At 34.9% G+C, this 115,343-nt stretch carries 107 protein-coding genes and 4 tRNA genes (2 of these 111 running past the window's edge); 47 read left to right on the forward strand and 64 right to left on the reverse strand.

Annotated elements, in window-relative coordinates:
* The 9 genes from H7F21_RS08905 to H7F21_RS08945 all read left to right on the forward strand — a co-directional run.
* On the forward strand, window positions 1–150 hold the final stretch of the coding sequence (locus H7F21_RS08905; protein ID WP_185788920.1) for an acyl-CoA reductase. Its footprint begins 909 nt before the window's first position; 150 of the gene's 1,059 nt are visible here — the last part of the coding sequence; the start codon falls outside the window, past its left edge; the stop codon is at window positions 148–150.
* Between the two features lie 112 nt (window positions 151–262).
* Window positions 263–1,324: a 3-phosphoserine/phosphohydroxythreonine transaminase gene (gene serC, locus H7F21_RS08910; RefSeq protein ID WP_185788921.1), complete on the forward strand. Its 1,062-nt coding sequence runs from the start codon at window positions 263–265 to the stop codon at window positions 1,322–1,324.
* Window positions 1,325–1,420: 96 nt separating this feature from the next.
* Window positions 1,421–2,371 (forward strand): D-2-hydroxyacid dehydrogenase, encoded by a 951-nt coding sequence (locus tag H7F21_RS08915; RefSeq protein ID WP_185788922.1) that lies wholly within the window; start codon window positions 1,421–1,423, stop codon window positions 2,369–2,371.
* A 103-nt stretch (window positions 2,372–2,474) separates the two neighbouring features.
* Entirely contained in the window at window positions 2,475–3,110 is a 636-nt protein-coding gene (locus H7F21_RS08920; protein ID WP_185788923.1) for a DUF937 domain-containing protein, read from the forward strand.
* Window positions 3,111–3,307: 197 nt separating this feature from the next.
* Complete coding sequence (locus H7F21_RS08925) at window positions 3,308–3,745, forward strand: DUF6146 family protein (RefSeq protein ID WP_185788924.1); 438 nt, start codon at window positions 3,308–3,310, stop codon at window positions 3,743–3,745.
* 28 nt (window positions 3,746–3,773) lie between these two features.
* Window positions 3,774–4,268 (forward strand): DUF6787 family protein, encoded by a 495-nt coding sequence (locus H7F21_RS08930; RefSeq protein ID WP_185788925.1) that lies wholly within the window; start codon window positions 3,774–3,776, stop codon window positions 4,266–4,268.
* Entirely contained in the window at window positions 4,265–4,606 is a 342-nt protein-coding gene (locus H7F21_RS08935; RefSeq protein WP_185788926.1) for a hypothetical protein, read from the forward strand. Before H7F21_RS08930 ends, H7F21_RS08935 begins: the two co-directional genes overlap by 4 nt.
* Window positions 4,607–4,643: 37 nt before the next feature.
* Entirely contained in the window at window positions 4,644–7,043 is a 2,400-nt protein-coding gene (locus H7F21_RS08940; protein WP_185788927.1) for a TonB-dependent receptor, read from the forward strand.
* Between the two features lie 66 nt (window positions 7,044–7,109).
* On the forward strand, window positions 7,110–7,694 hold the full coding sequence (locus H7F21_RS08945) for a type 1 periplasmic binding fold superfamily protein (protein ID WP_185788928.1): 585 nt from the start codon (window positions 7,110–7,112) through the stop codon (window positions 7,692–7,694).
* Between the two features lie 57 nt (window positions 7,695–7,751).
* On the opposite strand, the gene H7F21_RS08950 is transcribed toward H7F21_RS08945, so the two are convergent.
* The gene (locus H7F21_RS08950; protein ID WP_185788929.1) at window positions 7,752–8,021 is read right to left on the reverse strand and encodes a hypothetical protein; all 270 of its coding nucleotides are present in this window, start codon (window positions 8,019–8,021) and stop codon (window positions 7,752–7,754) included.
* Window positions 8,022–8,234: 213 nt separating this feature from the next.
* On the opposite strand from H7F21_RS08950, the gene H7F21_RS08955 reads away from it, so the two are divergent.
* Together H7F21_RS08955 and H7F21_RS08960 are read left to right on the forward strand one after the other, a co-directional pair.
* Window positions 8,235–10,793, forward strand: a complete 2,559-nt coding sequence (locus tag H7F21_RS08955) for a DUF5916 domain-containing protein (RefSeq protein ID WP_185788930.1) — start codon at window positions 8,235–8,237, stop codon at window positions 10,791–10,793.
* Window positions 10,794–11,024: 231 nt separating this feature from the next.
* Window positions 11,025–11,687: an ABC transporter ATP-binding protein gene (locus H7F21_RS08960; RefSeq protein ID WP_185788931.1), complete on the forward strand. Its 663-nt coding sequence runs from the start codon at window positions 11,025–11,027 to the stop codon at window positions 11,685–11,687.
* Window positions 11,688–11,796: 109 nt separating this feature from the next.
* Here the strand turns inward: H7F21_RS08960 and H7F21_RS08965 are convergent, their stop codons facing one another.
* The 8 genes from H7F21_RS08965 to H7F21_RS09000 form a co-directional block, all read right to left on the reverse strand.
* The gene (locus H7F21_RS08965) at window positions 11,797–12,477 is read right to left on the reverse strand and encodes a DUF4253 domain-containing protein (RefSeq protein WP_185788932.1); all 681 of its coding nucleotides are present in this window, start codon (window positions 12,475–12,477) and stop codon (window positions 11,797–11,799) included.
* Window positions 12,478–12,533: 56 nt separating this feature from the next.
* The gene (locus H7F21_RS08970; protein ID WP_185788933.1) at window positions 12,534–13,484 is read right to left on the reverse strand and encodes a TolB-like translocation protein; all 951 of its coding nucleotides are present in this window, start codon (window positions 13,482–13,484) and stop codon (window positions 12,534–12,536) included.
* Between the two features lie 125 nt (window positions 13,485–13,609).
* Entirely contained in the window at window positions 13,610–14,299 is a 690-nt protein-coding gene (locus H7F21_RS08975; RefSeq protein WP_185788934.1) for a hypothetical protein, read from the reverse strand.
* A gap of 146 nt (window positions 14,300–14,445) precedes the next feature.
* Complete coding sequence (locus H7F21_RS08980; protein ID WP_185788935.1) at window positions 14,446–15,810, reverse strand: amidohydrolase family protein; 1,365 nt, start codon at window positions 15,808–15,810, stop codon at window positions 14,446–14,448.
* Window positions 15,811–15,974: 164 nt separating this feature from the next.
* Window positions 15,975–16,739, reverse strand: a complete 765-nt coding sequence (locus H7F21_RS08985) for a hypothetical protein (protein ID WP_185788936.1) — start codon at window positions 16,737–16,739, stop codon at window positions 15,975–15,977.
* Between the two features lie 230 nt (window positions 16,740–16,969).
* The gene (locus tag H7F21_RS08990) at window positions 16,970–17,341 is read right to left on the reverse strand and encodes a VOC family protein (RefSeq protein ID WP_185788937.1); all 372 of its coding nucleotides are present in this window, start codon (window positions 17,339–17,341) and stop codon (window positions 16,970–16,972) included.
* Window positions 17,342–17,596: 255 nt separating this feature from the next.
* Window positions 17,597–18,298, reverse strand: a complete 702-nt coding sequence (locus tag H7F21_RS08995; protein ID WP_185788938.1) for a LytR/AlgR family response regulator transcription factor — start codon at window positions 18,296–18,298, stop codon at window positions 17,597–17,599.
* Window positions 18,295–19,230: a sensor histidine kinase gene (locus H7F21_RS09000; protein WP_185788939.1), complete on the reverse strand. Its 936-nt coding sequence runs from the start codon at window positions 19,228–19,230 to the stop codon at window positions 18,295–18,297. Before H7F21_RS09000 ends, H7F21_RS08995 begins: the two co-directional genes overlap by 4 nt.
* Window positions 19,231–19,439: 209 nt before the next feature.
* Between H7F21_RS09000 and H7F21_RS09005 the strand changes: the two genes are divergently transcribed.
* Window positions 19,440–20,333, forward strand: a complete 894-nt coding sequence (locus H7F21_RS09005; RefSeq protein ID WP_185788940.1) for an ABC transporter ATP-binding protein — start codon at window positions 19,440–19,442, stop codon at window positions 20,331–20,333.
* Complete coding sequence (locus tag H7F21_RS09010; protein WP_185788941.1) at window positions 20,323–23,892, forward strand: ABC transporter permease/M1 family aminopeptidase; 3,570 nt, start codon at window positions 20,323–20,325, stop codon at window positions 23,890–23,892. Before H7F21_RS09005 ends, H7F21_RS09010 begins: the two co-directional genes overlap by 11 nt.
* Before the next feature lie 142 nt (window positions 23,893–24,034).
* Here the strand turns inward: H7F21_RS09010 and H7F21_RS09015 are convergent, their stop codons facing one another.
* The 3 genes from H7F21_RS09015 to H7F21_RS09025 all read right to left on the reverse strand — a co-directional run bounded on the left by H7F21_RS09015 (window position 24,035) and on the right by H7F21_RS09025 (window position 26,510).
* Complete coding sequence (locus H7F21_RS09015) at window positions 24,035–24,592, reverse strand: DUF5946 family protein (protein WP_185788942.1); 558 nt, start codon at window positions 24,590–24,592, stop codon at window positions 24,035–24,037.
* Between the two features lie 42 nt (window positions 24,593–24,634).
* Window positions 24,635–25,087 (reverse strand): nuclear transport factor 2 family protein, encoded by a 453-nt coding sequence (locus tag H7F21_RS09020; protein WP_185788943.1) that lies wholly within the window; start codon window positions 25,085–25,087, stop codon window positions 24,635–24,637.
* Between the two features lie 187 nt (window positions 25,088–25,274).
* Complete coding sequence (locus H7F21_RS09025) at window positions 25,275–26,510, reverse strand: DUF1028 domain-containing protein (RefSeq protein WP_185788944.1); 1,236 nt, start codon at window positions 26,508–26,510, stop codon at window positions 25,275–25,277.
* Between the two features lie 273 nt (window positions 26,511–26,783).
* Here H7F21_RS09025 and fumC point away from each other — a divergent pair, with 273 nt between their 5' ends.
* Window positions 26,784–28,181 (forward strand): class II fumarate hydratase, encoded by a 1,398-nt coding sequence (gene fumC / locus H7F21_RS09030; protein WP_185788945.1) that lies wholly within the window; start codon window positions 26,784–26,786, stop codon window positions 28,179–28,181.
* Between the two features lie 177 nt (window positions 28,182–28,358).
* Window positions 28,359–29,627, forward strand: coding sequence for an imidazolonepropionase (hutI, locus tag H7F21_RS09035; protein ID WP_185788946.1), 1,269 nt, complete (start codon window positions 28,359–28,361; stop codon window positions 29,625–29,627).
* A gap of 26 nt (window positions 29,628–29,653) precedes the next feature.
* Here the strand turns inward: hutI and H7F21_RS09040 are convergent, their stop codons facing one another.
* The gene (locus H7F21_RS09040; RefSeq protein WP_185788947.1) at window positions 29,654–30,538 is read right to left on the reverse strand and encodes a chromosome partitioning protein ParA; all 885 of its coding nucleotides are present in this window, start codon (window positions 30,536–30,538) and stop codon (window positions 29,654–29,656) included.
* Window positions 30,539–30,632: 94 nt separating this feature from the next.
* On the opposite strand from H7F21_RS09040, the gene H7F21_RS09045 reads away from it, so the two are divergent.
* Both H7F21_RS09045 and H7F21_RS17575 read left to right on the forward strand, forming a co-directional pair.
* Window positions 30,633–31,646 carry a formimidoylglutamase gene (locus H7F21_RS09045; protein ID WP_185788948.1) on the forward strand — a complete coding sequence of 338 codons (1,014 nt, stop codon included), beginning with the start codon at window positions 30,633–30,635 and terminating at the stop codon, window positions 31,644–31,646.
* Between the two features lie 69 nt (window positions 31,647–31,715).
* Window positions 31,716–32,666: a GNAT family N-acetyltransferase gene (locus H7F21_RS17575; protein WP_185788949.1), complete on the forward strand. Its 951-nt coding sequence runs from the start codon at window positions 31,716–31,718 to the stop codon at window positions 32,664–32,666.
* Here H7F21_RS17575 and H7F21_RS09055 read toward each other — a convergent pair.
* The 12 genes from H7F21_RS09055 to H7F21_RS09110 form a co-directional block, all read right to left on the reverse strand.
* The gene (locus H7F21_RS09055; RefSeq protein ID WP_185788950.1) at window positions 32,655–32,933 is read right to left on the reverse strand and encodes a hypothetical protein; all 279 of its coding nucleotides are present in this window, start codon (window positions 32,931–32,933) and stop codon (window positions 32,655–32,657) included. The genes H7F21_RS17575 and H7F21_RS09055 overlap by 12 nt on opposite strands.
* A 149-nt stretch (window positions 32,934–33,082) precedes the next feature.
* Window positions 33,083–34,738, reverse strand: a complete 1,656-nt coding sequence (locus H7F21_RS09060) for a SulP family inorganic anion transporter (protein ID WP_185788951.1) — start codon at window positions 34,736–34,738, stop codon at window positions 33,083–33,085.
* A gap of 92 nt (window positions 34,739–34,830) precedes the next feature.
* The gene (locus tag H7F21_RS09065) at window positions 34,831–35,235 is read right to left on the reverse strand and encodes a lipocalin family protein (protein ID WP_185788952.1); all 405 of its coding nucleotides are present in this window, start codon (window positions 35,233–35,235) and stop codon (window positions 34,831–34,833) included.
* Window positions 35,236–35,498: 263 nt separating this feature from the next.
* Window positions 35,499–37,196 carry a hypothetical protein gene (locus H7F21_RS09070; protein ID WP_185788953.1) on the reverse strand — a complete coding sequence of 566 codons (1,698 nt, stop codon included), beginning with the start codon at window positions 37,194–37,196 and terminating at the stop codon, window positions 35,499–35,501.
* 125 nt (window positions 37,197–37,321) lie between these two features.
* A complete protein-coding gene (locus H7F21_RS09075) occupies window positions 37,322–37,864 on the reverse strand; it encodes a hypothetical protein (RefSeq protein ID WP_185788954.1) in 543 nt (180 codons plus the stop codon).
* Window positions 37,865–37,904: 40 nt separating this feature from the next.
* The gene (locus tag H7F21_RS09080) at window positions 37,905–38,207 is read right to left on the reverse strand and encodes a GIY-YIG nuclease family protein (RefSeq protein ID WP_185788955.1); all 303 of its coding nucleotides are present in this window, start codon (window positions 38,205–38,207) and stop codon (window positions 37,905–37,907) included.
* 57 nt (window positions 38,208–38,264) lie between these two features.
* A complete protein-coding gene (locus H7F21_RS09085; protein ID WP_185788956.1) occupies window positions 38,265–39,500 on the reverse strand; it encodes a DUF6638 family protein in 1,236 nt (411 codons plus the stop codon).
* Window positions 39,501–39,549: 49 nt separating this feature from the next.
* A complete protein-coding gene (locus H7F21_RS09090; protein ID WP_246431450.1) occupies window positions 39,550–40,176 on the reverse strand; it encodes an NUDIX domain-containing protein in 627 nt (208 codons plus the stop codon).
* Entirely contained in the window at window positions 40,136–42,097 is a 1,962-nt protein-coding gene (locus H7F21_RS09095; RefSeq protein WP_185788957.1) for an AAA family ATPase, read from the reverse strand. The genes H7F21_RS09090 and H7F21_RS09095 overlap by 41 nt, the downstream gene beginning before the upstream one ends.
* Before the next feature lie 68 nt (window positions 42,098–42,165).
* Entirely contained in the window at window positions 42,166–42,528 is a 363-nt protein-coding gene (locus H7F21_RS09100; RefSeq protein WP_185788958.1) for a four helix bundle protein, read from the reverse strand.
* Complete coding sequence (locus H7F21_RS09105; protein WP_185788959.1) at window positions 42,529–43,593, reverse strand: hypothetical protein; 1,065 nt, start codon at window positions 43,591–43,593, stop codon at window positions 42,529–42,531. It lies immediately after the preceding gene.
* Window positions 43,594–43,665: 72 nt separating this feature from the next.
* Window positions 43,666–45,006, reverse strand: coding sequence for a microtubule-binding protein (locus H7F21_RS09110; protein WP_185788960.1), 1,341 nt, complete (start codon window positions 45,004–45,006; stop codon window positions 43,666–43,668).
* Between the two features lie 167 nt (window positions 45,007–45,173).
* Between H7F21_RS09110 and H7F21_RS09115 the strand changes: the two genes are divergently transcribed.
* A complete protein-coding gene (locus tag H7F21_RS09115; RefSeq protein ID WP_185788961.1) occupies window positions 45,174–45,944 on the forward strand; it encodes an MBL fold metallo-hydrolase in 771 nt (256 codons plus the stop codon).
* Between the two features lie 205 nt (window positions 45,945–46,149).
* On the forward strand, window positions 46,150–46,374 hold the full coding sequence (locus H7F21_RS09120; protein ID WP_185788962.1) for a hypothetical protein: 225 nt from the start codon (window positions 46,150–46,152) through the stop codon (window positions 46,372–46,374).
* A gap of 262 nt (window positions 46,375–46,636) precedes the next feature.
* Here the strand turns inward: H7F21_RS09120 and ettA are convergent, their stop codons facing one another.
* The 8 genes from ettA to H7F21_RS09160 form a co-directional block, all read right to left on the reverse strand.
* A complete protein-coding gene (ettA, locus tag H7F21_RS09125) occupies window positions 46,637–48,328 on the reverse strand; it encodes an energy-dependent translational throttle protein EttA (RefSeq protein WP_185788963.1) in 1,692 nt (563 codons plus the stop codon).
* Window positions 48,328–48,510, reverse strand: a complete 183-nt coding sequence (locus H7F21_RS09130; RefSeq protein ID WP_185788964.1) for a CAL67264 family membrane protein — start codon at window positions 48,508–48,510, stop codon at window positions 48,328–48,330. The genes ettA and H7F21_RS09130 overlap by 1 nt, the downstream gene beginning before the upstream one ends.
* A gap of 110 nt (window positions 48,511–48,620) precedes the next feature.
* The gene (locus tag H7F21_RS09135; RefSeq protein WP_185788965.1) at window positions 48,621–49,337 is read right to left on the reverse strand and encodes a pirin family protein; all 717 of its coding nucleotides are present in this window, start codon (window positions 49,335–49,337) and stop codon (window positions 48,621–48,623) included.
* 87 nt (window positions 49,338–49,424) lie between these two features.
* Window positions 49,425–50,297 carry a pirin family protein gene (locus H7F21_RS09140; RefSeq protein ID WP_185788966.1) on the reverse strand — a complete coding sequence of 291 codons (873 nt, stop codon included), beginning with the start codon at window positions 50,295–50,297 and terminating at the stop codon, window positions 49,425–49,427.
* 53 nt (window positions 50,298–50,350) lie between these two features.
* Window positions 50,351–50,788 carry a MarR family winged helix-turn-helix transcriptional regulator gene (locus H7F21_RS09145; RefSeq protein ID WP_185788967.1) on the reverse strand — a complete coding sequence of 146 codons (438 nt, stop codon included), beginning with the start codon at window positions 50,786–50,788 and terminating at the stop codon, window positions 50,351–50,353.
* Window position 50,789: 1 nt separating this feature from the next.
* Window positions 50,790–51,071 (reverse strand): GNAT family N-acetyltransferase, encoded by a 282-nt coding sequence (locus H7F21_RS09150; RefSeq protein ID WP_185788968.1) that lies wholly within the window; start codon window positions 51,069–51,071, stop codon window positions 50,790–50,792.
* A gap of 2 nt (window positions 51,072–51,073) precedes the next feature.
* A complete protein-coding gene (locus tag H7F21_RS09155; protein ID WP_185788969.1) occupies window positions 51,074–51,604 on the reverse strand; it encodes an NADPH-dependent FMN reductase in 531 nt (176 codons plus the stop codon).
* Between the two features lie 7 nt (window positions 51,605–51,611).
* Window positions 51,612–51,965, reverse strand: coding sequence for a DoxX family protein (locus H7F21_RS09160; RefSeq protein WP_185788970.1), 354 nt, complete (start codon window positions 51,963–51,965; stop codon window positions 51,612–51,614).
* A 181-nt stretch (window positions 51,966–52,146) separates the two neighbouring features.
* Between H7F21_RS09160 and H7F21_RS09165 the strand changes: the two genes are divergently transcribed.
* Window positions 52,147–53,790, forward strand: a complete 1,644-nt coding sequence (locus tag H7F21_RS09165) for an acyl-CoA carboxylase subunit beta (protein ID WP_185788971.1) — start codon at window positions 52,147–52,149, stop codon at window positions 53,788–53,790.
* Between the two features lies 1 nt (window position 53,791).
* Window positions 53,792–55,069 (forward strand): MFS transporter, encoded by a 1,278-nt coding sequence (locus H7F21_RS09170; protein ID WP_185788972.1) that lies wholly within the window; start codon window positions 53,792–53,794, stop codon window positions 55,067–55,069.
* Here H7F21_RS09170 and H7F21_RS09175 read toward each other — a convergent pair.
* From H7F21_RS09175 to H7F21_RS09200, 6 genes are all read right to left on the reverse strand, one after another.
* Window positions 55,066–56,403 (reverse strand): M24 family metallopeptidase, encoded by a 1,338-nt coding sequence (locus H7F21_RS09175; protein WP_185788973.1) that lies wholly within the window; start codon window positions 56,401–56,403, stop codon window positions 55,066–55,068. The genes H7F21_RS09170 and H7F21_RS09175 overlap by 4 nt on opposite strands.
* 95 nt (window positions 56,404–56,498) lie before the next feature.
* Window positions 56,499–56,681: a hypothetical protein gene (locus H7F21_RS09180; protein ID WP_185788974.1), complete on the reverse strand. Its 183-nt coding sequence runs from the start codon at window positions 56,679–56,681 to the stop codon at window positions 56,499–56,501.
* Between the two features lie 113 nt (window positions 56,682–56,794).
* Window positions 56,795–57,658: an N-acetylglucosamine kinase gene (locus H7F21_RS09185; RefSeq protein ID WP_185788975.1), complete on the reverse strand. Its 864-nt coding sequence runs from the start codon at window positions 57,656–57,658 to the stop codon at window positions 56,795–56,797.
* Between the two features lie 73 nt (window positions 57,659–57,731).
* Complete coding sequence (gap, locus tag H7F21_RS09190; RefSeq protein WP_185788976.1) at window positions 57,732–58,733, reverse strand: type I glyceraldehyde-3-phosphate dehydrogenase; 1,002 nt, start codon at window positions 58,731–58,733, stop codon at window positions 57,732–57,734.
* 32 nt (window positions 58,734–58,765) lie between these two features.
* Entirely contained in the window at window positions 58,766–59,752 is a 987-nt protein-coding gene (pfkA, locus tag H7F21_RS09195; RefSeq protein ID WP_185788977.1) for a 6-phosphofructokinase, read from the reverse strand.
* A 138-nt stretch (window positions 59,753–59,890) separates the two neighbouring features.
* Window positions 59,891–64,315: a translocation/assembly module TamB domain-containing protein gene (locus tag H7F21_RS09200; protein ID WP_343067589.1), complete on the reverse strand. Its 4,425-nt coding sequence runs from the start codon at window positions 64,313–64,315 to the stop codon at window positions 59,891–59,893.
* A 151-nt stretch (window positions 64,316–64,466) separates the two neighbouring features.
* On the opposite strand from H7F21_RS09200, the gene tsaD reads away from it, so the two are divergent.
* Genes tsaD through H7F21_RS09215 form a run of 3 tightly spaced genes read left to right on the forward strand, consistent with a single transcriptional unit; the run spans window position 64,467 to window position 66,577 of the window.
* Window positions 64,467–65,489, forward strand: a complete 1,023-nt coding sequence (gene tsaD / locus H7F21_RS09205; protein ID WP_185788978.1) for a tRNA (adenosine(37)-N6)-threonylcarbamoyltransferase complex transferase subunit TsaD — start codon at window positions 64,467–64,469, stop codon at window positions 65,487–65,489.
* 7 nt (window positions 65,490–65,496) lie between these two features.
* The gene (locus tag H7F21_RS09210; RefSeq protein ID WP_185788979.1) at window positions 65,497–65,868 is read left to right on the forward strand and encodes a hypothetical protein; all 372 of its coding nucleotides are present in this window, start codon (window positions 65,497–65,499) and stop codon (window positions 65,866–65,868) included.
* A 4-nt stretch (window positions 65,869–65,872) separates the two neighbouring features.
* On the forward strand, window positions 65,873–66,577 hold the full coding sequence (locus tag H7F21_RS09215; protein WP_185788980.1) for a 16S rRNA (uracil(1498)-N(3))-methyltransferase: 705 nt from the start codon (window positions 65,873–65,875) through the stop codon (window positions 66,575–66,577).
* Here H7F21_RS09215 and H7F21_RS09220 read toward each other — a convergent pair whose 3' ends face one another.
* On the reverse strand, window positions 66,578–67,303 hold the full coding sequence (locus H7F21_RS09220; protein WP_185788981.1) for a DUF1223 domain-containing protein: 726 nt from the start codon (window positions 67,301–67,303) through the stop codon (window positions 66,578–66,580).
* Window positions 67,304–67,379: 76 nt separating this feature from the next.
* Here H7F21_RS09220 and H7F21_RS09225 point away from each other — a divergent pair, with 76 nt between their 5' ends.
* The 4 genes from H7F21_RS09225 (at window position 67,380) to H7F21_RS09240 (ending at window position 71,034) form a co-directional block, all read left to right on the forward strand.
* On the forward strand, window positions 67,380–68,000 hold the full coding sequence (locus tag H7F21_RS09225; RefSeq protein ID WP_246431462.1) for a DUF4159 domain-containing protein: 621 nt from the start codon (window positions 67,380–67,382) through the stop codon (window positions 67,998–68,000).
* Between the two features lie 178 nt (window positions 68,001–68,178).
* The gene (locus tag H7F21_RS09230; protein ID WP_343067591.1) at window positions 68,179–68,721 is read left to right on the forward strand and encodes a TrmH family RNA methyltransferase; all 543 of its coding nucleotides are present in this window, start codon (window positions 68,179–68,181) and stop codon (window positions 68,719–68,721) included.
* A 38-nt stretch (window positions 68,722–68,759) separates the two neighbouring features.
* Window positions 68,760–69,848, forward strand: a complete 1,089-nt coding sequence (locus H7F21_RS09235; protein WP_185788983.1) for an AI-2E family transporter — start codon at window positions 68,760–68,762, stop codon at window positions 69,846–69,848.
* A gap of 7 nt (window positions 69,849–69,855) precedes the next feature.
* Window positions 69,856–71,034, forward strand: coding sequence for a class I SAM-dependent methyltransferase (locus H7F21_RS09240; RefSeq protein ID WP_185788984.1), 1,179 nt, complete (start codon window positions 69,856–69,858; stop codon window positions 71,032–71,034).
* On the opposite strand, the gene H7F21_RS09245 is transcribed toward H7F21_RS09240, so the two are convergent.
* The 5 genes from H7F21_RS09245 to H7F21_RS09265 form a co-directional block, all read right to left on the reverse strand.
* Window positions 71,024–71,434, reverse strand: a complete 411-nt coding sequence (locus H7F21_RS09245; protein ID WP_185788985.1) for a hypothetical protein — start codon at window positions 71,432–71,434, stop codon at window positions 71,024–71,026. The genes H7F21_RS09240 and H7F21_RS09245 overlap by 11 nt on opposite strands.
* 120 nt (window positions 71,435–71,554) lie before the next feature.
* The gene (pdeM, locus tag H7F21_RS09250; RefSeq protein WP_185788986.1) at window positions 71,555–72,205 is read right to left on the reverse strand and encodes a ligase-associated DNA damage response endonuclease PdeM; all 651 of its coding nucleotides are present in this window, start codon (window positions 72,203–72,205) and stop codon (window positions 71,555–71,557) included.
* Window position 72,206: 1 nt separating this feature from the next.
* A complete protein-coding gene (locus H7F21_RS09255; protein WP_281397769.1) occupies window positions 72,207–74,660 on the reverse strand; it encodes a ligase-associated DNA damage response DEXH box helicase in 2,454 nt (817 codons plus the stop codon).
* Entirely contained in the window at window positions 74,657–76,246 is a 1,590-nt protein-coding gene (locus H7F21_RS09260; protein ID WP_185788987.1) for an ATP-dependent DNA ligase, read from the reverse strand. Before H7F21_RS09260 ends, H7F21_RS09255 begins: the two co-directional genes overlap by 4 nt.
* Window positions 76,243–77,280, reverse strand: a complete 1,038-nt coding sequence (locus H7F21_RS09265; RefSeq protein WP_185788988.1) for a ligase-associated DNA damage response exonuclease — start codon at window positions 77,278–77,280, stop codon at window positions 76,243–76,245. The genes H7F21_RS09260 and H7F21_RS09265 overlap by 4 nt, the downstream gene beginning before the upstream one ends.
* A gap of 226 nt (window positions 77,281–77,506) precedes the next feature.
* Between H7F21_RS09265 and H7F21_RS09270 the strand changes: the two genes are divergently transcribed.
* The 4 genes from H7F21_RS09270 (at window position 77,507) to H7F21_RS09285 (ending at window position 77,901) form a co-directional block, all read left to right on the forward strand.
* Window positions 77,507–77,590 (forward strand) — tRNA-Ser (locus tag H7F21_RS09270).
* 25 nt (window positions 77,591–77,615) lie between these two features.
* Window positions 77,616–77,690 (forward strand) — tRNA-Pro (locus tag H7F21_RS09275).
* Window positions 77,691–77,713: 23 nt separating this feature from the next.
* A tRNA-Arg gene (locus H7F21_RS09280) sits at window positions 77,714–77,787 on the forward strand.
* A gap of 39 nt (window positions 77,788–77,826) precedes the next feature.
* Window positions 77,827–77,901 (forward strand) — tRNA-Pro (locus H7F21_RS09285).
* A gap of 171 nt (window positions 77,902–78,072) precedes the next feature.
* Here the strand turns inward: H7F21_RS09285 and H7F21_RS09290 are convergent.
* Window positions 78,073–80,124 (reverse strand): HD family phosphohydrolase, encoded by a 2,052-nt coding sequence (locus H7F21_RS09290; protein ID WP_185788989.1) that lies wholly within the window; start codon window positions 80,122–80,124, stop codon window positions 78,073–78,075.
* 203 nt (window positions 80,125–80,327) lie between these two features.
* Here H7F21_RS09290 and H7F21_RS09295 point away from each other — a divergent pair, with 203 nt between their 5' ends.
* Both H7F21_RS09295 and H7F21_RS09300 read left to right on the forward strand, forming a co-directional pair.
* Window positions 80,328–81,506: an acetyl-CoA C-acyltransferase gene (locus tag H7F21_RS09295; RefSeq protein WP_185788990.1), complete on the forward strand. Its 1,179-nt coding sequence runs from the start codon at window positions 80,328–80,330 to the stop codon at window positions 81,504–81,506.
* Window positions 81,507–81,515: 9 nt separating this feature from the next.
* Window positions 81,516–82,265, forward strand: coding sequence for a C40 family peptidase (locus H7F21_RS09300; RefSeq protein ID WP_185788991.1), 750 nt, complete (start codon window positions 81,516–81,518; stop codon window positions 82,263–82,265).
* Window positions 82,266–82,315: 50 nt separating this feature from the next.
* Here the strand turns inward: H7F21_RS09300 and H7F21_RS09305 are convergent, their stop codons facing one another.
* A complete protein-coding gene (locus tag H7F21_RS09305; protein WP_185788992.1) occupies window positions 82,316–83,602 on the reverse strand; it encodes a tetratricopeptide repeat protein in 1,287 nt (428 codons plus the stop codon).
* Window positions 83,603–83,629: 27 nt separating this feature from the next.
* Window positions 83,630–86,167 (reverse strand): DNA gyrase subunit A, encoded by a 2,538-nt coding sequence (gene gyrA, locus H7F21_RS09310; protein WP_185788993.1) that lies wholly within the window; start codon window positions 86,165–86,167, stop codon window positions 83,630–83,632.
* A 263-nt stretch (window positions 86,168–86,430) separates the two neighbouring features.
* Here gyrA and H7F21_RS09315 point away from each other — a divergent pair, with 263 nt between their 5' ends.
* Together H7F21_RS09315 and H7F21_RS09320 are read left to right on the forward strand one after the other, a co-directional pair.
* Window positions 86,431–88,986, forward strand: coding sequence for an ATP-dependent Clp protease ATP-binding subunit (locus tag H7F21_RS09315; RefSeq protein WP_185788994.1), 2,556 nt, complete (start codon window positions 86,431–86,433; stop codon window positions 88,984–88,986).
* Between the two features lie 83 nt (window positions 88,987–89,069).
* Entirely contained in the window at window positions 89,070–89,441 is a 372-nt protein-coding gene (locus tag H7F21_RS09320; protein WP_185788995.1) for a hypothetical protein, read from the forward strand.
* A 15-nt stretch (window positions 89,442–89,456) separates the two neighbouring features.
* Here H7F21_RS09320 and hutH read toward each other — a convergent pair whose 3' ends face one another.
* Window positions 89,457–90,992: a histidine ammonia-lyase gene (hutH, locus tag H7F21_RS09325; RefSeq protein WP_185788996.1), complete on the reverse strand. Its 1,536-nt coding sequence runs from the start codon at window positions 90,990–90,992 to the stop codon at window positions 89,457–89,459.
* A 128-nt stretch (window positions 90,993–91,120) separates the two neighbouring features.
* On the opposite strand from hutH, the gene H7F21_RS17400 reads away from it, so the two are divergent.
* The gene (locus tag H7F21_RS17400) at window positions 91,121–92,161 is read left to right on the forward strand and encodes a TlpA family protein disulfide reductase (protein WP_246431451.1); all 1,041 of its coding nucleotides are present in this window, start codon (window positions 91,121–91,123) and stop codon (window positions 92,159–92,161) included.
* Window positions 92,162–92,244: 83 nt separating this feature from the next.
* On the opposite strand, the gene H7F21_RS09335 is transcribed toward H7F21_RS17400, so the two are convergent.
* Complete coding sequence (locus H7F21_RS09335) at window positions 92,245–93,807, reverse strand: NAD(P)H-hydrate dehydratase (RefSeq protein ID WP_185788997.1); 1,563 nt, start codon at window positions 93,805–93,807, stop codon at window positions 92,245–92,247.
* Between the two features lie 91 nt (window positions 93,808–93,898).
* Here H7F21_RS09335 and H7F21_RS09340 point away from each other — a divergent pair, with 91 nt between their 5' ends.
* Together H7F21_RS09340 and H7F21_RS09345 are read left to right on the forward strand one after the other, a co-directional pair.
* On the forward strand, window positions 93,899–94,417 hold the full coding sequence (locus H7F21_RS09340; RefSeq protein WP_343067595.1) for a GNAT family N-acetyltransferase: 519 nt from the start codon (window positions 93,899–93,901) through the stop codon (window positions 94,415–94,417).
* A gap of 111 nt (window positions 94,418–94,528) precedes the next feature.
* Window positions 94,529–95,629 (forward strand): T9SS type A sorting domain-containing protein, encoded by a 1,101-nt coding sequence (locus H7F21_RS09345; RefSeq protein WP_185788999.1) that lies wholly within the window; start codon window positions 94,529–94,531, stop codon window positions 95,627–95,629.
* Here H7F21_RS09345 and holA read toward each other — a convergent pair.
* Window positions 95,626–96,633 carry a DNA polymerase III subunit delta gene (gene holA, locus H7F21_RS09350; RefSeq protein WP_185789000.1) on the reverse strand — a complete coding sequence of 336 codons (1,008 nt, stop codon included), beginning with the start codon at window positions 96,631–96,633 and terminating at the stop codon, window positions 95,626–95,628. The genes H7F21_RS09345 and holA overlap by 4 nt on opposite strands.
* Before the next feature lie 116 nt (window positions 96,634–96,749).
* Between holA and H7F21_RS09355 the strand changes: the two genes are divergently transcribed.
* The 3 genes from H7F21_RS09355 (at window position 96,750) to H7F21_RS09365 (ending at window position 99,155) form a co-directional block, all read left to right on the forward strand.
* Window positions 96,750–97,199 carry a type I restriction enzyme HsdR N-terminal domain-containing protein gene (locus H7F21_RS09355; RefSeq protein ID WP_185789001.1) on the forward strand — a complete coding sequence of 150 codons (450 nt, stop codon included), beginning with the start codon at window positions 96,750–96,752 and terminating at the stop codon, window positions 97,197–97,199.
* On the forward strand, window positions 97,200–98,192 hold the full coding sequence (locus H7F21_RS09360) for a glycosyltransferase family 2 protein (RefSeq protein ID WP_185789002.1): 993 nt from the start codon (window positions 97,200–97,202) through the stop codon (window positions 98,190–98,192). It begins immediately after the preceding gene.
* 105 nt (window positions 98,193–98,297) lie between these two features.
* Window positions 98,298–99,155 carry an OmpA/MotB family protein gene (locus tag H7F21_RS09365; RefSeq protein WP_185789003.1) on the forward strand — a complete coding sequence of 286 codons (858 nt, stop codon included), beginning with the start codon at window positions 98,298–98,300 and terminating at the stop codon, window positions 99,153–99,155.
* 79 nt (window positions 99,156–99,234) lie between these two features.
* Here the strand turns inward: H7F21_RS09365 and H7F21_RS09370 are convergent, their stop codons facing one another.
* The 4 genes from H7F21_RS09370 to H7F21_RS09385 are packed head-to-tail and all read right to left on the reverse strand — an operon-like array spanning window position 99,235 to window position 102,984.
* On the reverse strand, window positions 99,235–100,317 hold the full coding sequence (locus H7F21_RS09370) for an AMP-binding protein (protein WP_185789004.1): 1,083 nt from the start codon (window positions 100,315–100,317) through the stop codon (window positions 99,235–99,237).
* Window positions 100,318–101,253, reverse strand: a complete 936-nt coding sequence (locus H7F21_RS09375) for a CPBP family intramembrane glutamic endopeptidase (RefSeq protein WP_185789005.1) — start codon at window positions 101,251–101,253, stop codon at window positions 100,318–100,320.
* Between the two features lie 2 nt (window positions 101,254–101,255).
* Complete coding sequence (locus H7F21_RS09380) at window positions 101,256–102,290, reverse strand: enolase C-terminal domain-like protein (RefSeq protein WP_185789225.1); 1,035 nt, start codon at window positions 102,288–102,290, stop codon at window positions 101,256–101,258.
* Between the two features lie 4 nt (window positions 102,291–102,294).
* Entirely contained in the window at window positions 102,295–102,984 is a 690-nt protein-coding gene (locus tag H7F21_RS09385; protein WP_185789006.1) for a DUF2490 domain-containing protein, read from the reverse strand.
* A gap of 95 nt (window positions 102,985–103,079) precedes the next feature.
* On the opposite strand from H7F21_RS09385, the gene H7F21_RS09390 reads away from it, so the two are divergent.
* Together H7F21_RS09390 and H7F21_RS09395 are read left to right on the forward strand one after the other, a co-directional pair.
* Window positions 103,080–103,976 (forward strand): sterol desaturase family protein, encoded by an 897-nt coding sequence (locus tag H7F21_RS09390; RefSeq protein WP_185789007.1) that lies wholly within the window; start codon window positions 103,080–103,082, stop codon window positions 103,974–103,976.
* Window positions 103,973–104,764 (forward strand): SDR family oxidoreductase, encoded by a 792-nt coding sequence (locus H7F21_RS09395; RefSeq protein ID WP_185789008.1) that lies wholly within the window; start codon window positions 103,973–103,975, stop codon window positions 104,762–104,764. The genes H7F21_RS09390 and H7F21_RS09395 overlap by 4 nt, the downstream gene beginning before the upstream one ends.
* A gap of 1 nt (window position 104,765) precedes the next feature.
* Here the strand turns inward: H7F21_RS09395 and H7F21_RS09400 are convergent, their stop codons facing one another.
* From H7F21_RS09400 to H7F21_RS09415, 4 genes are all read right to left on the reverse strand, one after another.
* Window positions 104,766–105,443, reverse strand: coding sequence for a metal-dependent hydrolase (locus H7F21_RS09400; protein WP_185789009.1), 678 nt, complete (start codon window positions 105,441–105,443; stop codon window positions 104,766–104,768).
* Window positions 105,444–105,466: 23 nt separating this feature from the next.
* Window positions 105,467–106,951, reverse strand: a complete 1,485-nt coding sequence (locus tag H7F21_RS09405; protein ID WP_185789010.1) for a hypothetical protein — start codon at window positions 106,949–106,951, stop codon at window positions 105,467–105,469.
* A gap of 110 nt (window positions 106,952–107,061) precedes the next feature.
* Window positions 107,062–107,967 (reverse strand): 1,4-dihydroxy-2-naphthoate octaprenyltransferase, encoded by a 906-nt coding sequence (gene menA / locus H7F21_RS09410; RefSeq protein ID WP_185789011.1) that lies wholly within the window; start codon window positions 107,965–107,967, stop codon window positions 107,062–107,064.
* A 15-nt stretch (window positions 107,968–107,982) separates the two neighbouring features.
* Window positions 107,983–108,822: a 1,4-dihydroxy-2-naphthoyl-CoA synthase gene (locus H7F21_RS09415; RefSeq protein WP_185789012.1), complete on the reverse strand. Its 840-nt coding sequence runs from the start codon at window positions 108,820–108,822 to the stop codon at window positions 107,983–107,985.
* 236 nt (window positions 108,823–109,058) lie between these two features.
* On the opposite strand from H7F21_RS09415, the gene H7F21_RS09420 reads away from it, so the two are divergent.
* On the forward strand, window positions 109,059–109,487 hold the full coding sequence (locus tag H7F21_RS09420; protein ID WP_185789013.1) for a hypothetical protein: 429 nt from the start codon (window positions 109,059–109,061) through the stop codon (window positions 109,485–109,487).
* A 73-nt stretch (window positions 109,488–109,560) separates the two neighbouring features.
* Window positions 109,561–109,977: a hypothetical protein gene (locus tag H7F21_RS09425; RefSeq protein WP_185789014.1), complete on the forward strand. Its 417-nt coding sequence runs from the start codon at window positions 109,561–109,563 to the stop codon at window positions 109,975–109,977.
* 43 nt (window positions 109,978–110,020) lie between these two features.
* On the opposite strand, the gene H7F21_RS09430 is transcribed toward H7F21_RS09425, so the two are convergent.
* The 5 genes from H7F21_RS09430 to H7F21_RS09450 form a co-directional block, all read right to left on the reverse strand.
* On the reverse strand, window positions 110,021–110,857 hold the full coding sequence (locus H7F21_RS09430; protein ID WP_185789015.1) for a CvfB family protein: 837 nt from the start codon (window positions 110,855–110,857) through the stop codon (window positions 110,021–110,023).
* Between the two features lie 106 nt (window positions 110,858–110,963).
* The gene (locus tag H7F21_RS09435) at window positions 110,964–111,302 is read right to left on the reverse strand and encodes a DUF2853 family protein (RefSeq protein ID WP_185789016.1); all 339 of its coding nucleotides are present in this window, start codon (window positions 111,300–111,302) and stop codon (window positions 110,964–110,966) included.
* Window positions 111,303–111,396: 94 nt separating this feature from the next.
* Window positions 111,397–113,157 carry a 2-succinyl-5-enolpyruvyl-6-hydroxy-3-cyclohexene-1-carboxylic-acid synthase gene (menD, locus tag H7F21_RS09440; RefSeq protein ID WP_185789017.1) on the reverse strand — a complete coding sequence of 587 codons (1,761 nt, stop codon included), beginning with the start codon at window positions 113,155–113,157 and terminating at the stop codon, window positions 111,397–111,399.
* Between the two features lie 30 nt (window positions 113,158–113,187).
* Window positions 113,188–114,303, reverse strand: a complete 1,116-nt coding sequence (locus H7F21_RS09445; RefSeq protein ID WP_185789018.1) for a chorismate-binding protein — start codon at window positions 114,301–114,303, stop codon at window positions 113,188–113,190.
* 3 nt (window positions 114,304–114,306) lie between these two features.
* The gene (locus tag H7F21_RS09450; protein WP_185789019.1) at window positions 114,307–114,732 is read right to left on the reverse strand and encodes a PaaI family thioesterase; all 426 of its coding nucleotides are present in this window, start codon (window positions 114,730–114,732) and stop codon (window positions 114,307–114,309) included.
* Between the two features lie 55 nt (window positions 114,733–114,787).
* On the opposite strand from H7F21_RS09450, the gene H7F21_RS09455 reads away from it, so the two are divergent.
* Window positions 114,788–115,343: the 5' portion of an alpha/beta hydrolase gene (locus H7F21_RS09455; RefSeq protein WP_185789020.1), read on the forward strand. The gene runs 83 nt beyond the window's last position; the window shows 556 of its 639 coding nt (coding positions 1–556); the start codon lies at window positions 114,788–114,790; its stop codon lies beyond the right edge, outside the window.

The following is a 115,343-nucleotide window of genomic DNA, read 5'->3' on the forward strand; positions in this document are numbered from 1 at the left end:
CAAAAACTCATTGAGGATTCAGAAAAGATACAATGCGTCGTTGCTGCTGGACTATTAGAAGATGAAATCGCTTTTGGAAAAACACAACAACCACAGCTTTGGGATTATGCAGATGATGTGGATACTGTTGAATTCTTGTTAAAAATTTGATATAAAAATTATCGATTTATTAATACATAATAGGCAATTAATTAGCACCTTTGTAGCTCTTAAATTGTAATGTAATAGATTTCCGTGGTATCGGAAATGAAAATAAATTTTCATGAAAAAACATAATTTTAGCGCAGGTCCTTGTGTGTTACCAAAATCGGTAATACAAAAAGCTTCAGAAGCACTTATAAATTTCGATGATGGTCTATCGCTTATAGAAATCTCACATCGAAGCAAGCCCTTTGTAGATGTCATGGAAAATGCGAGATCATTGGCTTTAGAATTGTTGGGCTTAGAAGGTAAAGGCTACAAAGCCTTATTTCTTCAGGGTGGCGCTAGCTCCCAGTTTCTAATGGTGGCTTTAAACCTATTAGAGAAGAGAGCTGGTTATTTAAATACAGGTACTTGGAGCGACAAGGCCATTAAGGAAGCTAAAATTTATGATGATATTTACGAAGTAGGATCTTCTAAGTCTGCTAACTTCAATTACATCCCAAAGGGATATGATATTCCTGAAGATTACGATTATTTCCATTGTACATCTAACAATACCATTTTCGGAACACAGATGCAACATTTTCCGGAGTCTCCAATTCCAATGGTATGCGATATGAGTAGTGATATTTTTTCTCGTCAGCTAGATTTTTCGAAATTCGATTTAATTTATGCTGGAGCTCAGAAAAATATGGGACCTGCTGGTACAACATTAGTTGTTGTCAAAGAAGATATTTTAGGAAAGGTCTCTCGTAAGATTCCATCAATGATGGACTATAAAATTCATATCAGTAAAGGGAGCATGTTTAATACACCGCCTGTTTTTGCTGTTTATGTGTGTATGCTAACCATGCAATGGCTAAAGGATCTTGGTGGTATAAAAGCAATTGAAGAAGAAAACGATAAGAAAGCACGTTTAATCTATTCTGAAATAGATCTAAATCCATTATTTAAAGGCTATGCCGTAAAAGAAGATCGTTCTCATATGAACGCGACATTCACTTTAGAAAATGAAAATTTAAAAGAAACTTTTGACGCCATGTGGAAAGAAGCTGGTATCAATGGCTTAAATGGACATAGAAGTGTTGGTGGTTATAGAGCTTCCATGTATAATGCCTTGTCCTTAGACAGTGTAAAGGTACTTGTTGAAGTTATGAGCGAACTGGAGAGCAAGGCTTAAACAATAAATGTAATATGGTGACTGAGACGCTCGAAGCCACCGCACAAAATAAAATAATCGTGGCTTTGAGAACCTAGGCCACAGTAATAAAAAAACATGAAAGTATTAGCAAATGATGGAGTTTCTCAAAGTGGCATAAATGCATTGGAAGCTGCTGGATATGAAGTCATCACCACAACGGTTGCACAAGAGCAACTTCAAAATTATATAAACGATAACGACATTAGTGTGCTTCTTGTGAGAAGTGCTACGACAGTGAGAAAGGATCTTATTGACAACTGCCCTAGCCTAAAGATTATTGGCCGTGGTGGTGTTGGTATGGATAATATTGATGTAGCATATGCGCGTAGCAAAGGACTGCATGTTATTAATACACCAGCTGCATCGTCGCACTCTGTAGCGGAACTGGTTTTTGGACATTTTTATGGCCTAGCACGTTTTTTACACAATGCCAATAGAGACATGCCTTTAGAAGGCGATTCAAATTTTAAAAAATTGAAAAAGGCCTATGCTAAAGGGACTGAGCTAAAAGGAAAAACTCTAGGTGTCATTGGTTTTGGTAGAATCGGACAAGCCACAGCAAAAATTGGTCTTGGCGCAGGAATGAAAGTCATAGCTTTTGATCCCTTTATAGAAAAGGCTAATCTCGAACTGGAATTTTTTGATGGACAAAAAGTGAATTTTGATATTGCAACCATCTCGAAAGAAGATGTCTTAAAGCAAGCCGACTTTTTAACACTGCATGTTCCAGCTCAGAAAGATTACGTCATTGATGAAAAGGAATTCAATCAAATGAAAGATGGTGTGATTATGGCCAATGCTGCACGTGGAGGAGTAATTAACGAAATAGCCTTGGTAAAAGCGCTTGAAAAAGGGAAAGTAGCAAGAGCTGCTTTGGACGTTTTTGAAAAAGAACCACAACCAGAGATTCAACTTTTAATGAATTCGGCATTATCCTTAACACCACACACTGGTGCTGCAACAAACGAAGCACAGGATAGAATTGGTGTGGAACTAGCAGATCAGATCATTAGTATTCTTGGTTAACAAATAAATGTGACTAAGTCGAATAAAATGAGTCCTACAATTGTGGGACTTTTTTTTGTACCTTTTAAAACTTAAATTTTATTAATCTTAATTATAACTAAAAATGGAAGGAATCTTAGATTTATTAAACAGTGACTTAGGAAAAACTATTATAAGTGGTGTTTCTGGATCAACAGGAACAGATCAAAATAAAACAAGCAGTGTATTAACAATGGCGCTACCAGTCTTAATGAAAGCAATGGAGCGAAATGCTGCTACACCTGAAGGGGCTCAAGGTCTTATGGGAGCTTTAAGTAATAAGCACGATGGAAGCATCTTAGATAATTTAGGCAGCCTATTTGGCGGAGGTGTTGATGATGAAGTAAAAACAGATGGTGACAAAATCCTTGGTCATGTGTTAGGTCAAAGACGTCAAGGTGTAGAAAAAGTAATTGGCGAAAAAGCTGGATTGGATATGGGCTCTGTTGGTAGCATTCTTAAAGTAGCTGCACCAATTTTAATGGGTGTTTTAGGAAAGCAGACACGTCAAAACAATGTTAGTTCTGCAGGAGATTTAAGTGGTATCCTAGGTGGACTACTTGGTGGTAACGATACTAGAAATGAGCAAAGTTTCCTTGAAAAGATATTAGATGCAGATGGTGACGGAAGTGTTATTGATGATGTCGCAGGTATGGTGTTAGGTGGCAGTAAGAAAAAAGGCGGACTTGGTGGTCTTTTAGGAGGTTTATTCGGTAAATAAGCCTAGCACATTCAAAAATATCAAGAGCAGTTCTTTTTTAGGACTGCTTTTTTTATACCAAAACGGTAGGTTCACTCATTCATATCGTCAGTTCACATATTGGTGCTATGAAATAACCATAAGATCATGTTGCTTTGTAGTGTTAAATGAAATAAAAAACTAAAACGCTACATACAAATTTTTAATATCTTTAAGCTATGCAAAAGATTATCCCTTTTATTGTTCTTATTGTACTTATAGCAAGTTGCAAGTCCTATAATGCCGACCAAACAATCAATCATGGTAGTGATAGTCCATTGGTAGAAAATGATACCGTGTCTATAAGCAGTGACGAAACTGAATATGAAATCATTATCATCGAACCTGGATTTAATAATTGGATCATAAGTAGAGCTAGGCCTAGAGGTTTTTATTCCCAGCAATGGTTAGAGTCTAGAAATGAGCTTTTGGTACAATCTTGGAATCAACGTAATCTGCAGCCCGCTAGATACGATCCAAATTTATATGAACTCCGCATAGATTATGACAGAAATACGGACTATGGCTACGAGGTTAACTATTTACTCTATAATTATTTCGTCTATTTTCAACTTCAATATAATCAGCGATTGACTTCATTTTATCCTAGGATTTAACGTAAATTTGTGGCACTTTAATAGTGCTATGGAAAAATTTAAAAAACAATGGGAAATTCAGCACAACTGGCAGTTGATATTTCCCTTTTTAGGTTTACTTGGCTTAGGATATTCAGCTTTTAGGCTTTCGAATGCATTCTTAAAAGACTATCATATTGCATTTTCTATTATTGCGACAATACCTGTATTCTATACGCTACTAAAATTGACGCTTACTATATTTAAGAAACTTGAAAACAAGTGGATATTAGATTACCGATGGGAAATGATTCGTGTGTTCATTGTTTTTGCAATTACAGGATCATCTTCGGTTTACGTGGGCCGACCAATCATGAAGCTTATAGGAATTACTAAAGAAAACTTAAACCCAGTGTTATACTGGATATTATTCATTATCATTGGACTCGTTTTCTATCAAATTCTATTGGTAAGTTTTGGATGGCTATTTGGACAATTTAAGTTCTTCTGGGAATTCGAAAAGAAAATGCTCAGACGATTTGGGCTTAAAAAATTTGTGGATTGAATATTAAGACTATCATAACTACTTCTTTTAAAGTTTTAGCCATTGTGCTAACACTTTCTGTTATGTTGCCTACTGCTGTTAAAGCTTCTCATTTATTCACGCACCATACCCACGAAGTTTGTGAAAACGACAACAATGCAACGACCCATTTTCATGAATCTGATCTCGATTGTGATTTTTATAAGTTTAAGCTTACCCAGAATAATTTTTTCGTAATTGAAGATTATGACCTCAGTCCTGAGTTCATTTCAACCTCTAAATTATCGTCGTATTATATTTCTTTCAATACACATCAGTATTCTACTAGGTTTCTTCGAGGACCACCACAGTTTGTATAGCATCACACTTTTCTGATACACAAACGAAACTTTAACAATGACACGATTTATAATTGGTGTGGTTATGGCATTATCCTGCTATAGTTACAGCCAAAATTGCAAGTTTACCTTTCTAGGCGAACTCAATGACTTTCATGATGGTTCGCCCATCTCCTCTGCTACTATATACATAAAAGAAAAAGATAAGTATATAGTATCAGATCTTGATGGAAAGTTTAAAATTGAGAATCTATGTTCTGGTACATTAACATTGACTATATCGCACGTAGGTTGTGAAACTAAAACCGTGAGCTATAGCATTGCCGGTGATACCTTTAAGAGGATATCTATTGAGCATCATGTTGAAGAACTCAATGAGGTTTCAGTTTCTGCTAGTAGCACTAAAAAAGAAACAACGACCGCTCAAGAAACTGTTATTAAAGCAAATACCCTCAAAAAGTATTCAGCTTTAAATCTTGGTGATGCCCTAAAAGAAGTGGCTGGTGTCTCGTCTATTAATACTGGGAATACCATTGTAAAACCTATGATTAATGGAATGCATAGTAGCAGAATTTTGATAATGAATAATGGCGTACGTCAGCAAGATCAAGAATGGGGTATAGAACATGCACCAAATATTGATATTAATAGTGCTAACCAAATCTCAGTCATTAAAGGTTCTGGCGCATTAGCATATGGTGGCGATGCTGTTGGTGGTGTTGTGGTTATTAATTCTGGTCGAGTTATACTTAAAGATACTTTATATGGGCGAACTATTATTGGTGGGCAAACCAATGGTAAAGGATATAATATCTCTTCCACTCTAAATAAAAATTATAGGTCAGGTTGGTTTGCGCAGATACAAGGATCTTATAAAAGGAATGGAGATTTTAAAGCCCCTGACTATAACCTCACCAATACAGGGTTAGACTCTAAAGGTTTATCAGTACAGTTTGGTAAAAAGAAATTTGAATCTGGCTTTGAAATCTTTTATAGCTATCTAAATAATGAGATAGGTATCCTAGGAGCTTCTCATATTGGTAGTGTTTTTGATATTGAACGTGCTATCAATGCGGGACAGCCATTGCTAATTGAAGATTTTAGTTACGATATCAATGCGCCAAAACAGAAAATTACGCATCACTTGGCCAAAGCAAATTATTTTAAACGTTTCCAAGGTTTTGGTAAAGTCAGTTTACAATATGATTACCAAAATAATCAGCGCTTAGAGTTTGATGTGAGAATTGGTGATAGACGCGATATTCCCGCCATTGATTTGACATTACAAACGCATTCCATCTTGGCAGATGTAAATTTGGACTCTAATCTCGATAGAAAAATAAATTTTGGGATTATGGGTCGCTATCAGAACAATTTTGCAGATCCAGATACAGGTGTAAGACGTTTAATCCCAGATTATGACAAATATGATTTTGGAATATATACAACGACCGAATGGAGATTAAATGACAACTTATTAGTTGATGCAGGACTGCGTTACGATTTTAATAGAATCGATGCTAAAAAGTTTTATCGCATATCACGATGGGAAGAACGTGGTTATGATGAAGATTTCTCAGATATTATCATCGAAGAATTGGCGACACAGCTTTTAACAAATCCTGTCTTTAATTTCCACAACATTTCTGCATCAGTAGGTACCAGGTTAAATCTTGACGAAAAAAATCAACTCTTATTTAATTACAGCTTGGCGAGTAGACCGCCTAACCCATCTGAGTTATTTAGTGATGGTTTGCACCATTCAGCGGCAAGATTTGAACTAGGTGATCTAAGATTTGATAAAGAATTGGCAAACCGTGTTTCACTTTCTTACAGTCATAATACATCCAGGCTTAGATTTTTATCTGAAGTTTTCTATAATAGAATTACGGATTTTATATATCTAAGACCTTTTGATTTTATCCTTACAGGAAGAGGGCCGTTTCCAATATGGGAATATCAGCAGACAGATGCCGAACTATTCGGTATTGATTTAACAGTAACCTATGACATAACTGATGCCCTGCAATGGCAAAATAAAACATCTCTTACAAAAGGTTATGATTTAGAGGCAGACTTGCCACTTATAGATATTCCTCCATTTAGTACTATGAATCAGTTGCGCTATTTGAACACTAAGTGGTATAATTTTTCAGCAAGCTTAAAATCAGAATGGGTTTTTGAACAAAACGAATTCCCAGATTTTAACTTCGAAGTAGAAGATCAATTGACTGGTGACATGATACTTCTAGATATAAGTACACCTCCACCAGCTTATCATTTGTTACACTTTTATAGTGAAGCAACATTCGCTCTGAGCGAAAAAACAAGTTTAAATGTAGGATTGGGCATTAATAATCTATTTGATACGTCGTATCGTAACTATTTAAATAGGTTGCGCTTTTTTGCCGATGATATTGGAAGAAATATAACCCTACAAATTCAACTTAATTATTAAATAAAAATGAACGAAAAAAATTCAAACTCTAAAACTATGAACATTAATTTTTTAAATCTAAATTCTATGAAAACAAATAAATTCATTATTAAAGCAGTTTTGTGCTTCGCACTTATCTCATCATTCACATCCTGTTCTGATGATGATCCAGATGCTGTAAACGAAGAAGAGATAATTACAAATTTAACCTTGACTTTTACAAACACGGCAGATGCAAATGACATTGTAGTAATGTCTAGTGTAGCGCCAGATGGTCTTGAAGATGGTGTTACTGCAGAAACAGTAGTAGGAGATTTTTCTACTGGAGCAACTTATGCGTTAAGATTGGCTTTATCAAACGCATCAGAAACACCTGCTGAAGATGTTTTAAATGGAGATATCATCCCAGAAGCAGATGAGCATTTCTTTGCCTATGCAGTCAATGGTATTAATTTAACCCTGACAAGAGATGCAGGTGATGTTGATGGACCTGATGGAAGTAAATTAGGTGTTGAAACCACATGGGTTGCTGGTGCTGCTAGTACTGGGAATGTACAAATACGACTAATTCATGAGCCAAGCTCAGTCGACGATAGCAACGAATTTGGTACTACGACTGGTGGTTCTGAAGATTTTAACATCACATTCGAGGATGTTGAAATTGATGATTAAATAAAACACAAATTCCAATTATTAAGGGCTACCCATTAACTAGGTAGCCCTTTTTTATTAAGCCTTTATTGTGGTCTTCTTTTCTGGCTTTAACACATAGGTATATAACCACATTAAAGAGAATGTAGGTATCACATCAAAAAATGGCAAGGCTTCTTCAACAAAGGTTATTACAGCAGCTACTCTTCCCTCCTTGCCTTTATATAGCTTCGTCATAAAATAGGCTGATAATGGTGCCCAAATAAAATCAAACGGTGGAAATATAAAGGACACGTATCCCAATCCATCGCATAATAGGCTTATTATTAGTTTTTGGTATTTTTTCATTTACAATTTTTCTTAAAACAGAACAATAAGCGTTCCAAATAACAACCACTGACAGTTCGTCAATCTGAGTCATTAAACATGTATCAGCCTTTTTAACGTTTAATTAAGAGCGTATAAGAAACTGAGCACTTAGCTTTGCAGAGTTAAAGTGTAACAACCGCTAATTAATTATGTCTTTAATACTGTATTAAATCATCAATCAATCAACCTTATATGAACTTACGTTCAGCTTTACTAGTAATGTCCATATGTATCTTTAATCATGTTTCTGCTCAAGACGACATTGTTATTCCCGAAGATAAAAAATCACTAAACATATCACGTACAGACAAGGCACCTAAAATAGATGGTGTACTCAATGAAGCCATTTGGGAAAACGCCGAAATTGCTACGAACTTCATTTCATTTAGACCAGAAATTGGTGAGAAAAGAGCCTATGAAGAGCGCACTGAAGTCAAGCTTGCTTACGACGATCAGGCCATATATGTCGCTGCCTATTTGTACGACGATCCAACAAAAATGATGACGCAGTTGGTGAATCGCGATAACTTTGGCCAGACCGATTTTTTTGCTGTGGTCTTTAATCCCAATAATGATGCCCAAAATGATACACAATTCTTTGTGTTTAGTTCTGGACAGCAAGCCGATGCCATCGCAAATCCTACTATTGGTGAAGATTTTAGCTGGAATGCCGTTTGGCAAAGTGCCGTGCAAATCGTTGACGACGGTTGGATTGTGGAGATAAAAATACCCTATAGAACACTGCGATTTACCGATCAACAAGATCCAACTTGGGGTTTACAATTTCATAGACAATTTAGACGCGAACGCGCACAATATACATGGAATCCTATTGATCCTACGAAAGGAAATATTGGACTCTATCATGGTGAGCTTACAGGTCTCAAAAATATTAAGCCTCCTGTTAGACTTAACCTCTACCCTTTTTCTACTGGTATTGTAAATAGTTTTGATGGCGATACCGAAACGGATCTCACCTTTGGAATGGATGTAAAATATGGTATTACGGATAACTTTACCCTGGATGCCACACTTGTACCAGATTTTAGTCAAGCTGGTTTTGATAATGTAGTGCTAAACCTTGGTCCGTTCGAACAAACCTTTTCTGAGCAACGCCAATTTTTTACTGAAGGTGTAGAACTCTTTTCAAAAGGTAATTTGTTTTTCTCACGTCGTGTAGGTAACAGACCAAGCGGCACATTGGATTTAGATGACAACGAAGAAGCCAATGTACCTAACGAGGTTAAAGTGTTAAACGCTGTAAAGGTGTCTGGTAGAACCAAAAAGGGACTTGGCGTTGGTATTTTTAATGCCATTACAGAAACAACTGAGGCTACCATTACCAATACGGACACAGGCGAAAAGCGACGCGAAGTCGTTGAGCCCTTTACCAATTATAATATTTTGGTGGTTGATCAACAATTTAATGGTAATTCGTCTATAAGCTTAATTAATACCAACGTACTCCGTGAAGGTGAATTTAGAGATGCCAATGCTACAGCATTAGTCGCTAACATTCAGAATAAACGTAACACTTATGTGATTAATGCTGAGGCCAAAATGAGTAATGTCAATTACCAAGTTGCCGACAATGAAACTGGATATAGCTCTTTCTTTTATATAGGAAAATCACACGGAAACCTACGCTACAGTTTTGACCATCGCTTCGCAGACACGAAATATAACATTAATGATCTAGGGCTTATCTTCAGAAACAACTTTAATAATTTTGGTGCAGATGTATGGTATCAAATTTTTGAGCCAAAAGGAAATCTAAACAGTTACCGCATCAATGCTTGGGTGAATTACAGAAACTTGGCCGAAAGAGGTGCCTTAGGTACATTTACAGGAATTAATTTTGGAGGTCGCTATTTCGCGCAAACAAAAAATCTAAATGGCTATGGCTTTAGATTTAATATAGAGCCAGGTAAACAGTATGATTATTTTGAATCTCGAGATGGCAGACCGTTTATCTTTGAGGACATCGTCAGTGGTGGTGGCTTTTATTCCTCTAATTATAATAACAAGTTTGCAATTGATGTGGAGTTGAACCTATTCAAAATATTAGAAGATGGTCGTGATCTTTTCGGATATAATTTTGAATTTAGACCACGTTTTAGGTTTTCAGATAAGCTTTTGGCAGTCTATGGCTTAGATCTTAATATGTCCAATGGTTCTAGAGGCTATGCCACAAATGTAGACGTGCAAGGCCCTGATGATGCTGTTGATAATATTCCGATTTTTGGGGAACGTAACCGCTTACGATTAACCAACAGTCTATCTGCCAATTACAGTTTTAATCCTTTCAATACTTTGGCTTTAACCTTTAGGCATTATTGGGATACGGTAGATTATGATCGTGAGTTATTTACACTATTGGATAATGGTCGCTTAACCACGGATTCTGGTTATACCATAAATAATGTTGGTGATAGTCCAAACATTAATTTTAGCACTTGGAACATCGATTTAAGCTACTCATGGCAATTCGCACCTGGAAGCTTCCTTACGGCTTTGTATAGAAATCAACTATTTAATTTTGATGAGCGCTCCGAAGATAATTACTCAGAAAGTTTAAATACATTGTTTGACCAGCCTATACAGCATACCTTATCCTTGCGGCTGCAATACTTTATTGATTTTAATGGCATTAAGAATGTGTTTAAAAAACGTAATAGCTCCCAATCGCAATTGGGTAATATGAATTCCGAACGTGATTTTAATATTTTTACGAATAACACGCTACCATAGATGATGTCACTTCGAGTATTTCGTCGTTTAGACGAAATGTATCGAGAGGCAAGTAACAATTATAATCACTTCGAAAAGCACAACCAATCTATCGAAAACAAGAAAATGATATCTACATGTGCTTCTCGATACGATTTTCTTTGATTTCGACACGCTCAATCTTAAAGAAAATCACTCGAAGTGACATTAAGTATGTATTATTCCCTGTAAAATAGTATTTTCGCTGGTAATATGATTAACGCCAAAAATATCCACAAAAGTTACGGTGATTTACACGTCCTTAAAGGTGTAGATATAAACATTAGTGAGAGCGAAGTCATATCCATTGTTGGAGCTTCTGGTGCTGGTAAAACCACCTTATTACAAATCTTAGGGACATTGGACACGCCCCACTATAAACCAGACACCGAGTTAATTATTAATGGGCAATCCATTACATCCCTAAAAGATAAAGCCTTGGCTAAGTTTAGAAACGCACATATTGGTTTTATTTTTCAGTTTCACCAATTGTTACCAGAATTTACGGCTTTAGAGAACGTGTGTATCCCTGCATTTATACATAAAACACCTAGAGCAGAGGCCGAGAAACGCGCTAAGGAATTACTAGAGTATTTAGGACTTAAGGATCGTATAGACCATAAACCCAATAGCATGTCTGGTGGTGAGCAGCAACGTGTAGCTGTAGCCAGAGCTTTGATTAACCAACCAAAAATCATCTTTGCCGATGAGCCGTCTGGCAACTTGGATAGTGAATCTGCAGACCAACTCCACAACCTATTCTTTGAGCTTAGGGACGAGTTTAAACAAACCTTTGTCATAGTAACCCATAATCAAGAACTCGCCGATATGGCAGATCGTAAGTTGACTATGGTGGATGGGAAGATTTTGGGATAGTTTAAGAAGTCGACTTAGCACGTAGGAATCAAATGATAAATCTAAAAGGGTTGTCGTATACCGACTGCCACTAAGTTTTTAATTATATACGGTTTTGTATAAGGCTTTATTAGTCCCACCACATCCACATATGTTTATTCGTTTTCAAATGTTGGACTAATTCGTCCATATCAGAGTGACCTTGGTAAATTACATCAGGACAAAATTCAAAAATTTCCTTTCCAAGTTTCTCATAAGAATCTGGTTCAGATTTTAGAACGGATTCAATTCTATCAAAATCCGCAACAATGATATCGAAATCGAATTCAGTTTGTTTTTTTCTAAACCATTCGACAACATCGTTATTGGATAAATCATAATTTACAGGTTCGATACCAACAAACTTGATCAGTTCCAATTGGTCTGAAATTGGAGCAATTACAATGTCATAGTAAGAACGGTAAGAATCGTCAAAATCAAGATTGGTTAGGAATAAGTAATTTTTTGATTTCTTGACATCATCAAAATGGTTATCAACTATTTTATATGCGGTTTTCTCATTTACAAACTTAAATTTAACGCCAGGAACAAGGGAGTCATAAGGTTCAAAAACTCTATTAGTGGAGTCAGCTGGTTTGTATCGTATAACTGTATTTTTTACAACATCCTTGTTGGTTAGTTTTGCGATGTCTTCAATAATTCTAATATCTATATTCAACTCATTTAAATCAGTTTTATGGATGCTTTCTTTGCGACTTTTCGAATTACACGCACAGAGAATAAAAAATACGATGTAGAGGGTCTTCTTCATATGTTGCACCATTGTTTTGCTAAACTGCTTTTTAATACAGCTTAGGTGATATTGCATTAGTTATTTTTAATTTCGGATTCTATATTCACCCACTTAACTTTCCATTTTTTTTCCATATGCTCTCCAGTTGTGAAAAAAAGAAACTTGTTGTCAGGTGTAACATAAGGATTCCCTTGACTTTCGTTATTAATTTTATCATTTAATTTTTTAGTATTTATCCATTTGCCATTTCCGTCGTTATAACTAATCATCAAATCAAGTTCATTTCCAATTGAAGCATAAATCAAATAATCTTCTTCTGGTGAAATGTAAGGCGTACATTTTCTCAATTTAGAATTTAACTCAACTCGTTTTGCATCCATGAATTTTCCATTTATATGCTCTGAGTAATAAATATCCATTTCGCTGTAGTCCAAATTACTTTTATGAAAATATAAAGTTCCAGAATTGGTAACTATAGGATGAGAAACTAATTTATTTCTGAAATTTGGGATATCGATAAAAACGGGTTTATCCCATTTTCCGTTAATCTTGTCAGATTTCCAAATATGCCATGTCTCAGGGATTCCATCAATACTAACTGGTCTTGTTGAGCTGAAATAAAGAGTTTTTCCATTCGGTGAGAAACTCATTCCGTGATCATTATAATCACTATTGAAGAAAGCTTCTTTAGGTTCAGACCAAATATCATTAGTTTTCTCAATTTTGAAAACATTAAAATTCTCAAAATTCTTATCGGATATTGTATAGTAATATTCTTTTAAGTCAGGACTAAATATGCCTTTGTGAATAATCCCATTATCAGGAATTATTTCCTTTCTAAATACAATAGGAATTTCATTAGGGATCTTTTCAGTTAAGAACTCTAATTTTGCTTTTTCATTTTTACAACCCAAAAAAAACATCGTTAGAATTAAGACAAATAAAGGCTTGTTCATGTTTTTAATTAGTGCCAGCGTGTTTGTGTATGGTTTGCTTCGCCAGTTCGCTTCGCTGTTGTTTTGCATGTTTAAGCACTAAATTAGCAAATAAATCACAGATAGAATATTCCGAAAGAATTTTCGTAAATAGGCTAAAACTAGCAATTAATTATACGCCGTGATATAGCTAGTTTTTATTAATTCCATTTAATTTAAAACCAAGAAGATTCCCATCCAGTAATTATGAAATTTTGTTCTGTGATTTTATATTCATTCTTATTATTTATTGGTTTAAACCAAAGTTCTAATCTACAAGCATATTTGTAATTTTGTGAACCTTCATAAATTTTGAGCCAGTTTTCGTATAGTTTTTCTTCAAGAGTTTCTACTTTAAACAGCCTCTTGTCTAACTGTTTTTTAGACAATCTTTTATTAGAAGTTACTTCATACGCTTTTAAATAAAAGTGACCTTTTTCGCGAAAACTATATTTTATATGAAAGGAATAACTTCCTCCATATCCAGATATTCTTAGTCCACTATTTGAATTTAAGTATTTAGATGATTTAGCCGAAAATTCATTTGCGTCATAAATTTTTATATTTTCAGGTATTTTTTTATTTGCGCCATAATAATCAGGTGTCTGATAAGCTAAAATGAAAGTAAATAATAAAACAAAAATCCCTGAAAAAAATATCAGAATTCTAAAATACCATTTTCCTTTTGAAATAAAAATAGTCATTATTGACCCAATAATGTTCAAAATGGATAATATGAATGATAAATTAGTAATCCAGTTTCTTTTAAGGAATGTTCCAATTAAAAAAATTCCAAAAATGCCTATGTAAATCAGTAACGGAACCCACCATTTATTAAAATACAGATAATTTTTCTTCGTTTTCATAATTAGCTACAATGTGCTCATGTATGGACTGTTGCGTGTTTCAGCAACTAAATTAGCAAATACAAACCGAATAGAAAATCCGCTAGGGTTTTCGTAAGTCGGCGAGAACCAAGCAATGAATTATCCACGGTGTTAGCAAACCGCTTTTATTCCGCTAAGATTGTTTTTCCATCTTTGATTATTAATTTTTCTGACGTGAAATTTTTAATATCATCAAATGGACTTTTTTTCCAAATTAGTAGGTTTGCTTTTTTACCTTTTTGTAATGAACCTACATCATTTTCAATTCCAATTGCCTTTGCTCCATTTATACTTGCGATTTTGAACGCATCATTAACCGAAAAGCCATATTCGCAAAGAAGTATAAGTTCAGAGAGGTTGGCTTTACCACCATTAGCCATATCAGAACCAAGTCTTATTTCAACTCCTTTATCATACATTTTTTTTACATTTTGCATTAATATCTTGAAATTTTCAAAGCATCTTTCTACTTGTAATTCGGTTAAGGTTGTATCTATTGGTTTAGTGAAATAGGTTTCGCCGAATTGTTGATACAAAAAGTGTATGGTTGTGGAAAATGAAACCTTTTCTTTTGCAAGTTTATCTATAAACTCCTCTTGTTCATTTTTTTTATAGGTTTCTGAGTATCTGGATAGTTCTAATAAATATTGAATAACTCTCGATTCAGAATTTAGCTCCCCAAAATTTTCTTCAAATATTTTGTTAGCTTCCTCCCAATCTTCACTTGAGTTCAAAATACTATTAGGTATAGTAGGTAAATGCTCATAATTTTTTAATCCTATTGAAAGTGTTTCATTAATTGTTTGGTTTTCTAAATTAAAACCTCCAATGTGTCCATAAATTTTCATACCCAAACTGTCAGCTGTTTCAAATGCGGATTGAAATTCTGGATTATTAAGCCTATAATATAACTTAATGTGTTTGATACCAAGATTATGATATTCAATCATTTTAGCTTGTGCTTTATATGTGTTTTCTACCATACTATGACCAATGTATGGTTTACGGTCTTCTTTTGAAATTATTGCACCTCCAGTTGTAAAGACGTCTACAAAATTTGGATTAGGATTACTTTGCCAAGTTAGTACTGTACCCAACCAACTTTCTGGCTGTCCCATCATTAGAGTTGTGGTTGTTCCGAAAGGTAAATAGGCGTCGGATAATTTTTTACGAGAATTATCATTAAGTGATTTTGGTGCCTTTTCTCTATCTCCGAAAACGTCAGTAGGATGTATATGACTATCTATAAAACTTGGTGTGACTAATTTTCCTTTCGCATCTATACTTTGAATTGCCTTATAATCTTTAGGTTCATCAATTATATTTTGAATAATGCCGTCTGTTATAATTATTGTTTTATTCTCTAAAACATCTCCTGTTTCTACATCTAAAACATTAGCATTTTGAATTAGTAAGTCGCAGTCTTTAGCTTGTTTGCAACCCAAACAGAGTAAAGAAAGTGAAAATATTACAATTGGATAGATTCTCATTTAATTGCGATGCGTTTTTGTATTATTGCTAACGTTGTTGTGTATAGATAGTTGCGTGGTTAGGCCTATAATTTAGTAAACATAAACGAGCGCGAAAAAATTCCGAAAGGATTTTCAAAAACAGGTAAGAACAAGCAATTACTGATAGCCATTGTTGTGGAAAGTTATTTTTTTACAAATTTGTTTATTATCGAATTTAGAGATTCAATATCTTTTTTCTTATTCAAGTACTTATCAATATTTCTATCCCCCATATTTTGAATTTTATATTCTGGCAATTTTTCTTTGAACATTAGATATACAAATGTATCTACTAATCTTTCCTTCAATCCGTGATTAAGATTGTATTTCTGAATAATTGAATATTCCATTCCCATATGTGTAAGTTCATGAATTATAGTATTTGCAGGATTTTCATAATTCATAAATTTCCCATCTTTATTGGTAAACAAAGTTATAGTTCCGTCATCAGGGTTATAGCTACCACCTGTTCCATATAGCGTGAAAATAACTTTGTATTTGTCAAACATTTTAAAATTCCAATCCCATTTGCTCCGTTTAGAATCTATTTCATTTATAAAACTATGTATGAGACTCATTTGATTTTCAACTTTTTGTATCGCCTGTTTATAGTCCTCTTGGTCAAATATTTTGGATTCTACAAGTGTGTAAATTGCTGAAAAATCTTCGTTTCCAAAAGTGCCATTCTTTGATTTGGTTATTAATGAGTCAATTAAAGAATCATTTGGTAGGTTTATGGTATAACCTTGTTTTTCAAAAAAAGAATAATCGTTAATGGTTCTCCAGATAGAAGTGACTTCTTCTGTTATAGTAGGTTGAACTATTTCAATTCTTGATACTTGTGTTTGCGATTTACAGGTTAAGCTGATAATTGAAAAAGTAAGAAGCAATAATTTGGTTAATTTCATTTTTTTCTAGTTTGCCACAACGGTTTTATGTACGACTTGTTGTGGAAATCCTTAAGATTCATGAATATATTAATTTAAAATTAGGCATTCCATGGATAAAATCACTTATGATTTTAAGCCGTAACCGAAAGATAACAAATTGCAATGACAAAAATATAGCGCACTGGCGAAAGCAATTCCAACTAGGAATTTTAGCCGTAATGAATTTTAGGTTTTGTTGGCAGTAGTTCTTATTCCGTTATCATCAAATAATATCCATCTAAATCTTTGAGACAGAACTGTTCTTTTCCGGAATTTGGATTCATATGGCGTGATTCTTCAATTTCGAAATTCAATTCCCGTGCATTATTCCAAACTTTATTTAAATTTTCTACTCTTAAATACAAGATTAGTCCATTCCCTGGCTGTATTTGAGAACTCGAAAGAGTGGGATGTTCGTGTTCTCCCCATTTATGCAAGCACAAGAAAACTTCTCCATTATTGTCCGTCAGCATTTCAAATGTTGTGCCTCCGTGACTACTGTTACAATCAAGTAATTTTTGATACCAATTGGAACTTTTCTCAACATCAGACACACCAATTATAGGTTCATTCTTTATCATTTTAGTTCTTTTTAATTACCACCAAAGTCTTGTGTATGATTAGTGGCGTAAAAATCCAAAGGCTTCTTTGAGTCCCTAACCGAAAGATAGTAAATTGCAATGACACGAGCATAGCGAACTGGCGAAAGCAATTTTCGTAATTAGACTATAACTAGCAATGACTCGAGCGCAGCGAACAGGCGAAGCAATTATGCACGGTGTTGCCTATAGTTATGTAATTGTCAGAATTTGAAATGTTATTTTTCTATTTTTAAATTAATACTTCAAAACCTTTTTCAAGTTTAGTTTGTAAGTCTGTCCGATTGGAATGTGCTTATCTAAAATTAAAATACGATTGCCTTCAATGGACTTTATATATCTTTTTGATACGATAAAGGATTTATGAACTCTTATGAAGTTATTTGAATCAAGAATTTTTTCGAAATTTGATATTTTTTCGTGAGTGATAATAGTTTCTTCCTTGGTTATTACCTTACAGTAACTACCTATTGATTCTATGCATGTTATTTCATTTAATGCTACTTGGATATGCCTTTTATCACCTTTTATAAAAATACTTTCTGGTTCTTCTTTAGAAATAGTCTTTACTACCGTTTCTACTTTAGGTTTAGACTGTTGAACTCTATAAATGGCTTGCGTAAAACGCTCGAAACTAAATGGTTTTAATAGATAATCAATAACATTTAATTCGTAACCTTCTAAAGCAAATTCTTCGTACGCCGTCGTTATAATTACTGATGGTGGATTTTTTAAAAGTTTTAAAAAGTCCAAGCCTTTCATTTTTGGCATATTTATATCCAAAAACATCAAATCTATGTCGTTTGCTTGCAAGTATTCCATGGCTTCCATTGCATTGTGGCAATTAGCCTGTAAGTGAAGGTGTGGTAAGTCTTTAGCAAAAGACTCAATAATCTTATGAGCAATAGGCTCGTCGTCTATAATTATAAAGCGAATCATTGGTTTAAATATAACGATAATTCGGCTCTAAAAACACTATTGTGTGTTGAAGTGCTGAAGTCGTGAGCATTAGGATATAGCAATTGTAATCGTCTTTTTAGATTTTCTAATCCAATACCATTAGAATCTTGTTCATCTTCAAAATTGTTTTCAATAGTAAAATTTATGATGTTTGTATGTGTTGAAATATTTAAATGAATGAAGGCATCCTTATCTAGTTTTTCTGCACCATGTTTAAATGCATTTTCTAGTAAATTAATGAGTAGCAATGGTGCAATTTTTAGATTTGGTTCATTCGTATCAATATCAAAGGTTACATCTAGTTTGTCAAAATGCCTAATAGTATGTAGATCTATATAATTTTTCAGGAAATCAATTTCTTTTTCAATGGCAACTTTTTCTTTCTTTCCATCATAAATTGTATACCTCATCATTTCGGAGAGTTTTAATATTGTTTTTGGCGTTTCTTCTGATTTTTCAATTGCTAATCCATAAAGGTTATTTAAAGTATTGAAGAAAAAATGAGGGTTTATTTGTGAACGCAAAAAAGATAATTCTGAATGCAATTTTTCATTTTTTAACTCACGTATTATTTTTATTTTTTCATAAACCCAAGAAAAAATTAAATAACATATGACCAAAAATAAAACGCACATTAGAATAAGTGGTACACTACGCATAGCATCATTTATAGTAACTTGAATAATAGCAACTATAAGAACAATAAGTAAAAAAAATGCCTTTTCGTATCTAATAATAAACAAGTCTTTACTAAAGTAGTTTGTTGTTTTTGTGGCAGTGAAAAACAATATATATCCTATGCTCAATAGTATTGAAATTACCTGAGGACTTAAAACAATAAGTCCAAATCCAATAGTTACTACAGTAATAATGAATACAACTAGGTAAATATACTTTTTAGTGTTTTTCATACTTCAAAGAACGTGAATTTGAGAAAACTTACATTGTAATTTTAACGAACTGTATCTTTTTTTAATCAAACAGCTCTTTTTTTGAATCAAATGTACTTACATATTAAAACGCTGTTTTTTAATGTCTTTTTGAATGGGTTGGTTAATTAAGTTTAGTTAGAAAGAGAATTAAAAATAGGTTTGTTTCATAATCATAAAAGTAAAAGATCATGAACACACTAGTAATTAATAATGCGAGTAAAGTCTATTCAAACGGGACAAAAGCTTTAGAGCATGTCTCGCTAAAAATATCTAACGGAATGTTTGGTTTATTAGGTCCAAATGGTGCTGGTAAATCTTCGTTAATGAGAACTATAGCTGGACTGCAAACACTAACTTCTGGCAGTGTAATCTTTAATGGAAATGATATTAGTAAGGACCCTTCAAAAATTCGTCAGCATCTTGGTTATTTACCTCAAGAGTTTGGTGTTTATCCAAGAATGTCTGCTCTAGACTTATTAAATCATATTGCCATTTTAAAGGGTGTTCTTAATAAAAAAGAACGCCAAGAGCAAATAGAAGCTTTATTAATTAAAACAAATTTATTTGAGCATAGAAAAAAGTTTGTAAGTAATTATTCTGGTGGGATGAGAAGGCGTTTTGGAATTGCTCAAGCCCTTTTGGGTAATCCAAAACTAATAATGGTGGATGAACCGACTGCTGGTTTAGATCCCGAAGAACGTAATCGTTTTCTAGATGTGCTTTCTGAAGTGTCATCTTCTGTTATCGTTTTATTATCCACGCATATCGTTGAAGATATTAGAGTGCTTTGTTCAAATATGGCAATCCTTAGTAATGGACAAATAGTAAAGCAAGGAAATCCGAATGATTTAATAAACGGTTTGCATGGTAAGATTTGGAAAACACCAGTTCTAAAAAGTGAATTGAATGTATTAAAAGATAAATACAATGTGATATCAACTAGGCTCTTAGCCGGAAAGACAAGTGCTTATGTTTTCTCTGAAGAACAATTAACCACTGATTTTGAATCTGTACCTACAGATTTAGAACATGTTTACTTTCATATTTTAAAAACTTCTAAAACGACTAGTTATGCTGCTTAAACTTATCAAATTCGAACTGAAGTATCATTTTAAACAAACTTCATACTTATTATTTACGACCTTATTTTTTCTTTCAGGAGTTTATCTTGGCATACAAGAAGGCGCTATTAATCCAGAAAACAAATATAACATTCACTTGTTTTGTAGCCTTATAAGTCTGGCATCGGTATTTCAGATTGTATTTCAAACTGGGTACACCGTTTTAAGAGATACTATGAATAATTCTGCTCAACTGATATATACCACTTCGGTTAGTAAATTTCAGTTTTTATATAGTCGATATTTAGGCATTTTTATCACGAGTTCTTTTTCAACATTACTCTATGTACTTGCCATATTTACAACAATCTTAATTGATCCTTTGCATATTTATTCTGCTGAAACCATAGAGATTATAGACTTTATTTGGCCTTGGTTGATTATTATTTTGCCTAATGTTTTTATACTAACAGCTTTGCTTTTCACGGTAGCTTTGTTTACAAAGAAGGTGCCATTAATTTTTTTCTTTGGCATCTTAATTTTCATTTTGTTTTGGGTGAATAATTTTAATATTGGTTCGCCTTTTACTGGAGGTAAATTAGTGGTTGATGAGCAAACAATAGAAAAAGTAGCGCTTTTTGATGTTCTTGGTTTATGCAGTTCGTATGAGCAAACACAGTTTTGGTCACCATTAGAAGAAAGAACTGAACGCGTTAAATTTTCAGGGACGCTTGCTTTCAATAGACTTATTTGGGGAAGTTTAGGAATAGTGTTATTGCTTGTGAGTTATCTTTCGTTTTCTTTTAAATTATCAGAAAGCAAAAAGGGAAGGATTAAGAAACATCGCTTTTTTAAGTTTAAATCCAAAAAACAAAAAGAGATTCTATCCACTCCATATAAACCTGTATTTGTATTAAAAAAATCATTTAAATCTCGCTTAAAAGAGTTTTTTAACCTTGTTGTCATAGATTTTAAAATCACCATTTTCAGTAAAACATTTATACTATTATGTATCGTTTGGGTTGGTATGCTATTATCTGCTATGTTGCATAATATAAGCGGACAAGATGTTTATGGAAATGTACTGCCAACTACAGGACTACTAACAGGTCTGATTTTAGAACCATTAGCACATATTGGTTTGTTTTTAATTGTGTTCTATGCAGGAGAATTGGTGTGGAAATCTAGACAATATAATTTTAATGAAATATTAGATGCAGCACCAACACAGAATAGTGTTTTACTGTTTAGTAAATACACAGCTTTATTTTTATTACCAATTTTTATAATTGTTTTAGGAATACTAACGGCATTATTAATTCAAATTTCTTTTGGTTATAGTACTATTGATTTAAAACTTTATCTAAGTATATTTTATTTTGGAGGCACTTCTCTTTTTATCTACGGAATTTTATCACTCTTTATTCAGCAAATAGCAAGTAATAAATATTTAGGAATGCTATTAAGCTTAGTTGTAATTTATGGATTGGGTTATGGGCTGCCTTCTATAGGTTTTCAGCATCCTTTAGCAAGTATTTTTCAATTGCCAAAAGTAGGTGAAGGTTATTCAGATTTTATAGGCTATGGACAGCTTACAAACGTCTTTAACTGGATGAGTTTTCTATGGATAAGTTTAGCATTAATTACACTGCTTATTAGCTTTAAAATATACAAGCGTACTTCAGAGCATAGATTTAAAAACCAACTTAAATTAATAGTTACAAATTGGAGTAAACTTCAACGTTTACTAGTATTAGTTTTACTGGGTTTTGTCTGTATTTCTTCTGTCGTTATAGATGGAAAATTAATACCAAAAAGTTATACTGATGATATGTCTTTTCGAGAGAATTATGAGAAAAATTATGCTAAATATAAAGGCTATCCGCTTCCTATTGTTACAAGTGTAAAAACAAAAGTCTTGCTTCGACCAAAAGCTTTAAAATATACCGTTGAAGGTGTTTATACGATTTTTAACAATACAGAAAAACCAATAGATACATTACTTGTAACTGCTAGAAATAAGTTAGACCAATTTTCAATTGAAGATGCAAAAATCATACATAAGAACAGTGCTTTAGCTGATGTAAAATTAGTGGTTTTTGACCCAGCATTATTGCCACATGAAAGCAAACAAATGAGTTTTAAAACTCAAAAAAGTATTGGAGATTTTGAACTACAGAAAGATATCATATCAAACGGAACATATTTGCAAAACAGCGCTTTTGAACCAAGGTTTGGTTACATAAAAGATTTAGAAATAGTAGGTAAAGGCGAGCGTAAAAAAAGAGGTCTTTCTCTCGAACAGAAAAAAGAAGATTTGAAAACTTATAAATTCGAAAACACGACGCGTCCAAAACAAGATTTTGAAACTTGGGTAACTACAGATAAGAATCAAATTCCAATTGCACCAGGACAATTAATAAACCAATGGTCTACAGATAGCACAGTAACTTACCATTATAAATCTGAAGTTAAAACTGATAATAACATCTCTTACTTTTCTTCAAATTATGAAACAACTGTTGAGGCATATAAAAATGTTTCGATAGAAGTTTATTATTTACCAAAACATAATACTAATGTAAGTGAGATTATTAAAGCAGCCAAAGCAACACTTGACTATGGTGTCGCAAACTTTGGGAACTATCCATTTGATCATTTAAGAATTGCAGAAGTCCCTTTACATTGGAAATTTGGGGGACATGCCTTACCAGGAACTATTGCTTTTCAAGAACGCTTTTTTACACAAGATATTTCTAGCCCAACAAATGGAATTAATCAACTGTCAAGAGTTGTAATTCATGAAATTGGGCATCAGTGGTTTGGACAAAAAATGTCACCAGCACCAGGAAGAGGAGGTAACATGCTTAATGAAACTATGGCTAATTATATGGAGGCTCAAGTACTTGAAAAAATGTATGGAAAAGCTATGGTTAGACGACTGGCAAATTTTAGTAGAAGACGTTATTTTAATTTCAGATCTTCAGCAGAAATAGAAGAGCCATCTTTACATTTAGTACAGAACGAAACTTATATTTCTTATAGAAAAGGCTTTGTGGTTATGCAATCATTAAAGGAATTAATTGGCGAAGCAACTCTAAATGAATCATTAAAGGAACTTATAAGTTCTAATCAAAAACAAGAGTCAGCACGCTCTATAGATTTTATAAATATAGTACTGTCGATAGTTGATTTACAAGAACAAAGCTTAATTAATGATTGGTTTAAAAAAAGAATAATATATGATTTGAATATAACTAATGTAGACTATACAAAGTCAGAAAATAGTATGTATATGCTAGAAATTGATATTTCTACAAATCGTTTTGAGACTGGTTTAAATGGAGATAAAAGTGAAATTAATACTGATGAAACTTTTACAATTGGCTTTTATAATAAATACCCAGATGATAATACTGCTTTGCCAGAATTTAGAACTATTAGATTAAAAAAAGGTGAAAATAAAACTAATTTTAAGTTGAAAGATTTACCAAAGTATATCATAATTGATCCTATGGTAACGCGTTTAGATGAAGATATTACTGATAATATTTTTGAGATTGATGATGAGCAATTATAGACAACGTGTTTGTGTATGGTTTGCTTCGCCAATTCGCACTGCGTGCTCTTGTGTTGCGTTGGCTAGGTCTAAATTAGTAAAAGAAAACGAACCAGAGGAAAATCCGCAGGATTTTCCAAGTACACACAGAACTAGCAATTAATTATACACGGTGTTGTAGTGCGTTTTTATTTTCAATTAAAAATTCTTTAGCAATATAATCTGCTACTTCGTGACTATTGTTCCACTTATTATAAACTTCTAAAGCCCATTTTTTAATTAAATCTTTGCAACTTGTTTCATTAGTTGATTTTTCTATAATATCAGTTGTTCTAATATTTCCTCTTTCAAGTATTTTAGGTGGATTTAAGTATTCTCCTTGATTATGAAGCTTATATTTATTCAAATAATCACTTAGCTGTGGTGATAATTTATAAGTCCATTTGATATTGTACTTGAAAATCAAATGTAATCTTGAAAGATGAAAGTGATTATTCCACCTACCATGAATTTCAGGATGTTGTAATGTGTGGGCATCTACAATCAGAAATCGATAAATATAATTTTTAGTATCAGAAAAGTCAATTTCTTGAAATCCAAGATTAAAAATTTCTAGACATTCACGGACGCCATTTTTTGTATTTGCACCGCAAAATTGACATTTTCCGTCTTTTAAAAGCTTAACACCATTTTTTTCTGCGAAATCTGTATAATCCTGCATTATCTTGTTTGCTAAAAAAATGTTTAAAAGTTTACGTTTTTATTAGTGTTCTTCCGAATCATTGAACTGCCATAACACATTTACAAGTTGCCATTTTCCGTTCAGTTTTACTATGTGCATGTAATCAATCCAATCATCAGCTATTAATTTTACTGAAGCCACTTTTTTATAAACATCAAGAATAATCACTTCTTTTTTTGGGTTTTCGGGAAATTTGTCATTTTCTAGATTGTAAGTTTCCGCCAATAAAATCATTGCATCAGTAAATGTTTCCCTCAAATATTCTTTCCCCGTTTTTTTATTAATCCAAAATGTTCTTTTTACCATTCTAGGATGAGCTGCCCTTTCAAATTGTTCTGGCTGTATGTTATGTTGTGATTCAATATAATCCAATGCAACCTGTTTAATATCTAAAGAGTCTTGTTTAGTTTGTCCCTGAATATTGAAAGTTACAAGGAAAAATAGAAAAGTTGTGTAAATGAATGTTCGTTTCATAATTGTTTTTTGATTTTTCTGAATTTGGTTTTAAAATGCACCATAACGTGATTGTATATGGTTTGTTGCGTGGTTTAAGTACCTAATTTAGCAAATAAAAACCAGATAGAAAATCCGCGAGGATTTTCGTAAGTAGGCTAGAACTAGCAATAAATTATATACGGTGTTGGCAGTAGTGTTTTTTCTGCTAATTTATCCTGATTTTGTCCAACAGCATTTGAGCTTCAATATTTTCGCTGTCCATTTTTAAGGCTTTTTCTAAATGTTTAATTGCCTTGTCCGTTTCTTTTTCATAAAAATAGCTCCTCCCAATTAAGAAGTTCAAATAGGAAGATTCAATATTCTTGTCAATAAGTTCCTCCGCCAATTTAATAACTTCTAATTCTTGCCCAAGATTACTCAACATTCCTATAGCACTTTCCCAGTCTTTAACGCTGAAAGAATCAGGTTTTATAATCGATTTCAATTCTAAATTATCTCTTAAGAAGTAAAAAGCGGGAAGATTAGTTTTCCAATTCGAATTTTCTGCAAGCCCTTTCTTTATCCAATTAACTGCGGAATTCTCATTTCCTACTGCGATGTTTGCACCTGCAATCTTCGAATACATTCCAGTCCAACCATTAAGCATGGATTCTGCCTCTGTCAATTTTTGTTTTGCTCTTTCCAAATTCCCCTCTCTTTTTGCATAAAGGGCTTGGTTTAATCGTATTCTTCCATAATGGTAGTTCATTAAAGTTTGTAATTCCTCAACTGGATTTTTAGAATTATCAACACGAAGGTCGATTTGGTTATACCATTCATTGTTTGCTCCTTTTACAACAACTGCGGCTGATTGTTTTCCTGAAATCTGTCCACCAGCATTTTGCCCAGCGATAAGGCTTTTCAAAAGTCGTTCAGCTAATGTTCCTTTGGAATTTTCAAAAGTACTTGACATACTCGATAGTACTTCATCGGCAAGCTGATTGCCCATTACAACGTAATTTGTTCCTAAAATTTGTGATGCTTTTCCATTCCAATATTTAAGAGATTTACCAGTAAAAGCAAAAACATTTCCTTTCGCGTCTATTCCAGAAACTTGTCTATAATTAGCTTGTGAATCACCATTTTTTACTTCTGTAATCGCCTGTTTGATTGACTTTCCCTTTTTAAGGTTTTCGAATCCTTGAGTTGCATACTTTGGTTCGGTTTCTGCAATTACAGAAAACGCTCCAAGTTCAGGCTCAATGTAAATTGTCGAATTCCCGACATAGATGTTGTTTGTAGCAACTGCAATTCCCCATTCTTTAGCGTTTTCGTCATAGGCTAGAATAGAAAAGGTTGAATTTATATTTTTCTCGGTCAATAAACTTGGCAAATTCTGTCCATAAGTCGATAATGTTCCTATTAATAATAGAGTTAGTAAAATCTTTTTGTGATTTTTCATTTGATTGTTTTTTGATTGATGAATGATGTTTGTTCTGGCATTACCGCCAACTTGTTATATGATCATAAAAATAGCACTTTATAACTATAAATCTCGGGATAAGAGCGGTTTTTTGTCGCTGTTATCCGTAGCCAACCTAACTGATAACTCCAATTCATGCTATAAGCAATCTTACACATTTTCTAAACCAAATACACTTTAAATTAAATGACATTCTTCAGTTTTTAAACCACCAAAATCTGTAATTTTGTAAAGCTTTTAAACTTACAGATTATGACTTACAGAATAGAAAAAGATACCATGGGCGAGGTTAAAGTGCCTGCCGATAAACTTTGGGGCGCACAAACTGAGCGTTCCCGTAATAATTTTAAAATTGGTGCGCCAGGTTCCATGCCACTAGAGGTCGTTTATGGTTTTGCTTACCTTAAAAAAGCTGCTGCCTATACCAATTGTGAGTTAGGTGTATTGTCTAAAGAGAAACGCGATTTGATCGCTCAGGTCTGTGATGAGATTTTAGAAGGTAAACACGATGATCAATTTCCCTTAGTGATTTGGCAAACAGGCTCTGGCACACAAAGTAACATGAATGTCAATGAAGTGGTTGCCAACAGGGCACATCAAATTGCTGGTAAAGTGATTGGTGAGGGTGAGAAAACCATTCAACCTAACGATGATGTGAATAAATCGCAATCGTCTAACGATACCTTTCCAACAGGTATGCATATTGCGGCTTATAAAAAGGTGGTGAAAACCACCATTCCAGGTGTCATACAACTGCGTAACACGCTTCATAATAAATCCTTGGAATTTAAGGATTGCGTAAAAATTGGTCGTACACATTTAATGGATGCTACACCATTAACATTGGGTCAAGAGTTTTCTGGTTATGTCTCACAATTAGATCATGGTTTAAAAGCCTTGGAAAATACCTTGGCACATCTCAGCGAATTGGCATTAGGTGGAACGGCCGTTGGTACTGGATTGAATACGCCAGAGGGTTATGATGTGTTGGTCGCCAAGTATATTGCAGAGTTTACAAACCTACCCTTTGTTACGGCAGAGAATAAATTTGAAGCCTTGGCAGCGCACGATGCTATTGTAGAAACACATGGTGCATTAAAACAATTGGCCGTGTCGCTAAACAAAATTGCCAATGATATTAGAATGATGGCGTCTGGCCCACGTTCGGGTATTGGTGAAATCATTATTCCTGCTAATGAGCCGGGAAGTTCTATTATGCCAGGAAAAGTGAATCCAACTCAGTGCGAAGCCCTAACTATGGTTTGCGCACAAGTAATGGGTAATGATGTGGCCGTGACCGTTGGTGGTACACAAGGCCATTACGAGCTTAATGTTTTTAAACCTATGATGGCAGCAAATTTGCTACAATCCGCACAGCTTATTGGTGATGCCTGTGTAAGCTTTGATGTGAATTGTGCACAAGGTATCGAACCTAACCACGCTGTCATTAAGGAACTATTAAATAACTCCTTAATGCTCGTAACCGCTTTAAATACCAAAATCGGTTATTATAAAGCTGCAGAAATTGCAAATACTGCTCATAAAAACGGTACCACCTTAAAAGAAGAGGCCATTAACTTAGGTTACGTCACTGCAGAAGACTATGACGACTGGGTAAAACCAGAAGATATGGTGGGTAGCATGAAATAGTGTAATACCATAATATTGAAAATCGTTAGGTTGAGTGTTCCGAAGTTTTTAATAGGAATCTATCAATAATTATGGCTTACGATACTTTGCTGATAAATCATTAAAGAAAACGCTAGTTGAACCACTAGCGTTTTTTTTATTCAAAAAAAAGCGGGAACTTTACAAAAAGCCTACGTCATGTCTATACTTATTACCAATATAAAGCAATTACTACAGGTTCATGATAACAATGTCCTTGTCGTCAAGGGAAAGGACATGAAGTCCCTTCCAATCATTGAAAATGCATATTTGTATATAGAACATGATACCATTATAGAATATGGTGAGATGAAGCATTGTGAAGGTATTGAAGCTGAAACAACTGTTGATGCCACCGGTAAGATCGTATTGCCATCTTGGTGCGATTCCCATACGCATATGGTCTATGCAGGCAATAGAACATTAGAATTTGTAGATCGTATAAATGGTTTGAGCTATGCTGAAATTGCGAATCGTGGTGGCGGTATCTTAAATTCTGCTAAAGTGCTTCAAGAAACTTCTGAAGACGATTTATATGAGCAATCCATACAACGAATGGAAGCGCTTATTAGAATGGGAACCTGTGCTTTTGAAATTAAAACGGGTTATGGACTTACCGTTGATGCTGAATTAAAAATGTTGCGCGTTATTAAACGAATTAAGCAAGAAAGCTTGGCGAAGATAACACCCACGCTTTTAGCAGCACACGCCATACCAGAAGCATTCCGAGCGAAAAAAGAAGACTACATAAAACAGATTACCGAAGAACTCATTCCAAAAGCTTCAAAACTAAATGTTGCACATTATATCGATGTATTTTGTGAAGAGGGTTACTTTGATATTGCTGACACTGAAGCTGTTTTAAAAGCTGGTGCCAAACATCAGATGCGACCAAAACTACATGTCAACCAATTTAATATTCTGGGAGGTGTAGCGCTAGGTGCAAAATACAATGCGCTGTCCGTGGATCATCTTGAAGAACTGAACGATGCTGATGTCAAAGCCTTGAAAGGCAGTGATACCATACCTGTGGCTTTACCCGGTTGCTCCTACTTTTTAAGTATTCCATATACACCAGCAAGACAACTCATTGATGCTGGATTGCCCTTAGCCATAGCGACAGATTATAATCCTGGATCTGCGCCAAGTGGCAATATGAATTTTATTGTAGGTGCCGCTTGCGTGAAATTAAAAATGACTCCCGAAGAAGCCATTAATGCAGCAACCGTAAATGGTGCTTATGCCATGGGTATTAGTAATATGTATGGCAGCATTACAAGAGGGAAAAAAGCGAATCTTATTATAACCAAACCTTTGCATCATTATAACGAGATACCATACGCCTTTGCACATGATCCTGTAGATCAAGTCATAATAAATGGTCAACTTAAGAACATAAAAAATCCGGAAGAAAACTTCCGGATTTAGCTATCAATCAATCAAATAATCAATTCTTATTTCATAGTAAACTCAGAAGAAGAAATCAACTCTTTATCATTAAAGACATTCACTTTGTAGCGACCTTCCTCAAATTTAGAATCGTCTAATCTAGCTACGTACTCGCAAATGTTTAAGTTTCTGTTCTCGTAGTTAAAACGACTAATCAAACTATAGTTTAATACCTGATCTTCAAACTGAACTTGGTCATTAGAACCTAATACATTATTGTTAGGATCAATCACTTGAACATATAGTTCCTTATCACCTGCTTCAGTCAAGGTGTTCTTAGCTACTGTAAAGCAAACTTTAATTTTATCACTTCGTCTTGCACGTTCTGTTGGAATTTGCTTTCCACTACTTCTCTCAATAACACCCATACCTACAAGTCCTACAGTTTGTAATGCCGCTGCATCTTCTACTACTGTAGTTAACTCCGTATTTTGTACCAATAAAGAATCCGTAAATACTGTACGTTCTGCTAACTGAACTTGTGTGCTGTCTAAAGATGTCGCCAAATATTCGTTTTCAACCTTTAAACGATCGTTTTCAACCAATAGTTCATCCATTTCTTCTTGTAATGCCAAGAACTTCTTTTTGTATCTCCATAAGCTATTCACACTATTTTGAGACACTTTTAAAGAATCCATTAAACCTTGGATACGATCTCTGGCATCTACTAGATCTTGATCCTTTACTTCGCTAGCAGCAATGGCTTCGTCATATTGCTTAGCCATGTTGTTAAGATCGTTCATTACTTGTTGCTTTTCAGTAGTAAGCGTTTTTTCTGATTCCTGCTTTTCAGTATATAATTTAGAGGTATAAAACGCAGTTCCTAAAAATAACACTAATAAAATACCTAATCCAACTTTAAGACCTGTACTTGATTTTTGTGTTTCCATAAATTTATTGTTTTAAATTATAATTAATCTTGTTTTTTACTTAGTTCGAGTTTAACGTAAAAGCTGTACATTTATTTTTTAATTACTTATCCAAATGCAACATCTCGTTTTATTCACTTCAAAAGATCGCGATACACTTTTAAAAGCTCGTAAGGGAGAATCAAAATTTGGAGAACATGTTCAGCTATTAGCTAACCTCACTAACATATACGATGACATTGTTAATTTAGATGTTGACTATGTTATTTTTGGAATTTCAGAAGATATTGGTGTCTATGCAAACCACGGTAAAACAGGAACTTACAAAGCTTGGGAAGCTACAATAAAAGTTTTGTTAAATATTCAAAATAATAGTACAACCAAGGGGAAACGTGTTTTGATTCTAGGTCATTTAGATTATATAAAAGCACGAGATATTGTTGAACAAGTGCCTACCAAAAAAACGGTTTCTAAAGCAAGAAGACTAGTTGAAGACATTGATAAGGATGTCACCTATGTGGTTTCTTCCATTATTAAAGCTGGAAAGACACCCATAATAATTGGCGGCGGACACAATAATGCTTATGGCAATATAAAGGGAACTGCATTGGCCTTAAATAGTAAAGTGAATGTCATTAATTTTGATGCACATACGGATTTTAGGGCTGAGGAAGGTAGACACAGCGGTAATGGCTTTAGCTACGCATTTGCCGAAGGCTTTTTGAAAAACTACTTTGTATTTGGACTACATGAAAATTACACGTCCGACAAACTATTTAAAACGATTAAGAAACTTAAAAGTATAAAGTATATTACGTACGAAGCCTTAGAGGTTAGAAATCAATTGGACTTTTACACTGAAATGGAAAAAGCCCAAAATCATATCTCTGATAGACATTATGGTATAGAAATGGACTGCGACGCTATAGCGAACATACCAAGTAGTGCTATGTCTCCTAGCGGTTTTAGTGTTAAACAAGCAAGAGCCTTTGTGCATTATTTTGGCAAGCACGACAATGCGAGCTATTTACACATTTGTGAAGCGTCACCAACAAAAAAGACAGCCGCCAAGGTTGGTAAGCTCATCACCTATCTTATTACAGATTTTATTAGAACGGGTATAAAATAAGATCAAAGTTTTGATGTATTTTTAAAATATAATATATTTGCATAAGTACTTATATAAATATTTATTGTTATGGATTCATTACGAGGTTATGGTTATTTGGGCTTAGGATCACGGCTTAAAAGAGTGAGCGATTATATGATGCGAGAAACACAAGTGGTTTATGACACCTACAATATTGATTTTGATCCTTACCTATTTCCAATTTTTAAAACCATTAGTAATCATGAAGGCATTACCAATACTGAATTGGTTGAACAACTCAAATTCTCACAACCTGCGATTACACAATTTGTAAATAAACTGAATAAAAAAGGGTATATCATTCAGCATAGTGACAAGACAGACAAACGAAAAAAAACGATTCTCCTAACCAAGCAAGGTGAAGCCCTATTACCAAAAATAAAGCCTATTTGGGACGCTATAGAAAAGACCATTAAGCAGGTGACAACATACGAATCGGATACGCTATTGGATCAATTAAATCAACTGGAAGACAGTTTCAACACTACTGACTTTAGTCAATTGATATTAAATAATATAGATGTTAGCATGAAAAGTGTCATTACCATAGTGAATTATAAAACGGAATATAAGCGCGACTTTTACGATTTGAATATTGAATGGTTAAAAACATTCTTTTATGTTGAGTCTTATGATGAGGAAGTGCTTAGCAAGCCCAACATCTATATCATTGACAAAGGCGGTTATATCTTCTTCGCCTTAAAGAATGATAAAGTCGTTGGTACAATAGCATTGATGCCAACTAAGGAACAGGGTATTCTAGAACTTACCAAAATGGCTGTTTCTCCAAATGAGCGCGGACAAAAAATAGGTCAGCAATTATTACAATACTGTATCGATTTTGGAAAGACACAAAAGTTAAAAGCACTCCTACTCTATTCTAACACCGTGCTGGAAAATGCCATTTACTTATATAGAAAATATGGTTTTAAGGAATTACAATTAGAACCTGATAGTCCTTATGAACGCTCTGATATAAAGATGTTGTTAGAGTTTTAGAGAATCATACTCTTCACAATAATTATCGTCCTTTTCACAAAGTATACTTATGACTTCCAATAATAACTGATTGACTTCAGTTGAGTTTGGTTGAATGTTGTGAGCTAATTTAAACTCAGATAAAGCTCCTTTATAATTCCCTAACTTTAATCGTTTTTCGCCAGATTTCGTTAGAAAATTATAAGCTTTGATATCTCTCTCAGTAGTAGTATTAATCTCATGTTTATGTTTTATTCTAGCATACTCTAACCATCTAGGAATATGCATTAATGTAAAAGCTATGAATAAAACAATTAATGGAACACCAAAATCAACAAAATAATAAGATGTGGTAAATAGTTATATCTTAATTTATTGAAAACCATAATTAAAGCTTTAATCATGGGTAGCAATATACTAGCAAACGTTACAATCTATTAGAGTTTAAAATGTACTTTTAAATAATCAAAAGCAGCTTGAATATCATCAAAGATATGTTCTTCAGAAATGAGATCTGGAACAATATCTATAGAAATAAGTTTATCCTTTGGTTGCTCTTGTACGGCAGTAAGCAGCACCTGCACACCTCGTTGCTCCAAATCCAATACGGCATTTTCTAAAGCGTATAGGCCAGATTGGTCAATATAAGGCACACGATCCATACGAATAATGAGCGCTGTTATTTGCTCTGGGATGTTTACTATTTCATCTTGAAAATGAGATGTAAATCCAAAAAACAAAGGCCCATAGAGATGTTTTATATATACCTTGTCCTTGTATTTTTCATAGAATTCAATTTCGTCCTGCCAAGGCTTTTCACCATCAAAACCAGCTATTGTGCCTACTTCCATACCTTTTTCGCCAATGTCACTAGCTCGTTTCATAAAGAGTAATGACGCCAATAGAAGACCAACACCAACGGCTTGGATCAAACTACCAAACGTTGTCATAAGCAATACAATAATCAATACAACAGCATCGGCTCTTGGAACTGCCAATAAATGTTTCAATCCTTTGACATCAATAATCTTAAAGGCAATTGGGATTAACAATCCTGCTAAAACGCATAGTGGTATATGTGCTGCCAGTGTACCCAAGCCTAACAATACAGCCAATAAAAATAGACCATGTGTGGCACCAGATACTCTTGTTCGACCTCCAGAATTGATATTGATTACAGTACCTTTAGTTGCTCCAGCACCTGGAATACCACCAAAAACTGCTGCTATAGCATTTCCGATACCTTGACCGACCAACTCTCTATTACTATTATGCTTTGTTTTGGTCATATTATCTGCGATCACCGAGGTCAACAAGGAATCTATGGAGCCTAAAACTGCAAGTACAAGGGCATATTCGGCTACTAAACCGTAAGCACTAGCATCTATAGACAATAGTCCATCGATTTGCAAGGATGGCAAACCTGATGGGATTTCACCAATAATTGGTACGTCCCATTTTAAAAAGTAACCAACAACAGAAGCCACAACCAATGCGACCAAAGCACTAGGAATAGCTTTTGTAATATAAGGAAACACATAATAAATTAATACGGTAAGTCCTCCTAAAGCCAAAGCCTGCCAATTAAAATCCGTAAATAATCTTGGTAGATCTTGCATCACCAACCATGTCGATTTCGCCGAGCTCAAACCAACGAAAGGAAACAATTGAAGAATAATAATGATTAGCCCCACACCACTCATAAAGCCTGAGACTACCGGATATGGAAAGTATTTTACATAACCAGCAATATTGATGAGTCCAAATATAATTTGAAATATACCTCCAAGTAAGAATGTAATTATGATAATAGGCATGGCAGCTTCCAAACTACCTGTGAGCTCAATGGCTCCAGCTACCAAAGCAGCTGAAACGACCGTCATCGGTCCAGTAGGTCCACTCGCTTGTGTTGCAGTTCCGCCGAAGATCGCAGCAAAAACACCTACTGCAATCGCGCCATAAAGTCCTGCTATGGCACCCAAACCAGATTGCACACCAAAGGCAAGCGCTAAGGGTAAGGCTACAACACCAGCAACCAACCCACCTGTTAAATCGCCTTTTAAATATTTAAAATCGTAAAATTTTGAGCTCATAAATTCATTCTGTTTATAATCATAAAGATATTACAATCACACGAAAACATTTAGAATTAAATTTTAAAATGTGAACCGATTTAGAGAATTATCTAGTTATGATAATTTCTACCTTCTACTTTAACATCTTCAGGAACCAAGTAATCCTGAATAGTGCGCTCTTTATTGCCAAATTGCTTATGCCTAAAGCTTACTATTAAAAGTGTATCAGTCAGCGACTCAATTTTAAAATATTTATAATCATTGTCTTGATTCATTAAAGTCTTTACTTTTTCACCTTTTAATTTTATATAAGCACCTTTTTCATTAGTGTAAAACGACCAATTGGCTTCCATGGAATCTCCGCAATCTTCATTTTGGGCATTGTTATCCGTGGTTGTACCATTACTGTTGTAAGTCACTCTGTAAGATAGAAAACAATCACCCATATTCATACGATAGCCATCATTATAGCGCTTCGCCAGCTTCCATATTTTAGACGAATTATTGGTGAGCAAATCATTAGCATTTTCTGGTAATTCAAATTTTTCTGAACAATGTAACAGCACGAAACAAAATGAAAGAAAAATTACTTTGATATTTTTTTGAAATAGAAGTTTAAAAAGCACAATTAGATAATTTTAGTAAGAATTTTATAAATAAAAAATAAAAACAATCCCATTAAAAGAACCGAGGCCACTATCATCTGAAATTTAGTATATCTTCCAAATGTTTCCCAAAACGAATTCTTTTTCATCATTAACTGTCGACCTTTCCGTTACTATTGTCCTGAAGCAGCCTTCAATGAATCTATTTGGTGTTGCAATGCTTCAATTTCTTTTGAATTATCCTCAATCTTAGGGATAGTCTTTAAGGAATCCAATGCACGTTCCATGATATCTTCATCCTTTGGCTTTTCTTGATAGTAATACCCAATGCCCTCACTGGCTCTCCAAGCTTCATTCAGCTGTCCATAAACCGTTTCATCCCAAGTACTTGGATGCTTTACATCTATCCAAATCACATCTCTGTATTCACTATCAATTAATACCAAATCTGGAGTAGCAGAGCCATCAAACTGCTGTGCATTTTGCTCACTAATGGATGAAATTGTCCCTAAAAAGAACATCCGCTTTCGGCCAGCAATTTCTTTAACATATGGTCTAAATTCTACTGGCGTGCTCGCTTTCCAATCATATTCCTTACGTGATTCCTTGACTTTAAGAGGCATTGCAGAAACACCTGCATATCCTTGCTTTTTTGTCGCATGGTCGTAATAATATAATTGATCTGTTCCATCCGCAGGAACGAATACACTATAGCTTAAACTGGTACGCTCATCGCCTACTGGCTCTAGGCCAAACCAATGATACAAACCACTATAGGCATCTGAATTGCTTCCTGAAAAATCAAAATCCGTCACGTAAGGTTGCTGGTTCTGATCTTTTGGCATTAATGGAATTTTCACTGCAGTTTCCATATTCCAAGGTAATGGGTCGCTAAATCCTCCAAGGAACTTTAAAGATTCTGCCTGTAGCTGTGAGACTTCTTCTGCTAAGGTGTTCTGCTTGGTTAAAAACTTATAGTTCTTAATCTCATCTGGACTTACAAAAGTTCCCTTACCTATTAAAACACGCTCAAAATAGTCGTTGATGTCGTGCTCGCCACTTTCAATAATCATAACACCTCCAAACGTTGGATAAGGAAAGAAAAAGCCTTTCCATTTAATCAAACTCACCACTTGTACCCAAGCCCCTTCATCATTTTTCATGTAAAAGGTGTCACTTGGCTCGTAATTGAATAGCATCCAAGGATTGAAACGCTGTACAACAGCATTGTAAGTATTTCTACTAAACTTTAAGGATTCTCCAATTGAAAAGGTCACATCTATTCTATTCTCGTTTGAAAATCTTGGAAACGGTGTTGTACTGCTTACCGCAAAGACTTCTTCGGTATTATCAGTCACTTGCTGCATGACATACTTTTCGCTTGGCTGAATGGCCATGGTCCATTTATTCTCCGTCCCAATTCTTACTAAGTGTGGCAAAGACACATCTTTGGTCTCCCCAACACTTTCATTGGCCATTGAGAATATATTCCGTAATGGCTGAATACGTTCATTCTGTGTTAACGGCAATTCGTCTATTTCAACCTTATTGAGGCTGTTGAAAACATTATAAGTTTTCATATAGTCATACAAACCTTGATTCCAGCCAAGAAAGTATAATAGCCCAAAAAATAAAATAAGTAAGCCTAATAATCCTAGTCTACCTCCTGTGCCTACCGTTTTTCTGAATTTTCTCAATCCCAAAATAAGCACAATCAAGCTCAATAAGATTATGAAAATGTATTTTCTAATGAACAATAAAACGGGTTGGTAATCGTCTCTAAAGAAGAACAATAAAACCAGTAGTAAGAGTGCTACTACTATTGTAATTCGCTTTTGCTTTGCGCCTTTATTCCAGTATGATTTTATCATAATCTAAATTTTGTCATTCTGAACTCGTTTCAGAATCTTGAATAGTTTAATTACTTTTATTTGTTCCGCACCTGCGAGAATTGAAGCTTTAAGATCCTGAAATAAATTCGGGATGACAGCCAGTATTACATTAGACCCTTATCCTTTAATCGGTCACGCGCAGATTTCTGATCTACTTCTGGTTCAGGATCATTTTTAATCTCTTCTTTAGCTTCCTCCACCACTTTGGTGTCTTTAGTCTTTAAATCCTCAATGAAATCCTTACCCTTTTCCACGGCACCTTCAACAATGTCACCAAGGGAATCACTTTTCTCTTCAACCACTTCCGTGGTTTTGATTACAAAGCTGGCCACATACGTGCCTATCAAAGTCCCAACAGCAAAAGATGAAAACGCGGAAATACCGTTATAGCTTGAAAAAACAGCCAAAGGTGTTAAAAATTCAACAACTAACGCAGCAATCATAACAATAGCCACAACAAAAATTAGTCTTGGTAAAAATGCTTGTTTATATACAAACCCTTTTGGGTTATCAGCACTCATTTGTAATTCTTTACTGTTCATCATTTTGTTTAAAAAACGATAAGCCCCATTACCATTAGATTCTCTCCAATACAGGAAAATTCCAAATAAAATTGCTGCAATAAATATGACAAGTTCTAAGCCCATAATATATTTTTTTGTCATCCTGAACTTGATTCAGGATCCATTAATAATTCCAATCTATTGATAAATCAATCCAATCTCTATTTTCAGTTTCAATTAAATCGATTTTCCATTGTCTATTCCAATTTTTTAATTGCTTTTCTCTTTTAATAGCATCATTTACATATTGATAAGATTCAAAGTACATTAACTTATTTAATCCATATCTTGATGTGAAACCTTTTAACAACTTGCTTTTATGTTCAAACATTCTTCTTTCCAAATCATTCGTAACTCCAATATATAATGTTCCATTTTTAATATTTGACAAAATGTAAACATAGTATTGATAATCATTTCCTTTCATTTTATGGATTCCGCATCTAGTGCGGAATGACAGTACTATAAAATTAGTCTAAAATTCTTAAATATTGTTACTAATCGTGTCTATGACCCAATCCCTGAATGAGTCATCCCAGGTTTCATAACTCTTATAAAACTGCTCTTTATCGTACCAGTACAAAAACAACACATCTTTAGGAGCTATATTGATCAATAACTTATGAATTAAATCACGATGTTCAGCAGATAATGATGAATGTGGTTGATGCAAAGCAAAATACATAGACTGATCCACCATATCCTCGATCTTATAAGCGTTGCTGCGCTCCAGTTTATCAAGATATAGCTCGACGCCCATTACTTGCTTACGTGCTTTGATATCGATTTTATTCAAATAACTTTTCAACAAGGATTTACTATCCAAAATCTCTTTAATTGGATGCTCAGTTTCTTTTAGCGATTGGTATAATTCAAACTTCTTAATACGATTGTAATTTGGTGTTTTTACAATATATTCCAAATCACATTCAATGATAATATGGTCTTTTAACTTATCTACAAGTTCAGGTTGTTCGATATGATAAATTAATACATCATGAACCGTATCTTTTATGGCTTCTTTATAGACGTCTTTACTTTCAAAAACAACAATAGGCTTAATAAAATCCCTTAATAGATAAACACCATCAAATGCTCTAGTATAAAAGGATCCTGTAGAAAAGTGCAAAGGATGCAAGCTTAAATCCCTATCCCTTAAATCGCCATGAGCTTTCGCGGAATCCAATAACTCCTTATGAATAGTTTCATCTATAAAATTATGCTCTCTTCTAAATTTATCTACGAGCCTTAATTGCTCTTTCTGTTTCTCTTCAAGATTATCTATAAGTCTAAAGGTTATACTGACATCATCATATTTAAGAATGTCTAATGGCTCATAGAACACATCAATATCTTGGTCAAAATCAATACAAATTGCCGAATCCCTTGTGATATCATTAATCTTTCTGCCATGGGTCCTGAATACGTGTTGCATCATTTCCCTATCAAAAGAATGAAAAGGCAGATAGACCGGTTTTCCTTTCTGTAAAGGTGAAATTATAATACCATGAGGATTCGCATCGCCATGGTTTAGATAATGCACATCCTTTCGTTCTTCTGCTACTTCTGGACTCCAACCCACACCATCAACCGAAAATGACTTAAGCTTGGTTTCCTTAAAGCCTAAGGTTTTAAGACACTTATTGTAGCGCTCCACTAACTTTCCACTTACTGGAATGAGCTCACTTCTATATAAATTAGCTTGTTTTAGTTTGTCCATAAAAGCCTATCCTAAATCCTTTCCAACGGAAAGCACTGTAATCACGTACTTATACTAGTTTATTTATTTGTGCATACTGCAACAGCATTATCGTTTTTGCATCAATAATGCCTCCTGAATTCATTAATTCAATAGCATCTTCAAAAAGCATCTCTATAATCTCAATATCTTCATTTTCTGAGTCGAGACCTTCTCCTTTTTCGATTTTCATATCATCAATGTATTCACCTATGAAGCATGAAAACCGTTCTGTACTACCTCCAGGCGTAGCAAAAGCATCGTAAATTTTGGTCAGCTTCTGAATTCTATAGCCTGTTTCCTCCAATAACTCTCGTTTCATAGCTTCTTCTGCAGAACTATCATCGGTTTCTAACATTCCAGCTGGAACTTCCAATAAAAATCCTGTTTCAACACCATTCATGTACGCGGGTAAACGAAATTGCCTTACCAAAATCACTGTTCGTTTTTTTGGATTGTACAACAAAGCCGCTGCTGCGTTACCGCGTTCTAAGACTTCCCATGTATTTTCAACCCATTCTCCTATCTTTAATCGATAATCAAATTTCACTTGAGATAACGTAAAGTATTTATCTGAAAGAATTTTACGCTCCATATTTTTAATACGGTTACTCATACTAATCCCGCTTATCAAACTGCGCTCTAGCTTCAGTTTCAATATTTAATTGGTTAATTCTAGCATCAACTTTACGTTTAAAGTCCGTATCGGCAATTGTTGCTACATTATCTAAATAGCGCACCACTTCTTGGCGTCTTATATCACTAAAATCAAGACCTTTCATATTTCCGCGCATTAATTCTTGTAACATTCCGAATTTGGTATCATAATCCTTTTTAAAATAGACCTCAGGATTTTCAAACCAATCTGTTTCTAAATCGAAATCAGTAAGCCTCAATGATACTGCTTTTTGAATATTCCTAACATCACGGGATGAAAAGAATGGAAATATCTTTTGAATCTCAGTATAAAGATGTGCATAGAACATATGCTCATTATCCTTATACTTACCAGATACTTTATCAAAGGTGTCTAATACACGTTCTTCTGTTGGGTTATCAACCTTATCCAAGATTTCACCTAAATTCTTAGCAACTTGTTGTGCGTCCAGATATTTGTAATCCTTAGGATTATTCATATTGATGAAGTCTGGCATAGTATCCTCTAACTTTCTCCACCATAAATAGTCCTGATCAACAAAATCTTTCTCATTTCTGGCACCATCAATTTTAAATCGACCTTGTACACGAGAAATCACAGCTTTATCCAGCATTTCTGGTAAATTTGTGAAGAGACCTACCGAACTATTGCCGTAATTAACGGCATAAGCGCCTTCAGTATACCTTAAAAATACACCTATCACTTCTTTTACTCCAGCAGAAACACCTTGTGCTGTTCGTTCTTGCAGGTTATTCTCTGCATCATCAATTGGCGCAAAAATCAATCGTGTTGGATCTTGCAATGGTTTCATCCATTCTACCATTTTCTCGGCAGAACCACCTTGAAATGTACTAACAATGGTATCTGGCATGGGATGGAATAGAAATGGTATATCTAAATTCTCACTGTGTTCTTTCAGTCTTGTAGCAATGGCAGCAATGAGCATACTTTTTCCAGTACCTGGAATTCCATAACCCATAAAAACTGGCATAAAACCTCCCAATTCTTGAAATGGATTCTTTTTAGCTTCAAAATCATAACTCATCAAACGTTCCGTTAAACGTCTAGCAAAGTGCTTGGCATCTTTATTACCAACGATTTGTTCAAACTGAATTTTATTGAATTCAACACTAACCGCAGTTCCTGCAAAAACATTGTTCCATCCATCTACAGCGAAATCTGAATTTTCTAATTTATACGCTCTATCCTCAATGGTTTCTGTATATTCTAAAGAACTTTTGCGTAGTTGAATTTCATCAATTAGCGCTTCAAAATAAACCACCGTAAAATCAATGACATCTTTGTCTGATTTAATGATATCTGGGTGTCCTAAATATTTATCGAAATAAAACAATTGACAGGATATTCCCTTTAAAGGTGACAGTAATGACACTTCTGGAATTCCAGCAAATTTCTGTTTCATAACAGATAAGTCATCCGACGCGTGTGGTTTTAAATCATGAAGAATCTTATATGCTGTAGAAAATAGCATAAATGCTGTTGCCGTAAGCATTTTACTTTCGTATTCGCGCTTACCAGAGCTATCTAAAGCCGATTTATTCTCACTTAGCGTAGATAAACCAGATGCATCGTAATAACTGTCCTTACACCACAAACCGAGCGTAATGCCTTCTTGGACAGCATATAGTGTATGATTCAAATGAATAGGAATTGCAACGGACTCTGGCAATAAACGTTTTTTTAAGGCTAAAATGGCTTTAGAGACTGAAGTTACTTCGACATTACTTCCGTTATTAGCTCTTGATAAGTACAAAAGAATGGACTCATCTTTACCGTTATTATTTTTGTTCTTAGCACGCTGGCTTTGCTCCCATTGGATAGATTTTAAATATGATGTTGCTTCATCACGAAGCATGTCGAGTTCATTTTGTTTTATAGGAAATGTAGAGTTGTGTTCCATTATTTTTAGTCTTCAGTTTGCAGTCCTCAGTATTCAGTATTTACTCATCCGGACTCATTCATTTTAGCTTATAATCCAAATTTGTCTGGATTGTTCATCATATAATTAATTAGTTTTCCAACTTCATTACTTTTATCCATTAGGTGATTAAATTTTTCTTCTGAAATATATTCACAAGCCAGTGCAAATTCTAACCATAATTGGGTTTCAGAGTTTTCACCATCTGCATCTGACATTTTACTCTTAAAATGTTTCTCATATTGGCGTTTCCTGTAGCCTTCAGTTATATTAGAACAAACCGATCTACTAGATCTAACCATCTGAGATGATAATCCAAACATTTCTGATTTTGGAAAATCTTTAGTTAAATGGAAAATTTCCATTGCTAAACTAAATCCTTTCTGATAAGCCAAAAGTGTCTTAAATCCCATTTAATTCTCAGTTTTACCGCTAACTGACGACTGCATACTGCTCACTTGTATAGGTGGAATAGCCAGCTTATTCATAACTTCTGGAGTTTTATTGTACAATAATTGTATGATTCTGTGGGGCGCAAAAACATAACGTTGTTTAAACGAGTTTCCCCACTTTTGAAAGGTTTGCTTACTAAAAAACCCACCTTCCTTAAATTCGCTTTGAGAGCTTAATTCATCCACTTTAAATGAGACCACAAAAGATTCTACAGGAATCGTCTTTTTCGCAATACCATCTAATATAACGTGAGTTACCTCATTTTCATCCTTAGCAAAAACATTATGAATTGGTCCCAAGTCTACCCGTTTGATGAGCTTAGGCAATACCTTTGGTAATCGCTTATCTATAGCATATGCCATAGTACCCATTGCCATTTCCCTATCGGAAGTATTCTTTAAAACCGTATAAATTTCCTCTTTATAACCATGTACATCTCGTCCGTCATAATTAAAATACATATAGCAAATAAATGGCCTATTGTGGGTAACGTCATAAAAACTCCAACTGACCATGTAATCTGCTGGTGACCCTTTTGGTGCCTCTATAATTTTACCTTGCACAAAGCGATTGAAAATATATTCTTTCTTAGCTGATGTATAATACACTATTGACGCCGCCTGAAATAACTTACGCTTGGAAATAGGTTCTTTTTTACGCATTAAAGTATCTAGAAATTCATCTTTAAGAACTTCTATATCCGTAAGCTTGTTAAGGAATTCTTCTCTTAACTCTAAATCATTAAATAAATAGCGGAACTCTAGATAATTAGGAAAACTAGAATCGGTTAAATCGACTTTCATATTGTCCTCATCATCATACATGTACTTCACACGCATTGCTTCAATCGAATACAATAACAAATCGCTGTATTGTTTAAATAGCAATACCTCCTGTTCATTTAAGATTTGTTTTTGTTGTACAGCGACTATTAATTCCTTGAGTGCAAAGTCTATCATTTTATGATAAAAGACATACTGCTCCTTAGAATCTAATACTGCGGAATCTAATGGTGTTACGATCATTTTATATAGTTGCTTGTTGCTTGTTGTTAGTTGATGGTTTAAGACACCATCGACCAGCAACTAACAACTAAATTATCCTAATAAATCATCATCATTAGCTTCTGGCTTTGGCTCACCAGCAGGCTCACCTCCATCGGATGGTGCATTCGGATCCGCTTTATAGTATTCATCAAAAATCTCTTTCATATCGATACCATAACGATCTGCGAAGTTTTTCTGGATTTCAGCATCTTTGGCTCTAATGTCCTTTAAAGATTCTGCATAACTACCGTATACACCTTGCATTACTTTTTCGTGAACTGGAATATTATCCATCATCTCTTGACGCGCCTTAGCACTAGCTGTATGCATCGCGGCTAGTGTTTCACCTATATGTTCATCCGTTTTTACACCTAGATGTTCTAAGATTGCAGCAAACTCTTGATCCGTCCTAGCCTTTAACGCAACTACATACCCATCATAGTATTTTAAACGCTCATCTGTATCTGATTTTAGCTTAGCCCTATGTGTTTGTAAATTACTTCTCAAAGACGTTAAAACCTTAATGGTTAAGTTATGCTTATGCACAAAACTATCTTTTGAGGCTGCTAAAGTTGTATAAGCATTTTTAAGCCCTTCTAATTCCTCAACTTTTTGCTCGAGCTGAGTCACTTTCTCCAAAGCTTCTGAATATTCTGTCGATTGCTTATCTGCAACTTCTTCTAAAGCTTGTCTAGCTTGCTTTAATAATGCATATTGCTCTTCGAGCTTTTCTTCTACTTCTTTTTTCTTCTGAAGTGCTTTTGTATGATTATTACTAGCTTCGACAATAGCAGTTTTTAGGCTTTCTTCAACTTCTTTAATTTCTAACTCTCTATCCTTTAATCGCTTTATAGCAGCCTGACTCTTAAACGATAATTCATTTAACAAGGTCTGAACATCAGCAGTTTCTATACGCTGCTGAAACATAGCCTTAGCCCTATTATCAGCACCATCGCGTTGTTTTTGAGCTTCTTTTAGTTCGTCTTCCGCACTTCTAATTTTACTCTTGCGTCCCCAAAGGTTATTCCACCATGTATCTGGCTTGGCCTTAGCGTCTTCAAGTTCAACCTTAGCACGCTCAAGCCTTTTAACAGCATCATCGATGATTTTTTGTTCTGCAGCATTTAGTGCAGAAAACCCTTCGAACATAATACCAACTTCATCCTGGTAATCTGTTAAATCTTTTATGGCATCTAAAAGTGTAGTTCTATCTTTTTCAGCCATATCCACCACATTATCCAATGTGGCGTTCAATATCTTCTGACGACTTTCTGGATCATCCTCTTGTGCCAATTTAGACTTCATTTGGTCTATGGCCTTTCCCCAGTTTACATCTACTTTTTCAGCTTTTTCTTGTGAGTTGGTTTCTAATAAATCAAAATCATCAGACATATTGTATAGTGTTATTTAGTTGAACAATTTTTAGGATAAGCAATTTCGGTATTTTTTTAGGACTATAAAAACTTTACTTACAAATTATATGTAGCATTTACGATAAATTTGTTACAATGTTTTAAAAGTGATTAAATGTTGAATATCTTTATGAAAAATCAAAAAAAATGAAACTTATAAAATCCGCATTGCTCGTCGTCTTCATAGCCAGTTTATTTTGTTGCAAGAATGAAAAAGAACATAAAGATTTAACCAAGGCTGAAGATACAACCTTAATTGATGAAACTGTTAAAGTTATTCCTATAAAACATGGCACTTTGGTCCTTGAAACAGCTAACGAAGTTGTTTATGTTGATCCAACAGGCGGTTCTGAAGCATTCAAAGGGCAGAAAAAACCAACTTTGGTACTTATAACTGATATTCATGGCGACCATTTAAATATTAAAACCCTTGAAGCCTTGAATTTAAGTGATGTTACCATTGTAGCTCCAAAGGCAGTTACTGATAAAATACCTAGTGCAGTCAGTAGCAAGATACAAACACTTAATAATGGTGAAAATTACAACCATAATACTATTGATATTAAAGCGATACCAATGTATAACTTAAGGGAAGAAGCGTTAAAATATCACACTAAAGGACGAGGTAATGGTTATGTGCTGGATATTAAAGGAGAACATATCTATATTTCAGGAGATACAGAGGATATTCCAGAAATGCGAAATCTTCAAAATATAGACAAAGCTTTTATATGCATGAATTTACCCTACACCATGACCGTAGAAAGTGCTGCCGATGCCGTCCTAGAGTTTAAACCAAAAGTCGTTCATCCCTACCATTATCGAGGGTCAGATGGCATGAGTGACGTTGATTTGTTTGAAAAAATAGTGACCGAAAACAATAAATCTATCGAAGTCATGCTGTTAAAGTGGTATTAGGTGACTGATTGTGTTAAATTTTGAGTTGTTAACAAGTTGTCCAAATGCGTTCTTAAGCCGAAAACACTGCGTTTGGTCGTATTATCAAAGCACTTTAACGATGATTTTGTTGAAAACATAAAGGTAAATTATTTAGAATTAAGTATTTAACTTTATTTTTTTTTCTATATTAGCACTATAGAACCCAAATCTAAACCTATTGATCATGCTTAACAATCTGCTTTCCAAAGCTTTAGTAGTGACCACTACACAACTCACGATGATTTTAATAGCCGTTGCCTCTATTTTCTTGGTTTTCATAATTATTGCTATAATTAAGATGTACAGATTAAAAGCTGAAAACAAGAAATTAATGGAAACCAATGCCTTTAGAGATGCAGATGAAAGCTATAAGGATTTTACAAGTGGGCATCTCTATGGAGACAATTAACCGGAAATGATAGGATTTCTGTTTCTTCTTTTATTTCTTATTGTTTTTGTCCTATTTGTCATATGTAGCAAATCCGATTTGTACGCACTTGAGCATGACGCGTCTATCCGAAATGAGTTGGATAATTTTAATAATAATTTTAAGAAACTAGAAAATTTGGATATCGACAATAACTATTCTATAAGTGATAACCACGTTTATGATAATACTTAAAAAGAGCCTGCAAATGCAGGCTCTTTTTATATTGTAGTACATGTTGAAACTACCTCACTAACTTCTTATACTTAATACGTTTCGGCATTAAATCACCACCTAAACGCTTCTTTTTATTTTCTTCATAATCACTAAAACCACCTTCAAAAAAGTAAACTTGAGAATCACCCTCAAACGCTAAAATATGTGTACAAATACGATCTAAGAACCATCTATCGTGACTAATCACTACGGCACAACCAGCAAAGTTCTCCAAGCCTTCTTCTAATGCCCTTAATGTATTGACATCTAAGTCATTAGTTGGCTCATCCAAAAGCAATACATTACCCTCTTCTTTAAGTGTCATTGCTAAGTGTAAACGGTTGCGCTCTCCCCCAGAAAGTAGCTTTACCTTTTTATTTTGTTCACTGCCAGAGAAATTAAAGCGGCTTAAATACGCTCTAGAATTCACTTGCTTTCCTCCCATCATAACAAGCTCTTGCTCATCGCTAAAGTTTTGCCATATTGATTTTTCTGGATCTATATTAGAATGTTTCTGATCAACATAAGCAATCTGTGCAGTGTCACCTACTTTAAACTCGCCTTTATCCGGAGCTTCCTCCCCCATTATCATTCGAAAGATTGTTGTTTTACCTGCTCCATTTGGTCCAATAACACCAACAATGCCTGCTTGTGGTAGGTTAAAATTTAAATCATCATAGAGTAATTTATCTTCATAACCTTTTGCAACACCAACCGCTTCAATAACATTTGTACCTAATCGTGGACCATTTGGTATATAGATTTCAAGTTTTTCGTCAAGTTGTTTTTGATCTTGGCTCATTAACTTGTCATAATTCTTTAAACGTGCTTTTTGCTTCGTTTGGCGTCCTTTTGCACCTTGCCTCACCCAGTCTAGCTCACGTTCTAAAGTCTTCTGACGTTTAGATGCCGTTTTGCTCTCTTGAGCTAGTCGCTTTGATTTCTGATCTAACCAAGACGAATAATTACCTTTCCAAGGAATACCTTCGCCTCTATCGAGTTCTAAAATCCAACCCGCAACATTGTCTAAGAAATATCTATCGTGCGTAACTGCTATAACCGTCCCTTTATATTGCGCCAAATGATGCTCTAACCAATGTACCGATTCTGCATCTAAATGGTTGGTAGGCTCGTCTAATAATAACACATCAGGCTCTTGTAATAATAATCGACACAATGCCACACGACGACGCTCACCACCTGAAAGCACACCTATCTTTTTGTCACTGTCTGGAGTGCGCAAAGCATCCATTGCTATTTCTAGTTTTGTATCTAATTCCCATGCGTTAGCGGCATCTATTTGATCTTGGAGCTCTGCTTGACGATTCATAAGCTTTTCCATCTTATCAGGATCACTGTAGACCTCTTCAAGGCCGAATTGATCATTGATGCTATTATACTCATCAAGGATGGCGACTGTTTCGGCAGCACCTTCACGAACCACTTCCATCACAGTTTTATTATCATCTAATTGCGGTTCTTGTTCCAAATAGCCAACAGTGTAGCCAGGCTTAAAAACTACATCACCTTGATAGTTCTTATCAACTCCAGCAATAATTTTAAGTAGAGTAGACTTACCAGAACCATTAAGGCCTAATATTCCAATCTTGGCGCCATAAAAAAAGCTTAAATAGATATTTTTTAAAACTGGTGTATTGGCTGATTGAAATGTCTTGGTTACACCAGACATAGAGAAGATTATTTGCTTATCATCACTCATTATACACGTCCTTTTAAAGCGTTAAACACCCAAGCAATCGCAAAAAAACCAAATCCTACAGTCGCAAAACCCCATCCAGCAACATCATCGTACCTGTAAGCACCCATTAGTATTAATATTACTCCCATAACTAACATAAGTATTGTTGCCCATGCTAGTACCGTATTTTTATTCATCGCCATAATCGTATTCTTAATTTTAGATAGTTAGTTAAAAACAAATATCGTGAAATAAACTAAAAAAGCATCTTAATTTTAAGATGCTTTTCTACCATTAACCAATTGGCAACAATCTAATTCATTGGTACTTCAACAATTACCAATTCTGAATTCGTTTTAGATGTTATAGAAACTTGCCTTCCTTCATAAACACCTATTGCATCTCTTTTGCCTAAACTATTATCGTTAATATCTATTTGCCCATCAACAACGAAGACATATAGTCCATTAGTTTCAGACTTTAAATCAATATCAATAGACTTGTCCGAATCTAGATTTGTTCTATAAATATAGGCTTGTTGACTTATAGGCAGTGCATTGTTCTCTACTTTGTCTTTTGGCGCGACAACAGTTTGTAATTGATTCTTTCTTCCTTCTTCTGGAAATTGACGCTGTTCATAATTCGGCTTAACACTAGTTTCTTCCGGAATTATCCATAATTGAAGAAAATTAACCTCATCTGTTTTACTATCGTTAAATTCTGAATGTGTTAACCCAGTACCTGCACTCATTACTTGCACCTCACCAACTTCGATAGCACGTTTATTTCCCATGCTGTCTTTGTGTGACAATGCACCTTTTAAAGGAATGGAAATAATTTCCATGTTTTGATGTGGATGCGTACCAAATCCCATTTTTGGCTGTACAACGTCATCGTTTAAAACGCGTAGCATGCCAAAATTCATGCGTTCTGGATTTTGATAGCTTCCGAAGCTAAATGAATGATGTGACTTTAACCAACCATGATCCGCATAGCCTCTAGTATCCGATTTGTGAATTATTGTTTTCATAATATTGCCTGCGAAAGCAGGTATCTTTTTAATTAAACTTTAATTTATTTAGGTCTTGACTGCGCTCGACCTGACATTAATTTAAACTTAGTTTACTGGAAGAAATCCCATCTTTCCCATTTGGTAATCTCGCATAGCTTCCAGCAGCTCTGTTTGTGTATTCATAACGTATGGTCCATAAGTTGCTACTTCTTCATGTAATGGTTCTCCTGAAAGAAATAGTAATAGACTATTAGTCTCAGCTTCAATTGTGAAACCTTCTCCGTCTTGATTGAATTGAATGAGCTGATTCTTATCCAATTCTAAAACAGTCGAGTTATTAACTCTTGCTTTCCCTTTTAATAGGTACAACATCCCTTGATGTAAATCAGAAAATGGAAAGGACTCCACTCCATCTGATTTCGCTTCAATCATAAAAGCATTTACTGATGTTTGGGTTGCAATTCTTCCATAAGTTTGATGCAATTCGCCTGCGATAATTCTTGTATCTATTTTACGATCATCAGAAGTGACGACTCTAAAATCTGCATACGTTGTATGCTGATAATTTGCTTCCATCATCTTCTTTTCAGCCGGAAGATTTAACCATAGCTGAATGCCTTCTATAATCCCACCTTTTTCCACAAAGTCTTTTGTTGGTCCTTCGGCATGGACTATACCTCTGCCTGCAGTTGTCCACTGCACATCTCCAGCTTTCACTACGCTCTCATTTCCCAGCGAATCACGATGTAGTTGCTCTCCCTGAACTAAAAATGTAACTGGCTCAAATCCTCTATGTGGATGCGGACCTAAATCGAATGGATTGCTTTTATCACTAATTTCGTAAGGTCCATAATGATGCAGTAGTATAAATGGATCTACCATATCTATACCTTGCGTAGGTAATGGTTGACGCAACCTAATTGATCCCATATTAACGAAATCACTTCGTCCTACTCTTTTTATAGAATTTAATCTCATTTTATTTTTCTTTTAATAGTTTCCATGGAAACTATTTGGTTAAAAAAATACGCTTAGCGCATTTTATCCAATAAATCACTTAATTGTTTTGCTTCTTCTTCGTTCAAATTCTTAAGTAATTCCTTATTTAAATTATTGGGTATGGATTCTAATAAATCTTTCCCGTTTTGTGTTATTACAATTTTTACAACACGTCTATCATGCTCCGACGGAAGGCGTTCTATATAATTTTTAGCACAAAGTTTATCCATTAAACGCGTAGCGTTTGGTGAACGCTCAATCATTCTGTCCTTAATCGTTTGAACTTTTAAGGGTTCTCCGGCACCACGTAATATTCTTAAGATATTATATTGTTGTGGTGAAATTCCAAAGTCTTTAAAAAACTCATTCTGGCAACTTGTAATCCAATTTGCCGTATATATAATATTGAGTAATGCTTTTACTCGATTATTTGGAAATGTTGAATTGATATCTTTGGCTAAGTCTCCCATATTAGAATCTTACATCATTATATTCACTTTTCTTTTTGAAAACCGCATTGGCAAAAGGACAGAGCGGCATAATTTTAAGATTATTTGCTCTAGCATATGCTACAGAAGCCTCAACCAATTTATAACCTATACCTTGACCTTTTAAAGATGCATCGACCTCAGTATGATCTATTATTATTTTGTCAGACCCTGCATGACTATAGGTCATTAGGCCTAATTTTTTGCCATCAACTTCATAATAGAACTCACCTTTTTTATCGCTATCAGTTTGCTGAATTTCCATAATTATATACTTTCTTGAAATTGTTTTACCTCCTCCAAGAGTTGATTGTTTAGTTCATGATTGGTGATTTTTCCATCAGAAAAATTATCATTAAAGGATGGCAAACTAAAACTCCCAACAATGTTTCCACCCATATATCCAAAACGCCCTTTCGCTATTTCTAGTCCTGTAGCTCCACCTCTAGCGCCTGGTGATGTTGCCATTAACAACATGGGTTTATCACTCCATAATTTTCCGTCGATGCGCGACATCCAATCGAATAAATTCTTGAATACTGTGGCATAAGTTCCATTATGTTCTGCTAATGATAAAACGATACCGTCTGCTCCCCTAATTAAATTCAAAAACTTGTTTGCATTATCGGGTATACCATGAGATAATTCATAATCTATCCCATATAAAGGTAATTCAAAATTATTCAGATCCAGTATATTAATATCTACATCATTTACTAAAGATGCTGCATAAATTGCTAATTTTTTATTTATAGATGTACTACTATTACTTCCTGCGAATGCTATAACTTTTTTCATAATGTCTTTAATTAATTCTTTTATAAAATATATACGATACTGATAACAACATTAAAGCCATTAATGCTCCCATATGTTCTCCATCACTAATCATATAATGTGCGAAAAATGCTAGAATAAAAGCAAAGAAGAAACCTGAATACGCCCATTCTTTTAAAGTTTTTAGACCTGGTAACCAAAGCACTAAAATACCAATCAGTTTAATGATACCATAAGGATAAATCAAGTATGTTGGGTACCCAAAACTTGTAAAAGCGGTAGAAATTTCATCATGATTAAAAAAGTACATACTCACGGAGAATAGCATCATCAATGTTAATAATGATGTGGCCACGTAAAAAATAATCTTATCTCTTTTCATAATATTGTTATTTGATAATTCAAATGTACGAATAAAAATTATATATTCCAAGGAATATATTTCCATGTTATATATATTTAACAAATCATTCACTTTTTAATCCGTTGTTGGTTTCGTAAATTCGTGCAAATGAAATATTACATTCAATTTCAAAATATATCCACTTTCGTGGGCAATGCATATGGATATCAAATTCAATAAAAACGAAGATCATAATAAACTTCTAGTCTCCGATTTAAAAAAACGTCTAGCTAAGGTGAAACTCGGTGGTGGAGAGAATAGTATAGAAAAGCACCGTGGTAAGGGAAAAATGACCGCTCGTGACCGTATCGACTATTTATTAGACCCAAAATCTAAATCCATAGAAATTGGTGCTTTTGCAGGAGAAGATATGTATAAAGCGTATGGAGGATGTCCATCTGGCGGTGTTGTTATAAAAATAGGATACGTAAAAGGTAAACAATGTATAGTTGTAGCTAATGATGCTACAGTTAAAGCAGGTGCCTGGTTTCCAATTACAGGTAAAAAGAATTTAAGAGCTCAAGAGATTGCTATAGAAAATCGCTTACCAATTATCTACCTTGTTGATAGTGCTGGCGTTTTTCTACCAATGCAAGACGAAATTTTCCCAGATAAAGAACATTTTGGACGCATCTTTAGAAACAATGCAGTTATGAGCAGTATGGGAATAACCCAAATTGCGGCTGTTATGGGTAGCTGTGTCGCCGGTGGTGCCTACTTGCCTATAATGAGTGATGAAGCACTTATCGTTGACAAAACAGGAAGTATTTTTCTAGCTGGAAGTTATTTGGTCAAGGCTGCTATTGGCGAGACTATTGATAATGAAACCCTAGGTGGCGCCACAACACATTGTGAAATTTCTGGTGTAACAGACTACAAGGCTAAAGATGATAAGGATGCCCTTGATAAAATTAAGAACATCGTAGACAAGATCGGTGATTTTGATAAAGCAGGCTACAATAGAATTAAAGCCAGTAAGCCCGAAGAAAATCCAGATGATATTTATGGAATTCTGCCTAAAAGTAGGGCCGATCAATACGACATGAATGACATCATAAAACGTTTGGTTGATAATTCAGAATTTGAAGAGTATAAAGCTGGCTACGGACGAACTATTATTACTGGTTATGCGCGCATAGATGGTTGGGCCGTTGGCATCGTGGCCAACCAAAGACATATAGTAAAGACCAAAGGTGCTAAGACCAAACCAAGCGAAATGCAATTCGGAGGTGTGATTTATAACGATTCTGCCGATAAGGCTACACGTTTTATTGCTAATTGTAACCAAAAGAAAATTCCATTAGTGTTTTTACAAGATGTTACAGGCTTTATGGTTGGAAGCAAATCGGAGCATGGAGGCATCATTAAGGATGGTGCAAAAATGGTAAATGCCGTGAGTAATTCTGTAGTGCCAAAATTCACGATTGTTATTGGAAATAGTTATGGCGCGGGAAATTATGCCATGTGTGGTAAGGCTTATGATCCCAGATTGATTGTGGCATGGCCAAGTGCAGAATTAGCTGTAATGAGTGGGAACTCTGCTGCCAAAGTCTTATTGCAGATTGAAACGGCTTCACTTAAAAAGAAAGGCGAAACCATTACAAAAGAAAAGGAAGAAGAACTATTCAACAAAATAAAGGACAGATACGATAATCAAGTGTCCCCATATTACGCCGCAGCTCGACTTTGGACTGATGGTGTCATTGATCCTCTAGACACGAGAACTTGGATTAGCATGGGAATCGAAGCAGCCAACCACGCTCCTATTGAAAGACCTTTTAATTTAGGGGTGTTGCAAGTCTAAGATGCAACAAGACACCAATCAAAAACAGCCTCTGTATGTTATAATATTATTGATATTAGCAGCAGAGGCTGTTTTTATTTTGCCCTTTGTTTTACAACGTATTTTTAGAACAACTTTCCTAGAGTCTTTCGATATAAGTCAGACTGAGTTGGGAAGTTGTTTTTCAGTTTACGGTACCGTAGCCTTAGTGTCTTATTTATTTGGCGGACCACTAGCAGATCGATTTAAACCCAATATATTGATGTCCGTAGCTCTAATGCTTACTGCATTGGGCGGATTTTATTTAGCAACTTATCCATCGCTTTCTCATCTTCATTTTCTCTACGGTTTTTGGGGGTTTACAACAATATTTTTATTCTGGGCAGCTATGATAAAAGCGACTAGAATTTGGGGAGGTAAAGACAAACAAGGTATCGCTTTCGGGTTTTTGGATGGAGGACGAGGTTTGGTTGCTGCTTTATTTGGGTCTGTTGGCGTTTTAATTTTTTCATTATTCATTACAAAAGATATCGAACTCACATCAATTGAAGAACGGCGCATTGCATTTAAGGAAGTGATAACATATACTTCCATTGCAATAATGTTTATAGGCATTATTGTCTTTTTCCTTTTGAAGTTCTCTGAAGTAGAAAAGATAAATTCTGAAAAGCCATCGAAATTATTGACTTTAGATAATTTTAAATTAGTCATGAAGTTTAAAGCCGTTTGGTTACTCATGATTATCATTCTGTGCGCTTACTACGGTTATAAAATGACAGATCTTTTTAGCCAATATGCTGAACAGGTCATGAACTACAATAAGATTGAGGCTGCTAAAGTTGGCACTTATTTATTATATATGCGACCAGTCATTGGTGTAGTCATTGGTTTATTAGCAGATAGAACTAGAGCTTCCATTTGGATTGTTGTTGGATTTCTATTAATGACCATAACTAGTCTTATTTTTTACCTTGGAATTATTAATGATTCCAAAACACTTCTCTTTATACTTTCAATTGGGACGATGGCTTTAGGGGTCTACTCCGCTCGTGTTTTATATTTTGCAACGTTAGAAGAAGCTAAAATTCCATTAGCAGTAACAGGAACTGCTGTCGGCTTTATATCAATAGTGGGTTATACACCAGATATTTTTGCAGGTTTATTAATGGGTTATTTCTTGGACGCTAATGAAGGGGCTTTAGGCTTACGGCATGCCTTTGGTGTGATGGGAGTATTTACATTCGTTGGATTAGTAGCTTCGTATTTATTTTATAGGCATTCGATATCAAAATCTGTTTAGTTCCCTTGATGTTCCTTTATCCTAGGAATGGTCAACAACTTTGTTTGGCGACCATTGACATACCTAAATCCGTTAGCTCCCCAAAACCCTGCTTCTTCGAGCATTATTCTAATATCACGTTTCCATTCTGGGATGGTCACGGTGGTATTCAATTCAATAGCATACACCGTATTTTCATGTAATGGATAATCACCCGTTACTGGCACTCCACCTTGAGCATCCCACATGCCTAAGGTTGTACCAGAACTATGTCCATAAGTCCCCAATGGATGTGTATAAATAGCCGGTCGTAGACCTTCTGCATTACCTTGTGCTAAAGATTCTTTTAAAACAGTATTCCCCGTCTTTTCTGTTTCAAAATTATTAGTGAAAATATCCTGAACTCTGTTACCATCTTTTAGAGCGTCTTGCAGAAATTTTGGAGGTTCAGTTTCGTTGGGCTTTAATACATATGCCAATTCCTGGCAATCCGTATTCAATCGCAAATAGGTAATTCCGAAATCACAGTGCAATAAATCTCCTGGCAAAATCACCATATCCTCTGGCCTATTGGAAAAGGCATACAAATGATTTCCTAATTCTTCCGCCGTACGTTGTACATCTACTGTGGGGTGAAACCATGTTTCTAGCCCTAAATTTGTTACTTTATCTCGCATCCACCACTCGACATCAGTTGTTGTGGTAACCCCTGGAGTTATTACTTTTTCAGAAAAGGCTTCCGCAATAATATCGTGGGTAATATCGACCAACTGGTTGTAGATGATCATCTCTTTTTCTGTGCGAGTCTCTATCCAGCCGATAGCCAATTTCTCCGCCGACTTAACTCTCGAACTATACTTCTTAGGTAGGTTAGACATGAATGCTTCATAATCGGTTTTAACAATGCCATCACAAATATTGAAAGAATCAGAGTAATTTAACCCTATGGACTTTGGGTTTCTTTCCTCTATTAGCTGTATTAAACGCTTCCATTGATTAGGTTCTTTCTCTTTATCCCAAGCAGATACGACGTTTTCACCAAAATTATATCTAGCTACAGCTAACTTTTCGATAGTAGCCTTTTGCTTATTTCTATAGAAAACGAGAATAGTTCGCCGCCTTGCATTGAGCCAAGTTGCAGGAAGCATCGTTTTTAGCACAGGATCTTCATTATATTCTCTTGAAATAAGGATCCACATATCAAAGCCAGTATCGTCCATTAGCTTTGGTAGCAAATTATCAAATCTATCTTTCAGCATCTCATCTACAACTTCTGCACGTTGGCGTTCTGGCAAAATCTGCTGAGCATTGAGATTGATACAAATGATGAATAAGAGGATGGATAGACCTTTCATAATGGATATAAAATTAGAATTACTAAAATACCGAAATAATAGGCATAAAAAAAGAGCGCATTTAGCACTCTTCAATTTATATATTTTTATCCAATTTAGTGAGATAGACCCTCTCTTTTGGCTTTCTTTTCTTCTCTGATTTCTTTAAAACGTTCTATTGCCGAACCAAATACCCAATAAGGAATTACGAAAGTTAAAAGGAAAATCATTAACCAAAACCCTATCGTTAATATCGTTAAGAATGCTAAAAATCCTAAATATTGATCAAATTCGAACATAATTACGTTTCATTTTTAATGCAGCACAAAGATATAACCAAATAATAAGTTTTACAATAGCAAAAATGAGATTTATTAACATGAAATAAACATTCTCAAATATCTATTGAGAACTAGATATTCTTTACATGATACTCGACTAAACCATCTATTGGTCGTCTTACAAAATTACCAACTTTAAAACCATACTCTTCTGCCACTTCCCTAATTTCTTCTTGCGAAAAATAAGCTATCGACCCTGCAAAATGCACTGGGACTCCTGTGTTAAGTTCTTCTTTAAACTGCAGAATCATATGCTCAGTAAATTGGCGCAATCCTCTTTTGATTAAATTTTTAATATAATCTGAATCTTTATTCAAAAACATAAATTCGGCATGATTTGCCAAATATGCGTTGGGATTCGGCTGCTTATAAAGATTATATTTAATATAATCAGCTTCTAAATTATGTTTATGGTCGAACGCCAATTTTAAATCATGAGGCATTACATTAAAATAATAATCCCTAATTAATTCCTTGCCATAATAATTGCCACTTGCTTCGTCCATTAACGTGTATCCTAAACTCAAAACACGTTGATGAAGTTTTTCACCATCAAAATAACTACAGTTAGATCCCGTACCCAAAATACAAACCACTGATGCCTCATCATTAGTATTAATACATGCTCTAACTGCCGCCATGGTATCTTCTTGAACTTCAACCTTGGCATTAGGAAATATGCCCTCCAAAATTGCTTTTAGTATAAGCCTTGGATTCTCAGTTCCACATCCTGCGCCATAGAAAAACACATAAGTTACCTCATCACTCATGGCCATGAGTTCATTACTCTTTCTTATGATCTTGTTTAGTTTTTTTTCACTAAGTATTGCTGGATTTAAGCCTTTAGTTCTAATTTTCTGAGTCTTAAGGTTTCCTTTCTCATCTATTGCAATCCAGTCGCATTTCGTAGAACCGCCATCTGTAATTAAAATCATGGTGATAAAAAATTAAAAATTCCGTAGGTATGACCAATTCACAATCCTACGGAATTCCTGAATTAATAATGTCTTACAAGTTGTTGACCTTTTGAGCTAAGTCAACCATTTTATTAGAATATCCAAACTCATTATCGTACCAAGATACTAGTTTGAAGAATTTAGAATTTAATTCTATTGCAGAATCAGCATCAAAAACGCTAGTTCTTTCTTCACTTACAAAATCCTGGGAAACGACAGCTTCTTCGGTATAACCTAAAACACCTTTCATAGAACCGCTAGCAGCATTTTTCATAGCCGCTTTTATCTCAGCTAAAGAAGTGTCTTTTTTAGTTTTAACTGTTAAATCCACAACAGAAACATCCACAGTTGGTACTCTAAATGCCATACCCGTTAATTTCCCATCTAATTCAGGGATAACCTTACCTACTGCTTTAGCAGCACCTGTTGATGTTGGAATGATATTATTCAATGCACTACGTCCTAAGCGGTAGTTTTTTCGCGACGGAGAATCTACTGTATACTGCGTAGAAGTTGCCGCATGAATTGTCGTCATTAAAGCTTCCTCAATTCCAAAATTATCTTCTATAACCTTAGCGATAGGTGCTAAACAGTTTGTGGTACATGATGCATTAGATACAATAGTGTGATTTGCTGTTAATTTATCATCATTCACGCCCATTACAAACATTGGCGCGTCTTTACTTGGTGCAGAAATCACTACTTTCTTAGCGCCACCGTCAATATGGTACTGAGCCGTTTCTAGTGTTGTGAAAATACCTGTACACTCCGCAACAACATCTGCTCCAGCGTCATCCCATTTTAAGTTTTTTGGATCTCTTTCTGCTGTTACTCTAATCGTCTTTCCATCAACAACCAAGTTGCCGTCTTTTATTTGAATATCTCCATCGAATCTGCCATGCACAGAATCGTATTTTAACAAATATGCTAGATGTTCTACATCTAATAAATCGTTGATTGCAACGACATCAACGTCCGAACGTTTTACTGTTGCTCTAAATACTATTCTCCCTATTCTACCGAATCCGTTGATTCCTAATTTTAAATTTGACATCTTTTCTATTAATTAATTTTAAGTGTTCTTTTTTAAATTGTCATTATATCTGAAACTCTTAAAAGTTCCATATTTATCTTTGATTTTCCTTTAACAGCCTGATCGAAAGGTGTTAAATCAATAATATCATTCTTAAGACCAACCATGTAATTACTTTTACCGGTTATTAAGCCCTCCACTGCTTTTACGCCCATTCTACTTGCCAAGACACGGTCAAAACAAGATGGCGAACCACCTCGCTGCATATGGCCAAGTACAGAAACACGTACTTCGTACTCTGTCATGTTCTCTTCAACATAATCGGCTAGTTCAAAAACATTCTTACCGATTTTATCTCCTTCAGCAACCACAACAATACTTGACGATTTACCAGATTGCTTACTTCGACGAAGCGACTCTAATAGCCTGTCTAATCCTAAATCTTCTTCTGGTATTAAGATTTCCTCTGCACCAGCCCCGACTCCTACATTTAATGCGATATGACCTACATCACGTCCCATGACTTCGATAAAGAATAATCTATTATGAGAACTTGCCGTATCCCTAATTTTATCTATGGCTTCTACAGCTGTGTTTAACGCAGTATCGTATCCAAGTGTGTGGGTCGTTCCTACAATGTCGTTATCTATTGTACCAGGAATACCCATTACAGGAAAATCAAATTCTTGATTAAAAATCATCGCACCTGTAAAACTACCATCACCACCTACGACTACAAAAGCATCTATACCAGCTTTCCTTAATTGGTCATAAGCCTTTTGTCTTCCTTCTTTTGTTCTAAATTCTTTAGATCGTGCTGATTTTAGAATGGTTCCTCCCTTATTGATAATGCCTTTAACACTACGTGCATCCATTTTTTCGAAATCACCATCTATCATTCCTTCATAGCCTCTGTATATACCAAAACATTCAATATCGTGAAATGCACATGCCCTAACGACAGATCTGATGGCTGCATTCATTCCAGGTGCATCTCCACCAGAAGTTAAAACGCCTATTTTTTTAATTGTATGTAGCATTGTAACAATTTATTTTACAGTAAATTTACTAAACAATACATACAATAATATGACTATTGTTATAAAAAAAGGAAACGAAAAACAATTCAAACGTTTTCGTTAATAAGTATTTTAATAAAAAGAAGATTTAGGCTGTAATTAAGACTTCGTTTTTGTCTTTGTCTTCTTCATTGTGATGTAATCCGGCATAAAATCATCCTCGTCTACAGTTTTATTTTCTTCTTCCTTTTTAGCCTGATCGTCTTTTTTGTTTTTTCGAGAAAAAATAATATCAATCAATTCTTTAAAGGTGTCAAATTCTACATTGTACGATAGACCGATACCTTGCGTATAACCAATCTCTTCACCGAAATTTCTAATCACGTTTTCTCTATTGAATACCTTGGCGCGTAATGTACCATCGTCATTTAGCAGCCAATCGATTTGAACATCACCAGTTATTGTGGTCTGAGCTGCTGAACCAAATGGCACGCCAACCTTACCATTCACTAAAATTTTATCAGATATTTTAGTTTGTAATGTTAGACCCACACTGCTATTAGTCTGAAGTTCAGGTGTGTCTTGACCCAACTCTAAATCTACACCTACTTGTAAATCGCCATTATCACCACCTAATAGATTATTAACAATACCGCTAAGACGCTCTGCTATGGTTCCATTAAAATCAAGCCCTCCACTAACACCACTTGCAAAGCTACCTGTAGCCAAGAATATTAAAGCTTGGTTATCGCGTTCATCTTTAGAGGATAGTCTATAATCCAACTCCGACTTCACTGCAGAAGACACCGTAGGGAATCTAAAATCGAATTGCGGTTCTGGCTGTTCCAATTGACCTGTAAGACCAATCTCAACCTCTACATCAATACTTTGATTTATCGGGTTATCAAGTAGTACTGATGGATTGGCTTTTCCTTTATAAATAGCCTTTAAGTTAATTTGAGCTTTTAAGGGATCTCCTTCCCATTCTATACTACCACCTGGTTCCACATCAAATCTTTTTTCTACGAGCCCGCGATATTTAAAATTATAGGTCCCTTCGAACACCGTAAAATCGCCCCACATATCAAAAGTACCATTGGTATTAATGAAAAATCCTAAGTTCCCTTCTCCTTTTCCTTTTATAGTACTTCCAGAATCTTTGTCAATAACAATTTCGATGGTGGCGTTTTGGTTAACGTTAAGATCAAACTTAAGTTCAAGTCCCTTAACTTCTATTTCTTGTACTACCTCTCCATTTATTCTTGCTGCTTTTTCGTCAGGGCTTAAAAAATGGATAAATGAATTGTCTCCAAAACTTTCGGAATCATTTAGCGGTATGTTAAACACTGTACCTGGAGCTGTACTCCCATCAACCGTAATAACTAACTGATCGGTTGGCCCATCAATTTCTGCAGAACCAGACACGAAAGCTGTTCCGTAGTACAACTCATCCTCTGACTCCTCTGTGTTTAGTACCAATAGGCGATCGGTATCTAAATCCAATCCTAATTTCCAATCAGAGAAGTTATCATGCTCAATATAACCATTAAGATAGCCTTGAGAAAAATACTCTGAATCTGTCATTGCCACATTATTGAAAACGAATCGCTGGTTCTTCAGGGTGACTTTAGAATCAAAATCAAAACCATAATCGACATTTAAATAAGGTATGGATAATCCTGCACGATCTAACAGCAATTCACCATCAATACTTGGCTTTTTTAAACTACCCGTTACCTTTGCGCTTCCAGACACCAAACCTCTTATATTATTAATTACACCTTCGCCCAAAGGATTTAAAGGATCGAGTAAAAACTCTTCAAAGGCAACATCCAAATCGATTTTTGGATTAGTAGTTGCGATATCAATAGAACCCTTTGCGGATAACGATGTAAGATTATCATTTACCAAGGAAACATCTACATTGTAATTGGTTATTGAATTTTTACCTTCTACAATCGCTGATAGGCTTCCTAAATCATAGTCATTTACAAATAAGTCACTGATTATAACATCCGACTTAGGTAAATACACGCCATTATTTTGGACAACATCCAACTTACCATTGACCACGCCTTTTAGAGCCAAACTATCTATTCTCGGTGTTATCTTTACCAGCTGCACGTCGTTAAAGTCTACATTGATATTCTTATTTGTTGTGCCCTCGATAATCCCTGAAAGCTTTATCTCTTCATCACCTTGATTCAAAATAATAGGCGAAATATCAAAAGACTTGAACTTACGATCAAAACGTACTTTATTTAAGGTATCCTTTTCCGAATTTACAAACCAGTCATAACCCTTAAAACGAACTTCGGACTTTCTAAAACCAACAATGGATTTATTGTCTTTATCTATTGTATAGAAAAGGTTAAGATTAAAATTATCACGATTATTTTTACCGCCTTTAAATTCTGATTTTATAAGAAGTGTATCTCTCCTAGTTACATTTATGAGCGTGAAATCTGATGTATTGTAAACACCAGTATTAAGACTATCTACTTCTATAAATGTATTGAAAATAGGATTGCTGTTATTAATATTAACATTGATATTGTTTGCAAAATACTCTTTAAACTTAATTTCCGGAGAATTAAATGTAAGTTCAAATCCGCGTTCGTCAGTTTCAATACGACCTTCAATAAATGTATTTTTCCCTAAGATTAAATCCTTGTAGAAAACAGCAGCAATTTTGGAATAAATATTGAATTTAAAATCCATATACTGACCTTCCTCCACATCATTTGGCACATAGTTGGTGTAAATGCTTCCAACAGAATTTTCAATCAACTTTGGCAAATCCTCTATCTTAAACTTACCCGTAACTTTCCCATTAATTATATCTGGAGAATTAATAGATATCGTACGTTCTTCATCTTTAAATGAGGATACAATATCAAAGTCTTCGAAACTATACCTGCCATCTTGATTTTTATAAGTCGTATTTGCAATATTAATGGTACCATCTGCATTATCGAAGCTGGAACCAGTTGCACTAATATTTACCAAACCTCTAAATTCCGAAATATTATCCCTAGTAACGAAATTCAATGTGTTGAGATCTGCGTAACCAACATTCGCCTTAAAATCGAACTTTTTTAACTCCTCAGAAAAATCAACCAAACCATTGAAGTCCAATTGCAAATTAGGATCATCAGCTTTTAAAACACCATTAAAAACCTTGTTACCTAAATCACCAGACACATTAATACCTCGGTAGGTATAATCGTTATACTCCAAACTGAAAACATCACCTTTTATATCTGTTCTCAGGTTAGCTAAAGTGAACCCTTTTCCATCGACATCCACATTTGCAGACACAAGCTTCGCCTTAGGGTCATTGATTAGTGTTCCAATATCAAATTCATCAAATATTACATTACCAATATAACTTGCGTTATCAATGTTATCAATCTCAGTCAATTCCAAGTCGGACTTAACAAAACCTAAATCCGTATTTATTTCAATATTGGCATCAATACGTTTTTCAGTGATATAAGATGATCCTTTGATTTTGAAATTTCCAACATTAGACAACACCGATGGTATAGCGTTTCCCAGAATCCTTGGCAATAACGCTGTTAAATCATAATAATTTGAAGCTAAATTTTGAAATCTACCATCTAAAGCAAAGCTCTCATCATCCTTACCAAACAAGTTTTTAAAGGTGATTTCGCCAATGATTCTTGTATTCCGTGTTGTACTAACATTGAGGTTTTTAGCTTCCAGATTATTAAGCGTCCCTGATAAATCAGCATTTAGACTAGCACGCTGATTCGTGCCGAATTCATCAAAAAACACATTAAGTTCAGTCAATGAAACTTCAGAATCATTAAAGCTTGCCGTTACGTTTACTTTATCTACAAAGTCTTTGAGATCCTCTCGTTCATAATCAAATCTTAAATCCCCTTTTAGCTCAGACCCTTTGGTTTTAATATTTAAATCACCAAAAATCATGTGGGTTAGCGTATATTCAAAATTTGCCATTAAATTATCTACAGCTATACCTCTACTGTCCTTAAAACTGAACTTATTGATTCGTGAACTTACGTCTGGCCCATTGATTAAGAAGTTGGTGGTATTGGCATTAAGGTCAGTAAACTCGAAAATTTTAGGAACTTCCTTATTTTCATCAATTAATCTAAAAATGCCATTCTCTATAGAAACATCACTTGAGGACAATAAAAATTTACTTGGACCTTGCCTAGGATTGTCATCATCAAATTTATCTACAAAAACATCTAGATTCGTATCCTCTGCTCCTTTATAAGTCTTCAGATTAAACACCAAATCCTGAATGTCAATATCACCAAAATTTAATTTGCTATTGTAGAGATTCTGAAAACTGATTATAGAACTGTTAAGCTCGCCAATACTGACTAGTGTATCTTTTTTGTAATCTCTTATCAAGATTTCCTTAAACTCAATATCGCCATTAAGCTGAAGACCCACTTTACCAATATTAATATCGGTTTTAAAATCATTATTTAATCTTTGGGTGGCATATTGACCGAGTTTAGTCTGTACAGCAGGAATTCCGAGAATTAAAAATACAATAAGAAACAAGAGTAGAATTATACCCACTATTTTTCCTATTATTTTGAGAACTCTTTTGATAAAAAATGACGCTTAAAATTGATGAAATCTTCATTACCTTTGGCACATACAATACGATGTTATATCATACCTTAGACTATATCTGGTAAAATTAACAATTATTGTGCCTAATACCCTTATGACAAAAGAAAATATTTACATACTTGGTATTGAATCCTCATGTGATGATACTTCGGCCGCTTTACTATGTAACGATAAAATTTTAAGCAATGTTGTTGCAGATCAAAAAATACATGCAGAGTATGGTGGTGTGGTACCAGAGTTGGCCTCAAGAGCACATCAACAAAATATTGTTCCTGTGGTGCATCAAGCACTGGAACAAGCTAATATTTCCAAAGATCAGTTAAGTGCTATAGCCTTTACCCGAGGACCTGGATTAATGGGTTCGCTTCTTGTCGGGACATCCTTTGCAAAATCCTTAGCTTATGGACTGGATATTCCCTTGATTGATGTTAACCATATGCAAGCCCATATTTTGGCACATTTTATTAACGAGGATAGTCATGAAAAACCATCGTTTCCATTTCTGGCCATGACCATTTCAGGAGGCCATACACAAATTGTTAGAGTAAATAACTATTTCGAAATGGAAGTTTTGGGCGAAACCATTGATGACGCTGTTGGAGAGGCCTATGATAAAAGTGGAAAAGTTTTAGGTTTAGGTTACCCTGCAGGTCCAGAAATAGACAGAAGAGCGCAACTTGGTAATCCTAAAGCTTATAAATTCACTAAGCCAAAAGTCGATGGGTTGAACTTTAGCTTTTCAGGATTAAAAACCGGAATACTTTATTTTGTGCAACGTGAGACCAAGACCAATCCAGATTTTGTAAATGAAAACTTGAATGATATCTGTGCGTCGATTCAATACACAATTATTGGAATTCTCATGGATAAATTAAAATCAGCAGTAAAGCAAACTGGTATTAAACATATTGCCATTGGCGGAGGGGTTTCGGCAAACTCAGGCATTAGAAAAGCCCTTAAAGATGCCGAACGCAAACATGGATGGACAACTTACATTCCAAAGTTTGAATACACCACAGATAATGCTGCCATGATTGCCATTGTAGGATATTTAAAATACTTGAATGAGGATTTTTCTGATTTTGATGTGATGGCAACAGCGAGATTAAAAATATAGTGGTAAAATGATTCTAAAAATAGTATATATATCAAATGTTTTAGTAGCAGGTTGGATAGGCATTACATCCTTGTTCTACCCAAAAACAGCCGTGAGTTCTATATTTGAAAATGTTTACTCAAACTCAGAATATATTCGATTGGTTGGCGCTCTTTGGTTGAGTATTGCTATACTATCCTTATTTGGTCTTTTTAGGCCATTTAATTTTTCACCTGTGCTCTTATTACAATTAATTTATAAAGGCTCTTGGCTTTTGGTTGTTGCCCTACCCGCTATGTTAAATCAAGATCCATACCCAAAAGGAATGGCTTTCTTTTTTATAGCTTGGGTGTTAGTATTACCGTTTATAATTCCTTGGAAGTATTTATTTCAAAACTAATTGTATGCAACTATTCTATAACTCAAATATTTCTGAAAACGATAAAACGTTTAGTTTCGACAAGGATGAAAGCCGGCATATTGTAAAAGTACTGCGTAAAAAAGTTGGTGACCACTTGCATCTTACTAATGGAAAAGGTTATTTATTTCAAGCTGAATTGACGCTCACAGATATGAAACACTGCTCTGCACATATTATATCGAGCAGTCTACAACCAAAACGGAACTGCAATTTGCACTTAGCTGTGGCTCCAACAAAAATAAATGATCGTTATGAATGGTTTTTAGAAAAAGCTACTGAAATCGGTATTGAAGAAATCACTCCTATCATTTGTGACAATAGTGAGCGTAAGGTGGTAAAGCTAGAACGTTTTGAGAAAATTGTACAATCTGCTATGAAGCAATCTTTACAGTGTTACTTACCGAAACTGAACTCACCTATGTCCTTTAAAGATTTTATAAATCAAGACATTACTAGTCAAAAGTTTATAGCGCATTGTGAAGACACCGATAAAAAATCATTGAAATCTCAACTCAAAGCAAATGAAAACTACATCATACTCATTGGACCTGAAGGTGATTTTAGTGTTAAGGAAATCGAGCAAGCAATTCAAAATAACTTTAATCCTATAACTTTGGGTAACACAAGATTAAGAACCGAAACTGCAGCTATAGTTGCCTGTCATACAGTATCCTTAGTAAACGACTAATTACAATGCCTTTTGGGCAGCTCCTAAAATATCAAAAGTCTTATTTTCAATAATAAGAATCAAAGACAGTTCATCCTTATCTGTTATAATTTTTGGCAGCGTAATAGAACCTAATCCAGAATTATCTTTAAGCTTAAATCGTAGTTCATTAACAACGATATTAGTGTTTATCAATTCCTTATTTCTGTTTTCGCCCCGTTTTACAGAAGTTTTGCGTTCATTGATAACCAAAACAGTTCTTATATATTTGTCTTTTATTTCACCATCAACTGTATAACCAAATCTAACCAAACTTTCAGATTTTGAAACATTAGACAATTGAACCTTATTGTCATTACTCTTTTTTGAATATTCAGCTATTTTCCGGTGTACCAGTCGCTTATCAGAACCAACAATATGTTCTTTCCCATTGATGACTAATTGAGGTGTATATATAGTGCTACTATTAAATTTGGTAGCATATAGACTTTGCTTTTCTGCGTAAGTGGACTTACTAAAAGGATCTTTCCAGCCTATATAATCCCAATAATCTACATGATAGGATAAGGCAATGACCTTATCGCTCTTTACCTCATCTAAATACTTATCTGCAGGTGGACAGCTTGAGCAACCTTGAGAAGTGAAGAGCTCAAGAACGACTATATTATCTGAAGCCTGAGTTTTATTATTCAAGGAGGAAAAGAAAATTACTGGAATTATAAATAATGTTAATACTACAGACTTCATGGTATTTCTTTTTTAAATTTACATCATGATTACTAAGTCGAAAAATATACGTCCACTTACAATATTTGTTGGAATTATGATGAGTTTAACAAGTAATTCAGTACTTGCCCAAGACGTTGCAGTACTAAAATACAAAGGTGGTGGCGATTGGTACAGTAACCCAACAGCATTGCCAAATTTGGTGAAATATTGCAATGATAATATTGATACCAACATTAATGAGAATATTCAAACCGTTGAAGTTGGCAGTACTGATATTTTTCAATTCCCATTGTTACACATGACAGGTCATGGTAATGTTTTTTTTGATGATGGTGATGCTGAAAACTTAAGAAAGTACTTGATTTCTGGAGGTTTCTTGCATATTGATGATAATTATGGGATGGAGCCCTATATCACTAAAGAGCTTAAAAAAGTATTTCCGAATAACGAATTAAAAGAAATACCTAAAGACCATGAAATTTTCAATTCGGTATATACATTCACTAATGGTTTACCTAAAATCCATGAGCATGATGGCAAGGCTTCTCAAGCGTTTGGTATTTTCCATGAAGGACGATTAGTGCTGCTTTTTACTTTTGAAAGTGATTTGGGAGATGGTTGGGAAGACCAAGAAGTACACAATGACCCTGAAGATGTGCGTGAAAAAGCCCTTAAAATGGGAGCAAATATTGTGAAATATGCTTTTGAGAATTAGTGACTAATAATGAAGAAGTTTTCAATAAAACATAAAATTATAGCAATAATGCTAGGCTTAGCCTTTACATGTCAATCTATGGGTGAAATAAACTGGCATACTTACACTACTGGTATCGATAGCTACCACTATAATTGTGGCTGCTTTGGATGTTATCCAACGCATTTAGCTGTCAAATGTGACTTTAAGAAGTATCATTTTAACTTGTATTAATTTCGTGCAACTCACCCACTATACTTCAAACTTTAAAAAGCAAAAACACCCAATCACTTTAGTTTGTGATAACATTACCAACGCACCAAATATTGGTAGCTTATTTCGTATTGCAGATGCTTTTAATATAGACGAACTCATTTTTTGTAGTGATAATATGTCATTAGGAAAGCGAATGTTAAAAACCTCACGCTCAACAGAAAAGTATGTTAGGCACAAGATAGACCAGAATATTGATGCCGTAGTAGAGCATTTAAAACGTACCAATCACTATATAATCGCCTTGGAAATTACTGAGAATAGTAAAGACTTGAGCACGTTTACTTTAGCATCTAAGCAACCATTAGCTCTTATTCTTGGCGACGAGAACTTTGGTGTATCTGAAGCTATTCTCAAACAAAGTGATGCCATTGTGCACATTAACATGTATGGCAACAATAGTAGCATGAATGTAGTGCAAGCAGCGAGCATAATGCTTTACGAAATCACAAAACAACTTAATTCTTAAAATTTGTCTTGCTGAATATATTTCAGCATCTTTGAAATATGAAGTCAAAAATCATAGCAAATGGTATTCTTAGAGCCATAGGCATTCTACTCGCCATAGCCTTGGTATTAGTTTTTCTATATAAAATTCAGTCTGTTATTGTCTATATCGCCGTGGCGGCAGTAATTTCCCTCATAGGACGACCAATAGTACTTTTTCTAAGACGTAAGCTTAAATTCAATAATACTGTAGCTGTAGTTGTTACAATGGTACTTTTTATTGGTTTACTCGCAGGATTAATCGGTATGTTTATTCCTTTAATTGCAGATCAAGGTCAAAAATTGTCACTACTGGATCTTCAACAATTAGAAAGTAATGTTGAGAATCTTTATCAACAGATCATTACCTATTTTGAATTTAATAATATCGATGTCGAGCAATCCATAAAAGACTCTAACCTCTTGTCAAAACTAGATTTCTCGCTAATCCCCAACTTTTTCAATGATTTGGTAAGTGGCTTGGGCAGCTTTAGTATTGGTTTATTTTCAGTTCTATTTATTTCCTTTTTCTTTCTAAAAGATAGCAGATTGTTTGAGGACGGTATTATGACTTTTGTTCCCAAAGGCAATGAAATGCGCACCAAACGTTCATTTACCAAGATAAAAGACTTGTTATCGCGCTATTTCGTTGGACTCATCTTCCAAATTTTAATATTGTTTGTTGTATATACTATCGTGTTATTAATCTTTGGAATTGACAACGCCGTGGTGATTGCCTTTTTGTGCGCATTGTTGAATTTAGTACCTTACGTTGGGCCTTTAGTAAGTGGTTTTCTTATGCTTTTATTAAGCATGTCTAGTAACCTCGGAGAAAGTTTTAGCGACGTAATTTTGCCAAAAACTACTTATGTCATGATCGGTTTTATCATAGCTCAGTTGATTGATAATTTCTTTAGTCAACCATTTATATTCTCTAAAAGTGTCAAATCACATCCACTGGAAATTTTCCTAATTATCATTATTGCAGGCATCTTATTTGGCATAGCTGGAATGATTGTAGCCGTACCGGCTTACACGGCCATAAAGGTTATTTTGAAAGAGTTTTTATCGGAATACAAGGTCGTAAACAAGCTCACTAAAGACTTATAGTATTAATTTGAATAATTCAATTTTAAATATTGAAATTCAGGAGTATATAAGAAATAATATTAATTCAAATATTTCCGATTTACTTTTAAAAGGTGTCCCTTTCAATGATATCGATCCAAAAGTAATTATCGAACAACTTGAAGCTAAACAACGTAGTAAAAAAAAACTTCCTACTTGGTTTGAGACCGAAAACATTTATTATTCAAACAAGCTAAATATTGAGCAGACCTCTTCCGAAATTACAGCAAATTACAAAGCCAATTTAGCTCACGGGAAGTCGTTAATAGATCTTACCGGTGGCTTTGGTATTGACACTTTCTATTTCTCTAAGCGACTTGAGCATGTGACACATTGCGAAATTAATACGGAGCTTTCAAACATAGCAAAGCACAACTTTGAAGTATTAGAAGCTACAAATATTGAGTGTTTAAATACAAATGGAATCGATGCGCTAAAACAAACAGACAAACCATTCGATTGGATTTATGTAGATCCTTCAAGAAGAGATGACAATAAAAGAAAAGTATTCTTATTATCAGATTGTACTCCTAATGTAAAAACATTTCAAGGCTTATTTTTAAAATATGCTAAACGTGTAATGGTTAAAACATCACCATTACTCGATATAAAAGCGACACTAAAAGATTTGAAGTTTGTAAAAGAACTGCACGTTATAGCTGTTAACAACGAAGTAAAAGAGTTATTATGGATCTTAGAAAGAGATTTTGAAAACACTGTTTCCGTTAAAACCATCAATATCCAAAAAGAAAAAACACAAACATTTGAGTACAACATTAAAGAAGAGCAGCTCACGGAGGCAGAACTTAGGGAGCCTCTAGCCTATTTGTACGAACCCAATGTGGCTATCTTAAAAGCTGGCGCATTCAATGTAATAAGCACAAAACTAAAACTGCAAAAACTACATAAGCACTCTCATCTTTACACGTCAAAAGAACTTATTGAATTTCCTGGTAGACGATTTAAAATTGTAAAAGAACTTCCTTTCAATAAGAAAGCATTTACAAAAGAAAACATTTCTAAGGCCAATGTTGCAACTCGTAATTTTCCTTTATCAGTGTCTGACATTAGAAAGAAATTGAAGTTGAAAGACGGTGGAAATACCTATCTGTTTTTTACAACAGATAAAAGGCATTCAAAAGTAATTCTGGTATGCGCTAAAGCATAATTGGTGTATATGATACAATCTGGTTGGTAGCATCAATTTCAATATCAAAAGCCATACAGGTATTCATTTGTAGAACAACCTTATCATCCTGAACTCCAGTTTGATTACTCTTTACTGAAAACAGAACTTCTCCCTGAGGAAAACTTGCCCAAGATGTTGTTGTATTTGCTGGTATGTTAGGTATATCTACTAATACCGTACCATCATTTGCCAAAACGATTAAATCAAATGGAATCGTTCCATTATTGACTACACGAGTAATTGGGTCATCATCCACACAAGGAGGTTGATTTTGCTCAAATAAAAGACTATCAATCTGAACATCATTCTCATTTGAGTCTGCTGTACAAGTAAATAGTACCAATGCCATTAAAGGCATGAATCTAAGTAGGTTTTTCATCGGTCCATAGTTTATTAGAAAGAAGAAAACTTTCCTCTTTCAATCAATTTGGGACAACAAACATAGAAAAGAAAACAATATGCTCGACAAAAAGAATGATTTATTCGATGAAATGCATTATTATTCAAACTTAAAAATCGAAGAATCCGTAAATGCATAACAGACAGCTCCATCAGGTTTTGATTTAGTATTCAGTCCTGTAAAGAGACTAAATGCTGGAAGAATGAGTTGATTTGAAGCGACTTGGTAGCAAGGTAATTTTAATTTCTGTTTACCTTTCCCTTTAATTAAAACACCAGGATGTGTATGGCCTGAAATCGTAAACGTCTCAGGATATTTTGCAGAATGCTCATGAATAAAGATAAATGGTTCCGAGACCAATGCTGTTTCTACTCGGATATTAAAATCATCCATAAGACGCTTAGACAAGCTATCGTGATTCCCTCTAATTAAAACCAATTGTAAATCCTCAAATTGAGAGTGCCAATTCTTAAAGGTTGACATATCTATATTAAACTCGGCATGAAATAAATCACCAACAATGAGTAGTTGTTCAGCTTTGAAATGAGTAACTAGTTGTTGGAGGCGTTCTAAATCCTTTTGAAGAATATCATCTGGCATGGGTATGCCGTGTCGTCTAAAATGAGCCGTTTTTCCTATATGGACATCAGATAAGATTAACGCCTTTTGACTATCCCAATAAATTGCACGCTGATTGGTGAGTGTTAGGACTTCGTTTTTTATCGTTATATGTTCTGTAACAATATTCAATCTAGTCAATTTTAAAAGCTTGTTCTTTAATACGCTGAATGCGCTTATCTAAGTTTTCGTTACTCATAGTACCTCGCAAACTATCCACTTTAAGCGGAAAACTCAATGGTGTAAACGATTTAGCGCGTTTTACAATAATCTTACTATTTGAAATGCGTTCAAAAGCCTTTTGTAATCGTGCTTCTTCCAACTGTTGATTAAAAACCTCAGTATATGCTTGACGTAACAATAAATTATCGGGCTCATAGTCTTCTAAAACTCGAAATATCAATCCGGATGAGGATTGCAAACTCTTATTGTTCTTTCGTGTCCCAGGTTGCGACTGCACAACCAAACCTGCTATCACGGCAATATCCCTAAACTTTCGTGATGCCATTTCAGAAGCGTTGATACTCGCAATGACATCATCCATTAAACTCTCTTTGCTTAATAAGGCTTCGATATTCTCTTTAGATATTGGAATCGGTTGGTCACTTAGCAATTCAAATCCATAATCATTCATGGCAATAGTAAATGTTAATGGCTTAAGCTTGCTTATGCGGTAAGCCATTAATGCCGAAAACACTTCATGAACCAATCTCCCCTCAAAAGGATACATAAATAAATGATGACCGTCTTTAGTTTCTATTAATTCTACTAAAAACTCATCGGCTTTGGGAATGTGTGAATGGGAGTCTTGCCGACTTACGAGAGGGTTTAAAAATCGTAATTCTCTTTCTAAGCGTCCAGGTTCTAGTGCATCAGATAATTTTAGCCTTAAATAATGACTTAAGTGAGACGTTAAAGGTAAGCGTCCGCCCAGCCAACTTGGAGATACTGCTTTTTTGGCCTTACTACGTCTTACCAAAACGGTCATATCCTTAATCTGAACCAATTCTAAAACTCGACCTGCAAGAATAAAACTTTCACCTGGTTTTAATTTCGAAACAAAGAATTCCTCAATCATGCCAATATATCCGCCTGAAAAATACTTTACCTTGAGATTTACCTCACTGACAATAGCACCAATATTCATGCGGTGCAACATACTAATACGTCGGCTTTTTACTTTATATGTCCCATCATCATCTAAAACTACCTTGTGAAACTCTTCATAAGAACTCAAGGTCTTTCCACCTTTAGTTATAAACTGCAAACACCATCTCCAATCGTCTTCAGTTAAGTAATGAAAGGCATATACGCTTTTAACTCTTTTGAATAATTCCTCTGCATCAAAACCCTCACCAACGGCTAAGGTGACCATAAACTGTACTAATACATCAATAGTCAACACCATTGGGTCTCTAGATTCCATCTGCTTATCCTTAATGGCTTCTTTGAGTGCAGAAACCTCAACTAATTCCAACGAATGCGTAGGTACAAAATAAATTTTTGAACGCTCAAAAGGGGAATGACCACTGCGACCTGCACGTTGCATAAAACGCGCTATACCCTTAACAGAACCGATTTGAATCACGCAATCTACAGGCTTAAAGTCCACGCCTAAATCCAATGATGAGGTACAAACCACAGCTTTAAGATAACCTGAAGCAATGTTATCTTCAATCCAGTTGCGCAATTTCTTATCTATTGAACCATGGTGTATCGCCAGAAGACCAGCCAAATCGGGTTGGGCATTCAATAATACTTGATACCATAATTCAGCTTGACCTCTAGTATTTGTGAATATCAGAGTAGTGGTGTTGGAGGCTATAATTGGTAATATCTTATCGACCATTTTTGCGCCCAAATGCCCGGCCCAAGGCAACACTTCAATTTCATCTGGCAGCACTGAAATGATATCTAGTTTCTTCTTTTGTTTAGCGGTGATCTGCGTGACTTTCAAATCTCGATGTGGCAATAGGACAGACTTTGCTTCTTCTAAATTTCCTATGGTTGCTGTAATTCCCCAAACTCGAAGTTTAGGTGCATAATGCCTTAATTGCGATATGGCAAGCTCAGTAAGAACACCACGTTTATTTCCCAAAAGCTCGTGCCACTCATCTACGGCAACACACTTTATATTTTTAAACCATCTTGAATTCTTCTTTTGAGAAAATAACAAGTGCATAGTCTCAGGCGTGGTCAATAATACATCTGGCATCAAGCGTTCTTGTTTACGTCTAGTTGCTGTTGGTGTATCACCATTTCGAACTTGTACTGACCAATCTAACCCAATATCGTCCACAGCTTCCGTCATGGCTTTTGCCAAGTCTTTAGCCAATGAACGTAGTGGGCTTATCCAGAGTAATTTCAAGCCTGTTGGATACTTTTTAGGCTCATTCAGATAGTCAATAACAACCGCTAAAAACACTGAAAATGTCTTACCAAAACCTGTCGGAGCAATAACCATTCCCGAATAACCATTAGCATAGCGTTGCCAAGTTTGCAATTGGAAGGGGAAAGGTGCATGACCTTTTTCCGCCATCCAATTGTTAATGATGCTTAAACCGTCACTGTCTCTAAATTGACTCAAGGTGCTGTAATTAGTTTTTTAACGGTTTCAATGGTATCAATCTCATCTACTGGTTTATCTTTTCGCCACCTAGCAATTCTGGGGAACCGTAAAGCTACTCCAGATTTATGGCGATTACTTAGTGCGATACCTTCAAAAGCAATTTCGAAAACCAATTCTGGCTTCACCGTTCTAACTGGTCCAAATTTTTCAATAGCATTTTTATTTACCCATTGCGATATTTCCGTAATTTCTTTATCAGTTAATCCAGAATAGGCTTTTGCTACAGTTACCAAGGCATCATCTTTTTTAACTGCAAAAGTATAGTCTGTATATTTCGAACTGCGCCTCCCACTCCCCTTTTGGGCATAAATCATTACGGCGTCAATAGTTAGTGGATCTACTTTCCATTTCCACCAATCCCCTTTTTTTCGACCTGTATGATATGGCGACTTTTTCTGTTTCAACATTAAACCCTCACTATTAATAGCTCTAGAATTATCTCGAATGTCATAAAGCGCATCCCATTGACTAAAATCGACCAAGAAAGAAAGTTGAATATGCTCTGGCAAAGCCACTGAATTAAAAATGGACTCTAAACGTTTTCTTCGCTCTTTAAAAGGTCGTTCTCTAATATCATTACCATTATATTCTAGAATATCATACGCATAAAACCCAATGGGTACTTCATCCAACAATTTCTTTGTGACGTTCTTACGATTTAACCGTTTCTGCAAATCATTGAATAACAACACATCATTGTCTTTCATGGCCAAAATTTCGCCATCAATCACAAAGTCGTCTGTAAAGTTAGACATAGCTTCAATCAGTTCTGGAAACTGACTAGTCACCAATTCCTCTCCACGTGACCAAATATAAATTTCTTTGTTTCTCTTGACAATTTGCCCACGAATACCATCCCATTTCTGCTCCACAATCCAATCATTAGGTTCACCTAATTCTGGTAAATCTTTTTCTAATGCATAGGCCAAGCAAAATGGATAAGGCTTTGAATTGTCATAGTTGATGTGTTTGCCATGAATCAATTCTTCGAAAGTAATATTATCCACGTCCCAATTACCAATGATGCTATGCATCAATTGATTGGCATCTATATTAGTGAGTTTGGCCAAGGCATTGACTAATGTTTTTTTGGATACACCTATTCTGAAACTTCCACCTATAAGTTTGTTAAAAATAAGTCTCTCTTGCTGATCCAGTCCAGACCAGGCCTCCAATACGAAAGCTTTTTTATCTTGCTCAGATTTTGATTTTAAAGCTCTTAGTTCGGACATCCACTCATTAAGGCTCAAATCTAAATGATGTGTAGGTTTTGGCAATAACAACGCCAGAGTTTCTCCTAAATCACCGACAGTACTGTAGCTTTCCAAAAACAACCATTCTGGAAGATTTGTGATTTCCATACACCATGCTTTCATTAAAGTGGTCTTTACTGGTCGTGATGGTCGTTTTCCTGTAAATAAAGCAATTAACCACAATTTGTCCTTATCTGGTGCTGTATTGAAATAATTTACCAAAGCATCAATCTTTGCATTGGTCTTGTTCGTTATTTCTATTGAGCTAATTAAATTTGAGAACTGATTCATTTCGTCTCAATATTTTCAGTTTCCTTTTCGGCTTTTGCTAAGGCTTCATCGCCATATTCGGTTTTAAGCTCGTCCGCTTTAATTCCGATTTCATTTAAGTATTTAGAAAATACGGCTTGCGAACCATGTGTAACATATACTTGCTCCGCTTCTGTGGCTTTTATTGCAGAGATTAAGCCATTCCAATCTGCATGGTCACTGACAACAAAACCAGCATCAACAGCTTGCCAACGCCTATTACCACGTATTTGCATCCAACCCGAGCAAATCGCTGTTGCAGCATTTGGCACACGTTTGAGCATACGCGAACCCAATAAAGCTGGCGGCGCTATTATAATTTTATTCTGAAGCGTTTTCTTATCGAGCTCGGCAGACCATAATTTAGTCTCCGGTAATTCTATGCCAGAATTAGAAATAGCTTCATTTAAATTATGAATCGCGCGATGTACGTAGACGTCATCACAACCGTCTAACAATGACATCAAACGCTGTGCTTTTCCTAGTGAATATCCTAAAAACACAGAGGTTCTATTGTTCTCTTGATTGGTCTTGACCCAACTTTGTAATTCTGCCTGCAGTTCTTTTTCAGATTTCCAGTTGTAAATTGGCAGTCCAAAAGTACTTTCTGTAATAAACGTATGGCATTTTATAGGTTCATAAGGAACTGAAATAAAGTCTGGTTGGGTTTTATAATCGCCTGAAAACACGACCACAAAGCCTTTATATTCTAGACGGATTTGTGATGAACCAATAACATGCCCAGCAGGATGAAAACTTAGCTCAACACCATTTATAGTTATGGAATGGTTATACGGAATACTTTCTGTTTTTATATCAGTCCCTAAACGATGCTTTAAAATAGTTTTAGAATCATCAGTACATAAATAACGTTTCATTCCCCAACGGGCGTGATCTGCATGTCCGTGAGAAATAACTGCATAATCCACAGGATACCAAGGATCTAAATAGAATTTTCCTTGAGGACAATAGATTCCTTTTTTTGTAAATTTAATGAGTTGGTTTTCTTGTGACATGCCTTTACGAAGCTATTGAAAAATAGAAATTGTTAGTAGTAAAATAAAGTTAAATTTTAATGAATAAGAAAATCGAGCAACAAAATCACAACACGATTCTAGAAATGTTTATCTAACTTAAAATATCTTGATAATTTCAAATAAAAAACTCTAAAAAATTGTTGCGTTCTTTAATATGAAAAGTTACATTTGCATCCGCAATTTCAAGCAACGTTCTTAAAATATTGGAGAGGTGCCAGAGTGGTAATGGAGCAGATTGCTAATCTGTCAACGCGTAAGTGTTGCCCGGGTTCGAATCCCGGTCTCTCCGCAATATTAAAATGATAACCAATTTTCGGGGTGTAGCGTAGCCCGGTTATCGCGCCGCGTTTGGGACGCGGAGGTCGCAGGTTCGAATCCTGCCACCCCGACTTTTTAGAGTTTTGCTCTAAATGGTGGCATAGCTCAGCTGGATAGAGCACCTGCCTTCTAAGCAGGCGGTCCTAGGTTCGAATCCTAGTGCCATCACAAAAAACCTTACTAGAAATAGTAGGGTTTTATTGTTTGCGGGATGTGGCGCAGTCCGGTTAGCGCACTCGGCTGGGGGCCGAGAGGTCGCAGGTTCAAATCCTGTCATCCCGACAAGCTAAAGTGAAAACTTATGCAGAAAGTTTACTTTCTTGAATAAGTTTTTAGCTTTAGGTTAAAATTAAAGCACCGCTTTAATTTGCAACAAATGCGATGTAATAGGGTTCTCAAAATCCTGTCATCACGACTAAAAGTCTTTATTTCAGAAAAAAAATGGAGACTGTTTTATTCGGGATATTCTATCCTAAGGTGATAGATGTTAGCCAACTTATGTTTTAGTACTTTTTTAATAGATTGTATTTCTTTAAACGTAATATCTGCATTTAAAAACTGACCACTTTCCATTTGCTTATCAATTATGTTTTCTACAAACGCATTAATTTTTGTGGTGGTTGGCTCTTTTAAACTCTTTGAAGCCGCCTCTACACTATCACACATCATTAAAATTGCAGTCTCCTTACTAAACGGCTTAGGTCCAGGGTAAGAATAATCTTCAATTTCTATGTTTTCATTTTCGGCCTTATCTTTCATATAAAAGTAATACACCAAACTTGTACCATGATGCGTCCTTATAAAATCAATAACTCGATCTGGAAGATTATACTTTTTTGCAATTTCAATACCATTAAGCACATGATCTATAATAACTTTTGCACTTTCTCTGTTAGATAATTCGTTATGAGGATTTATACCTGTACTTTGGTTTTCTGTGAAGTAGGTTGGATTCTTCATCTTACCAATATCATGGTATAAAGCACCTACCCTAACCAGCATTGCATTTGCTCCTATCTCATTCGCTGAGGCTTCTGCTAAATTAGCGACGTTCAATGAATGATGAAATGTTCCCGGCGCTTTGTTGGATAACTCCTTGAGAAGTTTGGTGTTAGTATCAGAAAGCTCAAGTAGTGACACATCAGAAACCAATCCAAAAATCTTTTCATAGATATAAATCAATGGCTGAACGAATAGCGTTGCCAAACCACACAAAATAAAGAGCCCAAAAGTTTCCCATTTAAGACTAGTTATTTGTCCTTCTTGAATTACGAAAAATGCAAAATATGCAATGATATAAATCAAGGTAATTTGACCAACGGAAATGAAAAGATTTGCACGTTTATATAATTCTGAAACCGTTAAGATGGTAACAATACCTGCTATGATCTGCAGAAACATGTACTCGTAGCTATTTGGCACTATAAAACCCAAAAGCAATACAGTTAACACATGCGCAAATAATCCTAACCTAGCATCAAAAAAGGCTTTCAGAACCAATGGTAAAATACATAGAGGGACCACATATACATATTGTGAATTATAATTAATTATTAAAGTGGTCAATACAATCATCAATACTATATTGAAGAAGATAAAGGTTACCTTAGTATTATTTAGAAACACTTCAATGCGATATTTCCTTAAAAACAATAATAACATCAAAAGAGCTAAAGCAACAAGTAATGTATATGCCACAAGGACCCAATTGTAATTGGCAGTATTCCAAACTTGAGATTCATACTCGGACTTTAAAGAATTTAGAATACTGTATTCCTCATCTTCTACAACCTGCCCTTTAGAAATGATAAGTTGGTCCTTATCAATGCTGCCACGAGTTTGTGAAATTTGAGACAGTTCCTCTTCTAATGCTTTTTGCGTAAAGCTTTCATTTAAGGAAATGTTAGGCTTGATAATATCGAAGAAAAGAGATATCATTTTAGTCCGGTTACTTGAAGAAATTCTAGTACTAAAGTAATTCTCACAATATGTTCTTAAATCACTAATCTCAACCAAATCGCCATATTCAAGTTGCTTTTCAACTGTATTGGAAGCTTCTAGGACAACAGATTGATTATCAGGATAGTTATAGTCCACATCCAAAATTCCATTCTTATAAAGCTCATCAATTAAGGCTTTTCCTCGTTTATAAAAGTTGGAATTAACAGTGCTAAGATCTAAGGTATCCTTGAATGTTTCATTAAATCTTTTTAAGTAATCAGATTGAACCTTGTTTTTCACATCGGCATCCACATGAAAATACACTAAGGCATTATTCTGTATCTCGAATTGTTCTTTTTCAATTTCGGATTTAGATTTTTTTATAGCAAAGTTGAAAGGCGCATATAGATTCTCTGACTGCCATGGTTTTCCTTTTTCAAAAGAATATCGAAACTTTCCAGTTTTCGGAAATAAATAGACAATAAAAAGTGTAGTTACCAAGAACAAAAGTACCTTATATACAAGCGCATGATTTTTATACCATTTGTTCAGAAGTTCTTTCATCTATTGCTAATTTATTTACTTATTTGGTAGGATGGATTTTGCCATTTATGATAATTATTATCGTCACCATAACCATTATGCTCATTTCATACGAAATCAAATGTAACAAATATTAGAATTTTAGAAAGCTATAATCCACAATACATTCCTAAATATCTCAAAAATTGATTAATTTCGCAGCAATAAATTTAAAGATCAACATAATGAACAAGGACGTTGTAATTGTATCTGCTGTCAGAACACCTATTGGAAGTTTTTTGGGAAGCTTATCTAGCGTACCTGCTCCAAAGTTAGGCGCAGCAGCCATAAAAGGAGCACTCGATAAAATAAGTTTAGATCCCACTTTAGTTGAAGAAGTCTTAATGGGTAACGTTGTTCAAGCTGGAACAGGTCAGGCTCCTGCAAGACAAGCGGCAATTTATGCTGGTATTCCAGATACAGTTCCTTGTACTACAATAAATAAAGTTTGTGCTTCTGGAATGAAAGCTATTATGCAAGCAACTCAAGCAATTCAACTTGGTGATGCAGAAATTGTTGTTGCAGGTGGAATGGAAAATATGAGCGCAATTCCTCACTACTATCATGCCAGAAGTGCTACAAAATTTGGACCAGCTACGCTCGAGGACGGCATGCAAAAGGATGGACTGGTAGATGCCTATGATAAAAATGCCATGGGTGTTTGTGCAGATGCCTGTGCCGTTGAATATGGGTTTAGTAGAGAAGAACAAGATGCCTACGCCGTACAATCCTATGAACGTTCAAAAGCGGCTTGGGATGCTGGAAAGTTTAGTGATGAGGTTATTTCCGTTGAAGTACCTCAGCGTCGAGGAGATGCTATTGTTGTTAATAGAGATGAAGAATATACAAATGTAAAGATGGAAAAAATCCCAGCTTTACGACCTGCTTTTACGAAAGATGGGACCGTGACGGCAGCCAATGCGTCTACAATCAATGATGGCGCAGCAGCAATGGTTTTAATGAGCAAAGAAAAAGCAAATGAATTAGGATTAAAACCATTAGCTACAATAAAAAGTTATGCTGATGCTGCTCAAGAGCCAAAGTGGTTTACCACAGCACCTGCAAAAGCATTACCAAAAGCTCTTGAAAAAGCTGGCATAGCGTTGAATGATGTTGACTATTTTGAATTTAATGAGGCCTTTTCTGTTGTTGGTTTAGCAAATATGAAAATACTTGGTTTATCGGATGAAAACGTAAATGTAAATGGAGGTGCCGTTTCTCTTGGCCATCCACTAGGTTGCTCTGGTGCTAGAATTTTAGTGACTCTAATCAATGTACTTCATCAAAATAATGGAAAAACTGGTGCAGCAGCCATTTGTAATGGTGGTGGTGGTGCATCAGCCATGATATTAGAGCGCGCTTAATAATTTTATATGCAATACGGCATTTGCAACCTTGGGATTGTACCTATACGCTTAGAACCTAGCGATACCAGTGAAATGGTTACGCAATCACTTTATGGTGACTTCTTCAAAGTATTGGAACAACGGAAAAAGTGGAGTCGTATTCGTTTTGCCTATGATAAATATGAAGGCTGGATAGATAATAAACAGTATCTAGAAATTGAAGAAGATAGTTATAAACTGTTATTAAAAGCGGATATACATTTATCCAAAGATTTAATCGAATATGTTAGTGATGCTGAAGGTAATCTTTATCCTATTCCTTTGGGATCTGATTTAAATGGTCTGCAATTATTAAATCATGACTTTGATGGTAATCGTTTAGTTTCCAAAAGCCTCAAATCAAACATTCTTAAAACATCATTTTTGTACTTGAATGCTCCTTATTTATGGGGAGGAAAAACGCCTTTCGGTATTGACTGTTCTGGTTTTACACAAATGGTCTATAAACTCAATGGTCATAAATTGCTCAGAGATGCTTCTGAGCAAGCCACCCAAGGCGAGGCTCTAAGTTTTATTGAGGAAAGTGAACCAGGTGATTTAGCTTTTTTTGATAATACAGAAGGGCACATAGTTCATGTGGGTATTATTATGGAGGATAATTACATCATCCATGCTCATGGCAAGGTACGAATTGATAGATTAGACCATAGTGGTATTTATAATATTGAAAAAAATATACATACCCATAAATTAAGAGTTATAAAAAAGATTATATAAAAAAAGCGACTCCGTCAGAAGTCGCTTTTCTATTTCTTTTTAAGCGTAGTTTAGTTACCTCCAGAAGCAGAAGTCATCCCCTCTACTTTCGCTTTCATTTCTTTATATTTATCAGTCTCACCTAAAACACTATAAATATTCATTAGTGTTTTGGCCGCATCAATATTAGAAGCTTTTAAATCGAGTGCTTTTTCCAAGAACGGAATAGCATCTCTATATAGTTGACTTCTTTGTTCTTTTAATTCATCATAACGTCTATTATCTGCCGAACTAGTACCTAAACCATTCATCTCCTCAACGATAGATGCCTCACCTTGAAGAATTACTACAGCAATATTGTTATAAGCATCTACATAATTTGGATCAATTGCAATTGCTTTTTGATAATATTCTTTAGACTGATCGATATTTCCACCTTCAGCAGCCAATACGCCTAAATTATATTGTAACTCTGCATTATTTGGGTCCTTCGCTGTTGCCTCTTCCATAAGCATCTTAAACTTATCTTTATTGCCCATTTTTAAATGCACATTGGCTTCAGATAAAAGTAAACCCAAATCATCAGGGTTTTCTTGCCTCGCGTCTGCCATTGCCGCAAGTGCTTTTTCATCTTCACCTTGAGACACGTAAATTAATGCTATATTTTTTACAATCTCTGCCCTTTTGGATTCACTTTTTTCATCTTTAGGATCACTGTGGGACCCTGCCTTTACGTATAAATTACGGGTATTCTTATCAGCAAACGTTTCTTCTTCTCCTGTCTCTTTATTAGTTGCATAATAGTTCATTTGTACGCCACTATACCCCATGTTTTTAAGCTGATTGTAATATTCAAGTGATGTTTCGTAGTCTTGAGCATTAACTGCTGAAGAGGCAGCATAATACAAGTACAACGTGTCTTTAGGAGACATTTTATAAATTTTATCAAATCGTACAGCTGCTGTTTTGTAATCTTTATTTGTTATTGCTTGATTTGCTTTTTCCAAAAAAGATTTAAACATGCCATCCTTCATTGTATTGGCTTCAGCCGTATATTTCAGCTTTCCTATTGAAGATTCCAAATCTTTTAGCTTGTCCAATGTTGTGATTGCTTCATCAACGTTAGCGTCAGTTCCTGCACCATTAGCATATAATGCCTGAGCTTTAAGGAAATAAAACTTGGCTTTTGTTTTATCATCCATATTTCCCATTAACGCTTCAGCCGCAGTAACAGCAGATTTAGCATCAGAGAAATTTGAGTTTTTAAGTGCCTTCTCAATTGCCTTTACTTCATTCTTTTGAGCAAAAGACATAGTTGCCACAGTAAAGACAAGCACTAATGTCATTAATTTTTTCATCTTGTTATTAGTAATTTGTTGTTAATTTTAGTTTTCAGTATCGTTATTATCAATAGCCGTGCCATCTTCATTAAGATTCTCATTTTCAGATATTTCAGAATCAATTTCTTCAGAATCATCTTCATCATCTTTCATCACTTTTGCCACAGCCGCAATGGAATCATTCCCTTTTAGGTTTATCAATTTCACTCCTTGAGTTGCTCTACCCATTACGCGTAAATCTGCTACTTCCATACGAATGGCAATTCCAGATTTATTAATAATCATAAGATCGTCCTCGTCCGTAACATTCTTAATTGACACTAAGTTACCTGTTTTTTCTGTAATAGAAATGGTTTTTACTCCTTTTCCCCCTCTATTGGTAATTCTGTAATCTTCTAAACTCGAACGTTTTCCGTACCCATTTTCAGAAACAACTAAGATGTTACTCTCCATATCGTCCACAGCAATCATACCAATGACTTCGTCTGTTTTTTCATTCTGAAGTCTAATACCTCTAACACCGGAAGCATTTCTGCCCATTGGTCTTGTTTTAGCTTCTTCAAATCGGATAGCCTTACCAGATTTAAGCGCCAACATTACTTGACTTTCACCTGTAGTTAACTTAGCCTCTAACAGCGTATCATCTTCTCTAATGGTAATTGCATTAATACCATTAGTTCTTGGACGAGAATATTGCTCTAGAGATGTTTTCTTAACCTGACCTTTTTTGGTCGCCATTATAACGTAGTGGCTATTTATATAGTCTTCGTCTTTCAAGTCTTGTGTACAAATAAATGCCATTACTTTATCATCCTGTTCGATATTGATAAGGTTTTGTATTGCTCTTCCTTTGGATGTTTTAGCGCCTTCAGGAATTTCATAGACGCGCATCCAGAAACATTTTCCTTTTTGAGTAAAGAATAACATGTACTGGTGGTTAGTACCTACAAATAAATGCTCTAAGAAATCCTCATTTCGTGTTGTAGATGCTTTTTGACCAACTCCTCCTCTATTTTGTGTTTTATATTCTGTAAGCGATGTTCTCTTAATATAGCCTGCATGAGAAATTGTAATAACTACTTTCTCATCTGGAATCATATCCTCGATACTCAAATCACCTCCAGCATATTCTATGACGGATCGTCTTTCATCTCCATATTTATCTCTAACAACTTCCAATTCGCCTTTAATAATATCCATACGACGCTCTTTCTTGTCTAGGATATCTTTAAGATCTTCAATTGTTTTCATTAATTCGTCATACTCCGCGCGAAGTTTATCCTGCTCTAAACCTGTTAATTGGCGCAGACGCATTTCTACAATAGCTTTAGCCTGAATCTCCGATAACTTAAAACGCTCCGTCAATTTAGCTCTTGCCTCATCTGCATTTGCAGACGCTCTAATAAGCGCTATAACTTCATCAATATTATCTGAAGCTATGATTAACCCTTCTAAAATATGAGCGCGCTCTTCAGCTTTACGTAATTCGTATTTTGTACGTCTTACAACTACTTCATGCCTGTGCTCAACGAAATAATGAATTAGGTCTTTTAAATTCAATAATTGAGGGCGTCCATTGACAAGTGCAATATTATTTACACTGAAAGACGATTGCAACGCCGTGTACTTATATAATTTATTTAAGACAATATTTGGAATAGCATCTCTCTTCAAGACATATACGATACGCATTCCGTTTCTATCAGACTCATCCCGAATCGTAGAAATACCCTCAAGTTTTTTATCATTCACCAAGTCGGCAGTCTTCTTGATCATATCTGCCTTATTCACTTGGTAAGGGATTTCATTTACAATAATGCACTCACGACCATTGACTTCTTCAATATTGGCCTTACCACGCATTACAATTCGACCACGACCTGTATGAAAGGCTTCTTTTACACCATCATATCCATAAATGGTTCCTCCCGTTGGAAAATCAGGAGCCTTGACGTGCTGCATCAGCTCATCGATCTCAATATCAGTATTGTCTATGTAAGCGATAGTACCATTAACAACCTCTGTTAGGTTGTGAGGTGGCATATTAGTAGCCATACCAACCGCTATACCCGAAGCACCATTCACCAATAAACCAGGGATACGTGTCGGCAATACAGTTGGTTCTTCTAGAGTATCATCAAAATTAAGTTTATGATCTACAGTCTCTTTGTCAATATCTGCCAACATGTCTTCAGATATCTTACGCATACGTGCTTCTGTGTAACGCATTGCTGCAGGACTATCTCCATCTACAGATCCAAAGTTCCCTTGACCATCAATTAACATATAACGCAAGCTCCATTCTTGTGCCATACGTACCATTGTATCATAAACTGATGTATCACCATGTGGGTGATACTTACCCAAAACCTCACCAACAATTCTTGCGGATTTTTTATGCGCTGTATTTGCTCTTACACCAAGCTCATGCATACCGTAAAGTACACGTCTATGAACTGGCTTTAATCCATCTCTTACATCTGGTAACGCACGTGACACAATGACCGACATTGAGTAGTCAATGTAAGCCGATTTCATTTCATCTTCAATGTTAATTGGAATGAGTTTTTCTCCTTCTGCCATATATAAAATTAATTAGGTTTTTTTGTAGGTTTTCAAAACGTGCTAATATAAGCAATTCAGCAGTGTTTAAAGAGAATCTGAATGTCATTTTTAGGAGTTTTTATTAACAATTTTTGATATCTTTTTGGTTAATAACTAACCTAGAATTTACTTTGATTTAAAATGCTTTTTTAGTCTATTCGTTCATACTTATTATTTAAGGTATAATTTTTGCCTTATAGATAATATGTTTTTATTATTTTTAATGCAGAAAGGAATTTACTATGGACGATAATTTTTCCCCAAGAGTTAAAGATGTCATTGCATATAGCAAAGAAGAGGCCCTGCGGTTAGGTCACGATTTTATAGGCACTGAACACTTAATGCTTGGACTATTAAGAGATGGCAATGGCAAAGCTATTGATATTTTGAGCGCTTTAGATGTAGACCTTAATCACTTGAGAAGAAAGGTTGAAATCTTAAGCCCGGCAAACCCTAACATTACAACTACATCGAACGAAAAGAAAAACTTGCATTTGACGAGGCAAGCAGAGCGTGCTTTAAAAACTACTTTTTTAGAAGCTAAGTTATTTCAAAGCACTTCGATAAATACAGCACATTTATTATTGTGCATATTAAGAAACGAAAATGATCCAACCACCAAGCTTTTAAATAAGCTTAAGGTTGACTATGATAACGTAAAAGAAGAATTTAAATCTATGATTACTAGCGAAGATGATTACCTAGACACTCCGAAAGCAGAATCATTCTCTGATGATGATATGAATGAAGCAGAAGATGATGCAAAACAAAATCCATTTGGAGGAAGCCAGTCTAGCAAAACAAATAAGAAATCCAAAACACCTGTTTTAGACAATTTTGGAAGAGACTTAACCGTACTTGCTGAAGAAGGAAAATTAGATCCCGTAGTAGGCCGCGAAAAGGAGATACAACGTGTATCCCAAATTTTAAGTAGAAGAAAGAAAAATAATCCCTTACTAATCGGAGAGCCAGGTGTTGGTAAATCTGCTATTGCGGAAGGGTTGGCGCTTAGAATCGTAAAGCGTAAAGTATCTCGTACCCTATTTAATAAGCGCGTGGTCACCTTAGATTTAGCCAGTTTAGTAGCCGGAACTAAATATAGGGGGCAGTTCGAAGAGCGTATGAAAGCTGTAATGAACGAGCTAGAAAAGAATGATGATATTATTTTATTTATAGACGAGATCCATACCATAGTAGGTGCTGGTGGCGCTACAGGAAGTTTAGATGCTTCGAATATGTTTAAGCCTGCTCTAGCAAGAGGAGAAATACAGTGTATTGGTGCTACGACACTAGACGAGTATAGACAATACATTGAAAAAGATGGTGCTTTAGAACGTCGTTTCCAAAAAGTCATTGTAGAACCTACATCAGTTGAAGAGACTGTTGAAATTCTCAATAATATTAAATCTAAATACGAAGAGCATCATAATGTCAATTATACAGACGAGGCTATCGAAGCTTGTGTAAAGCTAACTAATCGCTATATGACGGAACGTTTCTTGCCAGATAAAGCCATTGATGCTTTAGATGAAGCTGGTTCTCGTGTACACATTACCAATATTGATGTTCCTGAGCAAATCCTTGAATTGGAGAAACAACTTGAAGAAGTTAAGGAAACCAAAAATAGTGTTGTTAAGAAACAGAAATATGAAGAAGCTGCAAAGCTGAGGGATGATGAAAAGCGCTTGGAGAAAGAGTTGGCTTCTGCTCAAGAAAAATGGGAAGAAGAAACCAAGCAGCATCGTGAAGTAGTTACAGAGGACAATGTAGCCGATGTTGTTTCTATGATGACTGGTATTCCTGTTAATAAAATAGCCCAAACAGAGATTAATAAATTGTCTCAACTTCCAGACCTAATTAAAGGAAAAGTGATTGGTCAAGACCCAGCTGTCAATAAAGTTGTTAAAGCCATACAGCGAAATAGAGCTGGACTTAAAGATCCGAATAAGCCAATCGGTTCATTTATTTTCTTGGGACAGACTGGTGTTGGTAAAACACAACTCGCAAAAGTATTAGCTCGAGAGTTATTTGATAGTGATGATGCACTTGTTAGAATTGATATGAGTGAATACATGGAGAAGTTCGCCATATCACGATTGATAGGTGCTCCTCCTGGATATGTTGGTTACGAAGAGGGTGGGCAGTTGACTGAAAAGATTAGACGTAAACCATACGCAGTTGTCTTGTTAGACGAAATAGAAAAGGCACATCCAGATGTGTTTAATATGCTCTTACAAGTACTAGATGACGGCTATTTAACTGACAGTTTAGGTCGTAAAATTGATTTTAGAAACACTATCATCATTATGACTTCTAATATTGGTGCTAGAAAATTAAAGGACTTTGGTACTGGAGTTGGTTTTGGTACTTCTGCAAAAGAAGCTCAAGAATCTGATTATGCAAAAGGTATTATAGAAAATGCACTCAAAAAAGCATTTGCACCAGAATTCTTAAATAGAATAGATGATGTTATTGTCTTTAATGCTCTAGAAAAAGAAGATATTAATAAAATTATTGATATTGAACTAGTAAAGCTTATTGAAAGAATCAAGGGCATAGGTTATGAACTTAAACTTACAGATAAGGCCAAAGACTATATTGCAGAAAAAGGCTTTGATAAGCAATACGGTGCAAGACCTTTGAATAGAGCCATACAAAAATATGTAGAAGATGCTCTGGCTGAGGAAATCATTAATTCCAATGTACATGAAGGCGATACCATAACTATGGATTTAGACGCCAAAAATGATGTATTAAAAATTAAGATCAAAAACTCAAGTAAGACTACAGAATCTTAACGATGGAATAGGTAGTTCATCAAAAACTCCTTCTTTTTGAAGGAGTTTTTTTATACCTTCAAAGTATCTAAGCTCAATTATTCATGAAAGTATCCCTAACCTTCGACTTTTGTGATATGACGATTTATGATAATTATCTCGTCGTTGTTATAAAAGAAGGAGTCAATATTACGCCAGATCACAACAGTGTTCTTCTAGAAGTTACTGAAATGTATTTTTCAGACAAACCTTTTGTTTACATCACTCATCGACTAAATTCTTATTCTGTAGATCCAAAGATTTATTTCGAAACCGTTAAGATAGAGAACTTAAAAGGCTTTGCGGTTGTATCCAAAAACTATCAAGCTAAAATCAATGCGCAAATAGAGCAAATGTTTTTTACCAAGCCTTTCGAAATTTTCACAAAACTCGACGAAGCCATTGAATGGGCAGAAGATGTAATAAGCAAGAGCTAGACATATTCGATAAAATTAATGCTTCTCTACACCATAATTATTCAGAAATAATTCTTCAACCTCAATATCTACATCTTTCAAAAATTGAATAGAAGCCTCAATATCATTGTGAAGAACTTCATCCTCTTTAATAAATGGCACCACCTTTCTGTAATGCCCTAAGAAAGATTCTAATAAAGGTGATGTCTTTAATGGTCGTCTAAACTCTAAAGCTTGCGAAGCGTTCATGAGTTCGATGGCAATAACGCGCTCTACGTTAATTATCAAATTGTAAGCTTGTGTTGCGGCATTAGCTCCCATACTCACATGATCTTCCTGCCCATTACTTGAAACAATACTATCAATACTGGCAGGAGTTGCTAACTGTTTGTTAGCGCTCACTATACTTGCAGCAGTATATTGTGGAATCATAAAACCAGAATTCAATCCAGGATTATCCACTAAAAATGCAGGCAAACCTCTCAATCCAGATACGAGTTGAAATATACGACGTTCAGATATATTCCCTATTTCAGACATAGCTATTTTCAAATAATCAAGAGCCAAAGCCAGTGGTTGACCATGGAAATTTCCCCCAGAAATAATTAGATCTTCTTCGCTAAAGATATTTGGATTATCTGTCACAGAGTTTATTTCAGTTAAAATAACTTTCTCCACAAAATCCAATGTATCCTTAGTTGCACCATGCACTTGTGGGATACAACGAAACGAATAAGGATCTTGTACGTGTTCTTTTTCTCTCTGAATTAATTCACTACCTTCTAAAAGCTCATTAAAGCGTCTAGCTACCTTTCTTTGACCAGGATGAGGTCTTACATCATGCACTAAATCATGGAAAGGATCCAACCTGCCATCAAAAGCATCTAAGGAAATCGAAGCAATAATATCGGCCAGATAAGATGTCTTATGAGACATTAACAAAAGATAGACACCATAGGCACTCATGAATTGAGTACCATTTAATAATGCCAAACCTTCCTTGGCTTCAAGCTTTATAGGTTGCCAATCAAACTTTTCCAATAGCTCAGAAGCTTCATAGTCTTCACCATTATGTACTACCATTCCTTTTCCTAATAACGGCAAGGCTAGATGTGCTAATGGCGCCAAATCGCCAGAAGCTCCAAGCGAACCTTGTGTAAATACAAAAGGAAATATATCATTATTAAAGAATGCTATAAGTCGGTTTACAGTTTCCAATTGCACACCACTGTGACCGTAACTAAGCGATTGAATCTTAAGAAGTAACATTACTTTTACAATAGATTCTGGTACGCGATCCCCTGTACCACAGGCATGAGACATGACCAAATTTTCTTGTAGCTTGGTTAAATCCTTATTAGAAATCTTAACATTATAAAGCGAGCCAAAACCAGTGTTGATACCATAAATTGGTTTTTCATTATTGCTAAGTTTATCGTCCAAATAAATCTTACATGCCTTTATTTTTCTTATTGATTCATCTGAGAGCTTCAACTTTTTATTATTCTTAAAGATGTTGTATATCTTAACAATATCCAAAGCTTCAGAAGAAATGATATGATAGTTATCCATAGACCGTGAAGTTGTAATATCCAAAATTGAGAATATTTTTTGGTTTCACAACAAATTGTTAATAATTCCTCTCAGTTTGAAATCAATAAGGCAATGATTACATTTGAAGCCAATAAACTAATTTAGTTATGAAAAGATTAATTGTATTTTGCATCATTCTCGTTTTGATATCTTGCAAAAAGGGAGAGCCCAAAGATTATGCTACCCTTTCTGGGAAAATTGAAAATCCTCATGAAAGCAATACCCTGAAAATTTTTAAAGGTAGAGATTACGAAAAAATTATTAATCTAAATGATAACGGTACATTCAAGGATACTTTAAAAGTTGAAGAAGGTGATTATAATTTTCAGCACGGCAATCAATACGGTCAGATTTACCTAAAGAACGATAACGAATCCTCATTTACAACGGATCATGATAATTTCATAGAGACCATTGAGTTTGGTGGTGATGCCTCTGATATCAACAATTTCTCCATTCAGTCTTTCTTGCTTGGCAATAAACACTTCAATAAAGAACTTGTCATGAGTGGAAATCAAGACGATCTGAATAACGCCTTGAAAAATTACCGTTCGGATTATGAAGCATTGAAAACAAAATTTACTGAAGTAGATTCTATTCATTTAGCTTCAATGGACAGAAACATTACTATGACAGAACAGCAGATTAATAGAATGATGTCCTCAAAAATTGCATTACGTTCTACATTCCCTAAAGGAGCACCTTCTCCGAAGTTCAGCGACTATGAAAACTATGCTGGTGGTAATACCTCACTTGAGGATTTAAGAGGTAAATATGTGTATTTTGATATTTGGGCAACATGGTGTGGTCCTTGTAAAGTTGAAATCCCTTCGCTTAAAAAAATTGAGAAACAATTTGAGGGAAAGAATATTCAGTTTGTTAGTATTTCAGTTGATGAAGGAAGAGGTTATAAAGGAGATGCCGCAGCTGCATATCAAGGTTGGAAGAAAATGATTGCAGAAAAAGAGCTCGGTGGTATCCAATTAATGGCAGATAATGGTTTTAGATCAGATTTTATTCAAGCATATAAAATACAAGGTATCCCAAGGTTTATTTTAGTAGATCCTGAGGGGAATATTGTTGATGCAGACGCACCAAGACCATCGAACCCTGAGTTAATTGAATTACTAAATTCTCTAGATATATAAAGAAAATAGTATTAAATAAAAAAAGCCTTCCAATTATAGAAGGCTTTTTTTGTATGCTATATTTTTTATCATCCTTTATAATTTTACCCTTGCTTTTCCTGTTGCCCTTCTTGTTCCTGCGACTGTTCTGGTTGCTTAAATAAATCAATATAGGCTTCTCCAATGGTTTCGATAATATGACTAGCTATTAAACTCTGATAACCATAATCTTCTAAAGAAATATCGGCAGCCTTTCCATGAAGATAAACACCAAAAATTGTTGCGGCTAATGGCTCATAACCTTGTGCAATTAAACCAGAAATAATTCCCGTTAAAACATCTCCACTTCCAGCTGTCGCCATACCAGGGTTTCCGGTAGTATTGATGTACAACTTATCTTGATAAACCGTAATGGAGTTGGCTCCTTTTAAAAGCACGATAACATTGTACTTCTTGGACAACGTTTTTGCCTTTTCAAGTTTGTCAAAATCATCAGACCACTTACCTACTAAACGTTCGAGTTCTTTTGGATGCGGCGTCAATATCGTCTGCTCTGGCAACAACTGTAATAATGCTTTCTTTTTCGACAATAAATTTAGACCGTCTGCATCGATAACCAGAGGTGTTTTATTATTTTTTAAAAATGCCTCAAACGCTTTTGCCGTTTCCGGAGCTGTTCCAAGTCCTACTCCAAAACCAATAACACTTGGTACAATTCCAAAGTCAATATTAGCAATAAAAGCCTCTTCTTTATCCGTTATGACCATTGCCTCCGGCAAAGAAGATTGAAGACTATGGTAGCCGCACTTCGGAACGTAAGCTGTTACTAAACCAGCGCCAGAACCAAAAGCGGCTCTACTCGCTAAATTAACCGCACCTATCTTTCCATAGCTTCCACCAAGGATCATAACATGACCAAAATCTCCCTTATGCGCAAATTTATCGCGTGGCTTGTAAAGTGGTAATACTTCAAACTTAGAAATTAGCTCCACTTCCGTTTCAGTTTGCATTAAATAATCCCTATCTATTCCAATGTCCAATACTTCCCATTGCACAGTATACTTGGCGGTTTCTGGTAAAAAGAACACCAACTTTGGAGATTGAAAGCTAATGGTGTAATTGGCATAGACTACGGCATTTTCATCTTCTACAGCCTTGTTGGTATATAATCCTGACGGAATATCGACTGATAATGTAAATGCCTTTGACGCTCTCCATCGTTGAAATAATTCTTGTACCCAATCATTAGGCGGACGATTTAAGCCAATACCAAAAACTGCATCAACGATAATATCTCTTTCCTCTATCACAATTTCAGAAAAATCTGCACCACAACTCAGCATTTTAGGCCAATCTTTAGTAACATTTTTAATACGGTCGTAATTGATCAAAAAATCCTTGGACCGTTTATCGCTGCAATTTATAATGTATGTGATAACATTATAACCATGAGTAATTAAATGTCTTGCCAATACCAAACCATCTCCTCCATTATTGCCAATACCACAGAATACATGGATAGGCACTTGCGCACCTTGCATTCGCATGTGAATCCAATTAAAAATTTGTGTTCCTGCGCGCTCCATTAAATCTGTAGATGATATGTTTTGCCGTTCTGCAGTGAGCTTATCGCCTTCGTAAATTTGTTCTTTTGAGAAAACTTTCATGTATTAATTCTGTATATTGAATGCTAATTTCCCTGTAAAAATAACATATTCCAATTCAATTGGATAATAATATATTTAGATGACTGTTAAGGTGAAAAAAACAATTAAAACTCAAAGACTGTACATCAGACCTGTAACCACAAATGATGCTCCATTTATTTTGGAACTAATGAACACACCTAAATGGATTCAATTTATTGGTGATAGAAATGTCAAAACTGTTGAAGAAGCAGCGATCTACATTAAAGAAAAGGCATTTTCGCAATTAGAAAAGTACGGTTATGGTAATAATGTTATTATTAAAAAAGATGATAACGTAAAGCTAGGTACTTGTGGCTTGTATCATCGAGATGACAGAGAAGATCCCGATATTGGTTTTGCTTTTCTTCCTGAATATGAACGTAAAGGCTATGCCTTTGAAGCTTCACAACAGTTAATCGTTGCTGCAAAAGAAGATTATGGTTTGTCCGAATTAAGTGCATATACGCTTGAGGACAATACATCTTCAAGAAAATTGTTAGAACGTTTGGGCTTTATTTTAAAAGGGATTGGTCATCTTCCTAATAATGATGCTGAACTCTTACATTATCACAGATTTTTAGATTTTTAGGTCATCGTAAAGTCTCTTACTTGCGTTTTATCCTAAATACGGGTGACTTATATACTTTTTATTTTCTAAACCAATAGAATAACTACATTTAGCACTAGAAGTAGATATCTTATGGATAAGTATTTGATTTTATATATCATTCTTATTACGGCTTTCTTGGGAGTAAGGGCGCAACAGCTCACCCTTGAAACAGATCTTGATGCCTCGATAAATGAAAGCTCGGGATTGCTCTATCTCAACAATACCTTAATTACACATAATGACACTGATGGTACAAATCAATTATATGAAGTAGATGTAAATACTGGTGCAATTACTAGGACCATTACAATTACTAATGGAATAAATGGAGATTGGGAAGATTTAGCACATGATGACACCTATATTTATATTGGTGATTTTGGAAATTACGAAGGTCAAAGAACTGACCTGAAAGTTTATCGTATTTCTATCAATGATTATTTTGCAAATACCTCGGTTACTGCTGATGTCATCAATTTCAGTTATAGTGATCAAACTGATTTTACACCAAGTCCGCTAATGACCAACTATGATGCAGAAGGATTAATTCATCATGATAATAAGCTATATGTGTTCTCTAAGAATTGGGTAGATGGCAACACGGATATTTACGAGCTATCGAAAACACCTGGTACATATAGTATTTCTGCAACAGACACCATTGCTGTTCAAGGTTTGATTTCAGGAGCAACTTTTAATGCTTTAAACAACCATATTGTGCTTACTGGCTATGATACCAATGGGGCATTTCTCGTCGAGCTCGATGGATTTCATTCTGGTCAATTTTCTAACGGAACTGTAACAAAAACTTCAGTTGGCGTTCCCACAAACTATTCGCCACAAATTGAAGGCATTGCACCAATTGATGATAACGCATATTACATCTCTGCTGAAGAAAACACATCCGTTGCTTCAGGCTTGTACAGTTTTAATATGTCAACCTTAGGTATTTCTGAAAATGAGCAGATTGACTTTATCTTTTATCCTAACCCGGCGAAAGTATCCATTACTTTGAATCAAGACCATTGCAGCACTGCGATTTACACTATTACTGGACAATTGATAAAAACCTCTAAAGACAAACAAATTGATATATCTGAATTAGATTCTGGGTTGTATCTAATTACCATTGCAAAAACCTCCACCGGAAATTCTGTGACTAAAAGGTTGATTATTGACAAAGGTAACTAACCTAAAATACGAACCAACAACTCCTTTAGCAAATCACCTTGAGGCACCGCATTAGAGCCTACACCTTTGCTCTTAACATCGAACTCACGAAGTAAAGCGATTATGGAACTTACTTTTTTCATCGGGTAATTGCGAGCAGCTGTTAAATACTCATTTACAAAATATGGATTGACCTTTAAAGCTGAAGCAACACTGCGAGGTGATTTGTCAGTTAGCCCATGTAAATGTAATAACTGCGAAAAGAAACTAAATAATAGAGAAACCGAGACAACCATCGGATTATCCTTGGGGTTATCGGCAAAATATTTCGCTATCTGATGCGCCTTAACCACGTTACGCTCACCAACTGCCTTACGAAGCTCAAAATTGTTGAAATCTTTACTAATACCAATATTCTCTTCGATATGCTCTGGAGTGATTTGAGTACCTTCCGGAAGTACGATTCTTAATTTATCAAGCTCATTATTCACTTTACTCAAATCAGTTCCTAAAAATTCAACAAGCATCTGAGCAGCCTTAGGTGAGATGTCATAGCCTTGACCTTTTAAGACACGTCTAATCCAATCTGGCACTTGGTTCTCATAGAGTTTTTTACTTTCAAAAACCATACCTCCACTTTTACTAATGGTCTTGTATAAAGCCTTTCGCTTATCTAGCTTCTTGTATTTATAATTTACGACCAAAACTGTAGTAGGTTGAGGATTTTCGGCATACTGCGCTAATTTTTCAATCGTTCTACTGAGATCCTGAGCTTCCTTAACTATAACAACTTGCCGCTCTGCCATCATAGGATAGCGCTTAGCATTGCTCACAATATCGTCTATACTGACATCACGACCGTAGAGCACCATTTGATTAAAGCCTTTTTCGGCTTCGTCAAGTATGTTATCCTCAATAAAATCAGAAATCTTATCAATATAATAAGCTTCTTCACCCATCAAAAAATAGATAGGCTTTATGTCTCCTTTCTTTATTGCTGCAACTAATTGTTTTACGTCGTCCAAATTTATAAATTGTGATTCCTTTCGAGTTTTAACCTAAGTCAAAAAGTATCGAAAAGTTATCGATAATATTTCTGAGAAAATCACTCGAAGTGACATTATAATTTTAATTTTGTGTAGTGCAAGAACTCAACTTTCCAAAGTTTGAATACCGTTTCAAAAGTACTGAAAATAAAGTTTCTATTTTTGATGTCATTCGGAAAAAATTCATCATTCTTCAACCTGAAGAATGGGTGAGACAACATTGCGTTCATTTTCTTATTAATGTGAAGAATTTTCCCAAATCCTTAATCAATGTCGAAAAGGAATTAAACATTAATGGACTCAAAAAGCGTTATGATATCGTGGTTTTTAATTCCGACGGCACTATACATTTAATTGTGGAGTGTAAATCTTATACTATAAGCATAAATCAAGATACGTTTGACCAGATTGCCCGCTATAATTTGGCCTTAAATGCAAACTATTTAATGGTAACCAATGGTTTAAATCATTATTATTGCCAAATGGATATGGAAGCAGAGCACTACAATTTCCTGAAAGATATCCCAAACTATATTAAAACATAGATGTACACGACTAAGGACATAGCTGTTGTAATTTTAAACTGGAATGGAAAAGCCTTACTAGAGCAATTCTTGCTTTCAGTTATAAAATATTCTAATGACGCTATAATTTATCTTGCTGATAATGCCTCTACAGATGATTCTGTAACTTTCGTAGTTAAACATTTCCCAAATGTAAAAATCATTCAAAATTCAGAAAATGGTGGTTATGCTAAAGGCTATAATGATGCTTTAAAGCATGTTAAGCAACCTCTACTGTGCTTATTGAATAGCGATATTGAAGTGACAGAAAATTGGTTAGAGCCTATTGTAAATCAGTTTAATAATGATGCTAATACAGCAATAATTCAACCAAAGATTTTAGATTTTAAAAAGAAGTCTCATTTTGAATACGCTGGTGCCGCAGGTGGTTTCATTGATAAGTATGGCTATCCTTATTGCCGTGGTCGTATTTTTGACACCATAGAGGAAGATAAAGGTCAATACAATAATGTCATCAACATTTTTTGGGCTTCTGGTGCTTGTTTATTTATAAAAAATGAAGTTTTCAAAAGTTTAGAGGGCTTTGACGAAAGTTATTTCGCTCACATGGAGGAGATTGATTTGTGTTGGCGTGCTTTCAACAGCAATTACAAAGCTGAATATGTTGGAGCTTCGACCGTATATCATGTAGGTGGTGCAACATTAAACAATACTAATCCTAGAAAGACGTATCTCAACTTTAGAAATAGCCTATTCTGCTTAGCTAAAAATACCGATAAAAATGTGTTTTTTCGTATGGTTTGGAGAATGAAACTTGATGGTATTGCAGCGCTGCGATTTTTATTGCAATTAAAACCACAACATTTCTTTGCTATCTTAAAGGCGCACTTTTCATTTTACAATAACTTAAGTCGTATTTTAAAACAACGTAGACAACTTCCAAAACGTTCAGGGTACTATACTGAGAATTCTATTGTTTGGTCCTATTTTATTAAACAGAGAAAAACATTTTAATTGTTTATAAAACTGTTAAAAGTTTTGTTAATCGTTGTTCCCTCATCTTTTCTTTTCTATAATTTTGAAGTGTTGTAATTAACAATTAAAACTTTGATTTAAATTATGAAAAAACTAATGTTATTAAGTGTTTGCTCAATGGTGTTGCTAGCATCTTGCGTGTCGAAGAAAGAGTACGCTGCACTTGAAGCAAAACAACAAGAAACACAGGATTTATTAAACACTGCAACTGTAAAGTTAAATAGCTGTCTATCAGATGTTGCTGCGGCGAATGCTCGTGTAGAGGCTATGAAGGAGCAACTAGCTGATCTACGAAAAAGTAATGATGCATTAATAAAAAGTTCACAAGATTTAACAGAATTAACGAGTAAGGGTGCCACAAATCTAGAAAAGTCATTAGAAAGTCTTAAAGAGAGTAATTTAAAAATTACGCGCTTGCAGGATGCTTTAACACGCAAAGATAGTGTGACTTTAGCTATCGTAACAAGCCTTAAAAAAGAGGTTGGGATGAACGATTCCGACATTGAGATTAATGTAGAAAAAGGTGTTGTGTTTATTTCTATTGCCGACAAATTATTATTTCAAAGTGGAAGCTATAACGTAACAACTAGAGCTAATGAAATATTGGGCAAAGTTGCTACAGTCATTAATAGTAAACCAGATTTTGAAGCAATGGTTGAATCTCATACCGACAATGTATCATACAGCAAACCACCATTATTAGACAATTGGGATTTAAGTGTTAAACGTGCAACTTCAGTTGTAAGAGTTTTAGAAAGCTTAGGTGTAAATTCTCAACAATTAATTGCTGCTGGTCGCAGTTCTTATGTACCATTGGTGGAAAATGATACTGCCGAAAACAGAGCCAAAAATAGACGTACTCGTATCGTGGTATTACCGAAGATTGACCAATTCTATGAAATGGTTGAAGAGGAAATGAAAAACCTTTCTGCTGAGAATTAATCTCAAACAACAAATAATATTAAAAAACCCAATGCGATTGCATTGGGTTTTTAGTTAATGTATAGTTTCAATGAGTTAACTAGCCAATTGCAGCCTTAACCGTTTTTTTACGTTGAATTTTTCCATTAACGGTTTCCACAAACTTTTCTGATGTGTAGATATGTTTCGGGACTTCGAATTTTGTAAGTCCTTTTACTAGTTTGATTCGTTTTGCAATGCTTTCTACGGAATCCCTAGGATCTTCAACAATTAAGACCAGTTTTTCTCCAAGTGCAGCATCCTCTTCGCCAGCAACAATAAAACGCTCGTCTATTACTGGCTGTAGTTTTTCTTCAATCTGCTCGGGAAATAGCTTTACGCCTCCTGAGTTAATGACATTGTCGTAGCGTCCTTTTAAGACAAAACTTGTTTCAGACTTTAAATCTACGATATCGTTCGTCACCAATGCTTCCTTTACCAATTTAGAGGCATTAATGATAAGGCAATTTCTATCATCTTGGTCAAAACTCACGTTGGGTAAGGCTCTAAATAAATTATCACCTTTCGCCGCTTTGGACTCTAGTTGTCTCACAGCAACATGAGTTACGGTTTCGGTCATCCCGTAAGTTTCATAAAACTTAGATGGGCAGTTCTGAATACGCTCTAGTAATGGCTTGGTGACTTTAGATCCGCCTATAATGATAGTTTTAATATTTTGAGTGTAATTAACGGTATGCTTTAATTGCAAAGGTATCATAGCGCAAAAGTCATAACACTTTTCATAGTCAAAAATAGGGTGAGCGCTTGGCTCTACGCAGTCTATTTCCAATCCTAAAATCATAGCTCTAACGAGCATCATTTTACCTGCGATATAATGGCTAGGTAAGCAATCTATCGCTGTATTTCCAGGCTCTAACCCAAAGAAATCTCCAGTAGCAATAGCCGAATTGACCATAGCTTGCTTTTTAAGCTTTAAAAGCTTCGGCTGACCTGTTGACCCAGATGTCTTTACATGCAGATAGTCTTTATTGTTTAACCAGTCTATTAAAAAATTTCCAGTAACCTTTTCATAGGATTCACCTTCCTTTATAAGGCTATAGGCTACCTCCTTTAGATCTTCAAAGTCAAAATGAAGCCCATTAAACTTAAATCGGTTATGAATCTTATCGTATCTGGGTGTCATTTACTCAATAATTTTGTAATCTTCTTTTGGTGGTTCAGTTACCTTTCCAAACAGGCGATCTTTCCAGTTATTCCAACCATAGCGCTTAGATAAGATAAGTAACATTATTGGATATACGACCAAAACAGGAATTAAAATTTCACCAACAATACTCATCGATGGTTCTGCAGTGCTCTTGAAAACAGCGTCGGTCTGAAGGGCTGTCCAATCTGCAGTAATCAAAAGTGAAGCTAGTAGGTTATTACCTAAATGGAATCCTAAAGCCAATTCCAGTCCATCATCCATTAAAGTCATTATGCCTAATAAAAGACCAGTACCTACATAGAAAATCATCATTTTCCAAAATCCAATAGCTCCTACTTCTGGGTTTGCCGCATGTGCAATACCGAACAATACTGATGTAAGAATCAATGGGAACCATTTGTTTTTAACCATAACACCTATATGTTGCATGAAATAACCTCTAAACAGATACTCTTCTAGTCCAATTTGAAATGGAAATAAGACGATACTAACCAAAAATAGTATGGTGAATTTTCCAGCGTCAAACTGAAAAACAATTTCAGAAGAATCCATGGAATAGCCTATAAAGAATGTAACCAGCGTAAATGTTGCAATCATCATAAACGAAAAGAAAACTCTACCATAATCCACCTTACTCCTAGCCGTAGTTAACGATAATAAGCTTCTTTGATGAACAAATTTTACTAATAAAAATAATAGACCTAATAAAAAAGCAAATGGAACTAGGTTTATGGCCAAGTTTAGACTCGATGGTATATTGGCGAAAAGATCGTATGCAGCATCTAAATCTGCTTGATCATAAGTTAAATAGATAATAAAGTTACCTAGAAATACACCGCCTACCAATATAGTAGTTAAGATAAACATCCATAGATGTCGTTGTCCTTTATAAGCTTGTTGTATATAGTTCATAGCTATAAATTAAATTTCCAATTTTGGGTTAAATCGTAATGCAAAGTACCATTTTTTACGGTTAATGGCGAATCGAAATTATTTGTAAACAGACCTCCAGTACCTAAACCTTGTGGCATCTTACTATGTTTGGTATACGTATACTGAGCTATAGCATTAAGCCCAATGTTACTTTCCAAGGCACTTGTTATCCACCAATCGGAATTGCTCTGTTTCGCGAGCATTATCCAATTATTGGTATTATGAAAACCACCTACTAGACTTGGCTTCAAAATAATATATTGTGGTTTTATGGTTTGCAACAACTGTTTTCTTTTAGGTACAGAAAAAACACCTATAAGTTCTTCATCTAAAGCAATATTGAGTGGTGTTTTATCGCATAACATTGCCATCTCTTCCCATTGTCCCTGTTGAATAGGTTGCTCGATAGAATGCAATTGGTATTCTGAAAGGCGTTTTAACTTTTCTAAGGCTTCGTCTGGCGAAAACGCGCCATTGGCATCAACCCTTAACTCAATATCTGAAACGGAAAACTCTTTTCTAATAGATTTGAGAATATCTAATTCCGTTTGGAAGTCAATCGCTCCTATCTTTAGTTTAATACAATCAAAACCAGTTTCAATCTTTTCTTGGATTTGCTCTCGCATAAAGGCTTCGCTTCCCATCCAAACTAATCCGTTTATTGGAATACTATCGGTACTTTCGGTAAATTTTGAAGGCAATAAAGTAAAAGTGTCTCTGCTTTCTAACGATTTAAAAGCCATCTCTACACCAAACTGAATACTCGGAAATTCGATAAGCTCATCAAGTAAAGCATTAAGACCTAAATCAATATTATTACAAGCCCATTTTAACTTGTCTTCATAGTCAGGTCTATCATCAATAGAAAGACCTCTTAGAATCCCACATTCACCTATGCCCCTTTTGCCATTGTCTTCAAGAATCACAAACCAGGTTTCTTTGGTAGTCATTACACCACGAGATGTTCCACTAGACCTTTTAAAGTTTAAAATATACCTGTAATAACTTGCCTTTATCATCTTAGATTCTATGGTGCATACTAAATTGTAACTGCCCTTTTCCCCATGTCACGGTTTTTTGATTCATCCAACCGAACTGAAAACGAATTTTAGGATTTAATACGTACCCTACACCTAAATAAGTACGGTTTCTATCAAAGATCTGAACCTCTCTTCCATCTCCAATATCAGTTTGTCCATTGATGAATAACTCATTATATAATGCCACATATATAGCTTTTGGACTTAATGCTTTGCTATTAAGTGGTACATTTAAAAATAAATTATAACGGTAGCGTGTTCTAAAATCTTGATCCTCTACAAAGCGTTGTTCGTATCTAAATCTGTGAGTTAAATAGAAGCGATTACCCAATTTTTGAGGAATTAAAGCTTCTTGATAAATTCTACTTTCTGCTGAAGTATCATCGCTTTCGCCAAATTGTCCTGTAGTAACATTTCCATAGCCCAAAGTAAACTTTACACCTGCATCTTTAGGAGAATAGGTAATTCCAGAGCGCAAGAGTAACTGTTCCTTATCTCCTAATCCCTGCCAGTCTCTATATTGAAAATCTCCTTGAATTCCCCATTGACTATTTTTAAACTGATGACTGTAAAAATACATATACCATGCGCCCGTTTGAGATTCATCAATTTGTGAAAAGCCTTTATAAATAGATACAAAAAATATGAGAGCTAAAAGTTTAAATTTCATAAATATGATTTGGAAAAATTAAGCTATAAAAATACATAACTAACCATTTTTAAGCGAGTATTTATCTCAAAAAAACTATTTTTAAAGAAAAATAAATGCCAGACTTCCCAAATATCATTCTCTATGCCATTCCGTTTTTTATGTTGGCTATGCTTTTGGAACTCTATGTCACTGCCAGAAAACAAATAAAGACTTATGAACCAAAGGATGCATTTTCTTCCATTGCGATGGGATTAGGTAATGTGTTTTTGGGTTTTGCAAGCAAAGCTTTAGTATTACTCGTGTTTTTTTGGATTTATGATAATTTTAGGTTACTCGAAATTCCTGTAGCATGGTGGTCTTTCGTCTTGTTGTTTTTTGCTGATGACCTTTCTTATTATTGGTTTCATCGCATATCGCATGAGTGTCGCTTATTTTGGGCTTCACATGTCGTGCATCACTCTTCCAAACATTATAATTTAAGTACAGCTTTAAGACAGACTTGGTCTGGAGGTTTTTACACCTTTATTTTTTGGTTGTGGTTACCACTTTTAGGATTTCATCCTGCTCTGATATTATTACAAATGTCCATTAGCTTATTATATCAATTTTGGATTCATACGGAAGCCATACACAAAATGCCTAGATGGTTCGAGGCTATTTTCAATACACCTTCTCATCATCGTGTGCATCATGGTAGCAATCCTATTTATCTCGATCGTAATCACGCAGGTATCTTAATCATTTGGGATAAACTATTTGGTACTTTTCAACCCGAATTGGAAGAAGAAAAAGTGACGTATGGCTTGGTAAAAAACATTAAGACCTTTAATCCTATCAGAATTGCATTTATAGAATGGCTTCATATGTTTAAAGATGCATTTACGGGACGTAAATCTTTAAAAAGTAGAGTACTCTACCTACTAAAACCACCTGGTTGGAAACATGATGGCACAGGAAAAATTTCTGATGATCTCAGACAGGACTGGATCAACTCTAAAAAGCACTTATGAAATTTGAAAATAAAATTATATGGATTACTGGAGCCTCAAGTGGCATCGGAAAAGCTTTAGCTATTGAGCTCTCAAAATATAACTGTAAACTTATTTTATCCTCCAGGCGAGAAGAAGAATTACAAGACGTAAAACGTAATTGTTCCAAGCCAGAGAATGTGGAAGTACTTACTCTAGATTTGGCCGATTATCTTAACATGAAACCAATTGCTGAAAGTGCCATTAAACGCTTCGGAAAAGTTGATATACTCATTAATAATGGTGGTATTAGCCAACGTTCACCAATTATAGAAACATCAATTGAAGTAGATAAAAAATTGATGGAAATTGACTATTTAGGGACTATCGCTTTATCTAAGGCTTTACTTCCTCACTTTGTGACCAATACATCTGGACATTATGTCGTTGTGTCTAGTCTAATGGGTAAGTTTAGCTCCCATTACAGATCAGCCTATTGTGGTGCAAAACATGCTCTGCATGGCTTTTTTGATGCATTGCGCTTAGAACATGACAAGGACAATATAAAGGTGACTATAATCTGTCCTGGTTTTGTTAACACCAATGTGGCTCGTAATGCCTTGACAGCCGACGGAACTCAACAAGGCTATCAAGACGAAATGACAGAGAACGGATTGGATGTCGATGTCTTTGTTAGCAAAATGATTAAAGCTATTCGCAAAGAAAAGTTTGAGGCTTATATTGGCAAGTTTGAAAAGTTTGGTGTTTTTGTAAAACGATTATCACCAAGATTAATTCATAAGTTGGTGATGCGGAGCAAAGTTCGTTGAACTATTTCACTTCCATACTATCACCAATATTCAATAGTTTTAGCGATTTTAATTGCGCATCAAATTTAGCTTTGGCTCTTACTTTATCAATTTCAATATAACCAAATGTATCAAAATGATACCCTAAAACTTTATTGCAATCAACAAACTTACTCGCTCTAATAGCATCATCTACACCCATTGTAAAGTTGTCGCCTATTGGTAAAACAGCTAAATCCAGATCAAATTCTTTACCAATCAATTTCATATCGTAAGTTAGAGCTGTGTCACCAGCAATGTAAATGGTCTTATCTGCTTCTAGAACGAAGCCTCCTGGTTGTCCGCCATAACTACCGTCAGGAAAAGATGACGTATGTATAGCATTCACATATTTCAGTTTCCCAAATTCAAAATTCCATTTACCACCATGATTCATAGGATGACCTTCGAATCCAAGATTTTGATAATGAACTACAATTTCATAATTAGAAACAATAATAGCTCCTGTGCGTTTTGCTATAACTTCTGTATCCAAGATATGATCTTGATGTGCATGAGTTAGCAAAATATAATCTGCCTTAATACTATCGATATCTATATGAGCAGCTTTTTCATTACCACTTATAAATGGATCAACCAATATGTGAGTTCCATTAGTTTCTATACCCAAACAAGCGTGACCGTAAAATGTAATTTTCATAATTAGGTATTTTATTATTGTTATTATTGTAAAATCATAAATTGTCTTTTCTTGCGCCCTGAACTCATCATGATAAACGTTCCGTCTTGATAGGTCCCGTAATAAGGTAAGTAATAGGTTTTCCCTTTGTTATCTTGAATCTTGCTATAGGAAACATCACCATTATTGTTATAAACGATATCATAAAGTGAAGATGACTCAAACCAACCCTTAGACACCTTAGTTCTTCCATCTTTCTTCTCGAGAAGATTTTTACCAGAGTTGAGCAATACATGTAATTCATCATCCTTAATGAAAGCATTATAAGATGGCGTATTTGATCTTTTAAAAATACTTCTTCCCCAATCTAAATTACCAGAAGTTCCAAACTTCAGTATTAGTATATCATCATAATGATATGTTGTTTGCCAATAGCCACCATTCATACCATTGTTAACATAAACCTGAGTTGTGTAAAACTCTTCTGCCAATAAATAGGTATTACCTTTAGAATCTTCAAGGATATAGTCAATATAAAAATTAGTCAGTTCTTTTCCTTTCTTCTTTGAACCTCTGTTATCGCCAAACAAATCCTCATAAACGTCTAAGGGTAATTCGTAATTTTTCTTGTCTAATACAGAAAAAACTTCTGAATCGATAACGAAATTACAGCCGCCTTTAATTTTACCCGTTCTTTTCTCTGAATAGAAACCAATCAAGTGTAATTTGTCATCAACAATAGTAATACTTAGATTCTGTATATGCTGTTCTGCTAGGCTTATCGATATCTCAGCATTATTCTCTTCGGTTATTTTATTTAAGATGAAATCGTAATTAGCTTCTCCCTTTTTCTTTTCTTTCTTTCCTTCTTTATATAATTTACCCAATACAAATACTTCACCATCATCATTGACTGAAATATCATTATGCTTAAAATATTTCTCTTCATGCTTTTGATAACTCTTAACATATAACAACTCTAAAGTATTTGCATTGAATAGCCTAATAGCATAATCATTAACATCCTTATATATGTTGTCCGTGGCCATAGCTAAATACTTTCCATTTGGTGAAATATCCAAACTTGTCTGCCTTTCATTTCTACTTGAAAACAAATAGCGCTTTTTCGCTACTGTCACCTCGAAGAGCTTTTTCTTGCTATGTGTTCCATTCTTTATATTAAAAATATGGCAATACACTATGCGTTCTTTTACCTTAGGAGAAAATACCGTGAACACTTTCATTTCATCACCAAAGACTACTTCACCTACATAATCTTCTTTTTTACTACTTTCTACTATTAAGCTGTGCTTCTTATTTAAATCTTTATCAAAAACATCAAACATTAGGTCTCGCTTGCTCTCTCGTACTATACCTGTCAAACCAGTTTCAGTGGTATAGATAGATAAAATATCTTGTGCCTTTTCCTTGTCCTTATACTCTGCACTTTCGCTAATATTCAGGGACGTTTGTTGAGCAAAATTTAATGAAAACGATACAAATAGAATAAGTGTAAATAGATTTCTCATAGAATTGGTTTAGAGATTTTGTTTCGAGTATGAAAATAAAAAACTTAATTGTTTATTGTGCTCGATACATCAAATATTTATTGAGTAATGTAGCAATAACGGATTTGTTTTCAATATAACACATAGCCAACGCCTAACAACAATGCAAACAAGAATGTAGATAATGCCAAAACTTTTAATTGACTATCAAAATCATCAGGCGATTTTGCAGCTTTTATCTTCTTAAGATGCATTAAAAGCGGGACAAAAGCTAGTAGATACAAAAAATTATACAGCTCGACGTAATACAAAATCGAGAATATAATCGTAATAAGCATGGCTCCTATAATGAGGAAAAAATGATATTGCTTCGCTCGATCAATACCTAGTTTAACTGCTATTGTGATTTTCCCTGCGTTCGCATCTGCATTTAAATCTCTCATGTTATTGAGATTTAAAACACCCACACTTAATAAACCTAATGCAATTGCTGGTAATACGACAACATGATCTATGGTGTGCATATAGAGTAGATAACTTCCTATAGTACTAATAAGACCAAAGAAAATAAATACAAAAACATCACCTAAAGCCCTATATCCGTATGGAGAATCACCCATTGTATAATTTAGTGCTGCGTAAACGGATATGCCTCCTAAGAATAGAAACAATAACAGAAAAAGAAAGTTAGTTGGACCAAAAGCAGCCCATATCAATGATAAAGTTAATATGATGACCACAATAATGTTGAACTTAATAGCATCCAACATTTCATCAGGTGTAATTTCACCACTCTGAACAGCACGCTGTGGACCTACACGTTCGTCATTATCTGCACCATTAATGCTATCTCCATAGTCATTAGCTAGATTTGATAAAATCTGCAAACTTATTGTTGTTAGAATAGCCAATACTAAAACCCACCAACTAAAATGACCATTGTAATAGGCAAAACATGTACCCAATATGATTCCCGATACAGATAAAGGTAATGTCCTAAGACGCATAGCAGATAGCCATGGTTTAATTTTTCTCATGCAAGACGAATTAAATTATGGTATCCATTTTTTTGGAAAGTTAGGCTTTCTTTTCTCCAAGAATGCATCACGTCCTTCTTTGGCTTCATCTGTCATATAAGCGAGTCTTGTAGCTTCACCTGCGAATACCTGTTGTCCAACCATTCCATCGTCAGTTAGGTTCATTGCAAATTTCAACATTTTTATAGATGTTGGTGACTTCGCTAATATTTCCTGAGCCCATGCATAGGCAGTTTCCTCCAATTCATCATGTGGAATAACAGCATTTACCATTCCCATTTCAAATGCTTCTTGCGCCGAATAATTTCTTCCGAGGAAAAAGATTTCTCGTGCTTTTTTCTGGCCTACCATTTTAGCGAGGTAGGCAGAACCATAGCCACCATCAAAACTAGTGACATCGGCATCAGTTTGCTTAAAAATAGCGTGTTCTTTACTCGCCAAGGTTAAATCACACACTACATGTAAACTATGTCCTCCACCAACTGCCCAGCCTGGTACAACTGCAATAACAGCTTTAGGCATAAAGCGAATAAGCCGTTGTACTTCCAATATATTTAAACGATGATAACCATCATCACCTACATAACCTTGATGACCTCTTGCCTTTTGGTCGCCACCAGAACAGAAACTCCAAACACCGTCTTTAGTTGATGGGCCTTCCGCACTTAAAAGGACCGCACCAATATTTACGTCTTCATTAGCATCATAAAATGCGTCATAAAGCTCTGAAGTGGTCTTTGGTTGAAAGGCATTTCGTACGTTTGGTCGATTAAATGCAATTCTAGCGACACCATTGCACTTATGATATGTTATATCTTCATACGATTTGGCAATTTTCCAATCTATATGACTCATATTTATCAATATTTTGACAGCAAAAATACGGAATTAATAATAATGATATATATCATTCGTTTAGCTTGATTTTATTATGCAAGCATAATATATTTGCAAGCTTTAAAAATCACAACTAATTGTTATTCAAGTTTTTGAAAGAAATTGGAATGTGACCAAAACAAAAAACATGTGTCTTATTATAGCTGTAGTTATAATAACTTAAAGCTTAGCTATAAATTAAATATTCTTAAAAAATGAGCATCGATAATACAGAACTGGCGTCACAGATTATTAAACAAACGAAATCGGATGTGGGTGTTGTACACTTTTTTAACCACATAGCTGTAATGGAATTTGAAGAGGGTAAGCATATCGACCTCACTTCTTCAAGACCCATTCTTAATAGTATCATTGATTATTTTGGTGATACGAAACCTTTTGGGCTAATCGCGAATAGGGTGAATTCATATTCTGTTTCAGTCCTAGAGATTAAAGACTTTAGACAAGAATTACCAAATTTATCGGCTTACGGTATTATATGCTATAATCAAGCAGGTAAAATGAATGCTAAAATTGAAAGTAGTATTTGCGAATGGAGTGATATTTGTTTTGATAATCTTTACGATGGACTTGACACTGTGTATAATCGTGTTAAAAAAAGATTACAGATTTCTTCAAATTAATTGCAACATTAAGGGCTAAAATCTATAAATTCGCGCTTAAATTTCCACTTTCAAAGCCCTAACTTACTCTTAAATGAAAATTAAACAAAGTCAGATTCTTCATCGGGAATACAAACTTCTCGAAACTGACCTAGGTGACATTTACTTATTTAACGACTTTGTTATTACAGAATTCAAACAAGGTGTTGATATTTCGTTTGATAATTTTTATTCTATAGGTGTAGAGATAGGCAAGCATTTTTGGAAAAAGCCATTTGGTTTTATTGCCAATCGTCCTTACTCCTACTCTATAAATCTTAAAGACGCTGAAATATTAAACATGGCTTTTCCTAACTTAAAAGCCTATGCTATAGTGGTTTATTCCGATTTCTCTGAAAAAATATTTGAAGTTGAAAACGTTTTTTTTAAATTTAATCGTAGAGCATTTAAATCACTAGACAAAAGCATAAGTTGGGTAGAAGAGACATTAAAAAAAGACTTGAATAACTAGAATGATTTAACAACTATTGTTAACCCAAATTGAACCTAATTATTTAAAGTCCTTTAAGATAAATTCCATCTGGTTTAATCTCAATTTGACGCTCTTTATATAACGATCCTATCGCTTTCTTAAAGCTCTTTTTACTCATTTGTAATTGTTCCTTAATAGCTTCTGGACTAGACTTATCGTGTAAAGGAATAAAGCCACTATTATCTTGTAGTTCATTTAAAATCAACTCAGCATTTGGCTCAATATTTCTATAGCCTATTTGGCTAAGAGAAATATCTAGTTTATTATCGTGGCGTACTTTTTTAACTATGCCATTTAATCGATCACCAACACTAATATCTTTATAAATGTCATCCTTAAACACTAAACCTAAGTGCACCTTATTTACAATGACATTCATCCCTAATTCAGATGGGTGCGAAACAATTAAATCGACTTCATCAAATTGAGAAACTGTTAACTCTTTATTATCTAAAAAACGATTAGTTTTACTTGAAGCCACTAAACGTTCCGTTTCTTCATCTAAATAGCAATGGACCAAATACCACCCACCTGCTTTCATCTTAAAGGCTTGTTCTTTAAATGGACAAAACAATTCCTTTACCAATCCCCAATCTAAAAACGCACCAAAATTAGTAACTTGATTACAGCGTAATAAAGAAAAGTCACCTTTCTTAATATAGGGCTTGTCCGTTGTAGCTACGGGTCTTTCTTCATTATCTAAATAGACAAATACTTCGATTTTATCACCTATTTCAAAAGATTCTGGTACATAGCGATTTGGGAGTAATACTTCTCCTTCTTCTCCATCTCCTAGAAATAATCCGGGCTCAGTATCTCTTAGTATCTCAAGTGTATTGTATTCACCTAAATGTATCATGCTGCAAAGGTATCGATAATAGTGACATACTGAAACGAATTTATTACAAAGAAAAAGCGTTATAAATAAATTATAACGCCTTAAGATACTCTAATATTTATATCTACTAGTAAACTGAAGCTTTGTTAAAATGAGTACATAACAAATAATATACTACAGCTCTGTACTTTGATCTGTTAGAACGACCATAAGTCTCCATTACAGAATCAATGGCCTTATCTAAGTCGGCACTATCCTTTAATCCTAATTTTTTAATCAAGTAATTATTTTTTACCGTAGCCAACTCACTTTCATCAGAACCAGAAACTGTTGCCGAATCAGCATTGTATATTGAAGGGCCTAAGCCAACAGTCACTTTAGTTAATAAATCCATATCTGGATTAACACCACATTTGTCTTTTAAATCTGCCGCATATTTTGCGATCAAGTCGTCTCTTTTACTCATTTTATAATTTGTTTTAAGTTAAATAAATTGTTCCTCTAAAGGTAAGTATTTTTTAGACACGGTAAAAATGCACAAGTCACATCTTAACTAGAATTTACCTTATAAAATCAAAATAGTTTAAGAGTATTTCATCGTTTAGCGCAGATGGTGTAAATATTTCTAGGAGTTTTGGCTGTCTTGAAATCTCATAGAAATCTTCTAAATTGGAATTCAAGGTGTTTTCATCAGTAGCTACAGCATATTCAAAACCATACATAGCACATAACTGTTCTGCGGTAAGCTGATGCTTGGTTTCGAAATAAGTGTCAAAGTTATCAGTATTTTTATGACCTGGTAAAATTCTAAAAATTCCACCACCTTTGTTATTTATAACTATAATCCTAAAATTCTTAGGAATGTAATTATTCCAAAGCGCATTACTGTCGTAAAAAAAACTGAGATCTCCTGTAATAAACGTCGTTTGCTTATTATTGGCAACTGAAGCTCCAATAGCTGTACTTGTACTTCCATCAATACCACTTGTACCCCTATTACAAAATACTTGAATATCCTTTCTTAATTGAAACAACTGTGTATATCTTATCGCAGAACTATTGCCAACCTGTAGTTGACTTTGTCTGGGTATACTTTTTACCAATGTATTGAACATTTTAAAATCTGAGAAAGGAATAGTCTTTAAATACTCCTCGTGAGACTTTCGACGCTTTTGTCTTACTGCCAACCATGACGCTTTGTAATCACTTTTTGTATGGTGTGTTATCAAAGGTAAAAAGGTTTTAAAAAATGTGTTTGGCGTTAATTTAATATGCTTATCCAAACAGAAAAACGTATCGTTTGCTCTAAACATGTCTACATGCCAGTGATGCTCAGGCTTATATTTTCTTAAAAAGTTTTTGATTTTTTTAGACACCACTAAGCCACCAAATGTTAATAGAATATCAGGTTGAAGTGCTTTAAAACCATCCTCACCTAATGGTGCAATAATTTTGTCGATACCTGGAAAGAAGTCGGGATGGTGAATATTTGACGTTGTTTCAGTAAATACCAAGACGCTATCGTCATCCGCCAATTCTTGCAACCATTTTTCTTCAATTGAATTTGGTTGAAGCACACCTACCAAGATCATCTTACGTTTGGCATGATGCCATACATCCATTAAACTTTTAATTTCAAAATCGTCTATTTTCTCCTCCCTACTGCTAATTTTGAAAGGTTTTGGATTAATACTAAGTTCCTCAACGGTGTCATACAAAGGCTCTTCAAACGGAATATTGATATGAACAGGACCTGACTTTAGTCTTGCTATAGTTAGGGCGTCATGTATTTCGGATTCATTATAGGTCTGAATATCTTTTTGAAGTCCTAAAAAACGTTCTAGCTTATTTTCGATACTCTTAAAAATTGCCAACTCCACATCTTGGCTGGTATTTTCTTTTTTAATCAAATCCAATTTCAGGTTTGTACTGTAAAATACGTGCTCGCCATAAACATTCTTTTGTTTTATAGTTTGCCCATCACCAACGTCCACCAAGTGTTTGGGTCTATCTGCTGAAAGTACCACTAAAGGAATATGACTATAATAAGCTTCCGAAATTGCAGGATAGTAATTCAATAATGCGCTACCAGACGTACAAACTACAGCAACTGGCTGTTGTGTTTGCTGGGCAATACCCAAGGCGAAAAACGCCGCACAACGTTCATCGACAATACTATAACTCTTAAAAAAATCATCATGTGTAAAGCCTATGGTCAAAGGTGCATTCCTACTTCCTGGTGATATTACAATGTGTTGAATATTATGCGTTTTGCATAAGGTAACGACCGTTTGGGATAAAGGAATTTTAGAGTATTTCATCAAAAAGCAAAAATAAGAAATCTCTTTCTCTTAACTTAAAACGTTAACGATAGTTTTGGTTTTATTTACAGTCTCTTCCCATTCATTCTCTGCTATGGAATCCTTGGTAATTCCACCACCAACATATATTAAAACTTTGTTATCCTTAATTTGTGCGCAACGTAGGTTAACATAGAAGTTAGATTCTGTTTTTAGAACAGTGTAGGCATTGTTTTCGACATTGCGTCTATTGGTGTTTCTAGGTTTGGAAGATTTAAGATTAAGCTCACCCAAGAATCCAGTATAATATCCTCGATTATAATTTTCATTATTTAGAATAAAATCCTTTGCTTCCTGTTTTGGAAAGCCACAAACCGCAGGTGTCGGGTGCAACGCCTCTATAATAGATTTTAGACTACAATCGTCTTTAATAAGACTAATAATATAGGTCTTAAGATGTAATAAATTGCCAGCCCTAACCGTATCCACCCCAGAAATATCTATTTGACTGGTATAAGGTTCTATCTGCTTGGCAATATAATCTGTTACGATTTGTTGCTCTTCATATTCTTTATGAGTCCAGGATACTTCGTTAGTTTCAGAATAAGGTTGGGTTCCTGCCAATGATATCGTGGTTAATCGCTTCCCTTCTACTTTAAATAATAACTCTGGAGTAGCACCAAGCCACAAACCTACTTTTGGATGATACCAACAGTAAACCATGGCATTCTTATACGTGTTAAAGAGCCTTTTAAAAATGTCAAGCGGATTTATGGTATCCATGGGTTTTGTGACTTGTCTTGACAATACTACTTTATCTAACTCACCAGATTTTATAAAGTTTATACCTTTAGACACTATGGACAGATGCTCTTCCTTGCCAGAATCGTCTATGAATATCTTTTGCTTTTCTTCATCCAAATGAAGATGTGATGTTTCAAGTGTGAATTGCTTACACTTGTCTTGTGGTAAAAGTACGCTGTCATTCTCTAAATCGAATGGTGCAAATACAAAACCGCTTTCTGAAAATTCTGTTGTTTTGTAAAGTGTATCATCAGTCTGTAACCAACATTTAATAATAGAATTAATCGGCCTGCTGTACACCACGAAGGGTAATTGATTGCTATACTGATTTTCTAAAGCTTCAAAGAACGTATCTACGGCCATCAATTATTTCTTTTTTGGCAATGAAATGGTTGATAAACGACAAATAGACACCAAATTGTCTGCTTCATCCGTAATTCTTATGTCCAATAATTGTGTAGTGCGTCCTTTGTGCAAAAACGTTGCTTTAGCATAGACAAACCCCTCTTTTACGCTTTTTAAATGATTGGCGGTAATCTCCAAACCCCTAACAAAATAGTTGTCGATATCCGTAAAAATATGCGATGCAAAACTTCCAACGCTTTCTGCTAAGGCTGCCGTAGCTCCACCATGTAAAACGCCGTCTGGTTGATGCACTTTTGGCGTTACTGGCATTCTTGCCACTAAAAAATCTTCTCCATAATCTACCATTTCTATATCTAAGGTTTCCATTAATGTGTTTTTGCTCACGGCATTCACATGAGCTAGGAATTCTTCTTTGGATTGTTGCATAGAAAATCAGTAGTTTTATTGTCTAATTGCAAAAGTACTGAAACTACCAAGAATAATGAATTCAGAAGAAAGAGAAATCACCTATGTATCCAATAACTCCTACTCTACCTTAAATACGCTCTCGGCACGTACGAAAACCGTATGGGTTGTCTGTCATGGCATGGGATATTTAAGTCGTTATTTCCTGAAATATTTTAAAGGTTTACATCCTGAAGAAAATTACATCATCGCACCACAGGCACCAAGCAAGTATTATATTCAGCCTAAGATGCATGTTGGTGCCAATTGGCTCACACGCGATGAAACGGCAGCAGGAATGCAGAACAATCTCAATTATTTTGATGCCATTTTTGAAGCCGAGAATATTCCAAATAATGTTAACTTAATCGTGCTAGGTTATTCACAAGGTGTTAGTGTTGCTATGCGTTATATGAGTAAAAGACAGTTGCAATGTTCCCAATTGGTCTTACATTCTGGAGGCATTCCTAAAGAGTTGACAGCTAAAGACTTTGAATATTTAAATGACGACACAAAAGTGAAACTCATTTATGGCACTGAAGATGAATATTTGAATGAAGAACGAATAAAAACAGAGTCTGAACGTGCTAAGG

This window comes from Winogradskyella flava (assembly GCF_014243395.1).
Lineage (GTDB): Bacteria > Bacteroidota > Bacteroidia > Flavobacteriales > Flavobacteriaceae > Winogradskyella > Winogradskyella flava.

Coding starts and splice junctions, on each gene's coding strand:
- H7F21_RS09140 (WP_185788966.1), bottom strand. CDS start 50,297: ATGAGATTAAATTCTATAAAAAGAGTAGGACGAAGTGATTTCGTTAAT.
- H7F21_RS09320 (WP_185788995.1), top strand. CDS start 89,070: ATGAAAGTATCCCTAACCTTCGACTTTTGTGATATGACGATTTATGAT.
- H7F21_RS09415 (WP_185789012.1), bottom strand. CDS start 108,822: ATGAGTCATATAGATTGGAAAATTGCCAAATCGTATGAAGATATAACA.
- serC (WP_185788921.1), top strand. CDS start 263: ATGAAAAAACATAATTTTAGCGCAGGTCCTTGTGTGTTACCAAAATCG.
- H7F21_RS09445 (WP_185789018.1), bottom strand. CDS start 114,303: ATGGCCGTAGATACGTTCTTTGAAGCTTTAGAAAATCAGTATAGCAAT.
- pfkA (WP_185788977.1), bottom strand. CDS start 59,752: ATGCTACATACAATTAAAAAAATAGGCGTTTTAACTTCTGGTGGAGAT.
- H7F21_RS09110 (WP_185788960.1), bottom strand. CDS start 45,006: ATGTCTGATGATTTTGATTTATTAGAAACCAACTCACAAGAAAAAGCT.
- H7F21_RS09395 (WP_185789008.1), top strand. CDS start 103,973: ATGAAATTTGAAAATAAAATTATATGGATTACTGGAGCCTCAAGTGGC.
- H7F21_RS09420 (WP_185789013.1), top strand. CDS start 109,059: ATGAGCATCGATAATACAGAACTGGCGTCACAGATTATTAAACAAACG.
- H7F21_RS08960 (WP_185788931.1), top strand. CDS start 11,025: ATGATTAACGCCAAAAATATCCACAAAAGTTACGGTGATTTACACGTC.
- menA (WP_185789011.1), bottom strand. CDS start 107,967: ATGAGAAAAATTAAACCATGGCTATCTGCTATGCGTCTTAGGACATTA.
- H7F21_RS09085 (WP_185788956.1), bottom strand. CDS start 39,500: ATGGACAAACTAAAACAAGCTAATTTATATAGAAGTGAGCTCATTCCA.
- H7F21_RS09120 (WP_185788962.1), top strand. CDS start 46,150: ATGCTTAACAATCTGCTTTCCAAAGCTTTAGTAGTGACCACTACACAA.
- H7F21_RS09450 (WP_185789019.1), bottom strand. CDS start 114,732: ATGCAACAATCCAAAGAAGAATTCCTAGCTCATGTGAATGCCGTGAGC.
- H7F21_RS09155 (WP_185788969.1), bottom strand. CDS start 51,604: ATGAAAAAAGTTATAGCATTCGCAGGAAGTAATAGTAGTACATCTATA.
- H7F21_RS08990 (WP_185788937.1), bottom strand. CDS start 17,341: ATGATAAAGAATGAACCTATAATTGGTGTGTCTGATGTTGAGAAAAGT.
- H7F21_RS09235 (WP_185788983.1), top strand. CDS start 68,760: ATGAAGTCAAAAATCATAGCAAATGGTATTCTTAGAGCCATAGGCATT.
- H7F21_RS08995 (WP_185788938.1), bottom strand. CDS start 18,298: ATGATTCGCTTTATAATTATAGACGACGAGCCTATTGCTCATAAGATT.
- tsaD (WP_185788978.1), top strand. CDS start 64,467: ATGACAAAAGAAAATATTTACATACTTGGTATTGAATCCTCATGTGAT.
- H7F21_RS09295 (WP_185788990.1), top strand. CDS start 80,328: ATGAACAAGGACGTTGTAATTGTATCTGCTGTCAGAACACCTATTGGA.
- H7F21_RS09225 (WP_246431462.1), top strand. CDS start 67,380: ATGATGAGTTTAACAAGTAATTCAGTACTTGCCCAAGACGTTGCAGTA.
- H7F21_RS09215 (WP_185788980.1), top strand. CDS start 65,873: ATGCAACTATTCTATAACTCAAATATTTCTGAAAACGATAAAACGTTT.
- H7F21_RS09160 (WP_185788970.1), bottom strand. CDS start 51,965: ATGAAAAGAGATAAGATTATTTTTTACGTGGCCACATCATTATTAACA.
- H7F21_RS09335 (WP_185788997.1), bottom strand. CDS start 93,807: ATGAAAGTTTTCTCAAAAGAACAAATTTACGAAGGCGATAAGCTCACT.
- H7F21_RS08925 (WP_185788924.1), top strand. CDS start 3,308: ATGCAAAAGATTATCCCTTTTATTGTTCTTATTGTACTTATAGCAAGT.
- H7F21_RS08975 (WP_185788934.1), bottom strand. CDS start 14,299: ATGAAAACGAAGAAAAATTATCTGTATTTTAATAAATGGTGGGTTCCG.
- H7F21_RS09060 (WP_185788951.1), bottom strand. CDS start 34,738: ATGAGCTCAAAATTTTACGATTTTAAATATTTAAAAGGCGATTTAACA.
- H7F21_RS09245 (WP_185788985.1), bottom strand. CDS start 71,434: ATGAAAAACCTACTTAGATTCATGCCTTTAATGGCATTGGTACTATTT.
- H7F21_RS09015 (WP_185788942.1), bottom strand. CDS start 24,592: ATGCAGGATTATACAGATTTCGCAGAAAAAAATGGTGTTAAGCTTTTA.
- H7F21_RS09100 (WP_185788958.1), bottom strand. CDS start 42,528: ATGGGATTTAAGACACTTTTGGCTTATCAGAAAGGATTTAGTTTAGCA.
- H7F21_RS09150 (WP_185788968.1), bottom strand. CDS start 51,071: ATGGAAATTCAGCAAACTGATAGCGATAAAAAAGGTGAGTTCTATTAT.
- H7F21_RS09425 (WP_185789014.1), top strand. CDS start 109,561: ATGAAAATTAAACAAAGTCAGATTCTTCATCGGGAATACAAACTTCTC.
- H7F21_RS09365 (WP_185789003.1), top strand. CDS start 98,298: ATGAAAAAACTAATGTTATTAAGTGTTTGCTCAATGGTGTTGCTAGCA.
- H7F21_RS09435 (WP_185789016.1), bottom strand. CDS start 111,302: ATGAGTAAAAGAGACGACTTGATCGCAAAATATGCGGCAGATTTAAAA.
- H7F21_RS08970 (WP_185788933.1), bottom strand. CDS start 13,484: ATGCAAAACAACAGCGAAGCGAACTGGCGAAGCAAACCATACACAAAC.
- H7F21_RS09360 (WP_185789002.1), top strand. CDS start 97,200: ATGTACACGACTAAGGACATAGCTGTTGTAATTTTAAACTGGAATGGA.
- H7F21_RS09045 (WP_185788948.1), top strand. CDS start 30,633: ATGCAACATCTCGTTTTATTCACTTCAAAAGATCGCGATACACTTTTA.
- H7F21_RS08950 (WP_185788929.1), bottom strand. CDS start 8,021: ATGAAAAAATACCAAAAACTAATAATAAGCCTATTATGCGATGGATTG.
- H7F21_RS09390 (WP_185789007.1), top strand. CDS start 103,080: ATGCCAGACTTCCCAAATATCATTCTCTATGCCATTCCGTTTTTTATG.
- hutH (WP_185788996.1), bottom strand. CDS start 90,992: ATGGATAACTATCATATCATTTCTTCTGAAGCTTTGGATATTGTTAAG.
- H7F21_RS09080 (WP_185788955.1), bottom strand. CDS start 38,207: ATGAAAGGAAATGATTATCAATACTATGTTTACATTTTGTCAAATATT.
- H7F21_RS09105 (WP_185788959.1), bottom strand. CDS start 43,593: ATGATCGTAACACCATTAGATTCCGCAGTATTAGATTCTAAGGAGCAG.
- H7F21_RS09405 (WP_185789010.1), bottom strand. CDS start 106,951: ATGAGAAATCTATTTACACTTATTCTATTTGTATCGTTTTCATTAAAT.
- H7F21_RS09040 (WP_185788947.1), bottom strand. CDS start 30,538: ATGGAAACACAAAAATCAAGTACAGGTCTTAAAGTTGGATTAGGTATT.
- H7F21_RS17400 (WP_246431451.1), top strand. CDS start 91,121: ATGAAAAGATTAATTGTATTTTGCATCATTCTCGTTTTGATATCTTGC.
- H7F21_RS09170 (WP_185788972.1), top strand. CDS start 53,792: ATGCAACAAGACACCAATCAAAAACAGCCTCTGTATGTTATAATATTA.
- hutI (WP_185788946.1), top strand. CDS start 28,359: ATGTCTATACTTATTACCAATATAAAGCAATTACTACAGGTTCATGAT.
- H7F21_RS09315 (WP_185788994.1), top strand. CDS start 86,431: ATGGACGATAATTTTTCCCCAAGAGTTAAAGATGTCATTGCATATAGC.
- H7F21_RS09180 (WP_185788974.1), bottom strand. CDS start 56,681: ATGTTCGAATTTGATCAATATTTAGGATTTTTAGCATTCTTAACGATA.
- gap (WP_185788976.1), bottom strand. CDS start 58,733: ATGTCAAATTTAAAATTAGGAATCAACGGATTCGGTAGAATAGGGAGA.
- H7F21_RS09175 (WP_185788973.1), bottom strand. CDS start 56,403: ATGAAAGGTCTATCCATCCTCTTATTCATCATTTGTATCAATCTCAAT.
- H7F21_RS09000 (WP_185788939.1), bottom strand. CDS start 19,230: ATGAAAAACACTAAAAAGTATATTTACCTAGTTGTATTCATTATTACT.
- H7F21_RS09055 (WP_185788950.1), bottom strand. CDS start 32,933: ATGCATATTCCTAGATGGTTAGAGTATGCTAGAATAAAACATAAACAT.
- H7F21_RS09115 (WP_185788961.1), top strand. CDS start 45,174: ATGAAACTTATAAAATCCGCATTGCTCGTCGTCTTCATAGCCAGTTTA.
- H7F21_RS09145 (WP_185788967.1), bottom strand. CDS start 50,788: ATGGGAGACTTAGCCAAAGATATCAATTCAACATTTCCAAATAATCGA.
- H7F21_RS09370 (WP_185789004.1), bottom strand. CDS start 100,317: ATGACACCCAGATACGATAAGATTCATAACCGATTTAAGTTTAATGGG.
- H7F21_RS09185 (WP_185788975.1), bottom strand. CDS start 57,658: ATGATTTTAATTACAGATGGCGGTTCTACGAAATGCGACTGGATTGCA.
- menD (WP_185789017.1), bottom strand. CDS start 113,157: ATGAAATACTCTAAAATTCCTTTATCCCAAACGGTCGTTACCTTATGC.
- H7F21_RS09400 (WP_185789009.1), bottom strand. CDS start 105,443: ATGAAAATTACATTTTACGGTCACGCTTGTTTGGGTATAGAAACTAAT.
- H7F21_RS09165 (WP_185788971.1), top strand. CDS start 52,147: ATGGATATCAAATTCAATAAAAACGAAGATCATAATAAACTTCTAGTC.
- H7F21_RS09305 (WP_185788992.1), bottom strand. CDS start 83,602: ATGAAAAAATTAATGACATTAGTGCTTGTCTTTACTGTGGCAACTATG.
- H7F21_RS09095 (WP_185788957.1), bottom strand. CDS start 42,097: ATGGAACACAACTCTACATTTCCTATAAAACAAAATGAACTCGACATG.
- H7F21_RS09265 (WP_185788988.1), bottom strand. CDS start 77,280: ATGTCACAAGAAAACCAACTCATTAAATTTACAAAAAAAGGAATCTAT.
- H7F21_RS09290 (WP_185788989.1), bottom strand. CDS start 80,124: ATGAAAGAACTTCTGAACAAATGGTATAAAAATCATGCGCTTGTATAT.
- H7F21_RS08915 (WP_185788922.1), top strand. CDS start 1,421: ATGAAAGTATTAGCAAATGATGGAGTTTCTCAAAGTGGCATAAATGCA.
- H7F21_RS09260 (WP_185788987.1), bottom strand. CDS start 76,246: ATGAATCAGTTCTCAAATTTAATTAGCTCAATAGAAATAACGAACAAG.
- H7F21_RS08985 (WP_185788936.1), bottom strand. CDS start 16,739: ATGAAATTAACCAAATTATTGCTTCTTACTTTTTCAATTATCAGCTTA.
- H7F21_RS08945 (WP_185788928.1), top strand. CDS start 7,110: ATGAAAACAAATAAATTCATTATTAAAGCAGTTTTGTGCTTCGCACTT.
- H7F21_RS08955 (WP_185788930.1), top strand. CDS start 8,235: ATGAACTTACGTTCAGCTTTACTAGTAATGTCCATATGTATCTTTAAT.
- H7F21_RS17575 (WP_185788949.1), top strand. CDS start 31,716: ATGGATTCATTACGAGGTTATGGTTATTTGGGCTTAGGATCACGGCTT.
- fumC (WP_185788945.1), top strand. CDS start 26,784: ATGACTTACAGAATAGAAAAAGATACCATGGGCGAGGTTAAAGTGCCT.
- H7F21_RS09375 (WP_185789005.1), bottom strand. CDS start 101,253: ATGAACTATATACAACAAGCTTATAAAGGACAACGACATCTATGGATG.
- H7F21_RS09130 (WP_185788964.1), bottom strand. CDS start 48,510: ATGGCGATGAATAAAAATACGGTACTAGCATGGGCAACAATACTTATG.
- H7F21_RS08930 (WP_185788925.1), top strand. CDS start 3,774: ATGGAAAAATTTAAAAAACAATGGGAAATTCAGCACAACTGGCAGTTG.
- H7F21_RS09025 (WP_185788944.1), bottom strand. CDS start 26,510: ATGAAAAATCACAAAAAGATTTTACTAACTCTATTATTAATAGGAACA.
- H7F21_RS09210 (WP_185788979.1), top strand. CDS start 65,497: ATGATTCTAAAAATAGTATATATATCAAATGTTTTAGTAGCAGGTTGG.
- H7F21_RS09020 (WP_185788943.1), bottom strand. CDS start 25,087: ATGAAACGAACATTCATTTACACAACTTTTCTATTTTTCCTTGTAACT.
- H7F21_RS08980 (WP_185788935.1), bottom strand. CDS start 15,810: ATGAGAATCTATCCAATTGTAATATTTTCACTTTCTTTACTCTGTTTG.
- H7F21_RS09430 (WP_185789015.1), bottom strand. CDS start 110,857: ATGATACATTTAGGTGAATACAATACACTTGAGATACTAAGAGATACT.
- H7F21_RS09070 (WP_185788953.1), bottom strand. CDS start 37,196: ATGATAAAATCATACTGGAATAAAGGCGCAAAGCAAAAGCGAATTACA.
- H7F21_RS09385 (WP_185789006.1), bottom strand. CDS start 102,984: ATGAAATTTAAACTTTTAGCTCTCATATTTTTTGTATCTATTTATAAA.
- H7F21_RS09135 (WP_185788965.1), bottom strand. CDS start 49,337: ATGAAAACAATAATTCACAAATCGGATACTAGAGGCTATGCGGATCAT.
- H7F21_RS09300 (WP_185788991.1), top strand. CDS start 81,516: ATGCAATACGGCATTTGCAACCTTGGGATTGTACCTATACGCTTAGAA.
- H7F21_RS09075 (WP_185788954.1), bottom strand. CDS start 37,864: ATGGGCTTAGAACTTGTCATATTTATTGCAGCAATTTTATTTGGAATT.
- ettA (WP_185788963.1), bottom strand. CDS start 48,328: ATGAGTGATGATAAGCAAATAATCTTCTCTATGTCTGGTGTAACCAAG.
- H7F21_RS08940 (WP_185788927.1), top strand. CDS start 4,644: ATGACACGATTTATAATTGGTGTGGTTATGGCATTATCCTGCTATAGT.
- H7F21_RS09345 (WP_185788999.1), top strand. CDS start 94,529: ATGGATAAGTATTTGATTTTATATATCATTCTTATTACGGCTTTCTTG.
- H7F21_RS08920 (WP_185788923.1), top strand. CDS start 2,475: ATGGAAGGAATCTTAGATTTATTAAACAGTGACTTAGGAAAAACTATT.
- H7F21_RS09005 (WP_185788940.1), top strand. CDS start 19,440: ATGAACACACTAGTAATTAATAATGCGAGTAAAGTCTATTCAAACGGG.
- H7F21_RS09010 (WP_185788941.1), top strand. CDS start 20,323: ATGCTGCTTAAACTTATCAAATTCGAACTGAAGTATCATTTTAAACAA.
- H7F21_RS09220 (WP_185788981.1), bottom strand. CDS start 67,303: ATGAAGTCTGTAGTATTAACATTATTTATAATTCCAGTAATTTTCTTT.
- H7F21_RS08965 (WP_185788932.1), bottom strand. CDS start 12,477: ATGAAGAAGACCCTCTACATCGTATTTTTTATTCTCTGTGCGTGTAAT.
- gyrA (WP_185788993.1), bottom strand. CDS start 86,167: ATGGCAGAAGGAGAAAAACTCATTCCAATTAACATTGAAGATGAAATG.